Source organism: Rhizobium lentis (genome assembly GCF_014200175.1).
In the GTDB taxonomy this organism is placed as follows: Bacteria; Pseudomonadota; Alphaproteobacteria; order Rhizobiales; family Rhizobiaceae; genus Rhizobium; species Rhizobium mulingense.
The window spans coordinates 1-114,140 of sequence record NZ_JACHBD010000004.1; the positions used below are offsets into that span (position 1 = coordinate 1).

Annotated in this window: 105 protein-coding genes (1 of these 105 running past the window's edge); 49 read left to right on the forward strand and 56 right to left on the reverse strand. The window is 61.7% G+C overall.

What is annotated here, in order from left to right; all coding sequences use genetic code 11:
- Window positions 1–485 precede the first annotated feature (485 nt).
- The 3 genes from GGI60_RS10615 to GGI60_RS10625 all read left to right on the forward strand — a co-directional run bounded on the left by GGI60_RS10615 (window position 486) and on the right by GGI60_RS10625 (window position 6,888).
- Window positions 486–2,747, forward strand: coding sequence for an EAL domain-containing protein (locus GGI60_RS10615; protein ID WP_183915501.1), 2,262 nt, complete (start codon window positions 486–488; stop codon window positions 2,745–2,747).
- 140 nt (window positions 2,748–2,887) lie between these two features.
- Window positions 2,888–6,133: an adenylate/guanylate cyclase domain-containing protein gene (locus GGI60_RS10620; RefSeq protein WP_183915503.1), complete on the forward strand. Its 3,246-nt coding sequence runs from the start codon at window positions 2,888–2,890 to the stop codon at window positions 6,131–6,133.
- Window positions 6,134–6,207: 74 nt separating this feature from the next.
- On the forward strand, window positions 6,208–6,888 hold the full coding sequence (locus tag GGI60_RS10625) for a peroxiredoxin-like family protein (protein ID WP_183915505.1): 681 nt from the start codon (window positions 6,208–6,210) through the stop codon (window positions 6,886–6,888).
- Window positions 6,889–7,032: 144 nt separating this feature from the next.
- Here GGI60_RS10625 and GGI60_RS10630 read toward each other — a convergent pair whose 3' ends face one another.
- Window positions 7,033–8,541 (reverse strand): winged helix-turn-helix domain-containing tetratricopeptide repeat protein, encoded by a 1,509-nt coding sequence (locus tag GGI60_RS10630; RefSeq protein WP_183915507.1) that lies wholly within the window; start codon window positions 8,539–8,541, stop codon window positions 7,033–7,035.
- Between the two features lie 148 nt (window positions 8,542–8,689).
- Here GGI60_RS10630 and GGI60_RS10635 point away from each other — a divergent pair, with 148 nt between their 5' ends.
- The 3 genes from GGI60_RS10635 (at window position 8,690) to GGI60_RS10645 (ending at window position 11,177) form a co-directional block, all read left to right on the forward strand.
- Window positions 8,690–9,859, forward strand: a complete 1,170-nt coding sequence (locus tag GGI60_RS10635; protein ID WP_183915509.1) for an MFS transporter — start codon at window positions 8,690–8,692, stop codon at window positions 9,857–9,859.
- Window positions 9,860–9,976: 117 nt separating this feature from the next.
- Complete coding sequence (locus GGI60_RS10640; protein ID WP_183915511.1) at window positions 9,977–10,483, forward strand: MarR family winged helix-turn-helix transcriptional regulator; 507 nt, start codon at window positions 9,977–9,979, stop codon at window positions 10,481–10,483.
- A gap of 13 nt (window positions 10,484–10,496) precedes the next feature.
- On the forward strand, window positions 10,497–11,177 hold the full coding sequence (locus GGI60_RS10645; protein ID WP_183915513.1) for a GNAT family N-acetyltransferase: 681 nt from the start codon (window positions 10,497–10,499) through the stop codon (window positions 11,175–11,177).
- A gap of 72 nt (window positions 11,178–11,249) precedes the next feature.
- Here GGI60_RS10645 and GGI60_RS10650 read toward each other — a convergent pair whose 3' ends face one another.
- Window positions 11,250–14,096, reverse strand: coding sequence for a M16 family metallopeptidase (locus GGI60_RS10650; protein WP_246720363.1), 2,847 nt, complete (start codon window positions 14,094–14,096; stop codon window positions 11,250–11,252).
- A gap of 293 nt (window positions 14,097–14,389) precedes the next feature.
- Here GGI60_RS10650 and GGI60_RS10655 point away from each other — a divergent pair, with 293 nt between their 5' ends.
- A complete protein-coding gene (locus tag GGI60_RS10655) occupies window positions 14,390–15,385 on the forward strand; it encodes a substrate-binding domain-containing protein (RefSeq protein WP_183915515.1) in 996 nt (331 codons plus the stop codon).
- 52 nt (window positions 15,386–15,437) lie between these two features.
- Here GGI60_RS10655 and GGI60_RS10660 read toward each other — a convergent pair whose 3' ends face one another.
- From GGI60_RS10660 to GGI60_RS10685, 6 genes are all read right to left on the reverse strand, one after another.
- Complete coding sequence (locus GGI60_RS10660; RefSeq protein WP_183915517.1) at window positions 15,438–16,703, reverse strand: ABC transporter substrate-binding protein; 1,266 nt, start codon at window positions 16,701–16,703, stop codon at window positions 15,438–15,440.
- A 25-nt stretch (window positions 16,704–16,728) separates the two neighbouring features.
- Window positions 16,729–17,565, reverse strand: a complete 837-nt coding sequence (locus GGI60_RS10665; protein ID WP_183915518.1) for a carbohydrate ABC transporter permease — start codon at window positions 17,563–17,565, stop codon at window positions 16,729–16,731.
- Complete coding sequence (locus tag GGI60_RS10670; RefSeq protein WP_183915520.1) at window positions 17,562–18,485, reverse strand: carbohydrate ABC transporter permease; 924 nt, start codon at window positions 18,483–18,485, stop codon at window positions 17,562–17,564. Before GGI60_RS10670 ends, GGI60_RS10665 begins: the two co-directional genes overlap by 4 nt.
- A complete protein-coding gene (locus tag GGI60_RS10675) occupies window positions 18,478–19,707 on the reverse strand; it encodes an ABC transporter ATP-binding protein (RefSeq protein WP_183915522.1) in 1,230 nt (409 codons plus the stop codon). The genes GGI60_RS10670 and GGI60_RS10675 overlap by 8 nt, the downstream gene beginning before the upstream one ends.
- A complete protein-coding gene (locus tag GGI60_RS10680) occupies window positions 19,704–20,534 on the reverse strand; it encodes a metallophosphoesterase (RefSeq protein ID WP_183915524.1) in 831 nt (276 codons plus the stop codon). The genes GGI60_RS10675 and GGI60_RS10680 overlap by 4 nt, the downstream gene beginning before the upstream one ends.
- Before the next feature lie 186 nt (window positions 20,535–20,720).
- Window positions 20,721–21,116 (reverse strand): hypothetical protein, encoded by a 396-nt coding sequence (locus tag GGI60_RS10685; protein ID WP_010035230.1) that lies wholly within the window; start codon window positions 21,114–21,116, stop codon window positions 20,721–20,723.
- A gap of 207 nt (window positions 21,117–21,323) precedes the next feature.
- Between GGI60_RS10685 and GGI60_RS10690 the strand changes: the two genes are divergently transcribed.
- From GGI60_RS10690 to GGI60_RS10720, 7 genes are all read left to right on the forward strand, one after another.
- Window positions 21,324–21,512, forward strand: a complete 189-nt coding sequence (locus GGI60_RS10690) for a hypothetical protein (RefSeq protein WP_183915526.1) — start codon at window positions 21,324–21,326, stop codon at window positions 21,510–21,512.
- Between the two features lie 118 nt (window positions 21,513–21,630).
- Window positions 21,631–21,924: a hypothetical protein gene (locus GGI60_RS10695; protein ID WP_183915528.1), complete on the forward strand. Its 294-nt coding sequence runs from the start codon at window positions 21,631–21,633 to the stop codon at window positions 21,922–21,924.
- 60 nt (window positions 21,925–21,984) lie between these two features.
- The gene (locus tag GGI60_RS10700) at window positions 21,985–22,491 is read left to right on the forward strand and encodes a helix-turn-helix domain-containing protein (protein WP_183915530.1); all 507 of its coding nucleotides are present in this window, start codon (window positions 21,985–21,987) and stop codon (window positions 22,489–22,491) included.
- Window positions 22,492–22,504: 13 nt separating this feature from the next.
- The gene (gene fabF / locus GGI60_RS10705; protein ID WP_183915531.1) at window positions 22,505–23,770 is read left to right on the forward strand and encodes a beta-ketoacyl-ACP synthase II; all 1,266 of its coding nucleotides are present in this window, start codon (window positions 22,505–22,507) and stop codon (window positions 23,768–23,770) included.
- An 81-nt stretch (window positions 23,771–23,851) separates the two neighbouring features.
- Window positions 23,852–24,280: a DUF4864 domain-containing protein gene (locus GGI60_RS10710; RefSeq protein ID WP_183915533.1), complete on the forward strand. Its 429-nt coding sequence runs from the start codon at window positions 23,852–23,854 to the stop codon at window positions 24,278–24,280.
- Between the two features lie 88 nt (window positions 24,281–24,368).
- Window positions 24,369–24,752 (forward strand): hypothetical protein, encoded by a 384-nt coding sequence (locus GGI60_RS10715; RefSeq protein WP_183915535.1) that lies wholly within the window; start codon window positions 24,369–24,371, stop codon window positions 24,750–24,752.
- A 192-nt stretch (window positions 24,753–24,944) separates the two neighbouring features.
- Window positions 24,945–26,015, forward strand: coding sequence for an acyltransferase family protein (locus GGI60_RS10720; protein ID WP_183915537.1), 1,071 nt, complete (start codon window positions 24,945–24,947; stop codon window positions 26,013–26,015).
- A gap of 2 nt (window positions 26,016–26,017) precedes the next feature.
- Here GGI60_RS10720 and tgt read toward each other — a convergent pair whose 3' ends face one another.
- The 5 genes from tgt to coaD form a co-directional block, all read right to left on the reverse strand.
- The gene (gene tgt, locus GGI60_RS10725; protein ID WP_183915539.1) at window positions 26,018–27,148 is read right to left on the reverse strand and encodes a tRNA guanosine(34) transglycosylase Tgt; all 1,131 of its coding nucleotides are present in this window, start codon (window positions 27,146–27,148) and stop codon (window positions 26,018–26,020) included.
- The gene (queA, locus tag GGI60_RS10730; protein WP_183915541.1) at window positions 27,145–28,230 is read right to left on the reverse strand and encodes a tRNA preQ1(34) S-adenosylmethionine ribosyltransferase-isomerase QueA; all 1,086 of its coding nucleotides are present in this window, start codon (window positions 28,228–28,230) and stop codon (window positions 27,145–27,147) included. The genes tgt and queA overlap by 4 nt, the downstream gene beginning before the upstream one ends.
- Window positions 28,231–28,302: 72 nt before the next feature.
- Window positions 28,303–28,812 (reverse strand): peptidylprolyl isomerase, encoded by a 510-nt coding sequence (locus GGI60_RS10735; RefSeq protein WP_183915543.1) that lies wholly within the window; start codon window positions 28,810–28,812, stop codon window positions 28,303–28,305.
- Between the two features lie 28 nt (window positions 28,813–28,840).
- On the reverse strand, window positions 28,841–29,413 hold the full coding sequence (locus tag GGI60_RS10740; protein ID WP_183915545.1) for a peptidylprolyl isomerase: 573 nt from the start codon (window positions 29,411–29,413) through the stop codon (window positions 28,841–28,843).
- A 58-nt stretch (window positions 29,414–29,471) separates the two neighbouring features.
- Window positions 29,472–29,966 (reverse strand): pantetheine-phosphate adenylyltransferase, encoded by a 495-nt coding sequence (coaD, locus tag GGI60_RS10745; protein ID WP_097667261.1) that lies wholly within the window; start codon window positions 29,964–29,966, stop codon window positions 29,472–29,474.
- 90 nt (window positions 29,967–30,056) lie between these two features.
- Here coaD and GGI60_RS10750 point away from each other — a divergent pair, with 90 nt between their 5' ends.
- From GGI60_RS10750 to GGI60_RS32460, 3 genes are all read left to right on the forward strand, one after another.
- The gene (locus tag GGI60_RS10750) at window positions 30,057–30,347 is read left to right on the forward strand and encodes a hypothetical protein (RefSeq protein ID WP_183915547.1); all 291 of its coding nucleotides are present in this window, start codon (window positions 30,057–30,059) and stop codon (window positions 30,345–30,347) included.
- Between the two features lie 131 nt (window positions 30,348–30,478).
- The gene (locus tag GGI60_RS10755; protein WP_003539654.1) at window positions 30,479–30,634 is read left to right on the forward strand and encodes a hypothetical protein; all 156 of its coding nucleotides are present in this window, start codon (window positions 30,479–30,481) and stop codon (window positions 30,632–30,634) included.
- A gap of 37 nt (window positions 30,635–30,671) precedes the next feature.
- Window positions 30,672–30,806: a hypothetical protein gene (locus tag GGI60_RS32460; protein WP_275620222.1), complete on the forward strand. Its 135-nt coding sequence runs from the start codon at window positions 30,672–30,674 to the stop codon at window positions 30,804–30,806.
- 149 nt (window positions 30,807–30,955) lie between these two features.
- Here the strand turns inward: GGI60_RS32460 and gyrA are convergent, their stop codons facing one another.
- Window positions 30,956–33,763, reverse strand: coding sequence for a DNA gyrase subunit A (gene gyrA / locus GGI60_RS10760; protein ID WP_183915549.1), 2,808 nt, complete (start codon window positions 33,761–33,763; stop codon window positions 30,956–30,958).
- Window positions 33,764–34,000: 237 nt separating this feature from the next.
- On the opposite strand from gyrA, the gene GGI60_RS10765 reads away from it, so the two are divergent.
- On the forward strand, window positions 34,001–34,648 hold the full coding sequence (locus GGI60_RS10765) for a MarC family protein (RefSeq protein ID WP_183915551.1): 648 nt from the start codon (window positions 34,001–34,003) through the stop codon (window positions 34,646–34,648).
- 105 nt (window positions 34,649–34,753) lie between these two features.
- On the opposite strand, the gene GGI60_RS10770 is transcribed toward GGI60_RS10765, so the two are convergent.
- The gene (locus GGI60_RS10770; protein ID WP_183915553.1) at window positions 34,754–35,266 is read right to left on the reverse strand and encodes a single-stranded DNA-binding protein; all 513 of its coding nucleotides are present in this window, start codon (window positions 35,264–35,266) and stop codon (window positions 34,754–34,756) included.
- 284 nt (window positions 35,267–35,550) lie between these two features.
- On the opposite strand from GGI60_RS10770, the gene uvrA reads away from it, so the two are divergent.
- From uvrA to GGI60_RS10785, 3 genes are read left to right on the forward strand one after another with little or no spacing between them, the layout of a single operon-like run.
- Complete coding sequence (uvrA, locus tag GGI60_RS10775; protein ID WP_183915555.1) at window positions 35,551–38,472, forward strand: excinuclease ABC subunit UvrA; 2,922 nt, start codon at window positions 35,551–35,553, stop codon at window positions 38,470–38,472.
- Entirely contained in the window at window positions 38,469–38,930 is a 462-nt protein-coding gene (locus GGI60_RS10780; RefSeq protein ID WP_183915557.1) for an N-acetyltransferase, read from the forward strand. Before uvrA ends, GGI60_RS10780 begins: the two co-directional genes overlap by 4 nt.
- A 25-nt stretch (window positions 38,931–38,955) precedes the next feature.
- Window positions 38,956–39,762 carry a DUF72 domain-containing protein gene (locus tag GGI60_RS10785; protein ID WP_183915559.1) on the forward strand — a complete coding sequence of 269 codons (807 nt, stop codon included), beginning with the start codon at window positions 38,956–38,958 and terminating at the stop codon, window positions 39,760–39,762.
- Window positions 39,763–39,768: 6 nt separating this feature from the next.
- On the opposite strand, the gene GGI60_RS10790 is transcribed toward GGI60_RS10785, so the two are convergent.
- Window positions 39,769–41,241, reverse strand: coding sequence for an NAD(P)H-hydrate dehydratase (locus GGI60_RS10790; protein ID WP_183915560.1), 1,473 nt, complete (start codon window positions 41,239–41,241; stop codon window positions 39,769–39,771).
- Window positions 41,242–41,584: 343 nt separating this feature from the next.
- Between GGI60_RS10790 and GGI60_RS10795 the strand changes: the two genes are divergently transcribed.
- From GGI60_RS10795 to hspQ, 3 genes are all read left to right on the forward strand, one after another.
- A complete protein-coding gene (locus GGI60_RS10795) occupies window positions 41,585–41,923 on the forward strand; it encodes a P-II family nitrogen regulator (protein WP_003539626.1) in 339 nt (112 codons plus the stop codon).
- 78 nt (window positions 41,924–42,001) lie between these two features.
- Window positions 42,002–43,411, forward strand: coding sequence for a type I glutamate--ammonia ligase (gene glnA / locus GGI60_RS10800; protein ID WP_038688890.1), 1,410 nt, complete (start codon window positions 42,002–42,004; stop codon window positions 43,409–43,411).
- A 159-nt stretch (window positions 43,412–43,570) separates the two neighbouring features.
- Complete coding sequence (gene hspQ / locus GGI60_RS10805) at window positions 43,571–43,900, forward strand: heat shock protein HspQ (RefSeq protein ID WP_097579276.1); 330 nt, start codon at window positions 43,571–43,573, stop codon at window positions 43,898–43,900.
- Between the two features lie 261 nt (window positions 43,901–44,161).
- Here hspQ and GGI60_RS10810 read toward each other — a convergent pair whose 3' ends face one another.
- A complete protein-coding gene (locus GGI60_RS10810; protein WP_183915562.1) occupies window positions 44,162–44,815 on the reverse strand; it encodes an invasion associated locus B family protein in 654 nt (217 codons plus the stop codon).
- 286 nt (window positions 44,816–45,101) lie between these two features.
- Here GGI60_RS10810 and GGI60_RS10815 point away from each other — a divergent pair, with 286 nt between their 5' ends.
- The 3 genes from GGI60_RS10815 to GGI60_RS10825 all read left to right on the forward strand — a co-directional run bounded on the left by GGI60_RS10815 (window position 45,102) and on the right by GGI60_RS10825 (window position 48,203).
- A complete protein-coding gene (locus GGI60_RS10815) occupies window positions 45,102–46,904 on the forward strand; it encodes an extracellular solute-binding protein (protein WP_183915564.1) in 1,803 nt (600 codons plus the stop codon).
- Window positions 46,905–46,966: 62 nt separating this feature from the next.
- Window positions 46,967–47,638, forward strand: coding sequence for a DsbA family oxidoreductase (locus tag GGI60_RS10820; RefSeq protein ID WP_183915566.1), 672 nt, complete (start codon window positions 46,967–46,969; stop codon window positions 47,636–47,638).
- 1 nt (window position 47,639) lies between these two features.
- A complete protein-coding gene (locus GGI60_RS10825; RefSeq protein WP_312862795.1) occupies window positions 47,640–48,203 on the forward strand; it encodes a GrpB family protein in 564 nt (187 codons plus the stop codon).
- Window positions 48,204–48,216: 13 nt separating this feature from the next.
- Here the strand turns inward: GGI60_RS10825 and GGI60_RS10830 are convergent, their stop codons facing one another.
- Genes GGI60_RS10830 through GGI60_RS10840 form a run of 3 tightly spaced genes read right to left on the reverse strand, consistent with a single transcriptional unit; the run spans window position 48,217 to window position 52,510 of the window.
- Complete coding sequence (locus tag GGI60_RS10830) at window positions 48,217–48,684, reverse strand: OsmC family protein (RefSeq protein ID WP_183915568.1); 468 nt, start codon at window positions 48,682–48,684, stop codon at window positions 48,217–48,219.
- 20 nt (window positions 48,685–48,704) lie between these two features.
- A complete protein-coding gene (gene mfd, locus GGI60_RS10835) occupies window positions 48,705–52,208 on the reverse strand; it encodes a transcription-repair coupling factor (RefSeq protein ID WP_183915570.1) in 3,504 nt (1,167 codons plus the stop codon).
- On the reverse strand, window positions 52,205–52,510 hold the full coding sequence (locus GGI60_RS10840) for a succinate dehydrogenase assembly factor 2 (RefSeq protein ID WP_183915572.1): 306 nt from the start codon (window positions 52,508–52,510) through the stop codon (window positions 52,205–52,207). The genes mfd and GGI60_RS10840 overlap by 4 nt, the downstream gene beginning before the upstream one ends.
- A 92-nt stretch (window positions 52,511–52,602) precedes the next feature.
- On the opposite strand from GGI60_RS10840, the gene recG reads away from it, so the two are divergent.
- Complete coding sequence (gene recG, locus GGI60_RS10845) at window positions 52,603–54,708, forward strand: ATP-dependent DNA helicase RecG (RefSeq protein WP_183915573.1); 2,106 nt, start codon at window positions 52,603–52,605, stop codon at window positions 54,706–54,708.
- Here the strand turns inward: recG and GGI60_RS10850 are convergent.
- The 14 genes from GGI60_RS10850 to pcsA all read right to left on the reverse strand — a co-directional run bounded on the left by GGI60_RS10850 (window position 54,705) and on the right by pcsA (window position 70,983).
- The gene (locus tag GGI60_RS10850; protein ID WP_183915575.1) at window positions 54,705–55,412 is read right to left on the reverse strand and encodes a DUF502 domain-containing protein; all 708 of its coding nucleotides are present in this window, start codon (window positions 55,410–55,412) and stop codon (window positions 54,705–54,707) included. The genes recG and GGI60_RS10850 overlap by 4 nt on opposite strands.
- Window positions 55,413–55,545: 133 nt before the next feature.
- Entirely contained in the window at window positions 55,546–57,372 is a 1,827-nt protein-coding gene (glmS, locus tag GGI60_RS10855) for a glutamine--fructose-6-phosphate transaminase (isomerizing) (protein ID WP_183915577.1), read from the reverse strand.
- 109 nt (window positions 57,373–57,481) lie between these two features.
- Window positions 57,482–58,843: a bifunctional UDP-N-acetylglucosamine diphosphorylase/glucosamine-1-phosphate N-acetyltransferase GlmU gene (glmU, locus tag GGI60_RS10860; RefSeq protein WP_183915579.1), complete on the reverse strand. Its 1,362-nt coding sequence runs from the start codon at window positions 58,841–58,843 to the stop codon at window positions 57,482–57,484.
- A 165-nt stretch (window positions 58,844–59,008) separates the two neighbouring features.
- Window positions 59,009–59,794 carry a FadR/GntR family transcriptional regulator gene (locus tag GGI60_RS10865; protein ID WP_183915582.1) on the reverse strand — a complete coding sequence of 262 codons (786 nt, stop codon included), beginning with the start codon at window positions 59,792–59,794 and terminating at the stop codon, window positions 59,009–59,011.
- A gap of 14 nt (window positions 59,795–59,808) precedes the next feature.
- Entirely contained in the window at window positions 59,809–60,777 is a 969-nt protein-coding gene (yjfF, locus tag GGI60_RS10870; RefSeq protein ID WP_011425356.1) for a galactofuranose ABC transporter, permease protein YjfF, read from the reverse strand.
- A 5-nt stretch (window positions 60,778–60,782) separates the two neighbouring features.
- The gene (locus GGI60_RS10875) at window positions 60,783–61,787 is read right to left on the reverse strand and encodes an ABC transporter permease (protein ID WP_183915584.1); all 1,005 of its coding nucleotides are present in this window, start codon (window positions 61,785–61,787) and stop codon (window positions 60,783–60,785) included.
- The gene (gene ytfR / locus GGI60_RS10880) at window positions 61,784–63,307 is read right to left on the reverse strand and encodes a galactofuranose ABC transporter, ATP-binding protein YtfR (RefSeq protein WP_183915586.1); all 1,524 of its coding nucleotides are present in this window, start codon (window positions 63,305–63,307) and stop codon (window positions 61,784–61,786) included. Before ytfR ends, GGI60_RS10875 begins: the two co-directional genes overlap by 4 nt.
- Before the next feature lie 119 nt (window positions 63,308–63,426).
- Window positions 63,427–64,389, reverse strand: coding sequence for a galactofuranose ABC transporter, galactofuranose-binding protein YtfQ (gene ytfQ, locus GGI60_RS10885; protein ID WP_183915587.1), 963 nt, complete (start codon window positions 64,387–64,389; stop codon window positions 63,427–63,429).
- A 144-nt stretch (window positions 64,390–64,533) separates the two neighbouring features.
- A complete protein-coding gene (locus tag GGI60_RS10890; RefSeq protein ID WP_183915589.1) occupies window positions 64,534–65,610 on the reverse strand; it encodes a BMP family ABC transporter substrate-binding protein in 1,077 nt (358 codons plus the stop codon).
- Between the two features lie 53 nt (window positions 65,611–65,663).
- Window positions 65,664–66,584: an ABC transporter permease gene (locus GGI60_RS10895; protein WP_183915591.1), complete on the reverse strand. Its 921-nt coding sequence runs from the start codon at window positions 66,582–66,584 to the stop codon at window positions 65,664–65,666.
- Complete coding sequence (locus GGI60_RS10900) at window positions 66,581–67,666, reverse strand: ABC transporter permease (protein WP_183915593.1); 1,086 nt, start codon at window positions 67,664–67,666, stop codon at window positions 66,581–66,583. Before GGI60_RS10900 ends, GGI60_RS10895 begins: the two co-directional genes overlap by 4 nt.
- On the reverse strand, window positions 67,656–69,224 hold the full coding sequence (locus GGI60_RS10905; RefSeq protein WP_183915595.1) for an ABC transporter ATP-binding protein: 1,569 nt from the start codon (window positions 69,222–69,224) through the stop codon (window positions 67,656–67,658). Before GGI60_RS10905 ends, GGI60_RS10900 begins: the two co-directional genes overlap by 11 nt.
- A 39-nt stretch (window positions 69,225–69,263) precedes the next feature.
- Entirely contained in the window at window positions 69,264–70,244 is a 981-nt protein-coding gene (locus GGI60_RS10910) for a quinone oxidoreductase family protein (RefSeq protein ID WP_183915597.1), read from the reverse strand.
- 10 nt (window positions 70,245–70,254) lie between these two features.
- Complete coding sequence (gene pcsA, locus GGI60_RS10915) at window positions 70,255–70,983, reverse strand: phosphatidylcholine synthase (protein ID WP_183915599.1); 729 nt, start codon at window positions 70,981–70,983, stop codon at window positions 70,255–70,257.
- Window positions 70,984–71,328: 345 nt separating this feature from the next.
- On the opposite strand from pcsA, the gene GGI60_RS10920 reads away from it, so the two are divergent.
- Window positions 71,329–72,141: a ferredoxin--NADP reductase gene (locus tag GGI60_RS10920; RefSeq protein ID WP_183915601.1), complete on the forward strand. Its 813-nt coding sequence runs from the start codon at window positions 71,329–71,331 to the stop codon at window positions 72,139–72,141.
- Window positions 72,142–72,191: 50 nt separating this feature from the next.
- Here GGI60_RS10920 and GGI60_RS10925 read toward each other — a convergent pair whose 3' ends face one another.
- The 6 genes from GGI60_RS10925 to GGI60_RS10950 form a co-directional block, all read right to left on the reverse strand.
- Window positions 72,192–72,806, reverse strand: a complete 615-nt coding sequence (locus tag GGI60_RS10925; RefSeq protein WP_183915604.1) for a GntR family transcriptional regulator — start codon at window positions 72,804–72,806, stop codon at window positions 72,192–72,194.
- A gap of 314 nt (window positions 72,807–73,120) precedes the next feature.
- Window positions 73,121–74,323, reverse strand: a complete 1,203-nt coding sequence (locus tag GGI60_RS10930; RefSeq protein WP_183915606.1) for an ABC transporter permease — start codon at window positions 74,321–74,323, stop codon at window positions 73,121–73,123.
- Window positions 74,313–75,029, reverse strand: coding sequence for an ABC transporter ATP-binding protein (locus tag GGI60_RS10935; protein ID WP_183915608.1), 717 nt, complete (start codon window positions 75,027–75,029; stop codon window positions 74,313–74,315). Before GGI60_RS10935 ends, GGI60_RS10930 begins: the two co-directional genes overlap by 11 nt.
- 12 nt (window positions 75,030–75,041) lie before the next feature.
- Complete coding sequence (locus tag GGI60_RS10940; RefSeq protein WP_183915610.1) at window positions 75,042–76,334, reverse strand: efflux RND transporter periplasmic adaptor subunit; 1,293 nt, start codon at window positions 76,332–76,334, stop codon at window positions 75,042–75,044.
- A 159-nt stretch (window positions 76,335–76,493) separates the two neighbouring features.
- On the reverse strand, window positions 76,494–76,868 hold the full coding sequence (locus GGI60_RS10945; RefSeq protein ID WP_183915611.1) for a GFA family protein: 375 nt from the start codon (window positions 76,866–76,868) through the stop codon (window positions 76,494–76,496).
- An 8-nt stretch (window positions 76,869–76,876) separates the two neighbouring features.
- Window positions 76,877–77,086 (reverse strand): hypothetical protein, encoded by a 210-nt coding sequence (locus tag GGI60_RS10950; RefSeq protein WP_064683680.1) that lies wholly within the window; start codon window positions 77,084–77,086, stop codon window positions 76,877–76,879.
- Window positions 77,087–77,465: 379 nt separating this feature from the next.
- Here GGI60_RS10950 and GGI60_RS10955 point away from each other — a divergent pair, with 379 nt between their 5' ends.
- A complete protein-coding gene (locus tag GGI60_RS10955) occupies window positions 77,466–77,648 on the forward strand; it encodes a hypothetical protein (protein ID WP_183915613.1) in 183 nt (60 codons plus the stop codon).
- A 61-nt stretch (window positions 77,649–77,709) separates the two neighbouring features.
- Here GGI60_RS10955 and GGI60_RS10960 read toward each other — a convergent pair whose 3' ends face one another.
- The 5 genes from GGI60_RS10960 to GGI60_RS10980 form a co-directional block, all read right to left on the reverse strand.
- On the reverse strand, window positions 77,710–78,789 hold the full coding sequence (locus GGI60_RS10960) for an ABC transporter ATP-binding protein (RefSeq protein ID WP_183915615.1): 1,080 nt from the start codon (window positions 78,787–78,789) through the stop codon (window positions 77,710–77,712).
- Between the two features lie 18 nt (window positions 78,790–78,807).
- Window positions 78,808–79,857: a carbohydrate ABC transporter permease gene (locus tag GGI60_RS10965; protein ID WP_183915617.1), complete on the reverse strand. Its 1,050-nt coding sequence runs from the start codon at window positions 79,855–79,857 to the stop codon at window positions 78,808–78,810.
- On the reverse strand, window positions 79,854–80,891 hold the full coding sequence (locus tag GGI60_RS10970) for a carbohydrate ABC transporter permease (protein WP_183915619.1): 1,038 nt from the start codon (window positions 80,889–80,891) through the stop codon (window positions 79,854–79,856). The genes GGI60_RS10965 and GGI60_RS10970 overlap by 4 nt, the downstream gene beginning before the upstream one ends.
- Before the next feature lie 11 nt (window positions 80,892–80,902).
- The gene (locus GGI60_RS10975; RefSeq protein WP_183915620.1) at window positions 80,903–82,162 is read right to left on the reverse strand and encodes an ABC transporter substrate-binding protein; all 1,260 of its coding nucleotides are present in this window, start codon (window positions 82,160–82,162) and stop codon (window positions 80,903–80,905) included.
- A gap of 170 nt (window positions 82,163–82,332) precedes the next feature.
- Complete coding sequence (locus GGI60_RS10980; protein WP_183915622.1) at window positions 82,333–84,855, reverse strand: hypothetical protein; 2,523 nt, start codon at window positions 84,853–84,855, stop codon at window positions 82,333–82,335.
- Between the two features lie 191 nt (window positions 84,856–85,046).
- Here GGI60_RS10980 and GGI60_RS10985 point away from each other — a divergent pair, with 191 nt between their 5' ends.
- Together GGI60_RS10985 and GGI60_RS10990 are read left to right on the forward strand one after the other, a co-directional pair.
- A complete protein-coding gene (locus GGI60_RS10985) occupies window positions 85,047–86,102 on the forward strand; it encodes a LacI family DNA-binding transcriptional regulator (RefSeq protein WP_183915624.1) in 1,056 nt (351 codons plus the stop codon).
- Window positions 86,099–86,638, forward strand: coding sequence for an NADPH-dependent FMN reductase (locus GGI60_RS10990; RefSeq protein WP_183915626.1), 540 nt, complete (start codon window positions 86,099–86,101; stop codon window positions 86,636–86,638). Before GGI60_RS10985 ends, GGI60_RS10990 begins: the two co-directional genes overlap by 4 nt.
- On the opposite strand, the gene GGI60_RS10995 is transcribed toward GGI60_RS10990, so the two are convergent.
- The 5 genes from GGI60_RS10995 to GGI60_RS11015 are packed head-to-tail and all read right to left on the reverse strand — an operon-like array spanning window position 86,625 to window position 91,740.
- Window positions 86,625–87,368, reverse strand: a complete 744-nt coding sequence (locus GGI60_RS10995; protein ID WP_183915628.1) for an ABC transporter ATP-binding protein — start codon at window positions 87,366–87,368, stop codon at window positions 86,625–86,627. The two genes, GGI60_RS10990 and GGI60_RS10995, sit on opposite strands and share 14 nt — an antisense overlap.
- Entirely contained in the window at window positions 87,365–88,210 is an 846-nt protein-coding gene (locus GGI60_RS11000) for an ABC transporter ATP-binding protein (RefSeq protein WP_183915629.1), read from the reverse strand. The genes GGI60_RS10995 and GGI60_RS11000 overlap by 4 nt, the downstream gene beginning before the upstream one ends.
- Complete coding sequence (locus tag GGI60_RS11005; protein ID WP_183915631.1) at window positions 88,197–89,099, reverse strand: ABC transporter permease; 903 nt, start codon at window positions 89,097–89,099, stop codon at window positions 88,197–88,199. Before GGI60_RS11005 ends, GGI60_RS11000 begins: the two co-directional genes overlap by 14 nt.
- Window positions 89,096–90,124, reverse strand: a complete 1,029-nt coding sequence (locus GGI60_RS11010) for an ABC transporter permease (RefSeq protein ID WP_183915633.1) — start codon at window positions 90,122–90,124, stop codon at window positions 89,096–89,098. Before GGI60_RS11010 ends, GGI60_RS11005 begins: the two co-directional genes overlap by 4 nt.
- A gap of 20 nt (window positions 90,125–90,144) precedes the next feature.
- Window positions 90,145–91,740, reverse strand: coding sequence for an ABC transporter substrate-binding protein (locus GGI60_RS11015; RefSeq protein WP_183915635.1), 1,596 nt, complete (start codon window positions 91,738–91,740; stop codon window positions 90,145–90,147).
- Between the two features lie 131 nt (window positions 91,741–91,871).
- On the opposite strand from GGI60_RS11015, the gene GGI60_RS11020 reads away from it, so the two are divergent.
- From GGI60_RS11020 to kdgD, 3 genes are all read left to right on the forward strand, one after another.
- Complete coding sequence (locus GGI60_RS11020) at window positions 91,872–92,582, forward strand: FadR/GntR family transcriptional regulator (RefSeq protein WP_183915637.1); 711 nt, start codon at window positions 91,872–91,874, stop codon at window positions 92,580–92,582.
- A 65-nt stretch (window positions 92,583–92,647) separates the two neighbouring features.
- Window positions 92,648–93,622, forward strand: a complete 975-nt coding sequence (locus tag GGI60_RS11025; protein WP_183915639.1) for a mannonate dehydratase — start codon at window positions 92,648–92,650, stop codon at window positions 93,620–93,622.
- Window positions 93,623–93,658: 36 nt separating this feature from the next.
- Entirely contained in the window at window positions 93,659–94,585 is a 927-nt protein-coding gene (kdgD, locus tag GGI60_RS11030; RefSeq protein ID WP_183915641.1) for a 5-dehydro-4-deoxyglucarate dehydratase, read from the forward strand.
- Between the two features lie 289 nt (window positions 94,586–94,874).
- On the opposite strand, the gene GGI60_RS11035 is transcribed toward kdgD, so the two are convergent.
- The 4 genes from GGI60_RS11035 to GGI60_RS11050 form a co-directional block, all read right to left on the reverse strand.
- A complete protein-coding gene (locus GGI60_RS11035) occupies window positions 94,875–96,086 on the reverse strand; it encodes an ABC transporter ATP-binding protein (protein WP_409527255.1) in 1,212 nt (403 codons plus the stop codon).
- Window positions 95,972–96,820, reverse strand: a complete 849-nt coding sequence (locus GGI60_RS11040; RefSeq protein ID WP_183915645.1) for a carbohydrate ABC transporter permease — start codon at window positions 96,818–96,820, stop codon at window positions 95,972–95,974. The genes GGI60_RS11035 and GGI60_RS11040 overlap by 115 nt, the downstream gene beginning before the upstream one ends.
- The gene (locus tag GGI60_RS11045) at window positions 96,813–97,751 is read right to left on the reverse strand and encodes a carbohydrate ABC transporter permease (RefSeq protein WP_183915647.1); all 939 of its coding nucleotides are present in this window, start codon (window positions 97,749–97,751) and stop codon (window positions 96,813–96,815) included. The genes GGI60_RS11040 and GGI60_RS11045 overlap by 8 nt, the downstream gene beginning before the upstream one ends.
- An 81-nt stretch (window positions 97,752–97,832) precedes the next feature.
- The gene (locus GGI60_RS11050) at window positions 97,833–99,137 is read right to left on the reverse strand and encodes an extracellular solute-binding protein (RefSeq protein ID WP_183915649.1); all 1,305 of its coding nucleotides are present in this window, start codon (window positions 99,135–99,137) and stop codon (window positions 97,833–97,835) included.
- Between the two features lie 198 nt (window positions 99,138–99,335).
- Between GGI60_RS11050 and GGI60_RS11055 the strand changes: the two genes are divergently transcribed.
- Genes GGI60_RS11055 through GGI60_RS11065 form a run of 3 tightly spaced genes read left to right on the forward strand, consistent with a single transcriptional unit; the run spans window position 99,336 to window position 102,328 of the window.
- The gene (locus GGI60_RS11055) at window positions 99,336–100,535 is read left to right on the forward strand and encodes an ROK family transcriptional regulator (protein ID WP_183915651.1); all 1,200 of its coding nucleotides are present in this window, start codon (window positions 99,336–99,338) and stop codon (window positions 100,533–100,535) included.
- A 32-nt stretch (window positions 100,536–100,567) separates the two neighbouring features.
- Window positions 100,568–101,668 (forward strand): Gfo/Idh/MocA family protein, encoded by a 1,101-nt coding sequence (locus GGI60_RS11060; protein WP_183915653.1) that lies wholly within the window; start codon window positions 100,568–100,570, stop codon window positions 101,666–101,668.
- An 18-nt stretch (window positions 101,669–101,686) separates the two neighbouring features.
- A complete protein-coding gene (locus GGI60_RS11065) occupies window positions 101,687–102,328 on the forward strand; it encodes a ThuA domain-containing protein (protein ID WP_183915655.1) in 642 nt (213 codons plus the stop codon).
- Between the two features lie 205 nt (window positions 102,329–102,533).
- Here GGI60_RS11065 and GGI60_RS11070 read toward each other — a convergent pair whose 3' ends face one another.
- Window positions 102,534–103,013, reverse strand: a complete 480-nt coding sequence (locus GGI60_RS11070; protein WP_183915657.1) for a DUF2938 domain-containing protein — start codon at window positions 103,011–103,013, stop codon at window positions 102,534–102,536.
- Window positions 103,014–103,250: 237 nt separating this feature from the next.
- On the opposite strand from GGI60_RS11070, the gene GGI60_RS11075 reads away from it, so the two are divergent.
- A complete protein-coding gene (locus tag GGI60_RS11075; RefSeq protein ID WP_183915659.1) occupies window positions 103,251–104,048 on the forward strand; it encodes a creatininase family protein in 798 nt (265 codons plus the stop codon).
- Between the two features lie 25 nt (window positions 104,049–104,073).
- On the opposite strand, the gene GGI60_RS11080 is transcribed toward GGI60_RS11075, so the two are convergent.
- Complete coding sequence (locus tag GGI60_RS11080) at window positions 104,074–105,024, reverse strand: LysR family transcriptional regulator (protein ID WP_183915662.1); 951 nt, start codon at window positions 105,022–105,024, stop codon at window positions 104,074–104,076.
- Between the two features lie 182 nt (window positions 105,025–105,206).
- Between GGI60_RS11080 and GGI60_RS11085 the strand changes: the two genes are divergently transcribed.
- From GGI60_RS11085 to GGI60_RS11130, 10 genes are all read left to right on the forward strand, one after another.
- Window positions 105,207–106,223, forward strand: coding sequence for an ABC transporter substrate-binding protein (locus tag GGI60_RS11085; RefSeq protein ID WP_183915663.1), 1,017 nt, complete (start codon window positions 105,207–105,209; stop codon window positions 106,221–106,223).
- A gap of 40 nt (window positions 106,224–106,263) precedes the next feature.
- Window positions 106,264–107,088, forward strand: a complete 825-nt coding sequence (locus GGI60_RS11090) for an ABC transporter ATP-binding protein (protein WP_183915666.1) — start codon at window positions 106,264–106,266, stop codon at window positions 107,086–107,088.
- On the forward strand, window positions 107,088–107,921 hold the full coding sequence (locus GGI60_RS11095; protein WP_183915668.1) for an ABC transporter permease: 834 nt from the start codon (window positions 107,088–107,090) through the stop codon (window positions 107,919–107,921). Before GGI60_RS11090 ends, GGI60_RS11095 begins: the two co-directional genes overlap by 1 nt.
- Window positions 107,921–109,234, forward strand: a complete 1,314-nt coding sequence (locus tag GGI60_RS11100; RefSeq protein ID WP_183915670.1) for a cytosine deaminase — start codon at window positions 107,921–107,923, stop codon at window positions 109,232–109,234. The genes GGI60_RS11095 and GGI60_RS11100 overlap by 1 nt, the downstream gene beginning before the upstream one ends.
- Before the next feature lies 1 nt (window position 109,235).
- On the forward strand, window positions 109,236–110,645 hold the full coding sequence (locus GGI60_RS11105) for an FAD-binding oxidoreductase (protein ID WP_183915671.1): 1,410 nt from the start codon (window positions 109,236–109,238) through the stop codon (window positions 110,643–110,645).
- A complete protein-coding gene (locus tag GGI60_RS11110) occupies window positions 110,642–111,223 on the forward strand; it encodes an NAD(P)H-dependent oxidoreductase (protein ID WP_183915674.1) in 582 nt (193 codons plus the stop codon). The genes GGI60_RS11105 and GGI60_RS11110 overlap by 4 nt, the downstream gene beginning before the upstream one ends.
- Entirely contained in the window at window positions 111,224–111,613 is a 390-nt protein-coding gene (locus tag GGI60_RS11115) for a RidA family protein (protein WP_183915676.1), read from the forward strand.
- 451 nt (window positions 111,614–112,064) lie between these two features.
- Window positions 112,065–112,952, forward strand: a complete 888-nt coding sequence (locus tag GGI60_RS11120) for a helix-turn-helix domain-containing protein (protein ID WP_183915678.1) — start codon at window positions 112,065–112,067, stop codon at window positions 112,950–112,952.
- 170 nt (window positions 112,953–113,122) lie between these two features.
- Window positions 113,123–113,521 (forward strand): heme-binding protein, encoded by a 399-nt coding sequence (locus GGI60_RS11125; RefSeq protein WP_183915680.1) that lies wholly within the window; start codon window positions 113,123–113,125, stop codon window positions 113,519–113,521.
- A gap of 54 nt (window positions 113,522–113,575) precedes the next feature.
- On the forward strand, window positions 113,576–114,140 hold the 5' portion of the coding sequence (locus GGI60_RS11130) for an SDR family oxidoreductase (protein WP_183915682.1). The gene runs 239 nt beyond the window's last position; the window shows 565 of its 804 coding nt (coding positions 1–565); it begins with the start codon at window positions 113,576–113,578; the stop codon falls past the right edge of the window.

Genomic DNA, 114,140 nt, shown 5'->3' on the forward strand with positions numbered 1-114,140 from the left:
CGGCCGGCGGACGGACTTCATGAACGATCCGGAAGTCATTGCCAAACGGCAGAAGGCGCTGGCGCGGATGGAGGCTGCGGAATGAATGGTGTCGGCATAGTCTCAAAGCTAAAGACGAAGGGCGCCTCTCACCCGCCCCCTCCCTACCCTTGCAACCCGGCCCAGCCGGTTCGGTCGGGGGCTGACGCCAGTGCCCGTGTCGCGTTTCTAACTGGCTGGCGGCGCCGCACCTCTAGCCAGCTTTGACATTGTTTGTAGCCGCCCAGTTGAAGTGTCCTGTTTCTACAAAGTTGGAGTGTCCCTCTCTCCCGTTTTGATGAACGTCGGGACGGGATTGGTTGCAATGAGCTAGCGTGAAATGGCGCTACGGCCTCCCCGCAAAGACGCATGCACGATGCGCGCGCCGAACAAGGAGCTGGCCGGTTTAGTGTTGCCTTAAAGAAACTGTGCAAGGATGCAGGTCTGTCATTCATGCCGGCGACCTGATGAAGTTTCGAAGAAATACAAAGATAGTTCGCAGCCTCGCGAACCCTCTGATGAGCCATGCGAGCGCATTCGCTCCGGCACTATTTGCGGCCGTTATCGCAGCCATCGTCGTCTGGATGGCAACGGACTGGCGGCTTGAGCGGTCGTTGGCCGACGAACGCTCGGTTGTTGCCGGCGAGCTTGCGACGATGTCGTCTCGGCTTCAGACCAACCTCAATAGCAATGTGAAGCTGTTGCAAGGTTTGGCGGCGGGTATCGCGGTCGATCCGGCGATGGGCCAGAACAGATTTTCCAAACTTGCCGCGCAAATTCTGCAGCCTGAGTCACAATTGCGAAGCTTCGCCGCGGCGCCCGACATGGTGGTCCAGTGGGTTTATCCGGAAAAAGGAAATGAAAAGGCAATCGGACTCGACTACCGAAAAAATGAGAAGCAACGGGCCGCCGCGATGCTGGCGCGCAACACACACAATATCGTCCTGACAGGCCCGGTGGAGCTTGTCCAAGGCGGAACGGCTTTCGTTGTCAGGTGCCCGGTTTATATCGACGACGGAAACAGCCAGATCTTTTGGGGTCTGCTTTCGGGAATCATCGATATTCCGAGGCTATACCGCGATAGCGGTCTCAGTTCGACCGACCTGGAGATCGCCATCAGCACGACGCCGGAGCCGAACTCGGCCAAACAGGTCTTTTTTGGCAGCCTGGAAACCTTTGAGAAGAAACCGGTCGTGGCCTCCGTCGATATGACGTACGGCCGATGGTCCCTCGCCGCACTTCCCAGGCATGGATGGGGCCAGAATAGCGGCATCGGCACTTTTGAGTTTTATGCCAGCCTGTTGGCCTTGTGTGTCGTCGCGCCGATCGTCTGGGTCGGATTTCTGACCAAATCGCGTCAGAAGACCATCGAAAAACTTCGCCTTCACAAGAGCAAGCTCGTACGAGCACGACAGAGGCTGGAGCACCTGTCACTGCATGACGCCCTCACCGGGCTACCCAATCGGCGGTTTGTCGACCAGATGATCTCGCAGCCGCCAAGGCCTGATCTGCAAGACCGCCTGATCCTTATCCATATCGACCTTGACCGTTTTAAAGAGATCAACGACACGAAGGGGCACGCCGGCGGAGACATGGTCTTGCAAACAACGGCTTCACGGCTTGCCGATTTGACGGGCCCAAACGAGGTCGCGGCGCGCATCGGCGGAGACGAGTTCGTCTTCGCCAGCTGGAGTAGCAATCCCGAGCCTAAAGCAACGGAATTGGCCAGGCAGATTGTCGACACGCTGCAGCAGACCATCTTTATCGATGGAGCCGGTTATGTGGTCGGCGCAAGCGTCGGTGTCGCCTGGGAGACTGAACGCGCTCGCGACCGGGATCTCGGTCAGCTGCTTCTGAATGCCGATTTGGCTCTGTACGAGGCGAAGAAAGCCGGCCGCGGCCGCGCCGCGGTTTTCACCGAAGAGCTCCGCAGCGCGGCAATCCATTCAAAAGAACTGGCGGATGAATTCAATCAAGCGCTCGAACGCGATGAACTCATCGCGTTCTTCCAGCCACAGTTCAATGCAAACACGCTCGATATCGCAGGCGTCGAAGCGCTCGCCCGCTGGGATCATCCGCGAAAAGGTCTGCTCGGCCCGAACGCGTTTCTGGATGCTGCGGAAAGACTGGGCCGCAGTGGCGACATGGACAGGCTGATCCTGCAAAAGGCCCTGTTCGAGCTGACACGATGGGACGGCTTGGGAATGCAAATTCCACGGGTTTCAGTCAATATTTCAGCGCGCCGGCTGGCGCAGGCCAATCTGCTCGCCGAGCTGTCCGAGCTTCCCGCAGCGAAGGGTCGCCTGTGTTTCGAGCTGCTTGAGACGATCTCCTTCGACGAGCTTCAGCCTGCTCTGAACGAGGTCATTCCGGCAATCAAAGCGCTCGGCATTGAAATCGAGATCGACGATTTCGGCACGGAACATGCCAGTATTGTCGGCCTGCTTCGATTTGAGCCACGAAGGCTTAAGATCGATCGAGAGATCATCAAACCGATCATCGCGTCTGCATCTCAACGCCGTCTGGTTTCCTCGATTATCGAAATCGGCCGGTCTCAGAACATCGACATCGTTGCCGAAGGCGTGGAGACAATGGAGCATGCCAAGATCCTGAAAGATCTTGGCTGCCATTTGCTGCAAGGTTACGCTCTGGCCCGACCCATGACCTCGGAGCAGTTGATCGAATTTTGCCGTATGAAGGATAGAGAAGCGGCAAAGGCGGGCCGATAGCCTCGGCCGCATTCAAATGACGATCGCTATTGCGCCGTCTGTTTGTGCTTGCGAGCTTTCGTCAGCAGGTTCATTCTTATCTCTTGTGAAGCCCGCCGGCTGACATGGCCGTTGCACATCGGGTTTCGTGAGATGCAGCGATGGACTGCGCCGGCTGCGGTTTCGATATTCAGAGCGGTTTTGCTTTCTGTCCGCGATGCGGCGCAAGGCAACCCCTCTCCTGCGCCGCCTGCGGCTATGCGTGTCAGCCCGATTTTGCCTTCTGCCCCAAATGCGGCGCATCGATCTCAGGTATAGCCCCACCTGCGCCGAAGCCGATGATTGAGCTGCTGCCGGCGAAATCCGACAGCGATGCCGACCGGCGTCCGGTGACGGTGCTGTTTGCCGATCTCTGCGGCTTCACCACGCTGAGCGAGCAGATCGACCCCGAAACCATGCGGGTGCTACAGAACGAATTGTTCGAAGAGATGACCCGGGCGGTGGAAGCCTATGGCGGCTTCGTCGACAAGTTCGTCGGCGACGCCCTTCTGGCGCTGTTCGGCGCGCCGGTTGCCCATGAGGACGATCCGGTGCGGGCGCTTGGCGCCGCACTTGATATGATCGACCGGGCCGCTGCGGTCGGCACACGCTGGCAGTCGCGCGCCGGCGTGCCGCTGCGCCTGCATATCGGCATCAATAGTGGCCCTGTCGTCACCGGCGGCTTCGGCGCGGCTGGCGCCAAATCCTATTCCGTGACCGGCGATACGGTGAACACCGCCCAACGGCTGCAATCGATGGCCGGAGAAAACGATATTCTTGTCGGTCCCCTGACTTACCGCCTCACCCGCCATGCCTTTGCCTTCGACAGTCTCGGCGCGCAAACCTTGCGCGGCAAAAGCGGAAACGTCCACGTCCATCGGCTGACCGGGCTGCTGGACGCGCCGCATACGGCGCGCGGGCTCGAAAGTTTCGGCCTTCAGGCGCCGATGATCGGACGGGATGCGGAATTGTCGCGGCTGCTCGCCTGCCTCGATCTTGCTTGCGACGGCGCCGCGCAGCTCGTCCGGCTGATCGGCGAAGCGGGTATCGGTAAATCGCGTCTCGCCACCGAATTCGTCGGGCTCGCCACGAATGCGACCCGCTTCCCTGGCCTTGCTATCCGCAAAGCCACCTGCTCCCCCCTTGGCGAACAATCCTACGGCACCCTCGCCGCGGTCGTGCGAAGCGCCTACGGGATCGGCGAGCGCGACGATCGTGACAGGACACGACAGCTGTTGACGACGGGGTTTCGCGCACTCGATCTGACGCAGGACGATGTTGACGGGCTGCTTCCGCTGTTTCTGCATGTGCTCGGCCTCGGTAATCCCGATGGCGCGTTGCGGCACATCGAGCCGGAGCAGTTGCGGCGGCAGATCTTCTATGCGATCCGCACCGTCTTCGAGCGGCGGCTGGCGCAAGGCCCTCTCCTGCTGGTCATCGAGGATCTGCATTGGGCAGACGCGGCTTCGCTGGAAGTGCTTCGTTTCATGATGGACCGGCTGGAGCGCAGTCGGCTGATGCTGCTGGTGATCTACCGGCCGACGTCGCAGACCGACCCGCTGAACTCCGATCGCGTCAATGTCACCGTGCAACGTCTTGGCCCACTCGCCGCGGCCGACGGGCAGAGGCTGCTTGCCGCCTTTTTTGGTGAGGCGCACGGCAAGCTGCCGGTTGCAATGCGCAAACGCATTCTCGACCGCGCCGGTGGCAATCCGCTCTTCATCGAGGAAATCCTGCGTGGGCTGATCGACATGGGTACGTTGCATCATGACGGTGAGCGCTGGCATGTTGCCGCCGATGACACCGACGTCGCCATCCCGGTGAACCTGCAAGCCTTGTTGCTTGCCCGCGTCGATCGTCTGCCGCAGGAGATGAGACGGTTGGCGCAGGAGGCGGCGGTGGTCGGCCCGAAATTCGATACCGCCCTGCTCCGCGCCGTCGCGACCGATCCGGCCGCCATCGATGCCGCGCTGGACTATCTCTGCGATGCCAATATCATCGAGGAGTTGCGCGGCCCCGATGCCGGCGGGTCGCCGGGCTATCGCTTCAGCCAGACGCTGATGCACGACGTCATCTACCAGAATCTGCTGCTGCAACGGCGCATGGAGCTCCATGGCAGGATCGGCCGGGTTCTGGAGCGCCAATATGGCGTGGCGCCTGAGCGTCCCGAGCATCTGGCGCAACTCGGTCATCACTTCAGCCTGACTACTATTAAAGCCAAGGGCGCCGCCTACCTGATGGCGGCTGGCGATCAGGCGCGTAAGACCTATGCCAATGACGATGCGATGCGCCTCTATCGGCAAGCCCTCGCGGCCTTCGCTGACGAGCCGGAGGTGACGCCGGACCAATTAGCGCTGCTGGAGCGCCTTGCCGACCTCTGCGGCCCTGCCGGCCGGCGCGACGATGCCTTGACCCATTATCAGCAGGCACTTGCCATCCACCGCGCCAATGACGACCGGATTGCCGCAGCAAGGATATTGCGAAAGATCGGCCGCCTGCATCTCGATGCGGGGCGCCGCGACCAGGCGGAGGCGCATTGCGCCGCCGCGGAAGCGATGATCGAGACGATCGATGCGCCGGTCGAACATGCCCACCTACTGCAGGAGCGCGGCCATCTGGCCTTCCGCATGGGTGATCAGGCCGCCGCCGCCGAGTGGGCGACACAGGCGCTGCAATGCCTGCAAACGCTGCCGATCGACGGAACGACCGAAGCCGGCCGCGAGGCAGCTCGGGCGATGGCGGAAGCGTTGAACACCAAGGGTGCAGCGCTCGCGCGGCTCGGACGCCGGCGAGATGCCGTGCAGGAAGTGGAGCGCAGCCTCTCGGTCGCCGAAAAAGCCGATCTGCAAAGTGCCGCCTGCCGGGCCTATTCCAATCTCGGCGTTCTCTACACGATCGTCGATCCGGCCAACGCCATCACGGTCTGCCGCCGGGGGCTGGAGGTCGCAACCCGCATCGGCGATCTCGGCTTCCAGGCGCGCCTTCTCGCCAACCTCGCAGTCTCCTGCTGCACCTTTACCGATCACTGTGCGGCCGAAGGCGTGCCGGCGGCGGAAAAGGCAGTCGAAATCGACCGGGCGCTCGATCAGCGCGATCATTTGTCCGTCCCGCTGATCGTGCTCGGCCAGATTCATCAATGCCATGGGCAGCCGAAGCTAGCTCGTAAGTATTACGAGGAAGCTCTTGAGGTTGCGAAGGAAATTGACGAGCCGCAACTGCTCTTTCCGTGTTATGATGGCTTGGCGACGCTGAGCCTCGAATATGACGATATGGACGAAGCGGAACGGTATTTCACGCTGGCCCAGGATGTGTGCATCCGCCACAACCTGGATCCAGGTACGCTCGTCGTCTTGCCGTTTCTCGACTGAATGGTTCGCGTCGCAATGATCGCGAAACATCGAATAGAGCAAGCGATTCAAACAAATAAAGGGAGGAACGAACAATGCAGGAGAACCACGCCGATAGACCACTACAACCCGGAGATCGCGCGCCCAACGTGGTGCTGGATGCGATCACCCGCCAGGGCAAGATCGCCATCGACGACTTTCGCGGCCAGAGGCCGCTGCTCGTCGGCCTGTTCCGCGGACTGCACTGCCCCTTCTGCCGCAGGCAGATCGCCGCCATGGCCGAACTGACCGATGCATTGCAGGAGAAAGGCATCGACAGCCTAACCGTCGTCAATACCCCGATCGAGCGAGCCCGCCTTTATTTCCGCTACCATCCGCTTCCCAACCTGCTGGCGGCCTCCGACCCCGAACGGGTATCGCATCGCGCCTTCGGCCTGCCGCGCCTTCAATTCACCGAGACCGAGAACGAGTGGCCGCACAAGGTCAGCATGGACACGATGATGTCGATGCGCGTCGACATGCCGGGCGAGCTCCCCGAACCGATGAACCCGATCGCCGCGATGGAATTTCTCGACAAGGCTGACGGCTATGAGATGACCGATGATGACAAGCGGATGGTCTCCCCCGGCGAAGGCCAGCTTGTCGGCGAATTCCTGCTCGATCGTGACGGCGTCGTGCGCTGGTGCTTCACCGAAGTCGAGGAGGCCGGCCGCCATATGTTCGGCGTTCCCGCGCCACGGGAAGTCATGTCGGCGGCGGCGAATATGGCGGTCTGAAGCGGCCGCCCTAAATCACCTGATCCGGAATGCGAAGCCGGCGCCCGCGGTCGGCGAAGGCGTGTCCGGGCGGCCTCTTGTCGAGATCCGGACATCGCCGCGCCATCCCATGGCACGCTCGCCGGTCGTGAGTGCTGCGGCGGATTAATCCGGAAGACCGGCCTTGCGGTAGCCCTCTACGAAATGGTCAAGCGTGCGGGCGTCGCGAAACGGTTCGGTCGCCGCCCAATGGCGGATGGAAAAGCCGGGGTTGGCGACAAGGAAGAGTTCGGTCTCCGCCTGCGCCTCGTCGAGCCGGCCGAGCTGAGCAAGGCTTGCCGCCAGGAAACGGCGCGAGCTTGTGCGATACGTCTCGTCGCGGCGCAACGTCTCAACGGCGGCCCCATATTGCCCGGCCGCATATTGTGCCTGGCCGAGCGTCAGATAATACCAGCTTGCCGGAAACGGGTTCAGCCGGAACGCCTTGCGAATCTGCTCAAGCCCCTCCTCGACCCGCCCTGCTAGGACGGTAACGTCGGATAATGCGGCAAGGGTATCGGCCTCGTTCGGGTCAAGTTCGATCGCCTTGGCGAACTCCGCATCCGCCGCGGCAAAATCGCGTTCATAGGCAAGAAGGTAGGCCAGCACCCAGCGACAGCCGGCATCGTTGGGGTCGATCGCAACGGCCTTGCGCGCTAAGTGTAAGGCGATGCTGCGGGTCGCTTCCGTCGGCCCGCCGCTATGAATCCACCCCATCCAGTGGTTCATGGCCAGCCACCGATAGGCCTCGGCATAGTCGGGGTCGAGGGCGACTGCGCGGGTCAGCATCAGATGCGCCTCCTCAGCCGCCTGCGGGGAATCATCCATCAGCTTGCGCGCCCGCACGCAGAGATCGTAGGCCTCAAGACTTCTAGGCCGATGGCGCGGCGGCGGGGTACGCAGCCGGCCGAGCAGCGCCTCGACGATCCTGGCGGTCACCTCGTCCTGAACGACGAAAATATCGTCCAGGCTGCGATCGAAGCGTTCCGCCCACAAATGAGTGCCGCTGACGGTGTCGACCAGCTTGGCGTTGACGCGCACGCGCCCCGCGGCGCGCCTCGCGCTGCCCTCCAGCAGGTATTGCACGCCGAGCTCCTCGGCCATCTCCAGCACGTCTACCGCCCTGCCCTTATAGGCGAAGGCCGAATTGCGGGCGATGACGAACAGACCCGGCATTCTCGAAAGGTCGGTAATCAGGTCTTCGGTCAGCCCGTCCACGAAAGATTCCTGTTCGGGATCGTTGCCGATATTCAGGAAGGGCCGCACGGCGACCGATGGTTTGTCGGGCAGCGGCAAGGTCTTTCGCGTCACGCCGCTCAGCCGCCGCATGGAGCCCGTGAAGCGGTAGCCGACGCGCGGAACCGTTGCAATCCATTCGCCGCCGCCGGCGGCTGGGCCGAGCAGCTTGCGCAACTGCGCGATCTGGACGGTGAGGTTGCCTTCCTCGACCGCCATGCCCGGCCAAGCCGCGTCCATCAGCTCGGTCTTGGCAAGGATTTCGCCGGATCGCCCGACGAGCGCCGCAAGCAGCTTCAGCCCGCGATGGCCAATGGCAACGGGTTCATCATTCCGAAGGAGCGTTCCCGCATCCGGATCAAGCACGAACGGACCAAAGGCAAAGAGCAATCCCTGCATAGAGCGGATCTATAGTCCATTTGGAAGTTTTTGAGAACTTTTTGGAGCGGCTTAATTACGCCGCTCCTCCTATTCCGCAGAATTCCATCCTCTTTCGGGGCGGGGCCTCTGCCCCGTCACCCCAATGCCGACTGGCGAGGAAATCTGCATGACTGCCGCAAGCACGACATCACAGCGAGACGATCGGAGCCCCTGGGCCGCGATGGCAGGCATCATCGCCACCGTCACGGTGTTTGCCGTAGCGCAGGGGCTGACCTATCCGCTGCTGAGCTTCATCCTGGAGCGGCAGGGAACGGCCGCTGGCCTGATCGGTCTGTCGGCAGCGATGACGCCCTTGGGTTTCATTATATCGGCACCCGTCATTCCGGCGCTCTCGCGGCGCGTGGGTGCAGCGCGGCTTGCGATCCTCTGTTCGATCCTCGCCGCCCTCACCCTGATTGCGATTGCCGGACGGCAGGACGTTTGGACCTGGATGCCGCTGCGCTTCCTGCTCGGCTTCTTTGCCAATCCACTCTATGTCATCAGCGAAACCTGGCTGATCTCGATCACCCCGGCGTCGCGCCGGGGCCGCATCATGGGCCTCTATTCATCGATCGTTTCGGCCGGCTTTGCCGTCGGTCCGCTCTCACTCGGCCTCAGTGGCACGGAAGGCTGGGCACCCTTCCTGATCGGCATTGGGGCCTTCCTTGGCTGCGGCCTGATCGTGCTTGTCGTCGCCCTCCGCCTGCCTGACATGCCCGCGGAAGGCGAGGCAATATCGGTCGGCGGCTTCCTTGCGCGGGCGCCGCTGCTGCTGTTTGCGGTTTTCACCGCCGCCGCCTTCGAGCAGATCCTGCTCTCCCTGCTTGCCGTCTATGGCGCGGCACTCGGCAGTACCGAAAGCCGCATCGCTTCGCTGATCACCTGTTTCGTTGCCGGCAATGCCGTGCTGCAGATCCTGCTCGGGCGCGTGGCGGAACGGTTCGGCGCGACGCGGACCATGTTGTTCTGCGTCCTCACTTGTCTTTCAGGCTGCCTGCTGCTGGCGTCAACCTTCACCACCTGGCTCATATGGCCGCTCGTTTTCATCTGGGGCGGCGTCTCGTTCGGGCTCTACACCATGTCGCTGATCCAGCTCGGCGAGCGTTTCAACGGTCAAACCCTGATCGCCGGCAATGCGGCCTTCGCCTTCGCATGGGGCGTCGGCGGCATGGCAGGCTCGCCCGCGGCCGGACTGGCAATGCAGCTGGTCGGACATCAGGGGCTGCCGTCGTCCCTCGCCCTACTCAGTTGTGTCCTGGTGCTTTCTCTGTTGGCCGCGAGGCAGCGTGAGCAATAAAGGACCTCGCGTGCCTTCGATAAGTCCCCTCCGGCCGTGAGATCCCTACTCTTGATTTTCGCCCGCCGCTAGATATATAACATGTTATATAACGTTCAATGGAATTGGAGAGGTTGAATGGTCGAAGATGTGGTGCGAACGCTTGGCTTTTTGTGCCTGGGCAGCCGGTTGCGTCGCATCGGCGAGAGACTGCAGGCCGATACGCAGCAGGTCATCGACGAGGCCGGCCTCGGCATCCAGGCAGGTCAGTATCCATTCCTCGCGGCGATCGACCGGGCCGGGCCGCTGACGATCGGCGAGCTTGCGCAGGCGGTGGGCATCACCCAGCCCGGCGCAACGCGGACCATCGGGCAGCTTCTCGAACTCGGCTTCGTCGATATGCAGCCGGCGCCGGATGATCAGCGCCGCAGATTGGTGTCGCTATCCGACAAAGGACGGGAACTTGTCGATCATTCGAAGGCAACCATTTGGCCGCGCGTCGCGGCTGCGGTTGCGGATCTCTGCGGCGACCTCGACGGACCGATCCTCGAGCAACTCGCCGCCATCGAAGACGGGCTGGCAGCACTGCCCCTCCTACGCCGGAGCACGGTTACAGGCCCGCACGCCCTTTCCGCCGCGCAATAGGGAAAGAAAGACGATGAATCATGTGCTTGACCGACCGATCTGGAGCGCGCTCAAAACCACACATGCCGCTCTTGCCGAAGGCAACAGCTACGCACGGCGATACCCGCCCTCCATCGTCCCCTTCGCAGCCTCCGCCGACGATAGCCCTGAGAGCCTCGATGCCCTGGAGAAGCTGCCGTCGGCGGAAGAGAAGATGTTTCTCGTCGAGGCCGGGCCGATCGCCATTCCAGCGGGTCTTACCGTCGTCATGGAGGCGCCAGTGACCCAGATGGTTGCCGAGCGACCTCATGAGAGGATTTCGGATTCCCGCATTGAGCCGCTGACCGAGGCCGACGCCGCCGACATGCTTGATCTGGCGAGCTTGACCAGACCCGGGCCGTTCACCCTGCGCGCCCAGAGCCTCGGCAGCTTCTGGGGGATCAGGCATGAAGGCCGTTTGGTGGCGATGGCCGGGCAGCGTATGCGGCAGACCGGTTTCATCGAACTGAGTGGCCTTTGCACCCATCCCGAATTCCAAGGGCGTGGCCTCGGCACCCTGCTGTTCCGTTTCGTTGCCGGCGAAATCGCTTCCAGCGGCGACACGGCCTATCTGCATGTCTATGCGGGGAACACCTCCGCCATTTCCCTCTACAAGGCGCAAGGCTTCACGCTTCGCTCGGAGATGAACATGCGGGTGATCAAACGCCGCGCCTGAGCTGGTGCTCAATGGCCGGGACGGTGTCTCCTCCCCGGCAACGTCCAATTTAAGGGGCTTCGGTTCAAGAAACTACCTTACGGCCGCCGGCAGCACTTCGAATTTCCAGAATTTTTCCGGGCTGAAATAGGTTGTGGCGAATTCGCGGATCGTTGAGGCCGTTACCTCGTCGTAGCCGCTGAGATTGCCGCGTATGCGGTCCAAACGACGCGGATCCGTCTGGGCGCCGCGCAGATATTCAATCCAGTATTCGTTGCCCTGCCGCTGGTGCTTCAGCGTCTCGATGATGGGTTCGCGAGCGCGTGCGAGCTCGTCGGCGGAGACATCATGCGACCTGAGATCATTAGCGATCTGGTCGACAAGTGCATAGAAGCGCGCCAGCTTTGTCGGATCCGTCTCGACGTAGAAATAGGCGTAGCCATAGCCGGGAATTTCCCTCGACAGATTAACGTCGCCCTCCAGCACGTAGCTTGCCCCTTCTGCAATGCGAAACTGGTCGGTGAGCCTGTTCTGGAAAATCTGGGTGACAACATTGGCTGTGAAGGAGCGCGGGAGATCGGAGAGCAAATCGCCGATGGGAGCCCCGACGACGGCGGCGGCGCTGTCTGCCCTTCCCTTATGGGTCTGCAGAACGGGCTTCTCGGTGGCCGCCGGAAAACGCACGTTACCCCAAACATTGCTCGGCGCCGCCTCCGGGCGTGGCGGCAAAGCGCCAAATGTTTCAGCTGTCAGCCGGATGGCGTCGTCCACCGTCACGTCGCCGACGATGGTGATATCGATCGGGCCATTGGACACCACAGGCCGGAACAGCGCCTCGAAATCGTCCGGCTTGGCGGCGGACAACTGGGCGCGATCGGGAAAGGTCCAGCGCGGATCGCCGGAGTGGACGAGACCTCCGAGGCTGCGGCTGACAACGCCGCCAGGAGTCGCCTCATACTGATCGAGGCCGCTCAAATAGACCTGCTGCACCCGCTTGAACGCCTCGGGGCGGTATGCGGGATCGGAGGTGTATGCCGTCATGAGTTGCAATTGCGTCGCCAGATCCTCAGTCCGCGTACGACCGTCGAACTTGAAGGAGCTGTCGCCTACCGAGACATCGAGGCCGACGATGTTGGCGGTCAGCGCCTTCTGGATATCCTGGTAGTCCATGGCCTTCACGCCGGACAGCGCGACCGCCGGCGATGCCCAGATCGGGAGGGGATGGTCATGCGGCAAGTCCAGCCGACCGCGGCCGATATCCTCGCGCACCAGCACTTCGTTGGCGCGCAGCTTGGTTGGCTTGACGGTAAGCCGTACACCATTGGAAAAGCGCACCATGGTCAGGCCGAGATCTTCGACGGCGCGGCGTTCGACCACAGCGCCCGGCGCGCCGAAATGGGTGTAGGGCCAGGCGATATCGGCTGCACTGGACGGCGCCGAGACCGCAATCGCCTTGGAAGCGTGATAGACCTGCCGGAGCGCGTCGGCTCCGCCTTGTGGCGATTGGGCGGTCTGGAGCACGATCTGCGGGCCATTGCCGGAGAAGGCACGCTGCAAGGCCTGATTGACCTCGGCCGCGGTGACGTCGTTCGTCACCCTCTCAAACAGCGAGAGGTCGTCGGCAGGCGACGTGAAGACCTGGTCGTCATCGACGCTGCCAGCCAGCGCCGAAGCGATGTCGGTGGTCGTGCGCGTCGCGGCTCCGGCGGCAGCAGCCTTCAGGGCCGAGCGATATTCGAGGATTTCGCGATCGATCTCAGCCTGGGCAACGCCGAACTGTTGAATACGACGCTGTTCCTGGTCAATGGCCCCGAGTGCCGCCCGCCATTTGTCCGGTTCGGAATTCGCCGTGACCAGGACGACATGAGCGGAATCGAGGAGATCCTGGGACCCGACGCCGGCGCTGATGAAAGGCGCATCCGCCTTGCTGGCGATGGTGCCGACCCGGCGTTTGAGCACCATCAGACCGAGATCTTCAATAAGCTGGGTGCGGCGCTTGGCCAAGGTGTCGGGGGCGGCGTCATAAGGACGCGTCCAGGCGATCTGGACGCTGGTCATGCCGCCGGGCACGACGACGACGTCCGCGCTTTCGCCTTTCGTCTGCAGCGCGCCGGTATCCTGACTTGCAGGCGTCGGTCCCATGGCCTTCCAGTCGCCGAAGCGCTGCCGGATTTCGATTTCCATGGCAGCCGGGTCGATATCGCCCACCACGATCAGCGTCGCCCGATCGGGCCGATAATTGGCCCGGTAGTAATCGCGGACGAGGTCCACAGGCGCATTGCTGATAATATCGGCTTTCCCGATCGGCGGGCGCATGGTCACGCGCCGGCCGGCGAGCAACGAATTCATGATTGCGAGCCCCGCGCGGTACTGCGGCGTATCGCGCAGCCGCTCTTCCGACAGGATGACGCCGCGCTCGCGATCGAGGGCGCCGGCATCGAGGGTCAGCTCGCTCGCGGTTTCTCGCATCAGCATCAGGCCCGTGGATAGCGTCTCTGGATCGACCTCGGGCAAATCGAGTGCATAGACAGTCTCGTCATAAGAGGTATGGGCATTGGTGTCCGGTCCAAAGGCCAGGCCCTTGCGCTGCAGGATACGGATCATTTCGCCTTCGGCGACATGCGTCGAACCTTTGAAGGCCATGTGCTCGAGAACATGCGCCAGGCCCTGCTGGTCGTCGTTTTCCTCCAGTGAGCCGGAGCCGATGCGAAAGCGGATCGCTGCCTGTCCAGATGGCGTGGCGTTGCGCATGATTGCAAAGCGCATGCCGTTGGCGAGCACGCCGAAATGGACATTGGAATCGGCTTGGATGTCGCTTTGAGTTTGCGGCCAGGCGGTGGACGGCGTGTCGGCATAGGCCGGCGATGCAAAAATTGCGACAAGGGAGACCGTCGCGAGAAACCGCCAAGCGGCGGCGCATTCCATTTGTTTGGGAGACATTCTTATCCAGGCGATGAACATGAAGAGAGGAAACGACTTTGACCCGACCATTCCATAAGTTGCATATTGCTTCAACTTCCATGTGTGAATGGATAAGACGCAGATAATTCGGGTTAGGGGGCTCCATAGAAATCTTAGAATTTTTGTATAGGCTGTTGATATTTAAATCTTATGATCGTGACTTCCGTCGTCATTCCCGGTGAATTCCCCACACCTCGTCAATTGTCAGATCACTGTCATCGAGCCCGACTAAAGGATTGCGCTTCGACGCTGTGACCAGGAGGGCGCATTCGATGGCGACATTGCAGCAAGTCGCATTCCGGGCAGGATGTTCGCTGGCGACGGCAAGCCGGGTTCTCAATCGCAACGGGCCGGCCAGCGATCTGATGGTGCGCAAGGTGCGCCGTGCCGCCGCCGAGCTCGGTTATCGCCCGGCCGGCCATGCTGTCGGGCGGCTCGGGCGCAGACCGGTAATCGGCGTCTTGATCCCGAGCATCACCAATCCGGTCTTTGCCTCGTCGCTGTCGAGTATCCAGAACCGCATGCTGGTCGCCGGCCATGGCGTCTTGATCGCCCAGTCGAATTACGATCCGGCACGCGAGGCCGATGCCGTCGCCGCACTTCTGAATGACCGGCCGACCGGGCTGATCCTCACCGTCTGCGACCCGTCGACGAGCGAGGCGCTGCTGCCCAAGCTGCCGCCGACCGTGCTTCTCAACAACCTGCCGACGGCGCAGTTTCCGGCGGCGGTCACCGCCGATAATCGCGGCGCCGGCCGGGAGATCACGACATTCCTGATCGGCATGGGCCACCGCCACATTCTCTTTCTCTCCGGCAATTTTGCCGCCTCCGATCGCGCTCGTCTTCGCTACCAAGGCTACCTCGACGCCATGGCCGAGAACGGCCTGACGCCGCTTGACGCGATCCAGATCTCCTTCGTCGGCGGCTATGACCAGCTCGATCTCAGTGCGGCGATGAGCGCGCTTTCGCCGACGGCGATTATCGCCTCCAACGATCTTCTGGCGCTCGGCGTCATCGGCGCGCTGAAGCGCGAGGGGCTGTCGGTGCCGGGGGATGTTTCGGTCGCCGGCTTCGACGGCATCGCCATCGGCCGGCTGATCGATCCGCCACTGACGACCATTGAAATGCCGGACGCCAGCATGGGCGCGACGGCCGCCTCGCTGCTGCTCGACATGGCGGAGAATGCAGCCCCTGCCCGCCACCTCGACGTCGCCTATACGCTGCGCCGCGGCGGCACGGTGCGCGCCATCTCAACCACCCGGAAATAAAGGGCCGCCGCGCGCTCGGCGTGGCGGCCCCTTCTTCTGACGCGGAAAGCGATCAGCTGCGCGGCAGCATGCCCTCGACGTCGGCGGCTGCGTCGTCGAGCGCTTCCTTCGGCTCGGCCGACTGGTCGACGATGCGCGAGAGGTTGTCGACGATCGTCTGGGTGACCTTGACGCCGTTGGAGCCGGGGAAGGCATACCAGGGGATCATGACCGGCATCTGGCTGAGCCCAGCCTGGAACAGCGGGTTCTGCTTGTAGAAGTCGCCGAGATAGTCGGCCGACTTGGCGGCAAGCTCATTGTTCGGGACATAACCGGTGCCGGGCACGACGACCGAGGCGCCATAAGGGCCGGCGGCGAATTTGGCGAATTTCCAGGCGGCGTCCTGCTTGGCGGCGTCATGGGTCAGGATGACGACGGCGTTGCCGCCCGTGGGAAGACGGCCGTTCACCGGATCGATCAGCGGGATCTTGGCGGTGCGCAGATCGAACTTGTTGCCGACATTCTTGATCGTGTTGCGCAGCGCGCCTGTGGTCTGGAACTCGAAACCGACCTTTCCGGCTGCGAAAGCCTGTTCGCCGGCCGGCTTGGTGAAAACAGGCATGCCGCCTTCGGTGACCAGGCGATGAAGGACCTCAACGGCCTTCTGACCTTCCGGACCGTTGAAGGCGACCTTGCTTTCATCGTCGTTCAGCATCTTGCCGCCGGCGCCGAAGAGCAGTGCGGAGAACATCCAGTCGTCGCCCTGCCAACGGAAATCGATGCCGTCGACGCCGTTGCCGAGCGCCTTGATCTTGCCGCCAAGTGCAATGACCTCGTCCCAGGTCTTCGGCGGATTGTCGGGATCGCCACCGGCCTCCTTCACGAGATCGGCGTTGTAATACATGATCGGGTTGGAGGTGGCGAAAGCGAGGCCCGCTTGCTTGCCATTGACCTGGGCGAGCTTGAGGATCGTGTCGGAAAAGCCCTGCTCGGCCATGTTGCCGTCCTTCTGGACGAGCGGGCCGAGATCGACGGCGACATCGCGCTCATCGAGCATGCGCAGGCGGTTCAGGCCGATGAAGGTGATGTCGGGCATTTCGCTGGTGCCGACCTGGCGAAGGATCGTCTGGATACCTTCCTCGTAGGTCGCCGAGGGGCTGGCGAACTGGATCTTGATGTCGGGGTTCTCAGCCATGAACTTCTTCGAGATCGTGTCCATCACGTCCTTGAAGAAACCCGGCATCGGGTAGTGAACCGTCAGCGTCGTCTCGGCATGCGCGGGAAGCGCGATTGCCATCGATACGGCCGCTGCGGCGAGAATCTGGGTGATATGTTTCATCGCTCGTTCTCCTTGATAAAGCCGGTCAGCCTTTGAGACCGGTCATGGTGATGCCCTCGACGAAACGCTTCTGCGCAAGCAGAAAGGCGGCGACGAGGGGAAGGGTAATCATGAGGGTGGCGGCCATCAGCGCGCCGTAGTCGTCGCCGGCCTCGGCGGCGCGGAAATACATCAGCCCCAGCGGCGGCGTGGCGTAGTCCTGCTTGCTGATGACGATCAGGGGCCAGTAGAGATCGTTCCAATGGGCGACGACCGAGAAGATGGCAAAGGCGGTAACCGCCGGCCAGGCATTGGGCACGATGACGCGGACCACGGTGCCGAGCTCCGACATCCCGTCGAGACGAGCGGCATGGATGAGATCATCCGGCATGGCGCGGAAGAACTGCAGGAACATGAAGATCGCGAAGACCGAAATCGTGAAGGGCGCGATGAGCGCGGCATAGCTGTTGAGCAGCGAGGCGCGGTCAAAGGCGACATAGAGCGGCAGCGCGGTCGCATGGATCGGCACGAGAAGGCCGAGCATAACAAGCACCATCATGGCTCGCGCCGCGCCGAAGCGCAGCTTCGCCATGGCATAGGCGCAGGGGATGGCCACCAGCACCTGAAAAAAGAAGATCAGCCCGCAGACGACGACGCCGTTCCACAGGAGCCGCGCCATCGGCACCCGGCTCAAGGCCTTGGCGAAATTCTCGGCATAGGCGAAATGCGCCGGGATGAGCGACAGCGACGAGGTGAAGATGTCGCTCTGCGTCTTGCCGGCCGCCGAGATCATGAAGATGTAAGGGGCCAGGAAGATGATCGCCCCGAGGGCAAGCAGGCTCAGGCGGATGACCCTGCCGAGGGAAAAAGCGCTTGCCGTCATGTGTAATGCACCCGGCGGTCGAGGATGCGGTACTGCAGGAACATCAGCACCACGAGGATTAGGAGGAAGACCACGGTCATCGCTGAGGCATAGCCGACACGCAGATAGACGAAGCCTTCCTGGTAGATCGTGAAGAGCAGCACTTCAGATGCCTTGTTCGGGCCGCCCTCGGTCAGTGTCTTGACCGTCTCGAAGACCTTGACCGCATTGGTGATGCTGATGGTGATGACGAAGAGCGTCGTCGGCCCGAGCATCGGCCAGGTGACCAGCAGGAACCGATCGAGGGAGGATCTCGCGCCGTCCACTTCGGCTGCTGCATAAAGCTCGCGCGGGATCGCCGTCAGGCCGGCCAGGAACAGCACCATGTTGAAGCCGGCCGATTGCCAGACGCCGATGATCGACAGGCTGTAAAGCACCGTGCCGGAACTGCCCAGCCAGTTCGGGCCGGGCAATCCCACCAGCGCCAACAACGCATTGAGCGGGCCGATCGTCGGGTGGAACATATATTGCCAGACGGTCGACATGGCGACGATCAGCGAGGCGACCGGCAGGAAATAGGCGGTGCGGAAGACGCTGCGGGCCGCGGTCTCGCTCTCGATCAGCAAGGCGATGCCGAGACCGAGCAGGATCGAGACCGGCGCCACGATTGCCGTATAGAGAGTCGTATTCCATAGCGACTTGCGAAAGGTTCGATCGGTGATCAGGTGGGCGTAGTTCTCGAAGCCGACGAAACGGAACTTGCCGTAACCGAGTTCGAAATCGGTAAAGCCGAGCACAACGACAGCTGCAACGGGCAACAGCACGAAGAGAAAGAGCAGGATCATCGCCGGCAGCACCAGCATCCAGGCGATGCGGGCCTCGCTTCGGCGATGAGCAAGGGCGGAATTATCGGGGATGGCCAGGGAGGCGATACTAGCCATGCGCCCTCTCCCGCTGGGCATCGAAAGCGCCAGCGAGCCCGGCATCAGAAGCGGCGAGCAGGGCATCAGCAGAGCTGAGCCCGGCATCGCCGCCGGCGGCGAAGCCGGCCAGACGGCTGCCGTCCTCTGCAAAGATCAGCGTCCGGCCGGGCGACAATCGCAGTCCCACGGCATCGCCGGCTGCAAGCCCGGAGGCTTCGGACGGCTGTACCTTGGCGATGACGGTCTCACCGATCGCGTCGAGCCGGCAATGGAGGATAACCTCGGACCCGAGGAATTCGACGCGTTCGATCCTGGCGGCAAGGCCGTCACGCCGGCTCTTGGCGAGAAAGACGAATTCGGGGCGAATGGCGAGCGTGACCGGCATCTTCCCCGCGGGTGCATTTTCAAGCGTCAGGCGCAGGCCGCCGCAGAGAACGACGCCGCCTTCGGCAAAGGCCGGAAGCAGGTTGATGCGCGGCTGGCCGATGAAGCGGGCGACCTCGATATGGGCGGGATCGTCGTAGATGAGCTGAGGACTTGCGATCTGGAGCAATCGGCCGCCCATCATCACGGCGACACGGTCCGCCATCGACAGTGCTTCCGCCTGGTCATGGGTGACATAGAGCGTCGGCACGCCAGCGTGGCGATGCAGGTCGACGATCTCGCCGCGGGCATGGACGCGCAGGTTGGCGTCGAGATTGGACAGCGGCTCGTCCATCAGGAAAATGCTCGGCCGGCGCACCATGGCGCGAGCGAGCGCCACGCGCTGGCGCTGGCCGCCGGACATCTGGCCGGGCTTGCGGTCGAGCAGGTGTTCGATCTTGAGTGATGTCGCCATTTCTCGGACGTCGCGGGCGATCGCCGCGCGGGTGGCGCGCTGGCCCGGCATCAACGAGCCGATGAAGGGCAGCCGCTGCGTCGTCGACAGCCGGCGCATCGCCAGCGGCACGGCGATATTCTGAGACGCCGTCAGATGCGGATAGAGCGCGTAGGACTGAAAGACCATGGCGATGTTGCGCTCGGCGGCCGCCACACCCGACATATCTTTCCCGCCGATCAGGATTTCGCCGCTATCGGCATGGTCGAGGCCGGCAAGGACGCGCAAGAGCGTGCTCTTGCCGCAGCCGGAGGGGCCGACCAGGGCGATGAATTCGCCGGCCCCGACATCGAGGCTGACGCCGTTGAGGATCTGGTTGCCGCCGAAGGCCTTGGTGATGTCGCGAAGCGAGAGCGCGCTCATTCGACAGGTTCCCGCTGTTTGACCGCCTGGGGATAGACCTCGAGCACGACATCGTCGAGCACATGGGCGGTCATGCCAGGAACGGCGACAATCTGGCTTTTGACCGATGTATCGAACTCGTGAACGACGGCGCCGATCAGGCGCTCGCCCGGCATCTCACGTTCCATCTTGTCGATGATGAAGGCAGCCGACGGACCCCAGGTCAGCTGGGTGTTATCGAAGCGACCCTGCCAGGCCCAGTGAAGGTGGCCGCTGGCAAACAGCGCCACGTCATGGCCTGCTATCAGATCATAAAGCCGGCGGCGCTGAGCCGGGCGAACGCTCCAATAGCCGGTATCGCCTTCGTCGGGTGCATCGACGAACAGCGGCTTGTGCGCAAAGAGAGCCACGCGCCGCCCTGCCCTGTCTTCGAGCGCCTTGGCGAGCCATTCGAACTGGGCCTCTTCCTCATCATCCTCATGACCGAGAAGCAGCGAGTTCAGGCCGATGAAGCGCCAGCCGGCCGCATCCTCCAGCCAGCGATCGTCACCGGCAAGGCTGCGCCAACGGGCCAACCGCTCCGCGTTGACGGGCTGGTCGGACCCTTTGAGATGGCCGACATCGTGATTACCGGGGACGATCAGCATTGGGATCGGCACTTGCCGCATCAGATCCATCGAGAAGGTGATGTCCTCGTCCTTGTCGGCGCCGTCGACGGTGAGATCACCGGTATGCACGATCAGATCGGCGCCGGTCGCTTCGATCCAGCTCAGAAGCGGCGCCCAATTGCCGTTGAAATGCGGCTTGTTCGGGCTGAAATGGGTGTCGGTGATCTGGATGATTTTCATGAGGGCGCGTCTCCGAGACCTGGGAAGCGCGTCACGGACGCTCCCTTCTCGGACCCTCTCTAGAAGGCTCGCATGTCAATCAGGCATCCGCGGTTTTCAGCTGTTTTTCAGTTTTGACATCAATCCGTCATGCAGGCGCAGACCGCCCCCGAGAATGGGGGCGGCCAGCGGCAGGGTCTACGGAGATCAGTGCCGGGGCGCGGTGGCGGGAATAGACGACACGGTTGCCGAGACTGGGTCGCTTGCCGGAAAGCTATCTTCGAGGCCTTCGTTCAGCTCCTCTTCCAGCGTTTCGCTGTCATGGGTCGAACGTGCGCTCGGCTGGCCTTTCAATCCCTTGCTGCCTTCGTCGAAGTTGCCGTTGCTCAAGGCGTCGTAACGGTTGATGCTGCCGTCTGCGCCGCGGCCCGGAAAGGCGGTCAACTGAACCATCATCACCTTGGCGTGGTCGAGCACCGTCGAGGCGTCGAGCTCACCATGGGAATTGTCGATTTTGACGGAAACCGATTCCCCGCCCTCGCCCAGGAATTCGACGGTGAAGAAGTCGCCGGACTGTGTCACGCGTGTATCGATCAACTGCATGGAAACCTCCTGTGTTTATGCCGGATCAACGGCGATCAACATCAGGAGTTCCACGGCTACGCCATTTCAGCACTGGGGCACGCCGCGCGGCACCTTGCAACTCAGTCTTGCTCCCGCATTTATGGTTAATTTATTAATAATTCAGAGCCTATAAATGGAACCAAGCGGCCTTTCCGAGTGTTGATGCTGCGCCGCGGAGGAACCCCGATGATCTTGAAAATACTCGCCCCTAAGACAGATGCCGATTATCATGATACCGGCACCTATGCCGACGGGATTTTTGCCGAAAACCGCATCGACCTTTCCTTCAGCCGCCATGGCCGGCGGCCCTCGCCGCATGAGCGCGACTACGGCGCCGACAGAAAACTGGAAAAGCTGCCGCTTGGATTTGCCTGACGGTCCGTCGCTTTTCGGCGGTGGGCTGCCGCGTTACCCGCGTCACAAACCTCCCTTGCCGGAGCGGCAATCCCGACCACATTCTCCGCTAACGCTACTCGCAGCACCGGAGAAGCCTTTGCCCTGGATCGCCTATCTTGCCCATTTCATCGCCGCAGCATTTGTCACCAACGGCATGCCGCATTTCGTGAATGGCGTCAGCGGCCGGCCTTTCCGCACTCCGTTCGCAAAGCGCAGTTCCCCGACCGTGAACGTCCTATGGGGCTGGGTGAACTTCCTCATCGCCTTCCTGCTGTTTGCCAATATCGGGCCGCTCTATATCGGCACTCCGGGCGATACGATCTTCGCCGCGGCAGGCATGCTCGTGACCGGCGTCGTGCTCGCCCGTTTTTTCGCTGGCGACGCAATCTAGCGCATTTCCCGCGCACAGGTTACTTGCATGATGATAGTCGCTGCTGTAGTGGCTATGATCATGCAACGAACAAGCTTCAGTGAGTTCAAATGCCCGGCGGCGCGCGCGCTTGACAGCGTCGGCGACTGGTGGAGCATTCTGATCCTGCGTGATGCCTTCCAAGGGCTCTCGCGTTTCGATGAATTCCAGAAAAGCCTCGGCGTGGCGCCGAACATCCTGACGCGGCGGCTCAAACATCTGACGGATCAGGGGCTGTTCGAGCGGCGGCTCTACCAGCAGCGCCCTGCCCGCTACGAATATCTGCTGACCGAGAAGGGCCGCGATTTCTTTCCGGTGCTGATGGCGCTGTTTTCCTGGGGAAGCCGCCACATTCCGGAAGAGGATCTCGCCTTTCTTCTCAGCGATGCGAACTCCGGCAGAACGCGCGAGACCAAGCTGGTCGACGCGCGGACCGGCGAACAAGTGACACCCGAAAACACCGGCCTGCTTGCAGGCCCTGCAGCCGATGACGACGTGCGTGCGCGGATCGCCCGCATGCGCACCTGGTATCTCGGCATCGACGCATAGAAAGGAAAATATCATGGACCGCATCGTTGTCACCGGCATGGGACTTGTCTCGCCCCTCGGCACTGGCGTCGAGCCCGCCTGGAAGCGTCTTCTCAAAGGTGGCTCGGGGCTGAAGACGCTCGCGGACGATATCGTCGGCGAACTCTCGGCCAAAGTCGGGGGTATCGTTCCCGGTATCAGCGAGGATGTCGAGGCGGGCTTCGATCCCGACCGCTACATCACCCCCAAGGATCAGAAGAAGATGGACCGCTTCATCCATTTCGCCATTGCGGCGACGGAGGAAGCGGTGAAGCAGGCCGGCTGGATGCCGACCGACGAAAGAAAACGCGAACGCACCGCGACGATCATCGCGTCGGGCGTCGGCGGCTTTCCGGCCATTGCCGAAGCGGTGCGGATCGGTGAGGCGCGCGGCGTCCGGCGACTGTCGCCCTTCACCGTGCCCTCCTTCCTCGTCAATCTCGCGGCCGGTCAAATCAGCATCCGCTACGGCTTCAAGGGGCCGCTCGGCGCACCGGTGACCGCGTGTGCGGCCAGCGTCCAGGCGATCGGCGATGCGGCACGGCTGATCCGCTCCGGCGAGGCGGATGTGGCGATCTGCGGCGGCGCCGAGGCCTGCATCGACAAGGTGAGCCTTGGCGGCTTTGCCGCTGCGCGTGCCCTTTCCACCGGCTTTAACGAGACGCCGGAGCTGGCCTCGCGGCCCTTCGACACGGCGCGCGATGGTTTCGTCATGGGAGAAGGCGCCGGCATCCTGGTGATCGAGACGCTGGAGCATGCGCTCGCCCGCGGGGCGACGCCACTTGCCGAACTCGTCGGCTACGGCACGGCGGCGGATGCCTACCACATGACCGCAGGCCCCGAAGACGGCGACGGCGCGCGCAGGGCAATGGAAGCCGCGCTCAGGCAGGCGAAGATCCCCGCTTCCGAGGTCAAACACCTGAATGCGCACGCAACTTCGACACCTGTCGGTGACAAAGGCGAGATCGCCGCGATCGGCACCGTCTTCGGCCGCGATGGCGCCATCGCCGTCAGCGCGACGAAATCGGCGACCGGCCATCTGCTCGGGGCCGCCGGCGGGCTGGAGGCGATCTTCACCATCCTGGCGCTGCGCGACCAGATCGCGCCGCCGACCCGCAACCTCGATGAAGCCGATCCTGATGCCTACGGCATCGATATCGTCGGCAAGACGGCGCGGACGCTGGCGATGGACTATGCCATCACCAACGGTTTCGGTTTTGGCGGGGTGAATGCCAGCGCCCTCTTCCGGCGCTGGCCGTAAAGTCCGCTTTCCTTGCGCTGGAAATGGCCTACACTTCCACTCTGTCGGGGATCATTCGCCGATAGAGTTGGAGATCAACCCATGCGCGCCTTCTTCGCAGTTGTCATTCTGTGTGCCGCGTCCCTCCTCTCCACCGTCTCGGCCCGCGCCGAAGATCCGATCGATACGACGCGGACGATGATCGAGGAACAGATCAAAGCCTTCCTCAAGGACGATGCCGAGACCGCCTATTCCTTCGCCGCTCCCGGTATCAAGGCGATGTATCCCGACAAGAACCTGTTCTTTGCTATGGTCAAGAAGAGCTACGAGCCAGTCTATCACCCCGGCAACTACGCCTTCGGCCGGAGCCGCTCGATCGACAACGGCGCGCTGATTTACCACGAGGTGCTGATATCAGGCCGCGACGGCAAGGACTGGACGGCGATCTACCAGATGACCCGCCAGCCGGATGGCAGCTACGGCATCAACGGCGTGCAGATCATGCCGGACGCGGACAGCAAGGGCATCTAGACGATTGAGTATATTTTTTCAGATTAAAGTTGTGCTCTGCATCTCCAGCACATAGAGAACGATGTTTTTCTGTCAGGGGTGAACCTCAATGCCCATTTCCTTCACGCGGTCGCTCGCAACGCTCATCATCGGTCTTTCCACCGTCCCAGGTGTGGCGCAGGCGGAATCCTTTTCAAAGCTCGCGCAGCAGAATTATGCCGTCGGAAAACTGACCAGAGGAAAGGCCGGCGGCTATGGCTGGGTCGTCTCGAACGGCAGCAAGCAGTTCTTCTGCCGGGTGGATGCCAGCCTGGCCTATGTCAGCAGGAAGGAGATGGTGAGCATCCTTTCAAGCGGACGGCTGGTCAAGCTGGACCGTGCCGCGTTTGAGGCATCGATCGGTGGCCCTGATCCGTCCATACCGCAATGGAGCGATCTTCAGGCTGGGCGCGTCAAACCGGCCGATGTCGGAAGTTGCACGCCCACCCGCTGATTGACCAAGCGCACCAAGGTAGAGGACGAAGCGGTCTTCAGCGATCGCCTTGCGCATCCTGCGTCAGTTCCGGATGAGCGGCATCTGATGTGCTGTTCTTGGCTGGATCAACACTGCCCAGCACTTTGATTGGTTGCACTAACTATTTTGAAATCGTGCTGGAGTAAAAAACTGCCAGCGGGGGATTGGCATGTGAACACTGGCAAGCGATTTTTCACGGCTCTTGAAGCGTTGCGAGGAATCGCGGCCATCATGGTCATGTTCCTGCATACTGGCGGCACGCTCGGTCCGATACCGGTGAATATCAGCTATCTCGCCGTGGACCTCTTCTTTCTTTTGAGCGGCGTCGTTCTTGCAAATTCATACGAAAGGCAACTGGCAACGGGACAGATTTCGCCCGCGAGATTTCTGCTGCAGCGCATTATTCGGCTTTATCCTGTCTATCTGCTTTCTCTTCCTGTTGGCCTTGTCAGCTATGCAATTCAGTTCGGCTTCGATTACCTCACCCTGGCCGGCCTTCTGCTGAGGGCGATTCTGTTCATTCCAAATGCAGGCACTGACGGCGCCTTTCCGTTAAACGGACCGACTTGGTCGCTCTTCTTCGAACTCTGGGCTGGAGTGCTGTTTTCCGTTCTTCTGGTACGGCTATCGTCCAGAATCTTGCTCGCCATCGCCCTCGGAGCAGCGGGTATCACCTTGTACGGCGCCCTCGGAGGCAATTTCGACATTGGCCATCAGGCGGGCTACTTCGGATTTGGATTCTCGAGAATTTTGTTCTCATTCTCGCTCGGGATCTGCCTTCACAGGTTGTACGAGGTTCGGACGCCGAATGTGGCCAATAGAGGCAACACGGTGGGAATTCTCCTCTGTGGCTGCCTGATTGTGATCACGAATATACCCGCCAGCACATTCTACGGCTTTCCCTATTTTGATCTCTTAATATGCCTGACGATTTTCCCGGCCGTTGTCTGGGTCGCAATGCGCACGAGGCAGAGCGGCGTTGTCGAGCTAGCATTTCGCTGGCTGGGGATCGTTTCCTACCCGATTTATATCCTGCACGCGCCCATCTTCGAGTTGCTACATCTACTGCGGCAAAAGGGCTTTGACCTCCCGGCCTCGCCGGGCGCCGGTATGGTCGTCGTGATCGCGATTTTCATCATGGCCGGCATCGTCGCCACTCACTTCGACGAGCCAGTGCGCAAAAAGCTCAAAATTATGGTTGCGCCGACACCAGCATCCGAGGTTCCCGCGGAGGCGAGCTAGTGTTACACCGGGTCGAGATCACCCCTTGCCCATTCCTCCATCGTTTCCGCCATAAAATCGGCGAAGCGGCCTTCGGCGATCGCCTTGCGAATGCCCTGCATCAGTTCCTGATAGTAGGCGAGATTGTGCCAGGAGAGCAGCATGCCGCCGAGGGCTTCGTTGGCGCGGACGAGATGGTGGAGATAGGCACGCGAATAATCGCGTGAAGCCGGGCAGTTCGACTGTTCGTCGAGCGGGCGCATATCGTCGGCATGGCGGGCATTGCGGATATTGACCTTGCCGCGGCGGGTGAAAGCCAGACCATGGCGGCCGGAGCGGGTCGGCATGACGCAGTCGAACATGTCGATGCCGCGGGCGACCGATTTGAGGATATCGTCGGGCGTGCCGACGCCCATAAGGTAACGCGGCTTTTCTACAGGAAGCACGGGCAGCGTCGTTTCCAGCATCCGCAGCATGACGTCCTGCGGTTCGCCGACGGCGAGGCCGCCGACCGCATAGCCCTTGAGGTCGAGCTGGCTCAGCGCCTCGGCCGAGCGGATGCGCAGCGCCGGGATATCGCCGCCCTGGACGATACCGAACATCGCCTTGCCCGGCTGCTCGCCAAAGGCGACCCGGCAGCGTTCAGCCCAGCGCAGCGACATTTCCATGGCGCGCTCGATCTCCTTCGGCTCGGCCGGCAGCGCCACGCATTCGTCGAGCTGCATCTGGATGTCGGAGCCGAGCAATCCCTGGATTTCGATGGAGCGCTCCGGCGACATATGGTGCAGGCTGCCGTCGACATGCGACTTGAAGGTGACGCCCTGTTCGTCGAGCTTGCGCAGGCCGGAGAGCGACATGACCTGGAAGCCGCCGGAATCCGTTAGGATCGGATGTTCCCAGCGAATGAGCTTGTGCAGGCCGCCGAGGCGGGCGACGCGCTCGGCCGTCGGGCGCAGCATCAGGTGATAGGTATTGCCGAGGATGATGTCGGCGCCGGTCTCGCGCACCTGATCGAGATACATGGCCTTGACGGTGCCGACCGTGCCCACCGGCATGAAGGCCGGCGTGCGGATTTCGCCGCGCGGCATGGAGATTTCGCCGAGGCGGGCGCCAGCATCGGTCTTCTTCAAGGTGAATTGGAAGTTCTCGGTCATTTGTCTTTCCGGAAGAGAAGGCTCGCGTCGCCGTAGGAGTAGAAGCGGTAGCCTGTCGAAATGGCGTGTTCATACGCGGCGTGCATGGTTTCGAAGCCGGAAAAGGCCGCGACCAGCATGAACAGCGTCGAGCGAGGCAGGTGAAAATTGGTCATCAGCATGTCGACCGCCTTGAAGCGGTAGCCCGGCGTGATGAAGATACCGGTGGCACCGGCCCAGGGCTTGATCTCTCCGCCTTCTTCAGCCGCACTTTCGATGAGCCGCAGCGAGGTCGTGCCGACGCAGACGATACGCCCGCCTCTTGCCTTGACGGCATTCAGCCGGGCGGCGATTTCGGCGCTGACATAGCCGCTTTCGAGATGCATCTTGTGATCGTCGGTATCGTCGGCCTTGACGGGCAGGAAAGTGCCGGCACCGACATGCAGGGTGACGAAATGGCGTTCGATGCCGGCCTTGTCGAGCGCTTCGAACAGATCAGGCGTGAAATGCAGGCCGGCGGTGGGGGCGGCGACGGCGCCTTCCTCGCGGGCATAGATCGTCTGGTAGTCGGCGCGGTCGCGCTCGTCCTCCGGGCGCTTGGCGGCGATATAGGGTGGCAGCGGAATATGGCCGACGGCGGCGATCGCCTCGTCGAGCGCCGGGCCGGACAGATCGAAGGCGAGCGTCACTTCGCCCGCTTCCCCCTTTTCCTCCACCGTCGCATCGAGCGAGCCGATCATGCAGCTTTCGCCGGAATGGCCAAAGGTGATGCGGTCGCCCTCCTTGATGCGTTTGCCGGGCTTGGCAAAGGCTTTCCAGCGGCTGGGGCCGATGCGCATATGCAGCGTTGCCGAAACCTGCTGGCCGCCGGCGCCGTCGCGATGGCGGATGCCCTCGAGCTGGGCGGGAATGACCTTGGTATCGTTGAAGACCAGCGCGTCACCGGCCCGCAGGAACGACGGCAGATCGTAAACGTGATGATCCGAGAGCGCGCTTTCCGCATTGGGATCAACGAGCAGCAGGCGCGCGCTGTCGCGCGGCTCGGCAGGCCGCAACGCAATGCGTTCATCCGGCAGGTCGAAATCGAAAAGTTCTACGCGCATCGAGGTACTTTCAGGCAAAGCGAAACCCGCCCCGCGCTTTCGCGCAAGGGCGGGTTTCAGCAGAAATCACAATCAGACGTCGGCGGCAACCCGCATCGAGACGATCGAGTCCGGATCGGAAACCGGCTCGCCGCGCTTGATCTTGTCGACATTGTCCATGCCTTCGATCACCTGGCCCCAGACGGAATACTGCTTGTTCAGCCACGGCGCGTCGGTGAAGCAGATGAAGAACTGCGAGTTGGCCGAGTTCGGGTTCTGAGAACGGGCCATTGAGCAGGTGCCGCGAACATGCGAGGTCGCGGAGAATTCAGCCTTCAGGTCCGGCTTGGAGGAGCCGCCCATGCCGGCCCGGCCGGGATTGAAAGTTTCAGAACCCTTCTTGCCATATTCGACATCGCCCGTCTGGGCCATGAAATTCTCAATGACGCGGTGGAAAACGACACCGTCATATGCCTTCTCGCGGGCGAGTTCCTTGATGCGGGCGACGTGCTCCGGGGCGACCTGCGGCAGCAGCTGAATGACAACCTTGCCCTTGGTGGTTTCCAGAATGACGGTGTTTTCGGGATCCTTGATCTCGGCCATTGCCTTCTCCTCTTGTTTGTCTCGTAACTTACTTCTTGCCCAGCGTGACCTTGATCATCCGGTCGGGATTTTTGACTTCGCCGTTCTGGCCTTCGCCGCGCTTGATCTTGTCGACATTCTCCATGCCGGAAACGACCTTGCCGACGACGGTATACTGGCCGTTCAGGAAAGAACCGTCGGCGAACATGATGAAGAACTGCGAATTGGCGGAATTCGGATCCTGCGAGCGGGCCATGCCGACCGTGCCGCGCACAAACGGGGTCTTGGAGAACTCAGCCGGAATATCGGGCAGATCGGAGGAGCCGGTGCCGGCAAGGCTGGCATCAAAACCCTTTTCCATGTTGCCGTATTTGACGTCGCCAGTCTGGGCCATGAAGCCCTCGATGACGCGGTGGAAGGCGACGTTGTCATATTCGCCCTTCTTGGCCAGCGCCTCGATCTGGGCAACGTGCTTCGGTGCGACATCAGGCATCAACTGGATGACGACAGGGCCGTTCTTCAGCTGGATGGTGAGATAGTGATCGGCCGTCTGGGCGAAGGCATCCCCCGCGAAGGAGGCCAGATACAGCACGCCGGCAAATGCGAGATAAAAGAGTTTCATATGGGCTCCGTTGCGGCGGGTTCCGCCTGGTCTTTGCGCTTGCGAGACTTCTTACTTGCTAGTTCGGGCGCTTGGATGTGAGGGCTTGCAGGACGGCGGCCGGCACGAAAGCGCTGACATCGCCGCCCATGGCGGCGATCTGGCGGACCAATGTGGCGGTAATGGGCCGCGAAGCCGTGCCCGCCGGCAAAAAGATGGTCTGGATGTCGGGCGCCATCGCCCTGTTCATGCCGGCCATCTGCATTTCGTAATCGAGGTCGGTTCCGTCGCGAAGGCCGCGGATCAAAAGCGTTGCGCCATGGGCACGGGCGGCATCGACGACCAGATTGTCGAAGGCGACGACGGTGATGTCGCCGGTCTTGCCGGGCAGCGCTTGCGCCAGGGAAAGGCGGATCAGCTCGGCTCTTTCGTCGAACGAAAAGAGCGGTGCCTTGCCAGGATGGATGCCAATCGCGACGATCACCTTTTCGGCGACGTTCAGGGCCTGGACCAGAACATCCACATGTCCGTTGGTGATCGGGTCGAAGGACCCAGGATAAAAAGCTGTCGTCATCTGGCTCGACCGTTGGTTTGACGCCTTTTGTCATGGATGCTGCCTTGCCGCAAGTGATTTGCCCCGCCATTTCCCATGGCTGAACGGCGAATGAACATGCCATTCAAGGCTGTTTCAGACAGAAGGTGCTTAACTCGGATCATCAAGGCAGCCGATGCCATTCCGGCATCCGGCGTTCCCCGAAAGACCATATCCATGCTGATCGTGCTCGTTGCGCTTGCCGTCCTTTTCTCTCTCGCCGCTGAAATGGCCTATGGCTTTTTCGCCGATCGCTACGAGGTGAGCTGGGTGCGGCCGGAGCTTGCCGAACATGCCGCGATCGTGCGCGCCCAAGGCCGGCTGCGCGAACAAAACCGAGTCTCGAATCTGAACGCCAGATGAACGAGACATTCAAGGAGGCTTCAGATCGTCATTGGTAAACACCCCCTCAACATCCGGCGGAACCATTTTCAAACGGATGCGTTCACTCAACCGACCCATAGATGCGATTATCGCGGCAGGAAGGACTAAAGATGCCCGGCAAGATTACGATGATTAACGTGCTCTGGATGGTAATGGTCACGGGCATGCTCACCGCAACTGTCGCTCTCTATGATCAGAAGGTCGATACGTCCAAGGTTTATGGTCCCTATGCTTCGGCCCGCACGGCCGTACTGGGCCAGTACTGAGGGGCGAGGACGCAACTCCCCAGTGAAAGGAATGCCTATGTTCACGATCTTGACCGCACTCACCGCCCTCATCAGCGTGATGTTCATCGTGTCTGTGGCCTCGACGATTTCAGCGCTCCGGCGCGAAGACGCAGAGGTGAAAGCGCTGAACGAAAAACATAGCGCATTCTGACATTCCTCCCTTCCCCACCCAAGAGCGGCACCCTTCAGCCGCCTCGGGTCCTTTAAAGCCGGATGCACCCAGCGTCCGGCTTTTTTCTTGGGGATAAGCCAGGCTAACGCCAAAAGAAAAGGGCGGCCCGAAGCCGCCCTTTCACTTGATCATTCCTCGGCAGGCCTCGCCGGATCGCCATCGGCGGACGGCGCCTCGCCGGCGGCCGCGGAGCCTTCGGCGACGTCGGCAGCCTCCTCCGTGTCGTCCTCTTCCGGCTCGCTGATGCGCTCGACCGAAACGACCTTCTCGTCCTTGGCCGTCGAGAAGATGGTGACGCCCTTGGTGGCGCGGCTGGCGATGCGGATGCCGCCGACCGGCACGCGGATGAGCTGGCCGCCATCCGAAACCAGCATGATCTGATCGCCATCATCGACCGGGAAAGCGGCGACCAATTCGCCGATTTCGCCGGTTTTCGACGTGTCGGTAGCGCGGATACCCTTGCCGCCGCGGCCGGAGATGCGGAAGTCATAAGACGACGAGCGCTTGCCGAAGCCCTTCTCGGAGACGGTGAGCACGAATTGCTCGCGTGCCTTCAGCTCTTCATAACGCTCATCGGAGAGCTGTCCCTCTTCGGTGACCTCCTCGCCGACGAGAGCGATATCTTCTTCATCGACGCCCGTCGCGCGGCGTTCGGCGGCAGAGCGCTTCAGATAGGCGGCGCGCTCCCACGGCTCGGCATCGACATGGCCGACAATCGTCATCGATATGATGCGATCGCCCTCGCCGAGATTGATGCCGCGCACGCCGATCGAGTTGCGGCCGGCGAAGACGCGAACGTCGTCGACGGAGAAGCGGATGCACTGGCCGAGCGCGGTCGTCAGAAGAACGTCGTCATGTTCCGTGCAAGTCTCGACGGAGAGGATTTCATCACCCTCCTCCTCGAGCTTCATGGCGATCTTGCCGTTGCGGTTCACCTGGACGAAGTCCGACAGCTTATTGCGGCGAACCGTGCCGCGCGTCGTCGAGAACATGACGTCGAGATTGTCCCAGCTCGCCTCGTCCTCGGGCAAGGGCAGGATGGTGGTGATGCGCTCGCCGGGTGCGAGCGGCAGCATGTTGATCAGCGCCTTGCCGCGCGAGGTCGGCGTGCCGATCGGCAGGCGCCAGACCTTCTCCTTGTAGACGATGCCGCGCGACGAGAAGAACAGAACCGGCGTATGGGTATTGACCACGAATAGCCGGCTAACGAAATCCTCGTCGCGGGTAGTCATGCCGGAGCGGCCCTTGCCGCCACGGCGCTGAGCGCGGTAGGTGGTCAGCGGTACGCGCTTGATATAACCGAGATGCGAGACGGTAACGACCATGTCCTCGCGGGCGATGAGATCCTCATCGTCCATTTCGAGGCCGCCATCGACGATCTCGGTGCGTCTCGGTGTGCCGAACTCGTCGCGCACGGCGGTGAGTTCATCCTTGACGATGGTCTGGATGCGGACACGCGAGGACAGAATATCGAGATAATCCCGGATTTCCTCGCCGATCTTGTTGAGTTCGTCGCCAATTTCGTCACGGCCAAGGGCCGTGAGGCGGGCGAGACGCAGTTCGAGAATGGCGCGGGCCTGCTCTTCCGACAGGTTGTACGTCATGTCCTCGTTGATGCGATGGCGTGGATCGTCGATGAGACGGATCAGGCTTTCGACATCTTCCGCCGGCCAGCGGCGGGTCATCAGTTCTTCGCGGGCCGACTGCGGATCGGGTGCCTGACGAATAACGCGAATGACTTCATCGATATTAGCGACCGCAATGGCGAGACCGACCAACACATGGGCACGCTCGCGAGCCTTGCGCAGCAGAAATTTCGTTCTCCGGCTAACGACTTCTTCGCGGAAGGAGACGAAGGCGCGCAGCATGTCGAGCAACGTCAGTTGCTCCGGCTTGCCGCCGTTCAGCGCCACCATGTTGCAGCCGAAGGAGGTCTGCAGCGGCGTGTAACGATAGAGCTGGTTGAGGATGACCTCGGCATTGGCGTCGCGCTTCAGCTCGATGACGACGCGATAGCCCTGGCGGTCGGATTCGTCGCGCAGGTCGGAGATGCCCTCGATGCGCTTTTCGCGCACCAATTCGGCCATCTTCTCGATCATCGTCGCCTTGTTCACCTGATAGGGAATCTCAGTGATGATGATCTGTTCGCGGTCGCCGCGCATCGGCTCGATCGCCGCGACGCCGCGCATGATGACCGAGCCGCGGCCGGTCTCGTAGGCCGAGCGGATGCCGGCGCGACCGAGGATCTTTGCACCCGTCGGAAAATCCGGGCCGGGAATGATCTGCATCAGTTCCGGCAGTTCGATCGCCGGATCGTTTATCAGCGCGATACAGCCGTCGATCACTTCCGACAGGTTATGCGGCGGAATGTTGGTCGCCATGCCGACGGCGATGCCGCCGGCGCCGTTGACGAGCAGGTTCGGGAACTTGGCGGGAACCACCACCGGCTCGGAGAGCGTGCCGTCATAGTTGTCGCGGAAATCGACGGTTTCCTTGTCGAGATCGTCGAGCAGCGAATGGGCGGCCTTCTCCAGGCGGCATTCGGTGTAACGTTCGGCCGCCGGCGGATCGCCGTCGACGGAGCCGAAATTGCCCTGACCGTCGATCAGCGGCAGCCGCAGCGACCAAGGCTGCGCCATGCGGGCGAGCGCATCATAGATCGCGGCATTGCCGTGCGGATGGTATTTACCCATCACATCACCGGTGACGCGGGCGCATTTGACGTATTTCTTGTTCCAGTCGATGCCGAGCTCGGACATGCCGTAGAGGATGCGCCGGTGCACGGGCTTCAGGCCGTCGCGCACGTCGGGCAGCGCGCGGCTGACGATGACGCTCATGGCGTAATCGAGGTACGACCGCTGCATTTCCTCCATGATGGAGATGGGCTCGATGCCTGGCGGGAGCTTCCCGCCGCCGGGGGGTGTTTGCTCAGTCAAAACAGATCACGATCTCTTCTAGAATCACTTGAAGATTTATAGCGGAAAGCCTGTTGCCGCGCCAATTTCCGAGTGCGTTTTGAACAGGCTTTTGCGGCCGAAAAAGGGTAAAACACGGGACTTGTGCAGCCAGGCCTGGCAAATCAGCCGCGGACCGCCGCGGTTTATTTGCCAAATCCAAAACCCCGCTTCACAATCGTCGAAAACCACGCACCCATATGGGCTTCCGGAGAGACGATGGCAAGCGCCGACCAACTGATCAATGCCTTCACGACGCTTCTCGTTACCATCGATCCACCGGGGCTGGCACCACTCTTCCTGGGGCTGACGAGCGGCATGAGCAGAGCCCAGCGCACGCAGGTGGCGCTACGCGGCTCGACCATCGCCTTCATCATCCTCGCCGTCTTCGCCCTGTTCGGCGCCGGCGTACTCGGCGTGCTCGGAATTTCGATCGGTGCCTTCCGCATCGCCGGCGGGCTGCTGCTCTTCTGGATCGCCTTCGAGATGGTCTTCGAGAAGCGACAGGACCGCAAGGAGAAGGCGACCGAGGTGGCGATCACCAAGGATCATATCGAAAATGTCGCCGTTTTTCCCCTCGCCCTGCCGCTAATCGCCGGCCCCGGTGCGATCTCAGCGACGATCCTGCTTGCCGGGACGCTCGCGACCTCGATCGAAAAGGCGCAACTGATCGGCGTCATCGCCGCCAACCTGCTACTGACCTTCCTGATGCTGCTCGTCGCCGAACGGCTCGACCGTTTCCTCGGCGTCACCGGCCGGGCAATCCTGACGCGGCTCCTCGGCGTCATCCTCGCCGCGCTAGCGGCGCAATTCGTCGTCGACGGGGCGAAATCGGCACTCAATCTCATCAGCGCGACGCCGCACTGACAAAGGCGTCGGCGGAAGCAATCGTCGCGGGAAAACAGAGAGAGCATGATGCCGTTCAGGACATCATGCTCTCAGCTGCTCATATAAATCAGGAACTATGACCGATCAGAACGGGATATCGTCGTCGAGATCGCGCGAGAAGTTGCCGCCGCCACCACCGCGGTTCGACGATGAGGACGATGCCGGGGCGCCGTAATCGTCGCCGTAATCATTGTTGCTGCTGCCGCGGCCGCCGCCGAAGCCGGAGCTGGCACCGCCGCCATCGCCGCGTCCGTCGAGCATGGTCAGCGTCGAACCGAAGCCCTGCAGCACCACTTCCGTCGAATAGCGGTCCTGGCCCTGCTGGTCCTGCCATTTGCGGGTCTGCAGCTGGCCTTCGATATAGAGCTTGGCGCCCTTCTTCACATATTGCTCGACGACCTTGCAGAGGCCTTCGTTGAAGACGACGACGGTGTGCCATTCGGTCTTTTCGCGGCGTTCGCCGGAATTGCGGTCACGCCAGGTCTCCGAGGTCGCGATACGGAGATTGGCGATCGGCCGGCCATCCTGAGTCCGGCGGATTTCGGGATCTGCACCCACATTTCCAACCAGAATTACCTTGTTCACGCTACCAGCCATGCTTCTCACCCTGCCTGCCGCCCTGCCCGGCGGCGTTTCAATCGATCGGCGCACCTTAAACCATCACGGACCGCCGATGCGCATGGGCGGCATTTAATCCACATGTTTATCCATCAGAAAGCCGCATGCATTCATCAGGAATTTTGTTCTTTATTTGTTCTAGTTTATCCGTATGATCCTGTCAACAGAATCGAAAACCTTGAACCTTCCCGGATATTCAGCCTCGACTCGCCCGCCGGCATCACTAAATAAGGGCTGTTACCCAGAAAACCAAAGCAGAGACGATGAGCGAACTGAAGACGATCTCCATCCGCGGCGCGCGCGAGCACAATCTGAAGAGCATCGATCTCGATCTGCCGCGCAACAAGCTGATCGTCATGACCGGTCTCTCGGGCTCGGGCAAATCCTCGCTCGCCTTCGACACGATCTACGCCGAGGGCCAGCGGCGCTATGTCGAGAGCCTGTCGGCCTATGCCCGGCAGTTCCTCGAAATGATGCAGAAGCCCGATGTCGACCAGATCGACGGGCTGTCGCCGGCCATTTCGATCGAGCAGAAGACCACCTCGCGCAACCCGCGCTCGACAGTCGGCACCGTCACCGAGATCTACGACTATATGCGCCTGCTCTTTGCCCGTGTCGGCGTTCCCTATTCGCCGGCGACCGGCCTGCCGATCGAAAGCCAGACGGTCAGCCAGATGGTCGACCGCATCCTCGCTTTCGGCGAAGGCACCCGTCTTTATATTCTCGCGCCGCTCGTGCGCGGGCGCAAGGGCGAATACAAGAAGGAACTGGCGGAGCTGATGAAGAAGGGCTTCCAGCGCGTCAAGGTCGACGGTCAGTTCTACGAGATCGCCGAGGCGCCGGTTCTCGACAAGAAATACAAGCACGACATCGACGTCGTCGTCGACCGCATCGTCGTGCGCTCGGATGTCTCGGCGCGCCTGGCCGACAGCCTGGAGACCTGCCTGAAGCTCGCCGACGGGCTGGCAGTCGCCGAATTCGCCGACAAGCCGCTGCCGCCGGAGGAAACCTCGGCCGGCGGCTCGGCCAACAAGTCGCTGAACGAGACGCATGAGCGCGTGCTGTTTTCGGAGAAATTTGCCTGCCCGGTCTCGGGCTTCACCATCCCGGAGATCGAACCCCGGCTGTTTTCCTTCAACAATCCCTTCGGCGCCTGCCCGACCTGCGACGGCCTCGGCGCCCAGCAGAAGATCGACCCTGATCTGATCGTACCCGAGCCGGAGCGGACGCTGCGTGACGGGGCGATCGTGCCCTGGGCCAAATCGACGTCGCCCTATTACAATCAGACGCTGGAAGCGCTCGGCAAACATTACGGCTTCAAGCTCGGCACCCGCTGGAAAGATCTCGCCGACGAGGCCAAGGACGTCATACTCAACGGCACCGACGACAAGATCGAGTTCCACTATGCCGACGGCGCGCGCTCCTATACCACCCACAAGAATTTCGAGGGCATCATCACCAATCTCGAGCGCCGCTGGAAGGAGACGGATTCCGCCTGGGCGCGCGAGGATATCGAGCGTTTCATGTCGGCAGCCCCCTGCCCGGCTTGCAGCGGCTATCGCCTGAAGCCGGAAGCGCTCGCCGTGAAGATCAACAGGCTGCATATCGGCGAAGTGACTGAGATGTCGATCCGTGTTGCGCGCGACTGGTTCGAAACGCTGCCAGCCAGCTTCAACGCCAAACAGAATGAGATCGCCGTGCGCATCCTCAAGGAAATCCGCGACCGGCTGCGCTTCCTCAACGATGTCGGCCTGGAGTATCTCAGCCTGTCGCGCAATTCCGGCACGCTGTCGGGCGGGGAGAGCCAGCGCATTCGCCTCGCCTCGCAGATCGGCTCGGGCTTGACCGGCGTGCTTTACGTGCTCGACGAGCCGTCGATCGGCCTGCATCAGCGCGACAATGCCCGGCTGCTCGACACGCTCAAGCACCTGCGCGATATCGGCAATACGGTCATCGTCGTTGAACATGACGAGGATGCGATCCTGACGGCCGACGACGTCGTCGACATCGGCCCGGCGGCCGGCATCCATGGCGGCCAGGTTATCGCCCACGGCACGCCGCAGGACATCATGGACAATCCGAAGTCGCTGACCGGAAAATATCTCTCGGGCGAACTCGGCGTGCCGGTTCCAGACGAGCGCCGCAAGCCGAAGAAGGGCCGCGAGATCAAAGTCGTCGGCGCGCGCGGCAACAATTTGAAGAATGTCACGGCCTCGATCCCGCTCGGCGTCTTTACCGCGGTGACCGGCGTTTCCGGCGGCGGCAAGTCCACCTTCCTCGTCGAGACGCTGTATAAATCGGCGGCGCGCCGCGTCATGGGTGCGCGCGAAATCCCCGCCGACCACGACCGGATCGATGGTTTCGAGCATATCGACAAGGTGATCGACATCGACCAGTCGCCGATCGGCCGCACGCCGCGCTCGAACCCGGCGACCTATACCGGCGCCTTCACGCCGATCCGCGACTGGTTCGCCGGCCTACCGGAAGCCAAGGCGCGCGGCTATCAGCCGGGCCGCTTCTCCTTCAACGTCAAGGGCGGACGCTGCGAAGCCTGCCAGGGCGACGGCGTCATCAAGATCGAGATGCACTTCCTGCCCGATGTCTACGTGACCTGCGACGTCTGCCACGGCAAGCGCTATAACAGAGAGACGCTCGACGTCACCTTCAAGCAGAAGTCGATCGCCGACGTGCTCGACATGACAGTGGAGGAAGGCGTCGATTTCTTCGCGGCGGTGCCTGCGGTGCGCGACAAGCTGCAATCGCTGAAGGATGTCGGCCTCGGTTACATCAAGGTCGGCCAGCAGGCCAACACGCTTTCGGGCGGCGAGGCGCAGCGCGTCAAGCTGGCCAAGGAACTGTCGAAACGCTCGACCGGGCGCACGCTCTATATTCTCGACGAACCTACGACCGGCCTGCATTTCCACGACGTGGCCAAGCTGCTCGAAATGCTGCACGAACTGGTCAACCAGGGAAATTCGGTTGTGGTGATCGAGCACAATCTGGAAGTCATCAAGACGGCCGACTGGGTGCTCGACTTCGGCCCCGAGGGCGGCGATGGCGGCGGCGAGATCGTCGCAGCCGGCACGCCCGAGTCAATCGTCAAGGAGAAGCGTTCCTATACCGGACAGTTCCTCAAGGAATTGCTGGAGCGGCGCCCGGCCAAGAGGGCGGCTGCGGCGGAATGACGATGAGGCTGGCGTCGCGCGACGATCTCCAAACGATCACCTCGCTGACGGCAGCCGCCTATCTGCCCTATACCGAACTTTTCGGCGCTCCACCGGTGCCAGTGACCGAAGATTACGTGCCGCGCATCGAACGCGGCGAGGTCTGGCTGCGCGAGATCGGCGATGAAACGGCCGGCCTCGTGGTCGTCGAGCAGCATCCCGAGCACCTCATGCTGTTCAGCATCGCGGTCTCGCCTGCCTTTCAGGGCGCCGGGCACGGGCTTGCGATGCTGCGCTGGCTTGAAGGCAAGGCGCGGGAATGGGCCATGCCGGAGATCCGGCTCTATACGAATGCGCGGATGGAGCGGAACGTCGCGCTTTATCGCGCCTTCGGGTTTCAGGAAACGGGTCGCCGGCCAAATCCTTATCGGCCAGGATGGACGCTCGTCGACATGGCGAAAGAGATTGTTGCGGCCTGAGCGGCTGCCAAAGGGGAGGACGTACATGACGAAATCCGGCACTATCCGCACCGGCATCGGCGGCTGGACCTTCGAGCCCTGGCGCGGGCATTTCTTCCCCGATGATCTCAAACAGAAGGACGAGCTGCATTATGCCAGCCGGCAGCTGAAGGTCATCGAGGTCAACGGCACCTATTACAGCACGCAGAAGCCGGCGGTCTTTGCCAAATGGGCAGCCGATGTGCCCGACGGTTTCATTTTTTCGCTGAAGGCGACGCGGTTTGTCACCAATCGGCGGGTGCTTGCCGAAGCCGGAGAATCGATGGAGCGCTTCCTGACGTCAGGCATTAGCGAACTCGGCGATCACCTCGGGCCGCTGCTCTGGCAGTTCGCGCCGACGAAGAAGTTCGATCCGGAAGATTTCGAGGCCTTCCTGAAGCTGCTGCCGGCAAAACAGGACGGGCTGGCGCTTCGCCACGTTGTCGAGGTCCGGCACGATTCCTTCAAGGTGCCGGAATTCGTGGCCCTGCTTGCCAAATACGGCGTGGCACCAGTTTGCGCCGAACACTTCGAATATCCGATGATCGCCGACGTCTCGGCGGATTTCGTCTATGCCAGGCTGCAGAAGGGATCCGACGATATTGCGACCTGCTATCCCGACAAGGAGTTGAAGGCCTGGGCCGACCGGCTCGAGACTTGGGCGGAAGGCAAGGTACCCGACGATCTGCCGCTGATCGATAAAGGCCGTAAGGTCAAGGTCGAGCCGCGCGACGTCTTCGCCTTCATGATCCATGAGGGCAAGGTGAATGCGCCGCATGGGGCGATCGCCCTGCAGAAATTGCTCGAGAAATAAATCGGGCTATAACGGCAGTACCGCCGCTGCGAGATCTTCCGCCGTCAGCCCTTTGCCGGCGCGGCGGGCGGCCTCTCCATGCAGCCAGACGCCGGCGGCTGCCGCCTCGAAGGCCGGCAGGCCCTGGGCGAGCAATCCACCGATAATGCCGGCGAGCACATCGCCGGAACCGGCGGTCGCAAGCCAAGCCGGCGCATTGGTATTGATGAGCGCGCGGCCGTCCGGCGATGCGATGACGGTATCGGCGCCTTTATAGACGACCGCGGCATTGGCGCGGCGGGCAGCGGCGAGCGCCTTGTCGACCTTGCCCAGCGCATCGTCGCCGCCGATATCGGGAAACAGCCGCGAAAACTCGCCCTCGTGCGGCGTCAGGACCAGGCGCGGCTCGCCTTGGAAAAGATCGAAAAGCTGGTGCGGATCGTCCTTGAACGAGGAGATGCCGTCGGCGTCGAGCACCAGCCGGCGATCGGCAAGGGCAGTGACATAGGCGCGCGCCCTGGCGCCGACGCCGAAGCCGGGACCGAGGACGAAGGTCTGAAGCCGGGAGTCGGACAGCCAGTCTTCGAGTTCGGCCTCGCCGTCAATCGCATGCAGCATAACGGCCGTCAGATGCGCGGCATTGGCGGCGATCGCCGCATGGGGCGCTGCGACGGTCACCAGGCCGGCGCCGGCCCTCAGGCCGGAGGCCGCCGACATGCGCGCGGCGCCCGTCTTGTCGGCCTCGCCCGAGAAGACGACCAGATGGCCGCGTTTGTATTTATGCGTCTCCAACTGCTCGGGCGGCAGCACGGCCTTCCAGGCATCCGTTTTGTTCTCGGCGATGATACCGCCTGCCTCGGCCCTGACGATGCGGGCGGGTATGCCGATATCGAAGACGGCAAGCTCACCGCAAAGCTCCCTGCCCGGCATCAGCAGATGGCCGGGCTTGCGCGTCATGAAGGTGATGGTATTGCGCGCGCGGAAGGCTGCGCCCAGCACCTTGCCGGTGCGGCCGTCCAGACCGGAGGGCAGGTCGATCGCAAGCACGGGGATATCGGCCTCATCAACTTGCTCGATCACTGTGCGGACAGCGGCCGGCACCGCGCGCCCGAGCCCGGCCCCGAACAGGCCGTCGACGATGACATCGCCGCTTTCGGGCCGGTAGAGCTCAAGCCCCTGCGCCTGAAGTGCGCAGCCGGCCCGAGCGCGGGCGGCGTCGCCCTCCAGCTTGGAAGGATCGCCGAGATGGAAAAGCGCCACTGTCGCTCCGCCTTCCTGCAGATGCCTTGCCGCGACATAGGCGTCGCCGCCATTGTTGCCCGGGCCGCAGAGCACGACGAAACGCAGAGCAGCCGGATGAAGCCTGAGCGCGGCAGCGGCGACCGCAGCGCCCGCTCGTTCCATCAGACCGAAGGAGTCGATGCCGGACGCGGCAGCAGCCTTATCGACGGCTGCCATTTCGGCTGGCGTAAGGAGAAGGTCGGAGAGATGTTTGCTCATCAGCCTATTCAATTCAAAAAACGCACAAAAAACAACCGCATGAACGATCAAGCGGAAGCCCTTATTTTATGCATTTGCCTATCTTTTCACCGCACAGATATCTGCTTTAGCAATCGCTGGAAAATCTGACTTTCGCGGTTTTCGATCTGATTTTAGGCAGGAGGCGATGTTTTTTCACTTCTCCATCACCAAAACCACATCGAATGCCCCGCAAACGCGCCGGTTTTGACAGAATCGGCGTATTTTTTCGAAAAGACGGATTTCAAACTGGCACGATATCTGCATCATATCCGGCGAGCGGGAAACATCCTGCCACAACGGGAGAAGCGGAGAGCATTTTCTCATGAAAAAGATCGAAGCGATCATTAAGCCTTTCAAGCTGGACGAAGTGAAGGAAGCCCTTCAGGAAGTCGGCCTGCAGGGTATCACAGTCACAGAAGCCAAGGGCTTCGGTCGTCAGAAGGGCCACACGGAACTCTACCGCGGCGCCGAATACGTCGTCGATTTCCTGCCGAAGGTGAAAGTCGAGGTCGTGCTGGCCGACGAGAACGCGGAAGCGGTCATCGACGCGATCCGCAAGGCGGCGCAAACCGGCCGCATCGGCGACGGAAAGATCTTTGTCTCCAATGTCGAAGAGGTTATCCGCATCCGCACCGGCGAGACCGGCATCGATGCCATCTGACCACTTTGCCTACCGGGCAAAGTCCGATACCGTCACCGCGCCCACCTATTGTCATTGCAAATTGGAGGAAGGTATTTAATGGCGACCGCAAGCGAAATTCTGAAGCAGATCCAGGAAAACGACGTGAAGTTCGTCGATCTGCGTTTCACCGACCCGAAGGGCAAACTGCAGCATGTAACGATGGACGTTGCCGTCGTCGACGAAGACATGTTCGCCGACGGCGTGATGTTCGACGGCTCCTCGATCGGCGGCTGGAAGGCCATCAACGAGTCCGACATGGTGCTGATGCCCGATACGGAAACGGTGCATATGGACCCATTCTTCGCCCAGTCGACCATGGTCATCGTCTGCGACATCCTCGATCCGGTCTCCGGCGAGGCCTATAATCGCGATCCGCGCGGCACCGCCAAAAAGGCCGAAGCCTACCTCAAGGCCTCCGGCATCGGCGACACGATCTTCGTCGGCCCGGAAGCCGAATTCTTCGTTTTCGACGACGTCAAGTACAAGGCCGATCCCTACAACACCGGCTTCAAGCTGGATTCGACCGAATTGCCGTCGAACGACGACACCGATTACGAAACCGGCAACCTCGGCCATCGCCCGCGCGTCAAGGGCGGCTATTTCCCGGTTCCGCCGGTCGACAGCGCCCAGGACATGCGTTCGGAAATGCTGACAGTTCTTTCCGAAATGGGCGTCGTCGTCGAAAAGCATCACCATGAAGTGGCAGCCGCCCAGCACGAACTCGGCATCAAGTTCGACACGCTGGTGCGCAACGCCGACAAAATGCAGATCTACAAATACGTCGTGCACCAGGTGGCGAACGCCTATGGCAAGACCGCGACCTTCATGCCGAAGCCGATCTTCGGCGACAACGGCTCGGGCATGCATGTGCACCAGTCGATCTGGAAGGGCGGCAAACCGACCTTTGCCGGCGACGAGTATGCCGGTCTTTCCGAGAGCTGCCTTTACTATATCGGCGGCATCATCAAGCATGCCAAGGCGATCAACGCCTTCACCAATCCCTCGACGAACTCCTACAAGCGCCTCGTTCCAGGTTATGAAGCGCCGGTGCTGCTCGCCTATTCGGCCCGCAACCGCTCGGCCTCCTGCCGCATTCCGTTTGGCTCCAATCCGAAGGCCAAGCGCGTCGAAGTCCGCTTCCCGGATCCGACCGCCAACCCCTATCTCGCCTTCGCCGCCATGCTCATGGCCGGGCTCGACGGCATCAAAAATAAGATCCATCCCGGCAAGGCCATGGACAAGGATCTCTACGATCTGCCGCCGAAGGAACTGAAGAAGATCCCGACCGTCTGCGGCTCGTTGCGTGAAGCGCTTGAAAGCCTCGACAAGGACCGCAAGTTCCTGACGGCCGGCGGCGTCTTCGACGACGATCAGATCGATGCCTTCATCGAGTTGAAGATGGCAGAGGTGATGCGTTTCGAGATGACGCCGCACCCTGTCGAATACGACATGTACTATTCGGCCTGATCGGCTGCGAATATTGAAAGTCCCGGTTCGCCGGGGCTTTCATCTCCCCAGGTCATGAACGGCAGAAGGAGGATATGACGTTCATGTGACGGACAAGTGCAAAAATCTTGATTTGCACGACACCAATCACCAAATTTGGTGATGAAAGGAAGTCGTACCATGAAAGAAAGAGTAGCAAAGTTTAGTATCGGCGAAGTGGTCCGGCACAAGGTTTTCCCGTTTCGCGGCGTCATCTTCGACGTTGATCCGGAGTTCGCGAACACGGAGGAATGGTGGAATTCCATTCCCGCCGAGGTGCGCCCCAGCAAAGACCAGCCATTCTACCACCTGCTCGCGGAAAATGACGAAAGCGAATATGTTGCCTATGTCTCCGAGCAGAACCTGGTGAACGACGAAAGCGGCACGCCGCTTCGCAACCAGCAGGTCTACCAGATTTTCGATCAGAGCCCGTCAGGGCAGTTCAAACCCAAGATGAGCTTCGCCCATTAAGTCAGGCGTCCCGATCCATGAAACAAGGCCTCGCCTCTCCCAGCGAGGCCTTTTTCTTTTGGCACCAGATCCGGCCTTTGCTTGTCGCTCGGAAGCCCTCCGCAGGATGGGTCGAGACCAGCTCGCCCCCGGCAAGGATTAGGGCGAGGGCAAATTCGCGGTCCGAACCGGACAGCCACTACCAATGCCGAAGTGAGACAGATGCCTATCAACAAAAAACCCGGCCTGAAGCCGGGTTTCTAATTCAATATGGCGGCAGGATTACTGCGCCTTGGCTGCCTTCTGGGCGTCTTCAAGCTTCTTGCGGGCTTCGTCAGCCTTCTTCTGCATGCCTTCCTGCAGGCTGCGCTGGCTTTCAGCAAGCTTGTTTTCGGTGACCGGTTCGCCGTCATAAGCGCCGGTGAAGCCTTCGAGCGAGATCTTGATAGGGTTCGGGGCGCGGCGGAAATTGATCGAGGTGAAGATTACGTCGCTGCCCTTCTTCAGGCTGGCGATCATTGCATCGGTCAGCGGGATTTCGGCCGTGCACTTGTCCGGCAGGCAGACGGCGTAATCGAGCTTCTGGCCCTTGCCACCATCGATCTGCATCATGATGCCGGGCGGAATCAGGCGCGCGGTCGGAACGGAAACCTGCAGGAGCTTGCGGTTGATCTTGCCGGTGACCGAGATCAGGCCGACGGCCGTGACGAGTTGGCCGCCATTAGCGAGGATCAGGTTCTGGACGACACAGATGTCGTTGTCTTCCTGCTTGCTGCAGGTCTTGTACCAACCAAGCTTGGGAGCGCCGACGCCCTGGGCCGGAGCCTGTGCCCCTGCATCCTGCGCGAAGGAGGAGACCGGAGCCGAAGCGGCGCCGAACATCACTGCCAGAACGGACAGTGCTGCCCGCATTTTCTTTTCAGACTTGAACATCATAACGAATTCCGTCTCCTGATATCCGTTCGGAGCAGCGACGTGCCACCCCAACCATCGGGTCGTTCGGCACTCACCTCATAGAAAAATGAGGCAAATGCATGACCCCGAAACTTCGGGTTCACCTGTTACATCGCAGCGTTCAAGATATCCAGCATTTCTTTGGCAATTCGAGCAGCTATTTCATCGGCGGCGCAAAGAAATCGCGTCCGCGTGTTGGAATCGGTCGGCCCCATGCTAATCTCCGGCGTGAATCGTGCCCATTTTCGCGGATTTCAAGGAATGCCGAATGCTCCGGATCGTCGTCCCCCTCGCCCTTTCGCTGCTCTGCGGCACCGTCGCCGCTGAGCCGCTGCACGGCATTGCCATGCATGGCGAGCCGGCTCTGCCGCCCGATTACAAGCACTTCCCTTACGTCAATCCCGACGTCAAGAAGGGAGGCAAGATCACCTATGGCGTCGTCGGCACCTTCGACAATCTCAACCCGTTCATTCTGAAGAGCATGCGCACGACGGCACGCGGCATGTGGGACCCGGACTATGGCAACCTCGTCTACGAATCACTAATGCAGCGCTCCAGGGACGAGCCCTTCACGCTGTACGGCCTGCTTGCCGAAACGGTCGAATGGGACGACGACAGGAGCTTCATCCAGTTCAACCTCAATCCGAAGGCGAAATGGTCCGACGGCCAGCCGGTGACGCCCGAAGATGTAATGTTCAGCTTCGAGCTGTTACGTGACAAAGGCCGCGTCCCATTCTCCAACCGCCTCAAGGTCGTCGCTGAAATGGAGAAGGTCGGCGAACACAGCGTGCGCTTTACCTTCAATGACAAGGCCGACCGAGAGACGCCTTTGATTTTCGGTCTTTTCCCGGTGCTGCCGAAACATGCGATCGATCCCGAAACCTTTGACCGCACATCGCTGACGCCCCCCGTCGGTTCCGGTCCTTACAAGGTGAAGGTGGTGAAGCCCGGCGAAAGCATCACCTATGAACGCGACCCGAATTACTGGGGCAAGGACATTCCTGCTAAGGTCGGCACCGACAATTACGATCAGATCACCGTCCAGTATTATCTTCAGGACACGACGTTGTTCGAAGCCTTCAAGAAGGGCGATGTCGACGTCTATCCCGACGGCAATCCCGGTCACTGGGCCAATGCTTACAATTTCCCCGCAGCCACCTCCGGGGCGATCATCAAGGACGTGTTCACGCCGAAACTGCCGAGCGGCATGCTCGGCTTCGTCTTCAACACGCGGCGGCCGATCTTTGCCGATCCGAAAGTGCGTGAGGGCCTGTCACTGGTGTTCGATTTCGAATGGGCGAACAAAAACCTCTATTCCGGCGCCTACAAGCGCACTCAAAGTTTCTGGCAGAATTCCGAGCTTTCGAGCTTCGGCGTGCCCGCCAATGCCGCGGAGCTTGCGCTACTCGGACCGATCAAGGACAAGATCGCTCCCCAAATTCTCGACGGTACCTACAAGCTGCCGATCACCGACGGCTCCGGGCGCGACCGCAACGTGCTGAAGCAGGCGGTTGGGCTGTTGAAACAGAGCGGCTATACGATTCAGGGCGGCAAGATGGCCGACGCCTCAGGGCACCAGCTCGCGTTTGAAATCATGACGCAGAATGCCGACCAGGAGAAGCTCGCCGTCGCTTACCAGCGTTCGTTGCAGGCGATCGGTATCGCCGCGTCGATCCGCACGGTCGATGATTCGCAGTATCAGAGCCGCACGAACACCTTCGATTACGACATGATCATGAAGTCCTTCACCTCGTCGCTGTCGCCTGGAAACGAGCAGCTCGGCCGCTGGTCTTCGGCTGCCCGCACGCGCGAGGGCACGGACAGCTTTGCCGGCGCCAACGATGCAGATCTCGACACGCTGATCGATCATCTGCTGAGGGCGCGCTCGGCGGAAGAATTCACCGCGGCGGTTCGCTCCTACGACCGGCTGCTGCTGTCCAGCCACTACGTGCTGCCGCTCTATCATATGGACCAGCAATGGGTGGCGCGCAGCAAGCGTATCGGCCATCCCGATACGACGCCGCTTTACGGCTATCAGCTGCCTATATGGTGGGATACAAGCGCCCAATAGAAGCGGCCGAACGCCTCGGGCCGATGTCTCCTCCTGAGACACAGAGAATAAGGAAAGTGATCATGGAGCGTATTACCATCGACGTCGTGTCGGATGTCGTCTGCCCCTGGTGCTATCTCGGCAAGGCGCGGCTGGAACTCGCAATCGCCGAAGTGCAGGACGAGATCGGCGTCGACATCAACTGGCGGCCGTACCGGCTCAATCCTGACTATCCCAAAGAGGGCGTCGATCAGAAGAAGGCGCTGGCTGAGAAGCTCGGCGGCGAGGAGCGTGTGGCGCAAGCCCACAAGATGCTGAGCGATCTCGGCCGCGAGGTCGGCATCGCCTTCGATTTCGAGGCGATCAAAATTGGCCCCAACACGCTCGATGCGCATCGGCTGATCCACTGGGCGATGATCGAAGGCCGCGAAAAGCAGGACGCGGTCGTCGCAGCGCTGTTCAAAGCGAATTTCGAAGAGGGCCGCAATGTCGGCGATCATGCGGTGCTACTCGATATCGCCGAAAAGGTCGGCCTGGACCGCTCGGTCATCGCCTCGCTGCTCGCTTCCGACGCCGATCGCGATCTGATCGTCGCCGAAATCAAGGCGGCGCAGGATATGGGCGTCAACGGCGTGCCGTTCTTCATCTTCGACCAGCAGTATGCCGTCAGCGGCGCACAGACGCCCGATGTGCTGGCGGGTGCATTGCGCGATATTGCCAAGGCGAAGGCCGAGGCGCGATCGGGGCTCAACTGAGGTGCCGACGCGCATCGAGATCGAAGAGCCGCAACAAAGCTGGGCCGAGGATTTCGCTGCGCTCAAGCGCGCCATCATGCTCGTAGCTCCTGCCGGCGCCTATCTGCATCACATCGGATCGACGGCCATTCCCGGCCTTCCCGCGAAGGATATCATCGATATCCAGCTGACCGTGAATGATCTGGCCGACGTTGATGTCGAGGCATTCGAACGGGTCGGTTTCGAGCACAGTCCAATCGTCATCGACCACTGTCCTCCGGGAGTTAAGTTGGCGGAAGGCGAATTGCACAAGGCCTTCTTTCGCAGCAGAGGACGCCCGGCCAATCTGCACATCCGAGAAAAAGGCCGGTTCAATCAGCGCTACTCTCTTCTCTGCCGCGACTTCCTGCGTGCCCATGGGACGGCAGCGAATGCCTATGCGCTAATCAAACAGCGACTCGCTCAGCGTTTTCCCGACGACGTCGACTTCTACTACGACATCAAGGACCCGGTGTTTGACATCATCATGGATGGCGCCAATGAATGGGCAAGACTGATCGGTTGGTCAGAACCGCCAGCCGACTGAACGGTATCGGCTTTCAGCCCAGAACCGGGATGCAGCGCACCTCGGTCTTCACGGAGTTGGCGATGAAACATTCGTCGTGGGCGCGATGGTGCAGCGCTTCAAGCTCGCTCAACGAGGGCTGCTTGTCGCCGGAAAAGGCCACATGTGGGCGGAGCGTGACGACGGTCATGGCGAGACGGCCTTCGGCATTCTTCTCCATGATGCCCTCGGCGGCGTCGGTGTAGCTGTCGACGCAAAAGCGGCGTTTGGCGGCGATCGACAGGAACCAAAGCATGTGGCAGCTGGAGAGCGAGGCGACAAAAGCCTCTTCCGGATCGACGGCGTCTCCGGCGGAATAAGGAAGCGGAACGACATGTGAGGAGGAGGACGCCCTCACCTCGATGCCGCCGTCGAAGGTCCAGCGGTGGGCGCGGCTGTAGCGGCTGTCGGTGAAGGTTTCGCCGTTGCGCTCCCAGGCGATCGTTGCGCCGTATGTGGCCATGCCTGCCTCCCTCCCTCTGTTTATTTCGCCATCTCGGCCAGTTGCGTCATGATAACAGCGGCGCCCTGCAGGCGCTTTTCCGGGGTCGGCAGATCGCGGGTCAGGAACAGGCTGTGATCGGGGCGGATCTTCGCCATCGTGCCCTGCTTGCCGATATAGCCGACGAGATTTGCCGGGTTCGGGAATTCCTTATTGCGGAACTGCACGACGACGCCCTTCGGGCCGGCGTCGAGCTTTTCGACATTGGCGGTGCGGCAGAGCGACTTGATATAGACGATCTTCAGGAGATGCTGGACTTCGATCGGCATCGGGCCGAAGCGGTCGATCATCTCCGCACCGAAGCCGTCGATCTCCTTGAGTTCGGTGAGTTCGCCGAGACGGCGGTAAAGCGCCATGCGCAGATGCAGATCGGGAACGTAATCTTCCGGGATCATCACCGTCGTACCGACCGAGATTTGCGGCGACCAGCCGGTATCATGGATTTCGTCGATGCCCTTGACCTCGGCGACCGCCTCTTCCAGCATCTGCTGGTAGAGTTCGAAGCCGACCTCCTTGATATGGCCGGACTGCTCCTCGCCGAGCAGATTGCCGGCGCCGCGGATATCGAGGTCGTGGCTTGCCAGCTGGAAGCCGGCGCCGAGTGTATCCAAGGACTGCAGCACCTTCAGCCGACGGTCGGCCGTTGCCGTCAGCACCTTGTTTACAGGCAGGGTGAAGAGCGCAAAAGCGCGCACCTTCGAGCGGCCGACGCGGCCGCGCAGCTGATAGAGCTGGGCAAGGCCGAACATATCGGCGCGGTGGACGATCAGCGTGTTGGCTGTCGGCACGTCGAGGCCGGATTCGACGATCGTGGTCGACAGCAGCACATCGTAACGGCCTTCATAGAAGGCGTTCATGATGTCTTCGAGTTCGCCGGCCGGCATCTGGCCATGGGCGACGGCGACCTTCAGCTCCGGCACGTCGGACTGCAGGAAGGCCTGCACATCTGCGAGATCGGCGAGCCTCGGGCAAACATAGAAGCTCTGGCCGCCGCGATAGTGCTCACGCATCAGCGTCTCGCGGATGACCAGGCTGTCGAAAGGCGAGATGAAGGTGCGCACCGCCATGCGATCGACCGGCGGCGTGGTGATCAACGACAGTTCGCGCACCCCGGTCATGGCGAGCTGCAGCGTGCGCGGGATCGGCGTCGCGGAAAGCGTCAGCACATGCACGTCGCTCTTCAGCTCCTTCAACCGCTCCTTGTGCTTCACGCCGAAATGCTGCTCTTCGTCGATGACGAGCAGGCCGAGATTGGCGAATTTGATGCCGGCGCCGAGCAGAGCATGGGTGCCGACGACGATATCGGTCTTGCCTTCGGAGACTTCCTTCTTGGTCAGCGCCAGTTCCTTGGCGCCGACAAGCCGCGAGGCTTGCTGGATGCGCACCGGCAGGCCGCGAAAACGCTCGGAGAAAGTCTTGAAATGCTGGCGGGCGAGCAAGGTCGTCGGCACGACGACGGCAACCTGGACGCCGTTCATCGCGGCGACGAAGGCGGCGCGCAAGGCCACTTCCGTCTTGCCGAAGCCGACGTCGCCGCAGACGAGGCGATCCATCGGTCGGCCGGCGCCGAGATCGGAGCGTACGGCTTCGATGGCATTGTCCTGGTCTTCGGTCTCGTCATAGGGGAAGCGGGCGGCAAACTCGTCGTAAAGTCCGTCCGGGGTCGTCAGAACAGGCGCATGGCGCGTCAGGCGCTCGGCGGCGATGCGGATCAGCGCATCCGCCATGTCGAGCAGCCGCTTCTTGAGCTTGGCCTTGCGCATCTGCCAGGCGCCGCCGCCGAGCTTGTCGAGCTGAGTATCCGTCCCCTCCCCGCCATAGCGCGAGAGCAGATCGATGTTTTCGACCGGCAGGAAGAGTTTGGCCTCGTCGGCATATTGCAGTTCGAGGCAGGCATGCGGGGCGCCTGCCGCCTCGATGGTCTTGAGGCCGATAAAGCGGCCGATGCCGTGTTCGGCATGGACGACGATCGAGCCCTCGTCGAGGCCGGCGACCTCGGCGATGAAATCGGCGGCGCGCTTGCGGCGCTTGGAGCGGCGCACCATGCGGTCGCCGAGAATATCCTGCTCGCCGATGACGACGAGATCGCCGGCCTCGAAACCGGATTCGAGATTGAGCACCGCGGCCGCCGCCTCGCCTTTACCCAGCGTGCCGAGATCCTTCAGCGCCTCGACCGGCTTCACCTTTTCCAGACCATGTTCGTTCAGCACCTGCAGCAGGCGCTCCAGCGAACCTTCGGTCCAGGCGGTGACCAACACCTTCGCCCCGCCGGCGCGGCGGTCGGCGATGTGCTTGACGACGACGTCGAAGATATTGACGCGTTCGGCATCGCCGCCGCCTTCGGCATTTGAGCGGGCCCAGCGCTGGCCCTGGCGAGCCTCGATGTTGACGACCCGCCTCGCCTCGCCCTCTATCTCGTTGAAGGGGCTGATGCGAATCGCGCCGAGTGCGTCGAGAGTCTTGGCGAAAAGCATGCTGTCCAGGTAGAGCTGCCCCGGCGCCACCGGCTTGTAGGGCGTGCCCTGCGCCATCTGTCCCTTGGCCGGCTGGCCGGAATTCAGCCGGGCGTCGAAATAATCGAGGACGAGCTTGGAGCGTTCTTCCGCCGCCTCCCGCACGGTGTGGTCGGTGACGACTCGGAAGCCGCTGAGATAATCGAAGACGGTATCGAGCTTCTCGTAGAAGAACGGCAGCCAGTGTTCCATGCCGGGGTAACGGCGGCCTTCGGAGACGGCGAGATAGAGCGCGTCATCGCGAGTCGTCGCGCCGAAAGCCGACAGGTAATTCTTGCGAAAGCGGCTGATCGTATCCGGCGTCAGCGTCACCTCGCTCATCGGGTTGAGATCGAGCGAACGCACCTGGCCGGTCGTGCGCTGGCTCGCCGGATCGAAGCTGCGGATCGTTTCCAGCGTATCGCCGAAGAAATCGAGGCGGACCGGCTCTTCCGATCCCGGCACGAAGACGTCGAGAATGCCGCCGCGCACGGCATATTCGCCGACCTCGCGAACGGTCGCGACACGGTCGAAACCGTTGCGCTCCAGACGTCCGGCGAGATCGTCCATGCGCAGCTGGTTGCCGGGACGGGCCGAAAAGCTCAGGCTTTCAATGACATCCTGCGGCGCCACCTTCTGCAACATGGCATTGGCGGTGACGAGCACGATTGCCGCATGCGGCTTTTTGCGATGGGCGATGAGGCCGCCGAGCGCGGCCAGCCGGCGGGCCGAGGTATCGGCGCTCGGCGAGACGCGGTCATAGGGCAGACAGTCCCAGGCCGGCAGGGTGAGAACCGGAATGTCGGGGGCGACGAAGCCGAGCATCTGCTCGAGATCGACCATGCGATGGCCGTCTGACATGACATAGGCGACCGGCTCTCCCGTGCGGGCGAGTTCGGCGAGCAGCAGCGGTTCAAGGCCGGCAGGCACATTGCCGATCGTCAGCGGCTCGGCAATGGCCGCCAGCTTATTCGCATCGAAACCAGGGATCATTCCGGCGTCCTGAGGGGCTTGTCGAAATCGGGCGTATAGGCCGCAAGGCGGGCAAACATCGGTGTCTGGAAACGCTCAGGCACCGGCCAGGTTCCCATGATCCAGCGGACGAGATCATTGTCTTCCTCGGCCATGATCGTTTCGAACTCGTCGAGCTCGGCTTCCGAAAGCGTCGCGATCTCGGCTTCGGCGAACTGACCGAAGACCAGATCCATCTCGCGGATCCCGCGATGACAGCAGCGGAAAAGGACGCGGCGGCGGCGCGGGTCGAGACCGGCACTCGTGAGCGTGACACCTGTCATGGCATTACCTTCCTGTTGATGCGCCTCTATAGCCCCTCGAAAGCGGCTTGTCAGCCTTGCCAAGGCCGCATTGTTCATCGCATTTTGGCCTCATGCGCCCCGCCATTCTCGATCCGCTGTTTTCCCCCATTTCGGGCCTTCCGGGCGTCGGCCCGAAGGTCGCCGAACTACTCGTCAAGCTGCTCGGGCGCGAGACGGTGGAGGATTGCCGGGTCATCGATCTTCTCTTCCATGCGCCCTTCTCGCTGATCGACCGGCGCAACCAGCCTGGGATAGCCTTGGCGCCGCAGGGCGCGATCGTAACGATCACCGCGCGCGTCGACCGCCACCAAGTGCCGCCGCGCGGCAAAAGCAATGTGCCCTACCGCGTCTTCCTGCATGACGAGACCGGCGAGCTGACGCTGGTCTTCTTCCGCGGACAGGCGGCCTGGCTGGAAAAGCAGCTGCCGATTGATGCCGAGGTGACGGTCAGCGGCAAGGTCGACTGGTTCAACGGCCGCGCCTCGATGGTGCATCCGGACTACATCGTCAGAGCGGAGGAAGCCGAGAACCTGCCGCTGGTCGAGCCGATCTATCCGCTGACGGCAGGGCTTTCACCGAAGACATTGCGCAAGATCATCGATGCCGCGCTGCCGCGTTTTCCCGAGCTGCCGGAATGGATAGACCCGGCGCTGGCGCAGAAGCAGGGGCTGCCCTCGATCCGCGACAGCTTCCACATGCTGCACGAGCCGCGCGACCCGTCCGATATCGACCCGCAGGCCCCAGCGCGGCGGCGGCTCGCCTATGACGAGTTCCTCGCCGGCCAGCTTTCGCTGAGCCTGGTGCGTCAGAGGCTGCGCAAGGTAGCGGGCCAGCCGTTGCAGGCGACGGGGGCGGTCAGCGCCAAGATTCAGAAGACCCTACCCTTCTCACTTACATCAAGTCAGAAAGAGGCGATCGCCGACATTCTGAAGGACATGGCGGGCACCGAACGCATGCTGCGGCTGCTGCAGGGCGATGTCGGTTCCGGCAAGACCCTGGTTGCGCTGATGTCGATGGCAGCGGTGATCGAGAGCGGCGGCCAGGCGGTACTGATGGCGCCGACCGAAATCCTGGCGCGCCAGCACCACGCGACGATCTCCAAATTTGCCGCCTCCGCCGGCCTCGGCATCGAGGTGCTGACCGGTCGCACCAAGGGGCGCGAGCGGGAGGAGATCCTGGAGCGCATCGCCTCGGGCGCAGCACAGATCGTCGTCGGCACACATGCGCTGTTCCAGGACAGCGTCACTTACGCCAATCTCATGCTTGCCGTCGTCGACGAACAGCACCGTTTCGGCGTGCATCAGCGCCTCCGGCTGACCGCCAAAGGCATCTCGCCGCACATGCTCGTCATGACGGCAACGCCGATCCCGCGCACGCTGGTGCTCGCCGCCTTCGGCGACATGGATGTTTCCAAGCTCACGGAAAAACCGGCCGGCCGCAAGCCGATCCAGACGATCACCGTGCCAATGGAGCGCACCGGCGAGATCGTCGGCCGGCTGCAGAGCGCGCTTGCCGAGGGCAAGAAGGCCTACTGGATCTGCCCGCTGGTCGAAGAATCCGAAGAGCTCGACCTGATGTCGGCAGAGGAGCGGCATGCGACGTTGGTCTCGGCACTCGGCCCCGATATCGGCCTCATCCACGGCCGCATGAGCGGGCCGGAGAAGGATGCGGCGATGATGGCGTTCAAGAACGGCGAAACCCGGCTGCTCGTCGCCACCACCGTCGTCGAGGTCGGCGTCGACGTGCCGGATGCGACGATCATGGTGATCGAACATGCCGAACGCTTCGGCCTTGCGCAATTACACCAGCTGCGCGGCCGGGTCGGACGCGGGCACGAGGCCTCGACCTGCATCCTGCTCTACAAGGGGCCGCTCGGCGAAACCGGCCATGCCCGGCTTTCGATCATGCGGGAGACGGAAGACGGTTTCCGCATCGCCGAGGAGGATCTGAAGCTGCGCGGCGAAGGCGAGCTGCTCGGAACCCGCCAGTCCGGCACGCCGGGTTTTCGCATCGCCAGCCTCGAGGCGCATGCCGACCTGCTCGAGATCGCCCGCAAGGATGCGGCCTATCTCATCGAGCGCGATCCGGAGCTGACGGGCGAACGAGGACAGGCGATTCGCACGCTTCTCTATCTGTTCCGCCGCGACGAGGCGATCCGCTTCCTGAGGGCTGGTTAATCGGCTTTCGAAACCGCCACCGGCTTCGGCCGTGGCAAATGCTTCTGCTTCGGCTCGGACGGCTTGTGTTCGGGAGCCACCAGGCCGCCGGAGATCAGGAACTTGGCGGCGTCTTCCGCGCTCATGTCGAGCATGACGATCTTTTCGCGCGGCACGAAAATGAGGAAACCGGCTGTCGGCACAGGGGTCGGCGGCAGGAAAACGGCCACCATGTCCTGACCCATGGCGTTGAACTTCGATGCGATCTCGCCCTTGGCGTCGGTGGCGACGAAAACCAGAGCCCAGAGGCCAGGCCCCGGATACTCGATGAGGCCCACTTTCTTGAAGGAGTTCGACTGGTCCTTCAGCACGGTTTCGAAGATCTGCTTCACGCTTCTATAAATCGTGCGAACCAGCGGCATGCGCTGGACGATCGATTCGCCGAAACGGACGATGCTCTGGCCGATGAGGTTCTTGCCGAGGAAGCCGACGACGGTGATCAGCACGATGGCGATCAGCAGCCCGAAGCCGGGAATGGCGAAATTCAGATAGCTTTCCGGATTCCAGCGCGCCGGAATATAGGGCCTCACCCAGCTGTCCGACCAGTGGATGAAGGTCCAGGTCAGCCAGATGGTAATGGCGATCGGCGCGCAGATAATCAGGCCCGCGAGAAAGTTGTTTCTCAGCCGGGTTGCCACCGGCATTCTGGGGGTATTGTCGGTCATCGTTTCCTGATGAACTCCATCTAGTCCTGGACAGGCCGGAACGCCGGCCCTCCCCCTTGTCCGCACTCCAAAATTGCCAGAATTCGGGGCGTCGTACAACATGTTTCGGCGCCGGAAATCCGGCATTACAGGCTTATTCCACGGTCACGGATTTCGCCAGGTTGCGGGGCTGGTCGACGTCGGTGCCCATGAAGACGGCTGTGTGGTAGGCAAGCAGCTGGATCGGCAGCGAGAAGATCATCGGCGCGATGATTTCATCGACGACAGGCAGGGTAATCGTCGCCATGGTCGGCAGCTTCGAGGCCGCGGCACCCGCTTCGTCGGTAATGAAAATGATGCGGCCGCCGCGGGCTGCGACCTCCTGCATGTTGGAAACGGTCTTTTCGAAGAAACGGTCGTAGGGCGCAATGACGATAACAGGCATGTTTTCGTCGATCAGCGCGATCGGCCCGTGCTTCAATTCGCCGGCGGCATAACCTTCGGCGTGGATATAGGAGATTTCCTTGAGCTTCAGCGCCCCCTCCATGGCAAGCGGGAAGCTGGTGCCGCGGCCGAGATAAAGCACGTCCTTGCATTTCGACAGTTCGCGCGACAGGCTTTCCATCTGCGGCTGGATGAGGTTCAGCACCCGGCTCATGACGCGCGGCATTTCGGCGAGATGACGCACCAGGGCCCTCTCCTCCTCAGTGCTCACCGTACCGCGCGCCTTGCCGGCGCCGATCGCCAGCGACGCCAACACGGCGAGCTGGCAGGTGAAGGCCTTGGTCGAGGCGACGCCGATTTCCGGGCCGGCCATGATCGGGAAGACGGCATCGGATTCGCGGGCGATCGTCGATTCGCGGACGTTGACGACGGCGCCAATCTTCAGGCCGTTGTCGCGGCAGTAGCGCAGCGAGGCCAGCGTATCGGCGGTTTCGCCGGACTGCGAGATGAAGAGTGCCGCCTGCGAGGGCGAGAGCGGCATTTCGCGGTAACGGAATTCAGAGGCGACGTCGATCTCGACCGGCAGGCGGGCATAACGCTCGAACCAGTATTTGCCGACGAGACCGGCGAGATAGGCGGTGCCGCAGGCCGAGATCGCCAGGCCGGTCGCCGCCTTGAAGTCAATCGCTGCGGCATTGGCGCCGATGGTGTTCTCGGCGAAATCGACATAGTGGCTGAGCGCATGGGAGATCACCTCCGGCTGCTCGTATATTTCCTTTTCCATGAAGTGGCGGTGATTGCCCTTGTCGACGACATAGGCGGTCGCCTGCGAGATCTGCCGGGCGCGCTTGACCGGTTTGCCGGCGAAATCCAGGACCGAGACGCTATCGCGGGTGATGACGGCGCAGTCGCCGTCGACGAGATAGGTGATCTCGTTAGTGAAGGGCGAAAGCGCGATGGCGTCCGAGCCGAGGAACATCTCGCCGCGACCATAGCCCACGGCAAGCGGCGGGCCGGAACGGGCGGCCATGATCGTGTCGGGATCGGCCTTGAGCATGACGGCCAGCGCATAGGCGCCGGTCACCCGGTTCAGCATTTTCAGCATGGCGGCGCGCGGCTCGAGGCCTTCGCGCAGATATTTCGCCATCAGCTGGGCGACGACTTCGGTGTCGGTCTGGGTTTCGAAGACCGAGCCGTCCGCGGTCAGTTCGTCGCGCAGCTCGGAGAAGTTTTCGATGATGCCGTTATGGACGACGGCGACACCTTCGACGAAATGCGGATGGGCATTGGTCTCATTGGGCACGCCATGGGTAGCCCAGCGCGTATGGGCAATTCCGACCGTGCCGGGCAGCGGTTCGACGTCGAGGCGCTTTTCCAAGTTGAAGAGCTTGCCCTCGGCGCGGCGGCGATCCATCACCCCCTCGTGGACGGTGGCGACGCCAGCGGAATCATAACCACGATATTCGAGGCGCTTCAGCGCATCGACCAGGCGCCCGGCAACAGGCTGAGTTCCGACGATCCCCACAATTCCGCACATGCAATATCCCCTAAGCCTCCGATAACGCGGCCAGTCCTAACGATTTCGGCTTATTTCTCAATGGTCTCGGCGGTCACTTTCAATTTCCGCCGGTTACGGAAAGCGGGCTCTAAGTCTTGGCCTTCTTCGCCGCCTTGATGGCGAGTGCGCGCTCGCGCAGCAGGGAAGCACGGCCGGGCTTGATCTCCTGGCGGGCACGGCCGAGCGCCAGCGCATCGGCCGGCACGTCGGCGGTGATGACACTACCGGAGCCGACATAAGCGCCGTCGCCGATCGTCACCGGCGCGACCAGTGAGGAGTTGGAGCCGATAAAGGCGTTCTCGCCAATCACCGTCTCGCTCTTGTTGACCCCGTCATAATTGCAGGTGATCGTGCCGGCGCCGATATTGCTGCCGGCGCCGATGACGGCATCGCCGATATAGGTGAGGTGGTTGACCTTGGCGCCCTCACCCAACCGGCCATTCTTGACTTCGCAGAAATTGCCGACCTTCGCGCCGTTTGCGAGATCGGTACCCGGCCGCAGCCGCGCGAAGGGACCAACGGTCGCGCCCCGGCTGACATGAGCGCCTTCGATATGCGAGAAAGCGTGAATGACGGCGCCGCTGTCGATCACGGCGCCGAGACCGAAGACAACGTTCGGCTCGATCAGCGCATCCTGGCCGATGACTGTATCGTAGGAGAGGAACACCGTTTCCGGTGCGATCATGGTGACGCCCGCCAGCATCATCTCGCGGCGGCGGCGCTCCTGCCACAAGCGCTCGATAATCGCGAGTTCCGCGCGGTTGTTGCAGCCGGTCATTTCGATTTCGGGGGCATCGACGGCGGTGACGCGACAGCCGAGCGAGCGGGCGATCTCGACGAGATCGGTCAGATAGAATTCGCCCTTGGCATTGGAATTGCCGATGCGCGAGAGGAGATCGAGCGCCTTGCGGCCGTTGATCACCATCAGTCCGCTGTTGCACCAGGTCACAGTGCGCTCGGCATCGGTCGCATCCTTCTCTTCGCGGATGGCGATCAATTCACCGTCCTTGACGAGCAGGCGGCCGTAGCCGGTCGGGCGGTCGGTGTGGAAACCGATCACGACGATGTCGCTGCCCTCGGCAAGCTCCTGGCGGGCAGCCTTCAGCGGCTCGCCGGTCTGCAGCGGCACGTCGCCATAGGTGACGAGGATGTCGTCATACCCCCTGGCGATCGCTTCGCGCGCCGCCAGCACTGCGTGGCCGGTGCCGAGGCGCTGCTGCTGCAGATAGGATTCGACGCCGACACCGTTGATGCTGGCAGCCTTTGCCACCTCCTCGGCGTCGCGGCCCACGACAAGGGCGACGGCGGAAATGCCGGCGGAGGCGACCGCCTCGACCACATGGGCGATCATCGGCCGCCCGGCGACCGGATGCAGCACCTTCGATTTCGAGGATTTCATCCGCGTGCTGTCACCGGCGGCAAGGATGACGGCAAGGCAAGTACGTTCCATGATCTGCTCCGCGAATCCGCGCGATAAGGCGGCTTTCCTGCCTCATACTGCATAATTCCTCAAATCGGAATCGATTTTCGAAAGCCGCGATGGAAGGATGAAAAGTGCGACGGCGCCCCTCGGGCGTCTCCTAAGAAGGGCAACGCCATAGCACGGTCAATGCCCTTACTTCGGTGAAATTGCGGGCGAAAGCGGCTCCATGGCAGCAGGATCGCCGCGGGTCGCAAAGGCTTCGTGCACATGATCGCGGCCGTCCAGGATGACGACTTCCATCGCCCGACGCGCGGCGGCGCTGTCACCGGCAGCGATGGCATCGACGATCCGCATATGCGTGTCGGCAATGTTGGCAAACCCGTTTTCGGAGGGCGGCGTGCTGATGCGGAACATGCCGACGAGAGCCGCCTCGATGAGACTGCCGAGCGTGCGCATGAACGGATTGTGCGAGGCTTCGGCGAGCGCCAGGTGAAAGTGCAGGTCGGCGAGCGCCAGGCTGTCGGCTGTATGGCCGCTCGCCGCCATCTCCTCCGCCAGCCCGCGCAACGTCTCGATTTCCTCGGCATTGGCCCGCTCTGCGACGAGGCCGGCGGCGAAGGGCTCGACGGCAAGACGGATATCGTAAAGCTGCAACAGGAATTCTTCCGTCACACCGCTGTCGAAGTGCCAGGCGATAATCTCGCTATCGAACATGTTCCAGAGGTTCTTCTCGGTCACACGTGTGCCGACCCGGGCCTTGGCGACGACCATGCCCTTGGCGGCGAGCGTCTTCATCGTTTCACGCAGAACCGTGCGCGATACCTTGAAGCGCTGCGCCAGTTCCGTATCGCCCGGCAGGATCGAACCGACCGGATAGGTGCCGGCGACGATCGCCTTGCCGAGCTCGTCGACCACCTGTGCATGGCTCGTCCGGGTTCGGCGCCCTGTCTTGCGTGTCTCGATGAATTTGTTGCGCAAAGGACCCGCCCCCCTCAGGCATACCTCTTGTTCAGGCTGGAAAGGAACAGGATCGCCTTCTGCATCAGGATGAATGCGAACAGCAGCAGGCCGATCAGAATCTTCGTCCACCAGCTCGACAGCGTGCCGTCGAAGGTGATGTAGGTCTGAATGAGCCCCTGGATCAGAATCCCGATCAAGGTTCCCGCCACGAATCCCGCTCCTCCGGTCAGCAGCGTCCCCCCAATGACCACCGCAGCGATGGCGTCGAGTTCGACGCCGACTGCCGCAAGAGAATATCCGGCAGATGTGTACAGCGAAAAAACGATTCCGGATAGACCGGCGAGAAAACCCGACAGCGCGTAAATCTGGATCGTCGTGCGCCCCACCGGCACGCCCATCAGCCGCGCCGTCTGCGGCCCGCCGCCGAGGGCATAAACATTGGTGCCGAAGCGGGTACGATGGGCAATGAAGATGCCGGCGGCAAAGACCAGAAGCATGACGGCGCCGATCAGCGTCAGCCGTCCGCCTCCGGGCAGCCGCCAATAGAGGCTCGTCAGCGTCGAGTAATAATCGTGGTTGATCGGAATGCTGTCGATCGACAGCACGAAAGCGATACCGCGCGCCAGGAACATGCCAGCAAGGGTGACGATGAAGGCCGGCATTTCGAGATAGTGGATGATCGCGCCCATGATGGCGCCGAAGGCGGTGGTGATGACGAGGACAAGGGCGAAGGCGAGCAGCGGATGGATCGAGGTGTTCTGCAGGATCACCGCGAGGAAGACGCCGGTGAAGGCGATGATCGATCCGATCGACAGATCGATGCCGCCAGAGATGATGACGAAGGTCATGCCAACGGCGGCTATGCCGAGAAAGGCATTATCCGTCAGAAGATTGCCGATGACGCGCGTCGACAGCATGTTCGGATATTGCAGCGTGCAGCCGGCATAGGCGAGGACGAAGATGACGATGGTCGCAAGCAGAGGCAGGTACTTGGAGTTCATTTCGGCTACTCCCTTCCGCTCTGCCGGCGGCTGGCGAAGATGGCGAGCGACTGTACCGCCGGCGACTGGATGACGAGGATCACGATGATGATGACCGCCTTGATGATCAAGTTGAATTCGGGCGGGAAGCCGGAGGAGAGGATGCCGGTGTTGACCGCCTGGATGATCATCGCGCCAATCAGCGATCCGACGATGCTGAATCTTCCGCCGAGCAGCGAATTGCCGCCGACGACGACGGCGAGGATGGCGTCGAGTTCGAGCCAGAGGCCGGCATTGTTGGCGTCGGCGCCCTTGATGTCGGCGGCGACGATGATGCCGGCGATCGAGGCGCAGAGACCGCTCAGCATATAGACCGCCATCAGCAGCACCGGCGTCTGAATGCCGGAGAGCGTGCTGGCACGGCGATTGATGCCAATGGCCTCGAGCAGCATGCCGAGCGCGGTGCGGCGGACGAGCAGGATGACCAGCAGGCCGACGAGGAGCCAGATGACCACAGGCATCGGCAGGAGAGCCATGGAACCGCTGCCGAAGAAGATCAGACCGTCATCGTTGAAGGTCAGGATGGCACCCTCGGTGATGAGCTGCGCGATGCCGCGGCCGGCGACCATTAGCACCAGCGTGGCAATGATCGGTTGGATGTTGAGGATCGCCACCAGGAACCCGTTCCAGACGCCGCAGGCAAGCCCGATCGCCAGCGTCAACAGAATGGTGTAGGCAACTGAATTTCCAGACACGATCGATGATGCGGCAACGGCGCCGCAGATGGCGATGATCGCGCCGACGGACAGGTCAATGCCTTTGGTGGCAATCACCAGCGTCATGCCGATCGCCAAGAGCGCCACCGGCGCGCCGCGATTCAGCACGTCGATCAGGCTGCCATAAAGGCGCCCGTTCTGAACCACCACGTTAAAAAACTGCGGTGACGTTATGAAATTTAACAGAAGAATGACAGCGATGGCGATCACTTGCGGCGCCAGGCGATAGGCCAGCGCATTCCTGGAGGATTTCATGCGTCCTCCGTCTTGTGTTCGGCGGCGGCAATGGCATCGACGATACCGGCGGCGGTGATGCGCTCGCCGGTCAATTCGGCGATATGCTGCCTGTCGCGAAGTACGATAACACGTGAACTATAGGCGACAAGCTCTTCAAGTTCCGAGGAAATTACGATCAATGACATGCCTTCGGCGCAGAGTTGTTCGATGAGCCTGATGATCTCGGCATGGGCGCCGACATCGATGCCGCGGGTCGGCTCGTCGAGGATGAGAAACTTAGGATTGGTCGCCAGCCAGCGTGCAAGGATCGCCTTCTGCTGGTTGCCGCCCGAGAGCAGCCGGATCGGCTTTTCACGGTCGGTCGTGCGGATATCGAGCGCCTTGATGTAGCGGTCGGCGAGCGCGTTCTGCTCGGCGCGCGACAGCGGCCGGGTCCAGCCGCGGCGGGCCTGCAGCGCAAGCGCGATATTTTCGCGGATCGACAGGTCGCCGACGATGCCATCGGTCTTGCGGTCCTCGGGACAGAAGCCGAAGCCCTTCTCGATCGCAGCGCGCGGGCTGGAAAGCGTTGCAGGCTGGCCGTCGATCGTAACGCTGCCGCTATCGGCATGCTCGACGCCGAACAGCAGTTCGGCTGTTTCGGTGCGTCCGGAGCCGAGCAAGCCGGCGATGCCGACCACCTCGCCTGCGCGCACATCGAGATCAAACGGCTTGACCTTGCCGCGTTTGCCGTAGCCGGCAAACCGGTAGCGAACCTCGCCCGCCGCAATGCTGTGCTTCCTGACCGTTTCTTCGGCCTGGGCGAGCTCGCGGCCGAGCATCATGGCGATCAGGCCCTGGCGCGGCAGATCGGCCGCCTCGCGGGTGCCGACGAGCTTGCCGTTGCGCAGCACGGTGATGCGATCGCTGATCGCATAGACCTGCTCGAGGAAATGGGTAATGAAGACGATGCCGAGACCGCGCTTTTTCAGGTCCTCGATGATGCGGAAGAGCAGCGCCACTTCCTGGTTGTCGAGGCTTGCCGTCGGTTCATCCAATATCAGCACCTTGCCGGAGAGATCGACTGCGCGGGCGATCGCCACCACCTGCTGGACGGCGACCGAGAAGCGACTGAGTTCGGCGGTGACGTCGATATCGATGCCGTAACCGGCCAGCAGTTCGCGCGCCTTGCGGTTCATCGCGCGCACGTCGGTCATCCCGAAACGCCTCGGCTGGCGTCCGAGAAAGAGATTTTCGGCGACGCTCAGATTCGAGAGGAGGTTGACCTCCTGATAGACGGTGCCGATGCCGAGATTCTGGGCGGCGAGCGTATTGGCTGGATTGATTTCCTGGCCATCGAGCGTCAAGCTGCCGCCGTCGCGATGATACGCGCCGGTGATGCACTTGATCAGCGTCGATTTTCCGGCGCCGTTTTCGCCGAGAAGCGCATGAACCTCACCGCGGCGCAGCGTGAAATCAACCTTGTCCAAGGCGACGGCGCCGGGAAAAAACTTGGATATGGCCGAGGCTGCGAGAATAGTCTCGTTATTGTGAACCATGAGGGCTGCTGTGTCCTGATATTGCGCCGTGCGCCCGCGCCGAGACCGGGCATGACGCCCGATCGGCACCGGCAGTTCCGCACCGGCCCATTATGGGCCAGTGCGGTTCCAGGTTCAAATCAGTAGCCCTGACCCTTCTTCTCTTCGTAGACCTTCATCGGGTCGTCGGAAGGCGTGTAGAGCTTGGACTCGGTCTGGATCCACTTCGGCGGAGCCTTCTTGTCCTTCAGATAGGCATCGAGCGCGTCGAAGGCCGGACCGGCCATGTTCGGCGTCAGCTCGACCGTGGCATTGGACTCGCCTTCGGACATTGCCTTGAAGATATCGGGTACGGCGTCGATCGAGACGACGAGGATATCCTTGCCTGGCTTCAGGCCGGCTTCCTTGATCGCCTGGATGGCGCCGACGGCCATGTCGTCGTTATGGGCATAAAGCGCGCAAATATCCTTGCCGCCGTTCTCGGCCTTCAGGAAGCTTTCCATGACTTCCTTGCCCTTGGTGCGGGTGAAGTCGCCCGTCTGGCTGCGAACGATCTTGAGGTTATCGTGGCCAGCAAGAGCCTCTTCGAAGCCCTTCTTGCGGGCGATCGCCGGCGACGAACCGGTCGTGCCCTGCAGCTCGACGACGTTGCACTTCTTATCGCCGACGGTCTTCACCAGGAAGTCGCCTGCGACCTTGCCTTCATGAACGAGGTCAGACGTGACAGCCGTCAGGTACAGATCGTCGGGAGCCTTGATGGTGCGGTCGAGAAGAATGACCGGGATCTTGGCTTCCTTGGCTTCCTTCAGAACGTCGTCCCAGCCGGTTTCGACGACCGGAGCGATCAAAATGGCATCGACGCCCTGAGCGATGAAGGAGCGCAAAGCCTTGATCTGATTTTCCTGCTTCTGCTGCGCATCGGCAAACTTCAGATCGATGCCGCGCTTCTTGGCCTGCTCCTTGGTCACGGTCGTTTCAGCCGCACGCCAGCCCGATTCCGAACCGATCTGCGAGAAGCCGACGGTCAAGCCGGCGGCCGAAGCCGAACCGAACATGCAGGCAGCCAAAATCGTGGCACTCAAAAGTGCAGTCTTCAATGTCATGATATCCTCCCAATGCCGCTCCTTCGCGGCGCAGGGTCAAAAAATCATATAGTATTACTTTTGTAAATCGCTTTTTTTAACGGTTCAGAAGAAAAAAGGGCGCCCCCAGGAGCGCCCTTCGCATCCGCAAAATCGATAAACCGATTATTGCGCCGGCAGCTTGTCGTCGACGCCTTCGACGTAGAAGTTCATGCCGAGCAGCGTACCGTCATCGGCCTTCTCGCCGGCCTTCAGCCAGGGCGTTCCGTCCTGCTTGTTGATCGGGCCGGTGAAGGGATGCAGCTCGCCCGACTTGATCTTGGCTTCGGTTTCCTCGGCCATCTTCTTCACGTCGTCAGGCATGTTGGTGTACGGCGCCATCTTCAGGATGCCGTCCTTCAGGCCGTCCCAGCTCTGCTCGGACTTCCAGGTGCCGTCGAGAAGCGCGTGCACGCGCTTGGAGTAATAGGTGCCCCAGGTATCGACGATTGCCGTCAGCTGCGCCTTCGGGCCGGCTGCGATCATGTCGGACGCCTGGCCGAAGGCATGGATGCCGCGCTCTTCGGCGACCTGCATCGGCGCCGTCGTATCGGTATGCTGCGTCAGAACGTCGACGCCCTGATCGACCATCGCCTTGGCGGCATCGGCTTCCTTGCCCGGGTCGAACCAGGTGTTGACCCAGATGACCTTGAGCTTGAAGCTCGGATCGATCGACCTGGCGCCCTGTTCGAATGAGTTGATGCCCATCACCACTTCCGGAATCGGGAACGAGGCGATGTAGGCGGCGCCGTGATTCTTCGAGGTCTTGGCGGCGATCTGGCCAAGGATGTAGCGGCCCTCATAGAAGCGCGAATTGTAGGTGGCGAGATTGGGGCCGGTCTTGTAGCCGGTGCCGTGCTCGAATTTGACCTTCGGGAACTTGGCGGCAACCTTCACGGTTGCATCCATGAAGCCGAAGGAGGTGGTGAAGATGAGCTTGCAGCCGGAACGGGCGAGGCGCTCGATGGCGCGCTCGGCATCCGGGCCTTCCGGCACGTTTTCGAGATAAGGCGTTTCGATCTTGTCGCCGAATTCGGCCTGTACCTGCTGGCGGCCGAGATCGTGGGCCTGCGAATAGCCGCCGTCGGTGTGCGAACCGACATAGACGAAGCAGACCTTCGTCTTCTCGGCGGCCTGAGTGGCTGAGGAGACGCCGATAATGGCGGCAGCCGAAGCGGCAAGTGTGAGTGCGAACTTCTTCATGGTGACCCCTGTTGGTTTGAAGTTATTCCGGAAACCCGTCTGTTGTTGTTGGTTTATCGCTCCGGCACGAAAGCTTTTCCAAGCGATGCCGGCGTGTTGATCATCGTCGTGCGCCGATTATGAGAAATGATGATGAGAACCACAATAGTCGCGGCATAGGGCAGCATGGACAGAAACTGAGAGGGAATGCCGAGACCGAAGGCCTGCGCGTGCAGCTGCAGGATGGTGACCGCACCGAACAGATAGCCGCCGGCAAAAACCCGCCACGGCCGCCAGGAGGCGAAGACGACCAGCGCCAGCGTGATCCAGCCGCGGCCGGCCGACATGTTCTCCGCCCATTGCGGGGTGTAGACGAGCGACAGCTGCGCGCCGGCAAGGCCGGCGCAGGCGCCGCCGAACATCACCGCCAGGTAGCGCGTGCGGATGACACCGATGCCGAGCGCATGCGCCGACGTATGACTGTCACCGATTGCTCTCAGCTTCAGCCCGGCCCGGCTGCGGAACAGGAACCAGCTGACGCCGATCACAAGCGCAATCGACAGGTAGAAGATCAGATCCTGCCTGAACAGAACATGGCCGATGACGGGAATATCCGACAGGATCGGAACGACGATCTCTTCGAGGCGAATGCCGGGAACGCTGACATAGGGCTCCCCGAGCATGCCGGATGCGCCGAGGCCGAGAAGCGTAAGCGCCAGTCCCGTCGCCACCTGATTGGCCACCAGCGTCAGCGTCAGGAAGGCGAACAGCAGCGAGAACAGCGCACCCGCCGCTATGCCGCAGATGATCCCGGCATAGGGCGAGCCCGACGTCTGCGCTCCGGCAAAAGCGGCAACCGCGCCCATGATCATCATGCCTTCGACGCCGAGATTGAGAACGCCGGATCGCTCCGTCACCAGTTCGCCGAGCGCGGCGATGACAAGCGGCGTCGAGGCGGTGATAACCGTCAGCAGAATGGCTTCGAAAATGCTCATACCGCGCCGCTCCTCAACCGCGACCAGACGATGCGGATTTTGTAGTAGATCAGTGTATCGCAGGAGAGCACGAAAAAGAGCAGCAGGCCCTGGAAGACGCGGGTGACCTTGTCCGAGACGCCGAGCGACAGCTGTGCGGCCTCGCCGCCGAGGTAGGTCAGCGCCAGCACCAGGCCGGACGCGATGATGCCGAGCGGATTGAGCCGGCCGAGGAAGGCGACGATGATGGCGGTGAAGCCGTAGCCTGGCGAGATCGCCGGCTGCAGATGGCCGATCGAGCCGGAAACCTCCGAGATACCGGCAAGACCAGCAAGAGCCCCTGAGAAGAGAAAGCTGAACCAGATCATCTTCTTCGACGAAAAGCCGGCAAAGCGCCCTGCCCGCTCAGACTGGCCGAGCACGATGATCTCGAAGCCTTTCAGCGTATAACGCAGCATGAACCAGACGCCGAATGCCGCGATGATTGCGAAAGTAAAGGCCCAGTGGGCCCGGCCGGATTCCTCCCAGATCGCCGGCAGCACGGCTTCGGGTGCGAAATCGCGCGAGACCGGAAAGTTGAATCCCTGCGGATCGCGCCAGGCGCCGCGCATCAGCCAATCGAGGAAGAGCTGGGCGATATAGACCAGCATCAGCGACGTCAGAATCTCATTGGTGTTGAAATGGGCCTTCAAAAGGGCCGGAATGGCGGCAAAGAGCGCGCCGCCGAGGGCTCCCAGGATCAGCATCAACGGCAGGACGAGCGGCGAATGCCAGTCGTAGAAGACGATCGGCAGATAGGATCCGGTGATGGCGCCGATGGTGAACTGGCCCTCGGCACCGATATTCCAGTTGTTCGAGCGATAGCAGACGGCAAGGCCGACGGCGATCAGGATCAGCGGCGCGGCCTTGATCGCCAGTTCATGCAGCGACCAGACCTCGAGCAGCGGCTCGACGAAGAAAGCGTCCAGCGACTCGACCGGGTCCTTGCCGAGCATGGCGAACATGATGGCGCCGAAGGCGAGCGTCAGCACAAGCGCCAGCAGCGGCGAGACGAAGGCAAAGAGCTTCGAAACCTCGGCGCGTTTCTCGAGTTCAATGCGCATGGGCAGCCTCCGCGGCAGGCTTGGCGTCATGCAGACCGCCCATCAGCAGGCCGATCTTTTCGCGCGTCAGCTCGCCGGCCGGATAGGGGTGGGAAAGGCGTCCCTCGGAGATGACGGCGATATCGGTCGCGACCTCGAAGATCTCGTCGAGATCCTGGCTGATGACGACGACGGCGGAGCCGGCTTTTGCAAGATCGACGAGCGCCTGGCGGATGCGGCTTGCGGCTCCCGCATCGACGCCCCAGGTCGGCTGGTTGACAACGAGGACGGCCGGCTGGCGGTCGAGTTCGCGGCCGACGATGAATTTCTGCAGATTGCCGCCGGAAAGGGAGGCCGCGGCTGGGTCGTCCCCGCTCTTGCGGACATCCATTGCCTCGGAGATGCGCCGTGCGGCCGATTTCACCGCGCCATGGCGAATGATGCCGAGCACGCCAAGAAAGGCCTTGCGATCTGACTGACTGCGGGCGAGCACCAGATTGTCCGACAGCTTCATGGCAGAAACGGCGGCATGGCCATGGCGCTCTTCCGGCACGAACCCGGCGCCGAGCAGGCGGCGGGCCGTTATCCCCTCGGTACCCACGGGCTTCTTCCGGATAACGATCGCTTCGGCCGAAACGACCGGATATTCGCCGGAGAGTGCGTCGAACAATTCGCTTTGCCCATTGCCGGCGACCCCGGCAATCGCCAGGATCTCGCCGGCCCGAACGGTCATCGAGACATCGCGTAGCGGCATGGCGAAGGGCGTGCGCGCGGCAACCGAGAGGTTCGTCACGGCAAGCTGCACCTCGCCCTTGTCCGAGCGCTCGGGATGGGTGACGGTCGCCACCTCGCTGCCGACCATCATGCGGGCAAGCGAGGCGGGCGTCTCCTGCTTCGGATCGCAGGCGCCGGTCACGCGGCCATGGCGCAGCACAGTGGCGCGATCGCAGATACGCTGCACCTCTTCCAGGCGGTGACTGATATAGAGAACAGAGCGGCCCTCGGCGCGCAGCTTGAACAGGGTTTCGAACAACCTGTCGGCTTCCTGCGGCGTCAGCACCGAGGTCGGCTCATCGAGAATGATGAGCTTCGGGTTCTGCAGCAGCGCCCGGACGATCTCGATGCGCTGGCGTTCGCCGACGGAGAGATCGGCGACATGAGCATGCGGGTCGAGCGGCAGGCCGTAGGCGACCGAGAGCGCCCTCGCCTCTTCGGCGATCCTGTCGATTGGAATGGTGTCATCGAGCGACAGCGCGATATTCTCGGCGACCGTCAGCGCTTCGAACAGGGAAAAATGCTGGAAGACCATGCCGATGCCGAGCCTGCGGGCCTCACCGGGCGAAGCGACGGTGACCGGCGTGCCGTCCCAGAGGATTTGACCATGGGTCGGCTCCAGAACGCCGAACAGCATCTTGACCAGCGTGGATTTGCCTGCGCCATTTTCGCCGAGGAGCGCATGAATTTCACCCGGCGCGATATCGAGATCGATTTCATTGCAGGCGGCAAAGCCACCGAAAAACTTCGTCAGCTTCTGGACGGATAGTAACGCACCGGAATCCGGCACATTCAATGGCGACACGTTCCCCTCATTTCTTCTGCCAATCGGTCCGTTCGGATCTCATGGAATCAGCAGCGTCGTTCCTGTTGTTTTTCTTGATTCCAGATCGGCGTGAGCCCGCCCAACCTCACGCAGCGGATAGGTTTGATTGACATTGATACGCACTTTGTTGCTTCGCACAACATCAAATAGCGCTTTCGCACTGTCGATCAGTTCCTGTCGCGCGGCGATATAGGTGAAGAGTGTCGGCCGCGTCGCAAAGAGTGAGCCCCTCTGCGCCAGCTGGGAAAGGGTGAAATTCTCGATCGGGCCGGAGGACTGGCCGAAGGAGGCGAACAGACCGCGCGGTTTTAGGCAGTCGAGCGACTGTGGAAAAGTATCGCGGCCGATCGAATCATAGACGACGTCGACGCCCTTGCCGCCGGTTATGTCGCGGACCCGACCGACGAAGTCTCCGCTCTTGTAATTGATCACATGGTCGTAGCCGTGTTCTAGCGCCAGCGCGACCTTGTCTTCCGATCCTGCCGTGCCGATGACGGTGGCGCCGAGCGCCTTTGCCCATTGGCCGGCGATCAGTCCAACGCCGCCGGCGGCGGCATGAAACAGCAGCACCGTCTCAGGGCCGACCTTGAAGGTGCGGTTCAGGAGATATTCGGCGGTCATGCCTTTCAGCATCATGGCCGCCGCCGTTTCGAGCGTTATGCCATCGGGCACATGCACCAGATGGCGCGCTCCAATATTGCGTTCAGCGCTATAGGCGCCGTCGGCGCTCGCATAGGCGACACGATCGCCGACCTTGAAATCGGTAACGTCAGGGCCGACTGCTGTCACAGTGCCAGCCCCCTCCTTACCAGTGACGAAAGGAAGATGCGGCACCGTGTAGGAGCCGTTGCGGAAATAGACATCAATAAAGTTGAGGCCGATTGCTGCCTGGCGGATCTGCACTTCACCTGCCGCAGGTGGTGCAAGATCGATGTCGACGTACTCGAAAACATCAGGTCCGCCGGTCTTCGAGAATGAAACTGCCTGGGTCTTCGTCATATTGCCGTCCTTAAGATTTCCGTCCGAGGGCCGGGAAGAATTGCAGCACCGCGCCGATGACGTAAAGATAGATCCCGCTCACAATGAAGAGAACGAGCGCCCATTCAGGCGTCTGGAAATTTTTCAGCAGCGAATAGATGCCGAGCGCCGACCAGAGGAAAAAGACGCCGAGATTGAGCGGGCGCAGCCTTTGGACGCGGACCGGATGCAGGAAATTGATCGGCAGGAAGGTCAGCACCACCGAAACGATGACGACGGCAAGCGCGGTCGTCGCGCTGGCATCGATGACGAACAGGGTGAAGACGATCATGTTCCAGACGACGGGAAAGCCGGAGAAGAAATATTCCTCCGTCTTCATGCCCATATCGGCATAATAGATAGCGCTGGAGACGACGATCATGCCGGCTGCGACGAAGGACCAGGGCTCGCCGATCATGCCGCTCTGATAGAGCGCGAAGGCCGGCAGCAACACATAGGTGACGTAATCGATGATGTTGTCGAGCGTGTCTCCCGACCAGTTCGGCAGCACTTCCTTGACGCGCACCTTGCGGGCGATCGGGCCATCGATGCCGTCGACGAGGAGGGCAAGACCCAGCCACCAGAACATGTCGATGAAGCGGTGCTCGGCGGCGGCGACGACGCCGAGAAAAGCCAGGAAGGAACCGGAGGCCGTCAATATATGGACGGAAAAGGCGCGCATCTCCGCGTAAGGAACGCGCTTGTAGTTGAAAATCTTCATATTCCCCGACCGCCCTATCGCGCTCGCCCCGGCAAGCGTTCTTTTTCGCCACTATCACCGGACCCTCTTTGCTCAATCGGGTTCGGCGTCGTAGGTCTTTGTTGTCGCACCGTTTTTGCATGATATTCGCAGGCGTTTGCGGCGCGCCGCTCTAATATGCATCCTTTGCCGGGCTTCGCCAGCGGGAAATGAGACATTCCCCGCCAGCCATTGAATCCTGACAGGGACATGCATATTTCCTTTCATGAGCGCTGCGTGGAATGGAATGCCTTTAATTCCGGCCGGATATGTAATATCTGCCTCGCATCTGATGGTTCATCCGACGAAACGGGATCCTCTACCGCAATGAACGCGCCTGCAAAGACCGAAGACTTCGCCTCGTCCATCCCCGCCGGCGTTTACGCCGAGACGGTGCTTGCCGTGACGCATTACACCGACCGGCTCTTCCGTTTCACGATGACCCGGCCGCAGGGCTTCCGTTTCCGTTCCGGCGAATTCGCGATGATCGGCCTGATGGTCGAGGGCAAGCCGGTCTTCCGCGCCTATTCGATCGCCAGCCCCGCTTGGGCCGAGGAGCTCGAGTTCTTCTCGATCAAGGTGCCGGACGGCCCGCTGACCTCGCATCTGCAGGCGATCAAGCCGGGCGACCAGGTGCTGATGCGCAAGAAGCCGACGGGCACGCTCGTGCTCGACGCGCTGACGCCTGGCCGTCGCCTCTACATGTTCTCGACGGGAACCGGCGTTGCGCCCTTCGCCAGCCTGATCCGCGATCCCGAGACCTATGAAAAGTTCGAGGAAGTCATCCTCACCCATACGACGCGCGATGTCGCCGAGCTGAAATACGGCTTCGACCTCGTGCACGAGATCCAGAATGACGAGCTGCTGAAGGAAGTCGTCGGCGACAAGCTGCGCCATTATGCGACCGTCACGCGCGAGGATTTCGAATATCGCGGCCGCATCACCGACCTGATCTCGTCAGGCAAGCTGTTTACCGATCTCGGCGTGCCGCCGCTCGACGCGGCGATCGACCGCGGCATGATCTGCGGCTCCTCGGCCATGCTGAAGGACACCAAGGAACTGCTCGAAAAGGCCGGCCTCAATGAAGGCGCCAACAGCAAACCCGCCGAGTTCGTCATCGAACGCGCCTTCGTCGGCTGATAGTTTTCCGACAAGCAGATCTGACAACGGCTCCGGAATCCGGGCCGTTTCTATTTTTGGGCGAGATAATCGATCAAGACCGCCATGGCGGCGCGCGCCTCGTCCGCTCTGCCCTGATGAATGGCACGGATGACGGCGACATGCAGCGCGATGGCGCGATCCATGCGCTCGGGACTTGCGGTGGAATACCAGAGACGACGCGAATGCGTCTGCACCGGGCCGAGGGCTGCGACGATAAAGCCGTTCGGGCAGGCATCCTCGAGGATTTCATCGAAAGCCTTGTCGGCGGCGAAGAAGCCGGCGAGATCGCCGGTCACGGCGCAATCGTCCATCGCTCGGGCGCAGTCGATGAGGCGGACGCGCTGTTCGTCGGTCGCATATTTGGCGGCCAATGAAGCCGCGATCGGCTCCAGCTCGCGGCGCACCTGCATGACATTGCCGTGATCCTCCGCCGCGATTTCGGCCACCTGCAGCCCGACGCGCGGCTTCACCAGGATCAGCCCCTGCCAAGCCAGCTTCTGGATCGCCTCGCGCACGGGCGTACGCCCATGGCCCGCCAGATCGATCAGCTGCTTCTCAGTGACGAGGGCGCCCGGCTTCAGCGCCAGCGTGACGATCAGATGCTCCAGCGCAAGATAGGCACGATGGCTTTGTGACGTCTGCATGCTGAAAATCCGCCGCCTAATCTGATATATCACATAGTGGCACGGTCGAAAACCGAAGACAAGTCGGCATTGAAATACCAAACAGAGACAAACAGATAACAGCGGCGTGAGTTTCGGAGACTCAGGCGTCTACGCCACGAAAGGACTCATTTCGCCGTCTCACCCTCCGCCTTCCTCGGCCTTGAGCCGAGCATCCACACCGCATCCACCAGCGCCAACTGGATCCTCGGCTCAAAGACCGAGGATGACGGAGAGTAGGGTTGACGTTCCTCCCAACTCACCGGGAGGTATATCACGCGTTTTGCCACGGCGCGTCACTCATGCCGCAGCGCCTCGATGGGATTCAACTGGGCGGCCCGTCTCGCCGGGAAATAGCCGAAGATCATCCCGATTGCGGCGGAGAAGAGGAAGGCGACGGCGACCATCATCGGGCTGAAGACGAAGGGGACTTTCAGGAGGGTCACCGCCACCAGACCAAGGCTCAAGCCCAGCACGATGCCGGTGATGCCGCCGAAGAGCGAGAGCGCCACGGCTTCGACCAGGAACTGGGTGAGCACCTGGTTTTCGAGCGCGCCGATCGCCAGGCGAATGCCGATTTCGCGGGTTCGTTCGGTGACGGAGACCAGCATGATGTTCATGATGCCGATGCCGCCGACGAGAAGGCTGATCGCGGCGACCGCGCCGAGCAGGCCGGTCAGAAGCGTCGTCGTGCCGGTCATCGCCTCTGCGATCTGCGTCATGTCGTTGACGTTGAAATCGTCCTGGCGGCCGGGAATGATCTTGCGGCGCTCGCGCAGAAGGTTTTCGACGTCAGCCTGCACCTTGGCCGTGGAGACGCCGTCGCGCGCCGAGATGATGATCTGCGGCACGTTGCTGTTGCCGCTGATGCGCCGCTGGAACACCTTTACCGGCATGATGACGACATCGTCCTGGTCAGTGCCCATGCCGGACTGGCCGCGCTTGGCGAGCACGCCGATCACAGGACACGAGACCTTGCCGACGCGGATCTGCTGGCCGACTGGGTCGGCGGCGCCGAAGAGCTGCGAGCGAACCGTTTCGCCGATGATGCAGCGGGACTGGCCGCGTTCCTCGGCGGGCGTGAAGATGCGGCCAAGCGCCAGGTTCCAGTCCTGCGCGATGAAATAATCGTTGGTGGTGCCCGAGACGCTGGTCGAATGGTTCTGGCCGCCGAAAATCACGGTCGCGGTCGACTGGTTGAGCGGCGCCACGGCCCTTAAGCCGCCAATCTGGTCGCGGATGGCGGCGACGTCCTTGACGCTGAAACGCTTGGCCTCGGAACTCGCGCGTCCGGGGCCGAATTGGCCGGGGCGGACGAACAGCATATTGGTGCCGAGCCGCGACAGTTCGGTCGAAACCTGCGCGGTCGTGCCGTTGCCGATCGTCACCAAAGCGATCACGGCGGCAACGCCAATGACGACGCCGAGCACGGTGAGGAAGGATCGGAGCATGTTGCGGCTGATGGCGCGTAGCGCGAGTTTGAGCGTCTCAAAGAACATGATCCGCCCTCCTCCGGTGCTCGACCTCGGTCTCGAGCTTGCCGTCGACAAAGCGCAGCAGCCGCTCAGCATAGGCGGCGATATCTGGCTCATGCGTGACCATGACGATGGTGATGCCCTGCTCGCGGTTCAGCCGCGTCAGCAGATCCATGATCTCGACGCTGGTCTTGGTGTCGAGGTTGCCCGTAGGTTCGTCGGCAAGCAGCAGCGCCGGTTCGGTGACGATGGCGCGGGCGATGGCGACGCGCTGCTGCTGACCGCCCGACAGTTCCTGCGTCTTGTGGTGCTCGCGCCCGGTGAGGCCCACCAGCGCCAGGGCCTCGCGCGCCCGTTCGCGCCGCTCGCGCACCGCCATGCCGCGATAGATCAACGGCAATTCGACATTCTCGACCGCCGAGGTGCGCGGCAACAGGTTGAAGCCCTGGAAGACGAAGCCCAGCATGTGGCGGCGCAACAGCGTCAGATGACCGCGGTCGAAGCCGGAAGTCGGGATGCCCTGGAAGACGTATTCGCCTGATGTCGGCACGTCGAGGCAGCCGAGAATGTTCATCGCCGTCGACTTGCCGGAGCCGGACGGACCCATGATCGCGACGAATTCATGGGCCGCGATCGCCAGATCGACATGGTCGAGCGCACGGATCGCCGCCTCGCCCTCGCCGTAAATTTTCGAGACCTGCCTGAATTCGATAAGCGGCGGGCTTGTCATCCATCTCTCCGCCTAGTTCGCGCGTACCGCAGCGTCGGTCACCAGCGCGTCGTTTTCCTTGAGTTCGCCGGAAACGACCTGGGTGAACTGCCCGTCGGACGACCCGACCTGGATGACGACAGGCGTGGGGCGGCCGTCGCGCAGCACCCATACACGGCGCTCCGCGCCCGTCAGCGCCTGTGCTGCATTGCCGCCGCGCCGGCGTGGCGGGCCGAAGATTCCCATAATGCCGCGACCACGTCGTTCGACCTGCGGCGGGGCATAACGGAGCGCCGCATTGGGCACCATCAGCGTATCCTTGACGGCCTCGACGGTGATATCGGCGGTCGCCGTCATGCCGGGGCGCAGCAGAAGATCGGCATTGTCGACGGAGAGGACCGCCTTGTAGGTCACGACGTTGTTGACCACTTCGGACGCGAAGCGGATCTGTTCGATCTCCGCGGGGAAGGACCGGTCGGGATAGGCGTCGACCGTAAATTTCGCCTTCTGGCCGACGGCGATCTTGCCGACATCGGCCTCGTCGACATCGACCTGCAGCTCCATCTTCTTCAAATCGCCGGCGATGGTGAAGAGGATCGGCGCCGAAAGTGAGGCTGCGACGGTGGCGCCGGGATTGACCGAGCGAGTGAGGATGACACCATCGATCGGCGAGATGATCTTAGCCTTGGCGAGATTGACCTCGGCAAGCTGCAGGTCGGCTTCCGAGGCGAGCACCTCGGCTTCGTTGATCTGTTTGGCGGCGACAGCGGAATCATATTTGTAGGTGGCATCGTCGAGGCTCTGCTGGGTGGAGACATTGCTCCTCACCAGACTCTTCAACCGCTCGAGCGAGGTGCTTGCCGATTCGAGATCGGCGTTGGCCTTGGCGACATTCGCCCTGGCCGAATTGACCTTGGCGCGCGAACTCTTCACATCCGCCTCGAGCTTGTTGGTGTCGAGCTGCGCCAACACATCGCCCGCCTTGATCGTGCTGTTGTAATCGACGTTGACGTCGCGGACGGTGCCGGAAAGTTCGCTCGATATATCCACCTGCTCGGTCGGCTGCACCGAGCCGGTGGCGGTGACAAGCACCGTCAGGTCGCCGCGTTTTGCCGGCTGAGTTGTGTAGCTCACTTCGCTTTGCCCGCTGCCGGCATAGACATAAGCGGCAGCCGCGGCGGCAGCGGCGAGGATCAACAGGATGAGCAGGCGTCCGCGCCAGCGGCTACGCCTGTCCCGCTTTCCCGATGCGGCAAGAACCGCTGCGAGGTCGGGCGTCGGGCCCGCCTTTGCTCCGGTTTCGTTGCCGCTCACGATTTTATTCATGTCATCCTCGATCAGTCAGTGGCCGCCTCGGCCCTGCAATGAACTAATCACACCGCAGATGAACCGGGAATTAGCGTTGCCGCCGAACTGGCACGGAATTGCGGACGGGCGAAATGAAATATTGGTAAGAATAGTCAGGTTTTAGCGCGGCAAGCGCTCTCAGCCCGCATCCTCGGCATATTGCCCCGCGCCCGGCAACTCACGCAGCCAAGCTTCGCGCCGCTTGATCCAGAGTTCTTCGGTAGGTTCGAGGTCGGTGGGAGGACTGTCGAGCGAGCCGAGCCGGATTTCCACCGTCTTCTCCTGCAGGCAGAAGAGCCTGCCGCCGCAGACAGGGCAAAAGCTGCGACCGGCGAAGGTGGCGATTTCGCCGGTGTGGGAAAAGTCCTGTCGCGGCCAGACCGCGAATAAAACGAAGGCGGAACCGCTCGATTTGCGGCAATCGGTGCAATGGCAGAGGCCCACGCGGAGCGGCTCGCCTTCTACCCTGTAGGCGACCGCCCCGCAAAGGCAGCTTCCGGTTCGCCTTCGCATCGCGGCCGTCAAGAATCGAGACTGGTGGGCAGCCCCGGAGGACGGCGCTTTGCCGCCATCAGCAGATCGAGTTCGGTGGCGGAGGGCCCAAACTTCTCATAGAGACGCTTGGCCTCCTTGTCGTCCAACCGGTATTTCCTGGCGAATTCGCTGAAGCTGTAGGGGCGGCCACGCAGAACTCTTCGCGCCGGGGTCGCCATTTTCGGTGCGTCGGTCATGGTTTCCTCCTTTTATCTGGTGCCTTTTAAGTTAGAGCGGCAGATCGAATAGGAAAGAGTCGAGCGGACGCTTGTGGACCGTGAAGCGGGATGGATGCGGCTGATTTTCCTGGAACCTTTTCGCCGATACCCGGTTTTCGAAGCGAGGTTGCGGGCCGCGCCAAGCGGACGCAGCGGTGCTGGAGAACATCGGGATTTTTCCGCTTTCTCCCGGTGGCCAACGAAACGGCAGGCGAGCTCCCTACCCGCCCGGTCCGCTTCCTCCTCTCTCGTTCGGCATGAGATCACGAAATGTTAAAATGCGGAACGCACGTGCCGGAGCGTGGTTGTTCACCCGAGGTCGACGTGGCCTCAGTTGATAAAACCAAGGAGAAACCATATGGCAAACCAAGGTGGAACGCACGAACAGCACGTCAAGGCTGGGCAGCAGAGTCACAAGAACGACTCCGATACCCGCAGCACCTCTTCAGGCGGCCGCGACGCGCAGTCCAGCGGAACCCGCGGCGGCAGCCATGAGCAGCATGTAAAGGCTGGTCAACAAAGCCACAAGAACAGCCACTAAAGCCGTCGTGATGTGAAAATTCTGGCCCGCGCCTCCATTCCGGTGCGGGCCTTTTCGGCTCTCAGGACAAGCGCCGGCCATCTTCGCCGAAGAGGTGCAGCACGGCGGGATCGAGATGGAGTGGCAGGCTGTCGCCGGATTTCATCTGCTGCTGGCCGGCGAAGACCGCGATCAGTTTCTTGCCTGATGCCTCGGTGTGGACGACAGTTTCGGACCCCAGTTCCTCGACAAGGACGACCCTTGTGTCCAGCCGGCCTGCGGCGGCTCCATCGGCCAGGGTGATGTGCTGCGGCCGGATGCCGATGCTGATTCTCTCGCCCGCCGGGCGCGTCTCCCGGGCAGTGACCGAAAGGCGATGGCCGCCGACGGTTTCTACCTCGGCAAAACCGTTCTCGTGGCCCATGATTGAGCCTTCCAGGAAATTCATGTGCGGTGCGCCGATGAAGCCGGCGACGAAGCGGTTGGCCGGCTTGTTATAGAGTTCCAGCGGCGTTCCGATCTGTTCAATCCGGCCGCTTCTCAGCACAACGATGCGGTCGGCAAGGGTCATCGCCTCGACCTGATCGTGGGTGACGTAGATCATCGTCGCCTGCAGCCGGGCATGAAGGGCCGCGAGCTCGGCGCGCATCGTGACACGCAGTTCGGCATCGAGGTTCGACAGCGGTTCGTCGAGCAGGAAGGCATCCGGGCGGCGGACGATGGCGCGGCCGATCGCGACACGCTGGCGCTGGCCGCCGGAGAGCTGGCCCGGGCGGCGCTGCAGGAAGGGCACTATCTCCAGCATGCGGGCAGCGTCAGCGATGCGGGCTTCGATCTCGGCCTTGGGCACCTTGGTATTTTCGAGGCCGAAGGCCAGGTTTTCCCTGACGCTCATATGCGGATAGAGCGCATAGGACTGGAAGACCATGGCAAGGCCGCGGTCGGCGGCGCCGATCTCGGTGACATCCTTGCCGTCGATGGCGATGCTGCCGCCTGTGGGCTTGTCGAGGCCGGCGATCAGGCGCAAGAGCGTCGATTTCCCGCAGCCGGACGGGCCGACGAAGGCGATGAATTCGCCGTCGTTGACCGAAAGCGAGACATCGCGGATGACCTCGACGGCGCCGAAATTCTTGACGATGTTCCTGAGCTCGAGCTCGCTCATGCACTCTCCCCTGTCATATTATTTCAGTCCGGAGCCGGCGATACCAGTGGTGATGAAGCGCTGCAGGAAGACGAAGATCAGCACGACAGGGATCATCGAGACAACGGTCATGGCAAGAATATAATGCCACTGCACATTGAGCTCGCCGGCATAGACGTTGAGCCCGACCTGCAGCGTGTAGAGTTCCTTGCGCGACAGCACGATCAACGGCCAGAGGAAATCGTTCCAGCGCCAGACGACCGAGAAGATCGCCAGCACCGCCAGCGCCGGGGCCGACAGCGGCAGGATAATGCGCCAGTAGATCTGCCATTCACTGGCCTTGTCCATGCGCGCGGCGTCGATCAGCTCGTCGGGGATGGTCAGCATATATTGCCGCAGCAGGAACACACCCGTCGGCGTGGCGACGGTCGGCAGGATGACGCCCCAGAGGCTATCGAAGAGGTTCAGCGTCCCGATGACGGAATAGAGCGGCACGACGATGACCGATAGCGGAACCATCAGCGTCGCAAGGATCATCAGCATCACGGCAGTGCGGCCGGGGAACTGGTATTTCGACAGCGCGAAGGCTGCCATGGAATTGACCAATAAGGTGATGGCCGTCGCCACCACGGTCACGAAGACGGAGTTGCGCAGGAACAGGAAGAAGTCGAAGCGCTGGAAAGGCTCGGTGTAGTTGTTGGTCGCGAATTCGACCTCACGCACCGGCGTGCGGTCCTTGATGTTAACCTTGACGATTTCGCCGGGCTGTTTCGGATCGACCATCTGGCCCATGATGCCGATGCGGCGGACTTCGGCGAGCACATGGGTGCTGCCATCCGGCATCGTCACCTTGTAGAGCGGCAAAGGCTTGTCGTAACCCGGCAACACGGCCTGCTCGGTGACATAGGGCAGGAAGGACGGCGGGAACTCGGCAAGGGCGGCCGGCGTCTTGAAGGAGGAGAAAACCAGCCAGACGGCCGGGCCGAACATCAAGATGACGCCCGAAATCAGCCAGATCCAGGTGACGACGTCGGTCCAGTGCCAGCCGCGGCCGCGGCGGCGAAGCAGGAAGGTGGCGACGGCACTCATAGACTTTTGCCCTTCTTCTCGTTGCGGCTGCTTGCGGCGAGCTGGACCAGCGTCAGGATGACGAGCACTATGCCCATCAGAATCGAGGCGGCCGATGCCAATCCCGGATTGCGCAGCGAACTGGCAAAGCCGGTCTCGTAGATAAACTGGGTGATATACATGGTGCTAGTGCCGGGGCCGCCGCCGGTGAGCACGAAAACCTCGTCGAAGATCTGTACCGCGCGGATCAGCGCCAGGACGAGGACGACGATGAGGTTCGGCATCAGCAGCGGCAGGGTGATGCGCCGGAAGATGCGGGTGGGGCTCGCCTTGTCCATCGCCGCCGCTTCGTAGAGATCCCTTGGGATCGCCTGCAGGCCAGCGAGAAGGATCAGTGCGTAAAAGCCCATATGGGCCCAGACCGAAACAAAGACGGCGAAGAAGAAGGCCCAGAAACGATCGCTGAGCCAGGAGAAGGGTTCGAAGCCGAAAGGGCTCAGCGCATAGTTCAACAGGCCCTCGCGCTGAAGGATCCACTTCCAGATCAGGCCGACGACAACGGGCGACAGCAGCACCGGAAAGAAGAAGACGGCCCGCCAGAAGCCACGATTGGAAAGTTCGCGGTTGAGTATCAGTGCCGTTGCGAGAGCCGCGACCAGCATCGCCGACACCTGGAAGACGACGAAGACCGCGGTGTTGCGCACGGCAGCCCAAAAGGTGTCGGCAGCGCACGTCGAGGGGTCGAGATAAGAGCGGCAATCGAAGAGGATGCGATACTGCTCGGAGCCGACATAAGTCCTGTTCGGAAGGAAGATGGCGCCGCCACTGGTCGTCGAATAGATGAAGTTGATGACCAGCGGGAGGAGCACGAAGATGGAAAAGATCAGCATGTTGGGCGCCAGGAAGACGCCCGCCATGCCGTTCAGCCCCGTCAGCTTCTGCCAGGCGCGCATAGGGATGTCGACGATCCCCATGGCAAGCCTGACAGGCGTAAGGAGCGCCTGCCGCAGACCGGCTTTCGCCGGCGGTTCGGAAGAAACCGTCTTCTCCGCCATCCGCTCTTCCGTCAGTTGCCGGCGACCTTGGCCTTGATGTCCTCGTCGATGCGGGCATAGGCGTCGTCGAGCTTCATCTCGCCGGCGATCACCTGGCTGATGCGGGCAACGATCGCGCTGTAATAGGCGTCCGACCATTTCCAGCCGGGCAGCTTCATGGCGGGCGCGGCCGTCTGCGCCGCCGATTCGACAAAGGCTTTCAGCGCCGCCTTTACATGCGGGTTGTCGGTCTTGAAGTCCATCTGGCCGGCAGCGACACCTTTATGCGCCGGAATGAACAGGCTGCGCTCAGCAAACTCCTTCTGGACATCGGCGCCCGCCAGATAATCCATGACCTTGGCGACGTCTTTCGGGTTCTTGGTGTATTTGACCGCGACGAGGCCAGCGCCACCCTGCATACCGGTGCAGGCGACCGTGCCGCAGGGGCTTCCAGCCATCACCCAATCGAAGCTGTCGCCGATCTTCTGGGCGAATCCGGAGAGCTGCCAGCTTCCCGAGTAATAATAGGCAAGGCCGCCATTGATGAAGTCCTCAGCCGCGGCACGATAGGTGGTGCCGGCGGCGCTGACCCAGACATCCTTGTTGACGATGCCCTCCTCGTTCCACTTGACGAAGCGGCTGAGGAATTCCTTGGATCCCTGATCGATCGGCGCCGGCTTTCCGTCGGCAGCGATGTAGTTGGCGCCGTAGGAAATGTTCGGGCCGGAGACGCGGTGGCCGGAGCGGTCGATCGCCATGGCGAACACCTTCTGACTGTCGGCGACCTTCTTGGCGGCGGCCGCCCAGTCATCCCAGGTCGCTTTCGGGCCGGGAATTTCGACGCCGGCCTGTTCGAACAGCGTCTTGTTGACGAAGCCGCCGGTCAGCGTCAGCTGGGTCATGAAGCCGGTGATGGCGTTCGAGCCGTCTGGGCGCATCCAATCAGCCTGGGCGCCGAAATTGTCGTCCCAATATTTCGCATCGGCAAGGAGCGGGCGAAGATCGAGCCAGTGCTGCGCCTGCGCCTTCAGATTGGTGACGCGGGCGATATCCGGCCCTTTGCCGGCTTCGAGCTGTACCGGCAGCTGCTCCTTGACGACGTCATAAGAGACCTCGTCGAGGATGACGTTGACATCGGGATTGGCCTTGGAGAAGCGCGCCAGCAGATCCTTGATGACAGCGCCTTCGCCGCCGTCGGAATACCACATGATGCGCACATCGCCGGCGTGGGCGGCGACCGAGCTCAAGAGAATGGCAGCCAAAGCCGCGCCGATCGATTTCATTCTGGTCATTTTCTCCTCCTCCTGACCGATGAATTCCTACAGCGCCGCGCCTCTTTTCAGACGCGCAAAGGACGCTGTAACACTCTGAATTGCTGCATAATTTTATCATTAAATCGATTCCGATTTTAAGGAATTATGCAGCAGGTCCGGCCGGGTCCTCCACCTGCCGGGCGCGTCTTCTACGAGGCCGCCCGCCGAAGCTGCCTGCCCGGTATCGTGAGATGTACCGCGTCTCCCCGCACCGACCAGTCCGAGGGCCGAAGAATGCGGCCTTCGGCGCGCACCGTGCCGTCCTCCTCGAAGATGACCTCGCCATAATCCGGATCGACGAAGACCAAGGCACCCTCGCCGTCGCGCCGGACCGAGTGCGCGGCGAAACGAGCCCGCATGCCGTCGAGACCGCTTTCGCGACCGAGATCGGAGAGACGGACGATCCAGCGGCCGCTGCGGCCGGCCAGGCGCAGTTCCATGTCCGTGGTCGGGCCGTGCTTCACCGGCTCCAGCGGCCCGTTGCCGATCAGCATTGCGAGGCCGCCACCAGAGCGGGCGAGCGCCACATTGCCGTCAAGCGCCGTCTCGTCGAAAGCTTCAAGCGGGAACCAGGCATGGGTGAATTCCGGCTGACCCTGATGGATGGAGAAATCGAGCATCGCCAGATCGCGATACTGATGCACGCGCGGCAGCGTTCCGCAACCGCCCCAGTAGCTCGGTCGGCCGTAACCGAACTGGATGGTTTCGCCGGGATGGTTGATCCAGATCTGCGCTTCCGGCCGGTCGCTCAGGCGCAGGTGAAGCACCGTCTCCTGATAGCCCCAGGCGCCGGGGCGATAATGGGCGATGGTGCCGAGCGCGGTGTCGCGCGTCTTGTAATGATAGAGGGCAGCGAACCGGTTTTCGCCCTGCGAGAAGGTCCATTCCTGCGCCTCATCAGACCGGTGGGAGGCGATTTCGGCCAGCGCCTCTGGAAAACGCAGGCCGTGATCGCGGATGCAGACGGCAAGCTGCGGCAGCGCGTGGACGCGCCGGCCGTACCAGCCGCGGCCCCAGAGCAGTCGGGCGATGCCTGATAGTTCGACCGAGCGGCCGGGGCGAAGCGTATGTTCGTAGGAGCGGCCCTGGCTGCCGGTCAGCATGCCATGATGGGCCGAGCGGGCGACGATCTCCATCAGGCGGACGATGCTGGCATTGGCGCGGGCGCGGATCGTCTCGTCAGGCGCGCAGGCGGCGAGCGCCGTCAGGCCCTTGAGGTCGATCGGGAAATAAGGAACGGAATTCCATTCGGCCATTTCCCAGCGCTCGAAATGATCGAGCCAGGCACGAACCCGCTCTTCGCCGACCTTCATCTGCTCGGCGCCGGTGCGGCCGGAGCGAACGAAGACGGCATCGGGGAAAAGCTGACCGCCGAGATAGGCGGCGGTGTGGAAGAGCAGCGCATGGTTTTCGGAAAAATACCACTGAACGTCGTTGCCCGGCTCGTCCATCCAATAGCGGTAATTGAGAACGGCGTGCTCGATCCTATCGCGCAGTTCCGGTGACAGAAGATCGCTCCAGCGTGTATAGGCAAACAGCAGCGGCACCAGCACGAAATCGGCGCAGTCGTGGCAGTCCTCGATGACGGGCAGCATGGCCGAGATCATCGCCTCGGTCTCCTCGCCGCCCTGCCCCAGCGCCAGACGGGCGAAAGCGCAGACCGTATCGGGCTCGGAATGGGCGGCGACCTCGGCAAGCGCCTCGGCGATGCGATCTTCCAGCGCAGCCGGCGCCGGCCCTTGACGCGCGGGATGACAGATCTCGACACCGAGGGTGCGGGCGGCGGACAGCGTACCGGTTTGGAAGGTGATGCGGAAATGGCGGAAATCGGCTGGCATATCAGCCGAGCTTCCGAGCGCCAGCTTGGTCGCGCCTTTTTCCAGCGTGAAATCATAGTCGAAGCGCTCGGTCGACATGAAGTCTCCTTCGATCTCGACATGGCAGCCCAGCGCCAGCGGCAGCGGCGCGGGAAACAGGATCGTCACGTCCTCGCCGAGATAGGCGGTGCGGTCGAACCGCATGCCTTCGAGGATCGCCTCCAGCCCGTCCGCCTCATCGGCGGCGATTGGAACGGGAAGTGATGTTTCGACTGCCGGGCCGTCGAGATAATCCAGCTGGAAATAGAAGCGGGCGTCGCGCTCGGCGAGATCGTCGAAATAGATTCGGATCTCATTGGGGCCGGCGGCGAGCTCAACCTCGAAGATCTGCTGGGCTTCCAGATTGCGCTCGTAGGGCGCCATGAAGCCCTGCTCGCGGCCGTTGACGAAGAGGATGGCGCCGCCGCAGGTCGACAGGCGGAGCCTGGCTGACCCGGCCGTGCCGGCATCAAGGAAGGTGCGCGCCCAGCACCCGATGCGTGTCGGGCGGAACCAGAATCCGGAGAGATCGACACGCGGCGAGGCAAAGGGAAGCCACCAGCGGATGGCCTCGAATTCGCCAACCGGTTGCGGCCTTTGGCCGGAGAAGGATGTCTTGAATTCGGTGCGGCAGGGATATTCATGCGGGATGAAGTTCTTCGTCTTGGTGACGAAGAAAAACGGATCCATGCTGCCTTCCATCGGCCGGTCGGCGACGTCGTAGCGCGCCTGCGAGAGAGGGCCGAGCTGCCAATAGACGATCGGGCTATTCTTGGCGGTTTCGCGGCGGAGATGGGAGAGCTGCTCAGCGGCCATCTGAAACCTGGTCCGGCTGCCTTGGGATTTTCGAGAAAACGCCGACGCATGGATGGCGGTCAAGCCCCATCTTCAAAGCCTCCCTGCTCTGCCGCTTGTCGCGGACTCCTCGGGGGCAATTGTGCATAGGCATTGCATTTGCGCAACGTGAAAGATTTTTGCATAAAAAGAGCGGGAGTGAGGAAAACGACATGGCCCCGGATCAGAAGAAAGGCAGGCGCACGCGCCTCGACGACATCGCCGCAAGATGCGGCGTGTCGATCAGCACGGTGTCGCGGGCGCTCGCCGGCGAAAAAGGCGTCAGGCCCGAGATCCGGAAGCTGGTGCTGGAGACGGCCAGCGCCGTTAGCTATGCCCTGCCGGCCAGTGTTGCCGGCAAGAAGGTCATGCTCGTCGCCTCCGGCGCGGCGATGATCGACTACGTCCGCAACCAATTCACCCTCTACGTGCTCGAAGGCCTGAATGCGCGTGCCGCCGCGCTCGGCATCGAGATGGCGATGCGCCCCGTTGCCGACAAGACGGACGAAGCCCGCGTCATCGCCGAGATGCGCGACGATGCGAGCTTCGGCGGCATGCTGATCCTGACCGTCGATGAGGAGGATATGCTGGCGGCGGCCGCCGGCTTGGGAAAACCGGTCGTGCTCGTCAATACCGACGATCCCTATATGCGGCTTTCGAGCGTGACGCCCTGCAACCGCTCGGCGGCCTTCATTGCCGCCGAGCGGCTGATCAAGGCCGGCCACGAACGCATCCTGTTCATGCTGCGGCCGGGACGGCGGACGATCGAGCGGCGCCTGGAGGGCTGGCGCGACGCTCTGTTGCATCACGGGCTACAAGCCGACGCCGAGCTGGTACTCGAGGTCGACGACTGGCTGCCGGAATTGGGCGCCGAGGCAGTTACCCGCCTCGTGCGTGACAAGGGCCTGTCCTTCACCGCAATCCTGACGGCGGGCGACAGCCTTGCAAATGGCGCCGTGCACGGATTGCAGGCGATGGGATATGCCGTGCCGCAAGACGTCTCGGTCATGGGCATCGACGACCTACCGCAATCGGCCTTTCTCAATCCGCCGCTGTCGACTGTGCACATTCCGATGCGCGAACTCGGCGCCACCGCGCTCGATCTGTTGCGCGACATGATGCTCGGGCTTGCCGCCCCGCGCCGGCGCGTCGAGCTCGCCTGCCATCTCGTCGAAAGGGGCAGCGTCGCAACCGTCAGCCATCCGCAGGAGGTTGCGCCGCAATCATGAAATTCCTGGCCATTTCAGGAAGCGCCCGCCGGGCTTCCACCAACACCGCTATGCTTTATGCTCTGCAGTCGGTTGCCGGCTCGATGCATCAGATTTCAGTCTATGATCGCGTGGGAGAGCTTCCGGTCTTTTCGCCCGACCTCGAGCAGGATCCTCCGCTCGAAGTGGAAGCTCTTGCAAGGGCGATCGTCGACGCGGATGGGCTGATCCTGGCGAGCCCCGAATATATCCGATCGATTCCAGGCGGGCTGAAGAACGCCATCGACTGGCTCGTCTCCCGCAACGAGGTGATCGGCAAACCGATCGTGCTTGCACATGCGTCGCATCGCGGCAACGACATGCTCCACCAGCTTCGCATCATTCTCGCCACGCTGAGCGATCGTTTCAACGAGGACCTTTTCCTGCGGCTTCCTCTGATGAAGCTTTCCCCTGATGAGGTTGCCGCACATCTTTCCGCCCCTCGGCATCAGGAGGAAATGCGCCGTTTCCTCGACGATTTCGCAAATTACTGCGCGCCAGCCGTCAGGCTTCCATGAAGCTCGCCTCGAACAACTCGCGCGCATAGGCATCATGCGTGGTGCCCGCCTGCAGATCCGCCCTGGTGAGTTCGTCGACGAAGCCGCCATTCTTCATGATCAGCACCCGGTCGCACATATGGGCGATGACCGCGAGATCGTGGCTGACGAGCAGATAGGTCAGCCCCTTCTCCTCGCGCTGATCGGCGAGCAGGTTGAGGATTTCGGCCTGGACAGAGACGTCGAGCGCCGATGTCGGCTCGTCGAGAAGCAGGATGGGCGGCGACAGGATCAGCGCCCGGGCGATCGCCACACGCTGCCTTTGTCCGCCGGAAAGCTCGTGCGGAAACCGATTGGCGAAGCTTGCCGGCAGGCCCACCTGGATCAATGCGTTTTCGACCTTCGACCAGATCTCGGAATGGCGCATGGCGCGTAGCGGCTCGGCGAGCGCGGTGCCGATGCGATGGCGGGGATGCAGGGATCCATAAGGATCCTGAAAGACCATCTGGGCAAGCGTCAGTTCCTCGCGGGAGCGTTTCTTGCCGATCGGCTTTCCGCCGAGCTCGATCTGGCCGGTCCAGCCGGCCTCCATGCCGGCAAGGCAGCGCAGCACCGTCGATTTGCCGCAGCCGGATTCGCCGACGATGCCGAGCGTCTCGCCGGGCTTGACCTGAAAACTGATGCTCCTGACGACATGGTTGGTCGATTTACCCGATCCGAAGACGACATCGAGGTCACGCACATTGATCATTGCACCGCCTCCAGATCGAGTTTCGCCCGGTCGAGAACCGCGAGCCGGCGCACCGGGCTCTTCGGGTCGGGCAGCGCCGCTATCAGGCCGCGGGTATAGGGATGGCGGGCCTCTTCGAGACGGGTCAGGGTTTCGACGATCCGGCCGGCATACATGACGATGATGCGTTCGCAGAAGGCCGCGACCATGCGGATGTCGTGGCTGATCAGAAGCAGGCCCGAATTGTTTTCCCGCACCAGTTCGTCGAGCAGCAGCAGCACGTCCTTCCGCACGCTGACATCGAGCGCCGAGGTCGGTTCGTCAGCGATGACTAGCTTCGGCCGCGCCAAGAGCATCATGGCGATCATCACACGCTGCCCCATGCCGCCGGATATCTGGTGGGGATAGAGCGCCATGACCCGGTCAGGATCGCTGATGCGCACGCGCTCCAGCATGGCGCGGGCAGCATCCTGCGCCTGGCTGCCGCGCAGGCCGAGATGAAGGCGGGCAGCCTCGGCGATCTGCTTGCCGATCGACAGCACCGGATTCAGCGAATAGCGAGGGTCCTGCATGATCAGTGCAATGTCCTTGCCGCGCAGTGCGCCCATCTGGCGCTCGCTCTTTGCCAAAAGCGGACTGCCGGCGAGATCCATGCGCTCGGCAGAAACGATCGCCGCCGGCGGCAAAAGGCGCATGATCGCCCGCCCCGTCGTCGATTTGCCAGAACCGGATTCTCCGACGATCCCGACACGTTCGCGGCCGACATCGAAGCTGACGTTGGAGACGGCGGGCACGGCGCCTCGGCCGAACCGGACATTCAGCGCCTTGACGGAAAGAACGGGCTGGAGATCACGATCTTGCATGGCGGGGATCCAGAATGTCGCGCAGAGCATCTCCGGCGATGTTGAAGGCAAGGCTCGTCAGCAGGATGGCGATACCGGGCATGACCGCGACCCACCAATAGTCGAGCATGAACTTGCGGCCGTTGGAGATCATCGCGCCCCATTCCGGCGCAGGCGGCTGGGCGCCAAGCCCGAGAAATCCGAGCGAAGCCGCCGTCAGAATGATGCCGGCCATGTTGAGGGTCAGGCGTACGATCACCGAGGGAATGCACATGGGGGCGATATAAACGAGAAGAATGCGGATCGGCGAGGCGCCGTAGAGACGGGCGGCCACAACATAGTCGGCGTTTCTGACGACCAGAGCCTCGGCACGCGCCAGCCGGGCGATCGGTGGCCAGGCGGTGAGTGAGATCGCGATGATCGCGGTGGTCAAGCCGGCGCCGAGCGCCGCAGCAAAAGCAAGCGCCAGGATCAGCGACGGGAAAGAAAGAACGATATCGGTGGCGCGCATCAGCAGCGCATCGATGCGTCCGCCGAAGAAGCCCGCGACTACCCCGATCAAAAGACCGATCGGCCCGACGATCAGCGAAATCGATAGCACGGTCTGGATGGTGATGCGCGTGCCGAAGATGAGGCGGCTCAGAATATCGCGACCGAACTCGTCCGTGCCGGCCGGATGCGCCAGGCTCGGGGGCTGCAGGGCGTCCCCGAGCGATTGGATGACCGGATCGTAAGGCGCCAGCAGCGGCGCGAAGATCGCGATCAGGCAAAGCAGACCGAGGATGACAAAACCGGCAAGGCCAAGCGGCTCGGCAGCCAGTTTGCGGCCGGCCCGCGCAAACGACGCCGCCATGCGGCTTGGCACGCTCGGAGGGCGAACCCGGATGTCGCTGCGGATAACATCGCTCATCGGGCCGTCTCCCGCATGCGCGGATCAAATGTCGCGTAGGCGATGTCGGCGAGGAAGTTCAACAGCATGAAAATGAATCCCACAATGATAGTGCCGGCCACGATGGCGTTCATGTCGCCGATCATTAGCGCATTCGTCATGTATTGGCCGATGCCCGGCCAGGAAAAGACGATCTCGGTCACGACGGCGCCTTCGAGCAATCCGCCATAGGAAATGGCCAGGATGGTGATCAGCTGCACGGCTATGTTCGGCAGGACATGGCGCCAGATCGTGCCGAAGGGGCTCACACCCTTGGCGCGTGCCGCAATGACGTAATCCTGGCTCAACTGCTCCAGCGTGAAGCTGCGGGTCATGCGGGTGATGTAGGCCATCGCGGCATAGGCGAGGATAATGGCCGGAAGGATGATATGGCCGAGCGCATTCCAGAAGATCTCCGTCTCGCCCTGCAGGAGACTATCGACCAGCAACAGCCCGGTCTGCGGGGTGACGAGACCTTCGTAAAACACATCGACCCTGCCCGGCCCGCCGACCCAATTCAGGCCGGCGTAAAAGATCACGAGCCCGACGATGCCGAACCAGAAGACCGGGATCGAGTGACCAACGAGGGCGACGACGCGGGCGACCTTGTCGATCAGGCTGTCGCGAAACAATGCCGCGACCAGGCCGAGCGGAACGCCGACAAAAGTCGAAATGATCACCGCCAGCGTCGCAAGTTCGAACGTTGCCGGAAAGGCCTGAGCGAGGTCCGAAGAGACGGGATTGCCGGTGAGCACGGCCGTGCCGAAATCACCATGTGCCAGACCGTTCAGGTAGAGGAAGAACTGCTGATAAATCGGCAGATCGAGCCCCAGACGCGTCCGCATCGCCGCATAGGCGGCGGGATCGGCAAGCTCGCCGACGATGGCGCCGACGGGATCCGTGGGCAGGACGCGGCCGATCACGAAGGTCACACAGAGGAGGATGAACAGGCTGACAAGCAGATGCGCCAGGCGTCGGCCAAATTCGGCTACAGAGAGTTCCTTCATGATCGGCTGCCTCGGGAGTATTACTGGTCTTCAGACTTCGTGACGCTCTCAAGCCGCGTCAGCTGGGTCGGATGACCGATATATCCTTCAACCTTGCTCGACAGGACGATCGGCTCGAACCGCTCGAACATCGGCAGCACCGCCGGCTTCTGCTCGACGAACATCTTCTGCATCTCGACATAGAGCTCGCCGCGCTTCTTGGCGTCCGGCTCCATCGACGCCTTCGCCGTCAGCGCCGTGAGTTCGGGAATGTCCCAGGCCGAGCGCCAGACGAAGTTGCCGGCGTTATTGGCTTCCTTCGAGTTGTCGGGATTGGAGGAGAACTGCTCCATCGAGCCGAGCACGTTCGGCATGTAGGCGCTGGTCTGCGGGATCAGCAGATCGAAATCCCGGGCGCGATGGGCGGCGATGATTTCCGAGCCGTTGCCCTGTTGGATATCGACCTTGATGCCGACCTGGGCGAGCGACGCCTGGATGGCCGTGGCAAGATCGATGCGCGGCGTCTGCGCGATCGTCTTCAGCGTCAGCGAGAAGCCCTCCTTGAACCCCGCTTCGGCCAACAGCTGCTTGGACTTTTCGACGTCGAGATGCCAGTCGGGATTCGGGATCGCAGATTCGAAATTCTCCGGAACCGGAACGTTTCTCGCCCGCCCGTAGGGTCCCATGATCGTCTTCTCGATGCCCTTGTAGTCGATGCCATAGGCAATGGCCTCACGCACCTTCGGGTTGGACAGGTACTGGTTGCCGGCATTCATCGACAGCACGTAAAAGCCGCCCGTCGGGATACGCTGGATGGTAAAACCCTGCTTGTCTTTGAAGGTGGCGAGATCGGCGGCAGTCAGGGCGCTGGCGATATCGATGTCACCGCGATCGAGCATCAGCCGCTCGACCTGGCTTTCCGGAACATGGCGGACGATGACGCGCTTCATCTTTGGAGCGCCGGTCACATAATCCTTGTTGGCGTCGAGGATCACGAGCTCGTTCGGAGACCAGCGGTTCAGGGTGAACGGACCGGAGCCGGCCGAGTGCGTGCGCATCCAGGCATTTCCCCAGTCATTGTCGGCGACATGCTTCTGCACTTCGACGCTGTCGACAATGCTGGTGGTCGATGCCGCGAGCCGATAGAGCAACATCTCGGCGGTCACCTGGCCGGAAAAATCAATTCGCACCGTCTTGTCGTCGACTGCGGTGACGAGCTTGTCGACATTGTCCTTGTCATAGCCGACGCGCTTGAGGTTCGCCGCAGCAGCCTGGTCGAGCTTCAGAAGCCGCCCGATCGAATAGACCACGTCCTTTGATGTCACCGGATTGCCGGAGGCGAAATTGGCCTGACGCAGCGTAAAGGTGATGCCCTTGTCATCGACCTTCCAGCTTTCGGCCAGCTGCGGCACGATCTTGCCATCCGGCGTGCTGTTGACCAGGCGGTCGTAGAGGTTCGACATGATTTCGACCGCCTTGCCCTCGGTCGCCTGATGCGGATCGAGCGACAGGACCTGCGCCAATGATGTTCCGATCACGAGTTGGTCCTTCGGCGTGGCGGCGTACGAGAGCGGCGCAGCGATCGTCAGAGCACCGAAGACGGCGCCGACGAACAGGCTCTTAGAAAAATGCTTCATTGCAACTCCTCCCTGGATTACTATAAGAGACATATTATGTCGCCCGTATGTCATATTATGATTTATCGAAGTCGGATTCGATTTGCAAGTGCCGAGCGGGAGACGTGAGCCAAGGAACTAGGGAACGAAGAATGACAGCACTCGGCCGTGGTCGGCAAAGACTGGCGCAGCAGGTCATTGATCAGCTGCGGGCGCAAATCGAAACCGGGAAATTGCGCGTCGGCGATCAGTTGCCGACCGAACCCCAGCTCGAATCGACCTTCGGCGTCAGCCGCACCGTCGTGCGCGAGGCCATCGCCGATTTGCGGGCGGCGGGTTTCGTCCGGCCGATCCAGGGCAAAGGCGTCTTCGTCGCGGACCCGAAGGTAAATTCCGTCATGTCGCTGACGCCGGTCGAGATCAAGAGTATTCCGGAAACCCTGGAACTGCTGGAGTTTCGCATGGCGACCGAGGGTGAGGCGGCAGCCATTGCCGCCTATCGCCGCACCGCCGAGCAGGAAGCGGCGATTCGCGAGGCCAATCGGAAAATGGCGGGCATGATCGAGACCGGACAGCAGACCGTGGAAGCGGACTACGCCTTCCACATGGCGGTCGCCGCCGCCACCAACAACCGGTTTTACGTGGACGTCCTGCGCCATTTCGGCCCACGCGCCATTCCGCGCGGCCAGTTTCCGACGCTGCCTGAAGCCAATGACCGCGAATATCTGCAAAAGGTCTATGCCGAACATGTCGAGATTCTGTCGGCGATCGCCGATCAGGACGCGGAGCGCGCCCGTCAGGCGATGCGCGCCCATCTGATGGCCAGCCAGCGTCGCTACCGCATGCTCGCCGAACAGCAATAGGGCTCGACACTCTCAGAAATTCATATTATGTCATATGACATTGATGAACTTTAAGAGGGTCTCCGATGTATCTGGGAACACAGGTGGCGGCGCGCGATGACGACGATTATCGCATTTTCGCGCAATTGGGCGTCAAACATATCAGCGCCGACCCACCGGGCAAGCCGAGCAGCTGGACGCTTGCCGACATCGAGCGTCACCGCGACAAGGTCGAAAGCTTCGGCCTGATCCTCGACATGATCCAGCTGCCCCTGCCCTCGCAGCCGATCGAGAAGGCGTCCTATCCCGATATCCTACTTGCCGGCCCCGAGCGCGACCGGCAGATCGATGCCGTCTGCACAATGATCGAGAATGTCGCAAAGGCCGGCATTCCGGCGGTGAAATACAATCTCAACCTGATCGGCATTCCGCGCACGCCGGATGAGCCGGGGCGCGGCGGCTCGATGAATGCGAGCTTCCGCTGGGAGAAGACCGATCAGCAGGCAGCACCCGGTCTTGCCGGCGTGCTTTCCGAAGACGAAAACTGGGAGCGGATCGACTATTTCCTCGAACGCGTCGTGCCGGTCGCCGAAAGTAACCGCGTCCGCCTCGCCTGCCATCCGCACGATCCCTACACACCGCCCGGCTATCGCGGCGTCACGCGTGTGCTCGGCACGGTGGAAGGCCTGAAGAAGTTCGTGCAGATGCGCGAGAACCCGTATCACGGCCTCAATTTCTGCCAGGGCTCGGTCGGCGAAATGCTTGAAAATCCCCGCGAAGAGATCGACGACATCATTCGCTGGTTCGGAGAGCGCAACAAGATCTTCAACGTCCACTTCCGCAACATCCGCGGCGGCAAGCTGTCCTTCATGGAGACCTTCCCCGACGAGGGCGACATGGACATGGTCCGCTCTGCCCGGATCTATAAGGAAGTCGGCTTCAAATACATGCTGATGCCCGATCATGTGCCGACCGTCAGCGGCAAGGATCCGTCCGCCACGGCATTCGCCTTCTGCTACGGCTATATCGCAGCGCTTCTGCAAGTGCTCGAGAGCGCCTGACGCCGCCCAATTTCAACTCGTAAGGAATAGGACTTGATGATGAACCCGATTGAATTGAAGAAGGCCGTCGGCAGTGGCCTGCTCTCGTTTCCGGTCACGCATTTCGACGACCAGCTGAAATTCGACGAGGCGAAGTACCGCCGCCATGTCGAGTGGCTTGCCGGTTACGACGCCGCCGCACTGTTTGCCGCCGGCGGCACCGGGGAATTCTTCTCGCTCAATCCGAGCGAGATTCCGCAGGTCGTCCGAGCCGCCAAGGCGTCGGCGGGCAATACGCCGATCATCTCCGGAACCGGCTACGGCACGTCGCTTGCCATCGAAATCGCACAGGCGGCCGAAAAGGCAGGCGCCGACGGATTGCTGCTGCTCCCGCCCTATCTGATGTTTGCCGAACAGGCAGGCCTGATCGCCCATGTCAAGGCGGTCTGCCAATCGGTCGGCATCGGCGTCATCGTCTATAACCGCGACAACGCCGTCCTGACAGCCGAAAGCATCGCGCGCCTTGCCGAGGAATGCCCGAATCTGATCGGCTTCAAGGACGGCGTCGGCGATGTCGACAAGGTCATCGAGATCACCACGCTGCTCGGCAACCGGCTGGTCTATGTCGGCGGCATGCCGACCCATGAAGTCTATGCGCAAGCCTATTTCGCCGCCGGCGTTACAACGTATTCCTCGGCCGTTTTCAATTTCGTCCCGGCGCTGGCCCAGCGCTTTTACGGCGCCTTGCGCACCGGCGACCAGGCGACCGTCGACGAAATCCTGAAGGGCTTCTTCTTCCCCTTCGTCGCCTTGCGCAACCGCAAGAAAGGCTATGCCGTCTCGATCATCAAGGCCGGCCTGCGAGTGCTCGGCCAGAACCCCGGCCCGGTGCGCCCGCCTTTGACGGATCTCACCCAGGAAGAATTGGCGCTGCTGGAGAAAATCGTGCAGGCCAACGGCGTCTCGCGGATTGCGGCGGAATAATCGCCGAGGACGGCAGGAGTATCTGCCGCGCCCTCTCGATTCCCTCTTCTCCCCCTCGGGGAGAAGGTGCCCGTAGGGCGGATGAGGGGGCCGACGATGCCGGTCTTCTCCTCCGGCTCATCTCGCTATGTGCGGGATGCTGCGCACGGCAATTCCGGCCGCGTGCCGGAATAGAATTTACGTGAGGGGGTGCCGTTCCGCCCCCCTCATCCGCCTGCCGGCACCTTCTCCCCGAGGGGAGAAGACGATGCGCCGCACCCTCGCCATTCCCCAGCAGACTAATCTTCGCCTACAACGCCATCCCGCTGCCACGATCGAAGACATGCACCTGGTCGCTGGCGATACTCGCCTCGAAGACGGCGCCGTAGCGGGCGGGGTATTCGCCGTCGACGACCGCCGTCACCTGCTGGCCGGCGAGATCGAAGACGATATGGGTCTGGGCGCCTGTGGGTTCCACCAGCATGGTACGGCCGCCAAGCGGCGTGCCGACCGATATGCCGGGGATGAGATGTTCGGGGCGCAGGCCGATGGTGACGGCCTGGCCGGGTCTGACCTTGCGGTCGGGCGCGATACGGATCGCTGTGCCATCGTCGAGGCGGGCGGTGGGTTCGCCGTTTTCTCCGGTGACCGTGCCGTCGAGCATGTTCATCGCCGGCGACCCGATAAAGGCGGCGACGAAGAGATTGGCGGGTTTCTTATAGAGTTCGAGCGGCGTACCCGACTGCTCAACCCTGCCGTGATTGAGCACGACGATGCGGTCAGCGAGCGTCATCGCCTCGATCTGGTCGTGGGTGACATAGATCGAGGTCGTCTTCACCTTCTGGTGCAGCGTCTTGATCTCCGAACGCATCTGCACGCGGAGTTTAGCATCGAGGTTGGAAAGCGGTTCGTCGAACAGGAAGACGGCGGGGTTGCGCACGATGGCCCGGCCCATGGCGACACGCTGGCGTTGGCCGCCGGAAAGCTGCGCCGGCTTGCGGTCGAGCAGCTTTGCGAGATCGAGCATGCGGGCGGCTTCAGCAACGCGGGCCTCGATCTCAGGCTTTTGGACGCCGGCAAGCTTCAGGTTGAAACCCATATTTTCCGCCACAGTCATATGCGGATAGAGCGCGTAGGACTGGAAGACCATGGCGATGTTGCGCTCGCGCGGCGTCATGCCGTTGACGACATTGCCGCCGATCGCGATCTCGCCGTCGGTGATCTCTTCCAGACCGGCGATCATCCGCAGCAGCGTCGATTTTCCGCAGCCGGACGGTCCGACGAGGGCAACGAATTCGCCATCGTCGATATGAAGGGAAATGCCGTGGATAACGTCGACGGCGCCATAGGCCTTGCTTACATCGTGCAGTGAAACGGATGCCATGATTGCAGCTCCAATAGTTCGGCTCAGGACTTGACGGCGCCGGCAGTCAGGCCGGCGATGATGTGCCGCTGGGCGACGAAAAAGACGATGATCGTGGGAAGGATGGTGAGCGTGATGAAGGCGAGCACCAGTTGCCATTCCGTGCCGTATTCGCCGCGATAGACCATGATGCCGAGAGGCCATGGGTATTTCGATTCCGAGTTCAGCATGATCAGCGGCAGGATGTAGCTGTTCCAGCTGCCGACAAAGGAGATGATGCTGACGGTGGCGACGATCGGCCGGGAGAGCGGCAGCGAGACGTGCCAGAAGAACCTGAGATAACCGCAGCCATCGACGAAGGCCGCCTGGAACAATTCTTCCGGAAGGTTGCGGAAATAGTTCCTGAACAAAAGGATGCTCATGCCGAGGCCGAAGGCGACCTGCGGCAGCACCACGCCCCAGTAGGTATTCAACAGCCCGAGATCGCGAATGCGGATGAAGAGCGGCAGGATCGCGGTCGCTGCCGGAAACATCAGCCCGAGCAGAAAATAATTGAGCAGGAAGGACGAACCGAAGAAGCGGACATGGGCGAAGGCGAAGGCCGCCATGGACGAGACGATCAGCGTCAGCAGCACGGTCAGCGCTGCGATGATCAGCGAATTGCCGATCTGCAGCCAGTAACGCCCGCCGAAGAGGATGTCGGTATAGTTCGTCCACTGCCACTCGGTCGGCAGGCCGAAGGGATTGGTGCGCAGGTCGCCCAGTGTCTTGAAGCCGCCAAGCGCCGTCGTCAGCAGCGGGATCAGCACGATGGCGGCAATCATGGTCAGGGACGCGTAGAGATAGATGCGGGTCGAGGCGCGCATGCGGATGGAGGAGCTCATATCAGTCATGGCGCATGAAGATCCTTTTGTAGCCGAAGGCAAGCGTCACGCAGATGATGAAGAGCACGACGCCGACGGCGCTGCCCAAGCCCACCTGCATGCGCATGACGCCATAGGTGTAGAGAAAGGTGACCATCGTCTGGGTGGAGTTCGATGGTCCGCCGCCGGTCAGCGGCATGATCATGTCGAAGAGCTGCAGCGAGCCGACGACGGCAAAGAAGATCGACAGGCGCAAGGTCGAGCCGAGCAGCGGCAAAGTGACGTAACGGAATTTCTGCCAGCCGGTGGCGCCGTCGATTTCGGCCGCTTCCAGCACGCTCTTATCGACCGATTGCAGGCCGGCGATGAACAGCATCATGTGGAAGCCGAAATATTTCCAGACGATGACCCCAAGCACGGCATAGATCGCCACGTCCTTGTCGGCGAGTACATAAGGGTTGGCGAAGCCGAAGAAGTTGGAAATAGCGGCAAACAGGCCGTAATCGCCATCATAGACGAAACGCCAGATCAGGCCTGCGGCAACATCCGCCAGCACATAGGGCAGGAAGAAGATCAGCCGGTAGCCGACGACGCCGGGAATGCGATGGGCCAGCATGGTAGCCAGCCAGATGGCGAGCGGCACCTGGATGCAGATCGAGATAATGATGATCAGGCCGTTATTGACCAGCGCCTGGGTGAAGGCGGCATTGCGGAACAGGACCTGGAAATTGCGCAGGGAGATGAACTCGGTGGGCGTGCCGTAGCCGTTCCATTTGTAGAGGCTGTACCAGGCCGCCTCGCCCATCGGCATGATGACGAAGAGCGTGAACAGCAGCAGGGCCGGCGGCAGGAAGAGCAACAGAACCGTCAGCCGATCGTGAGCGACTGAACTCTTCCGGTTTGCGGCTCGTCTTGCCGGCCTTGCGGCGCTCGGTGTCGATAGGACTGAGATATTGGCCATGGTTCCTGCTTTCGCATCTCGTCGGCAGCGATGCCGGCGCTCCCAATTGGCAGGAGCGCCGGAAGGTTCTGCGGGCGCTGGTTATTGTTCCAGCTCGAAAGCATCCTGGATCATCTGGGCGCCGTCCTTGGAGTTCATCTGTCCGGAGACGATTTCCACCGAGACGTCGTTGACGACACGGCCGACGGCCGCACCGAGATCCTGGTCGAAGAAGTTCTGATGCCAGGTTGAACCCGCCAGCTGTTTGGCGGATTCGGCAAGCAGCGGGTTGACGACGCCGTCATCGGCGCCGACGGCAACGGGAAGCAACATGCCTGATTTGGCCATCGCCCGCTCATTCTCCGCATTCGTCAGGAAAGCGAGGAAATCGATTGCTTCCTTGGAAGCTTTCTTGGTGACGGCCCAGCCGTTCAGGCCGCCAAGCGTGTCCGTCGGCTTGCCGGCGCCGCCCTCCACCGTCGGGAAGACGAAACGGCCGATATTGTCGGGGGCCAGGCCCTTGCCGTCGCCGGCATTCTTGCGCTGGTTGGCCTCGGTCGCTTCAAAACCGAGGATCATCGCCGCCTTGCCGTCCCCGAAAACGCCGAGCGTCTGCGGCCAGGTGGCGCCGAGATAGCCGGGCTGGAAAGGTTCCAGCTTGCCCAGTTCGGCGAGGTCGTCACCGGCCTTGATGATCGCCGGATCGAGGAAACCTTCGCCTTCGCCGTTCTTGGCCGCGTCGAAGACCTTCTGGCCGCCCTCGCGCATGACGAGATAGCTCCAGTAGAAATGGATCGGCCATTTCTCGCCGCCGCCGCCGGCGATCGGCACGATGCCGGCTGCCTTGATCTTCTTCACCGCAGCGAGGAAATCAGTCCAGGTCTTGATGTCCTCGACCTTGACGCCAGCCTTGGCGAACAGCGCCTTGTTATAGAAAAAGCTGACGAGACCGACCTTGTAGGGAATGGCCCAGGTCTTACCCTCAAAAGTTAAGCCATCGACCGATGCCGGGGTATAGGCCTTGCGCAGCTTGCCGCCATCGGCGTCGAGGGCTGCCGTCACATCCTGAAGAGCGCCGGTCTCGGACTGCTGCTTCAACACGCCGCCGCCCCAACTGAAAAAGAAATCCGGCACGTCGTCGGACTGCAGCAATGTCGGAAGCTTGGCCTTGAAGGCCTCGTTTTCGAGGAACTGCATCTGGATGTCGACATCGGGATGCTGGGCTTCGTATTTCTTGACGATATCCTCCCAGGCCGCGACATTTTTCGGATCGAGCTCGAGATGCAGCCATTTGACAACCGTCGTCGCCGAGGCGGCTCCTGCTCCGGCCAGCAACATGCCGGCTGCCGCGGCCATAGATACGATGCGCCTGCCGCCGAAACCGGCGTTCTTCAGCATGAAATTCATGATTTCCTCCCTGGGGACCGATCCTCACAATTTTTCCCCAATGCGGATTAATTCAACGGAGGTTTCATCGGATGTCAACCCGATCGCCGCTATTTTTAGCAAATGCGCTTGACAGGTCCGCGGAATTGCCTGCTATTTATTTCGTAACCCGTTAAAAATATTGGCTTCCGCCCAACGAACAATGCCGGCTAGTTTTTCATGAAGACCGCAGATCCAGAATTGATGCGCGCGATCAATCGCTTGAACGTGCTCGATACCATCCGGCGACATGGTCCCATCTCGCGCATCGAGATCAGCGAACGGACTGAACTCTCGACGACCACCGTCTCCGCCATCACTGCCTCGCTGCTCGACGATGGGCTGATCCTGCCACGTCATGAAGGCGATATCCGCAATGAGACTGTGCGTGGCAGGCCGCGCGTGGCGCTGGAGCTCAATCCGGACGCTGCCCGCGTCGTCGGCGGCAAGATCGCCGCCAACCGGATGGTGTTCGTCGTCACCAATTTCCGCGGTGACGTGCTGTCGAAGCTCGCTCTGCCGATCCGTATCGACCGGCAGCCGATCGGCGTCATCGCCGATCTGGTCGAGGACGGGGTCAGGCGCTGCGTCGTCGACGCTGGACTGTCGCTGGAAGATGTCGACAGTATCTGCCTCGGCTTTCCCGGCGTCGTCGAGCATCGCACCGGCTACATCAGAAGCAGCCCGATCTTTCGCGACACCAATGTCGATTTTGCCGCCGAAATGTCGACGCGGCTATCGACGCCGACCATCGTCGAAAGCGACGCCCATGCCATCACGCTCGGCCATCACTGGTTCGGAAGAGCCAGGGATCTCGAGGATATGGTATTGATTTCGCTGGAACAGACGCTGGGACTCGGCGTGTTGCACGGCAACCGCCTGTTCCGTGGCGCCGGCGGCCTCAGCCACAATCTCGGCGATCTCGTGCTTGGCATGGGACCGAACGGCATCGTGCGGCTTTTCAGCCAGGCCGGCGAAAGCGCGATCCTCGGCGAACAGCAGGCCGACGGGCGTTTTGCCGAAGCGATCCGCCTCGGGCGCGGCATGACCCATGCCCAGGCTCTCATCAAGGCCGACGACGACCGGTTGATTGGCGCTGCCATCCGCGCCGGCGAAGCCGTGGGATTGACCATCGCCAACATTGTCACGCTGTTTGCGCCGCCCCGCGTCATCCTTGTCGGCTCCAGCCTGGCGCTCGGCGAACCCTTTTTGAACAGCCTGCGCGATGCCTATGCGCTCGCCATTCCGCCGTCGCTACGCGGCGTGAGTGAACTCGTCTTCGATGATTCGAGCGATGATTTCTGGGCGCAGGGCGCGGCCGCAGTAGCGCTCTACGAACTCTACGAATCGCCCTGGAGCACTACCGGGCCGGCGCTCTGAGGAGCGCACACTCAAGATCAATGGAGGAATTCATGGACAAAGTCGGTGTCGGCATCATCGGATGCGGCAATATTTCGGGCGCCTATCTCACAGCGATGGCCTCCTTTCCCATTCTCGATATCCGCGGTGTCGCCGATCTCAACCGGGAGCTCGCCGAGGCCAAGGCGCGCGAATTCAACGTTCCCGCCAAATCAGTCGAAGAACTCTTCGCCGATCCCAAAGTCGAAATCATCGTCAATCTGACCATCCCGAAAGCCCATGTCGCCGTGGCGCTCCAGGCGCTCGAGGCCGGCAAGCATACCTATTCGGAAAAGCCGCTTGGGATTAATTTCGCAGAAGGGAAAAAATTGGCCGAGGCCGCCAAGGCCAGGAATTTGCGTATCGGCGCCGCGCCTGACACCTTCCTCGGCGGCGGCCACCAGACGGCCCGTGCCCTGATCGACCAGGGCGTCATCGGCCAACCGGTCGGCGGCTCGGCAAGCTTCATGTGCCCGGGCCATGAGCGTTGGCATCCGAACCCAGCCTTCTATTACGAGGTCGGCGGCGGGCCGATGCTCGATATGGGTCCCTATTACATTACCGAACTCGTCAATCTGCTCGGGCCGGTATCGCAGGTCGCGGGCTTTGCGACGACGCCACGGGCCGAACGGCTTATTACCAGCGAGCCGCGTAATGGCGAGCGTATTCCCGTGCATGTGCCGACCCATGTCGCCGGCATGATGGCTTTTGCCAATGGCGCGGTCGTGCAGATTGCCATGAGCTTCGATGTCGCCGCCCACAAGCATGTGCCGCTCGAAGTCTACGGAACCGAGGGCACGCTGATCGTCCCGGATCCCAACAAGTTTGCCGGTCCTGTCGAGTATCTGAAGAAGGGCGGCGCCTTCGAGGACCAGCCGGTCACCGCGCCCTATGCCGAAGGCAATTTCCGCTCGCTCGGCGTCGCCGACATGGCGCATGCAATCCGCTCGAAGCGGCCGCACCGCGCCAATGGCGATCTGGCGCTGCACGTGCTCGAAGTCATGGAAGCCTTCCATACCGCGTCCGAAACCGGCCGAACGGTGACGATATCAACGGCGGTGGAACGCCCCGCCCCCTTGTCCCAATCCATCGTCGACGGACGGCTGGCGAAATAAGTTTCAGGAGGAAAGAGAATGCGTGAAGCACTGATCGTCTGGGGTGGCTGGAGCGGGCACGAGCCGCAGGAATGCGCCGAAATCATCAAGACCATGCTCGAGGAAGACGGTTTCAAGGTTTATCTCGAACACGGCACGGAGGCGCTCGCCGACCCTTCCGTCCATGATCTCAGCCTCGTCGTGCCGATCATGACGATGTCGAAGATCGAGAAGGAGGAGGTCAAGAACCTCGCGGCCGCGATCGAAAGCGGCGTCGGCATTGCTGGCTATCACGGTGGCGCCGGCGATGCCTTTCGCGATTCCGTCGATTATCAGTTCATCATCGGCGGCCAGTGGGTGGCCCATCCCGGCAACATCATCGACTATACCGTCAATATCACCCGGCCGGACGATCCGCTGATGGAGGGGATCGCCGATTTTCCCTACACCTCTGAGCAATATTACATGCATGTCGACCCCTCGAACGAGGTTCTGGCAACGACGAGGTTCACCGGCGAGCACGCCTACTGGATCGACGGCGTCGTCATGCCTGTGGTCTGGAAGCGCAGATACGGCAAGGGCCGCGTCTTCTATTCCTCGCTCGGCCACCAGGCCAAGGAATTCGACATTCCCGAGATGAAGACAATCTTCCGCCGCGGCGCGAATTGGGCGGCGCGATAGGGCTGTTCGGCTTGCGGGGACCCAAAGACCCCTCTCCAATCCCTCCCCAAAAAAGGGACTAAGAATGCCGCACCGCTTCACATAAACTCTATCGTTTCGTCGAACGGTGACAGCCAGCAAGACCTCTGCTTTTGGTCGCCGCCGGACGCCACAGCTTAGTCCCTCCCCCTTGTGGGGAGGGGTTGGCGAGGGGTTTTCGGCAATCTCAGCGAATGATCAACGCCGTCCCAAATAGCCCCAGCGCGAAAACCGTATGCGCGAGCAGATTGAAGCATCGAACCTTCATCGGCTTCGGATGTTTGGAAGCTGCCCAACCGAGGCCGAGACCGGGCTGCAGCAGGAACCACCCCGCCCCGACTGTGACGATGCCGAATATCCAGGCGGGGAGGAATGTCGGTGCGGCGAGCCAGCCCTGCCCCATGATGATCGCGAAGATCACGCCATAGAGAATGCCGACGGCGTAGTGGCTGATCCAGCCGAGCGCCAATTCCCCGGCATAAGGTTCGGCATCGGCGATGTTGTCATGAAAGACCTTGCCGCGGCCGAGATGCCAGAACCAGCGACCGACCGGCGCCCAATTGGCCGGCGGCTGGCCGAAGACCTTGGCGAGCAGGATCGCCCAGAGATCCATGAGGATGGTTGCGCCGACGCCGATCGCCAAGCCGCGCCACAGAATATCGAACATCGGGAATCACCGGAAAGCGTTGATGGGAGGAGGCCCTAGATGATCATTGCGGCCACGCTGACGCAACTGATCAATTCCTTCCCCGGAATTCCGGTTTGATACGGCGCACCACGCAGTTTGCACGGCCGTCACCCCTCTATCATCCGCAAAAAGGCATCGGTGCAGGCGCAAATTGATGCTTTTCGCGTGCAACGATTTTTCTTACTCACGATCGGAAGGGCAATGAGAGGCGCGGCGATGGCACTGCCATTCTACTGGAACGAGTTGAACACCTATGATTTCGCCGGACTTTCGCCGGATACGACGATCGCCATCCTACCCATCGCCTCAACCGAACAGCACGGCCCGCACCTTCCGGTCGCAACCGACGTGGTGATCGCCAACGGCATGCTGGCCGAACTGCGAAGGCAAAAACCCGGGGACCTCGATTTTCTGGTCCTGCCGACGCAGGAGATCGGCAAGGCAAACGAGCATATCCACGGCCCTGGAACCTTGTCGCTTGGTGCGGATTTGCTCATCCCCGTCTGGACGGCGATCGGGGCCAAGGTCGCCGAAGCCGGTATCCGCAAGATGGTGATCGTCAATTCGCATGGCGGCAATGTCGACATCATGAGCATCGTCGCGCGTGAGTTGCGGGTGCGCTGTCAGATGGCCGTGGTCTCGACGCAATGGGGCCGCTTCGGCCATCCCGAAGGGATGATCAGCGAACACGAGCTGAAATACGGCATCCACGGCGGCGAGGTAGAAACCTCGCTGATGCTGCATTTCCGCCCCGATTTGGTGCGGATGAACAAGGCGCAGAATTTCACCTCGCAGGCGGAATCGATGCGCCAGCAATCGAAATATATCCAGCCTCTGCCGCCCCATTCCCTTGCCTGGATCGCCCACGATCTCAATCCAAATGGTGTGGTCGGCAATGCCGCGCTCGGGACAGCCGGAAAGGGCGAAGCGATCTGCCGCCACCAGGTGAAGGGATTTATCGAGCTGCTCCACGATCTGAAGCGGTACCCGCTGTCCAATCTCTATTTGAAATAACGTCTGTTGGTACCCGAGGTGCGGCTCATATCGCCGCGGATTTTTCCACCGCAATGTGGCCCTTCGCCTGCAGTTCCTCCACCAGTCCGGCAAGTTCGGCCAGGAGATATTCGACGAAGAGGCTGGTGGCGGAATCGAGCGGGGCGCGGGCGCGGGCAAAAAGCTTCATTGGCTGATGGCGCGCATGCGGCTCGGCGATCGGCCGGAAGACGAGTTCGCCCTGGCGGCATTCGGTGATGACGTCGAGCGGGTTCAGGATCGTCAGCCCTGCTCCGGACTTGACCAGCTTCTTCAGCATCTCCGACGCGTTGGTTTCAAGAACCGGCTCGACATGCACGTCAAGGCGCGCCAGGGCGAGATTGATCACGTCGCGCAGGCTGGTGCCCTGCTGGGCCAGCACCAGGCGTTCCTGGACGATATCGGCCAGGTTGATCGGACCAGGACCAATGAGATGATGGCCCGGCGGGAAGACGACGCCGATCGGAATGTCGAAATTGCCAAGCGTGCGGATGCCGGGGGTAGCAGGAATATTGAAGCCGAGGCCGATATCTACTTCCCCTGACAGCACCGGGTTGACCGTCATCGTACCGGCGTCATTGCGCAACTGCATGAAGACACGCGGATGCTCCGATTGGAACCGCGCAATGATGTCAGGCAGCGGTCCCGCCGCGAGACCGACAGTGGTCACCAGGCGCACCTTGCCGGCCTGCTGCATCTTCAGGCTGCGGATGCGGCCCTCCAGCCGCTCATAATTCTTCAGGACCTCGCGAATATGTTCAATGCAGAGCTCGCCGGCTGCGGTCAGGCGCAGGCCGCGCGGCAGGCGCTCGAAGAGCGGCGCGCCCATTTCCTCTTCCAGCGCCAAAATCTGTCGGTTGATCGCTGATGACGCCACGTTCAAGCGCGCGGCCGCTTTGCGGATCGAGCCCGAGCGCGCGATCTCGTTGATATAGAGAAGCTTTCTCGAATGCAGCATCATGACCTCGTTGCACAAAAAACAAGCGCATAGCGCAAATTAGGCACAGGCTTTCGGTGAGATGCCGAAAAGGCATCATTGCGCACGAAATTTGATGCTTTTCAAAGAGCAAAGCAATCGCTCCTATGAAGAAAACCGGACGTCGCCAGAGACGTTGCGGACTCACGAGGGGAACGTCGATCATGTCCAATATACTGAAGAACACCGTCTTTTCCGCACTTGCCGGCCTCGGCGGAATTCTTGCCTCGATCGCACCCGTGCAAGCGGCCGACAAAGTCAGCTATGGCACGAACTGGCTGGCGCAGGCCGAGCATGGCGGGTTCTATCAGGCGGTCGCCGATGGCACCTATGCGAAACATGGCCTTGACGTGACCATCGTCCAGGGCGGCCCGAATGCGGCGAACAGCGCGCTTTTGATTTCGGGCAAGATCGACTTTTACATGGGTGGCCCGCAGGGCGAGATCTCCGCCGTCGAACAGGGCATTCCGCTGGTCGACGTCGCGGCGATCTTCCAGAAGGATCCGCAGGTGCTGATCGCGCACCCCGATGCCGGCATCGACAAGTTCGAAGATCTCGCCAAGCTCAAGACACTTTTTCTCGGCAAGGACGGCTATCTCACCTATTTCGAATGGATGAAGGCGAACTTCAAAGGCTTCCGGGACGAGCAGTACAAGCCTTATAATTTCAGCCCGGCTCCGTTCCTCGCAGACAAGGATTCCGCCCAGCAAGGTTACCTGACCTCGGAACCCTATGAGATTCAGAAGCAGGCCGGTTTCGAGCCGAAAGTCTTCCTGCTCGCCGATAACGGTTATTCGCCCTATTCGACGATGATCACCACCACGCAGACGATGATCGACAGCAAACCGGACGTCGTCCAACGCTTCGTCGATGCCTCGATCGAGGGCTGGTACAACTACCTCTACGGCGACAACAGCAAGGCGAACGAACTGATCAAGAAGGATAATCCTGAGATGACGGATGGCCAGATCGCCTACTCCATCGCCAAGATGAAGGAATACGGCATCATCGAATCCGGCGACAGCCTCGACAAAGGCATCGGCTGCATGACCGACGCGCACTACAAGGCCTTCTTCGACGAGATGGTCGCGATCAAGGTGTTCAAGCCGGAGACCGACTACACCAAGGCTTTCACGACAAAATTCGTGTGCAAGAGCACCGGCATGGCGATGAAGAAATAGCATCCGGCCAATGCCCTCCCTTTCGTGAACGAGACCGGCAATGCCGACAGCTGAAGCTCAGACCCTACCCCCGCAAGAGACGCGCAAGCGGCCGCTGGTCGTCATGCGCTCTGTCTCGAAAACCTTCTCCAGCGGAACCGTTGCCCTTTCGAATATGACGCTTTCCGTGGAAAGCGGGGAGTTCATCAGCCTGCTTGGCCCTTCCGGCTGCGGCAAGTCCACGGCACTGCGCATTATTGCCGGTCTTGGCGACGTCACGTCGGGCGACATCGACTGGCCGAGTTCGCGCGTCAATTCGAAGGGCCTTCCTGAGGGGGACATCGGCTTCGTCTTCCAGGAGCCGACGCTGATGCCCTGGAAGACTGTGTTCGACAACGTCCATCTGCCGTTGAAACTCAGACATGTCTCGAAGACAGCTGCACATGATCGCATCCTGGATGTGCTGAGCACCGTCGGGCTCCAGGATTTTGCCGGCGCCTATCCGCGCGAACTTTCCGGTGGAATGAAGATGCGCGTATCGATCGCCCGTGCGCTGGTGACGAAGCCCAAGCTCCTGCTGATGGACGAACCCTTCGCCGCCCTCGACGAGATAACGCGCCAGAAATTGAATGACGACGTTCTGCGGCTTTGGAAGACGACAGGCATCACCGTCATCTTCGTTACGCATTCGGTGTTCGAATCAGCCTACCTGTCGAACCGGATCGTCGTGATGAAGGCGCGGCCCGGGCGCGTTCATGCCGACCTTCCGCTGACGACCAGTGTTGAACGGGATGCGCATTACCGCACTTCGGAAGAATACCGCAAAGCATGCGAGACGCTTTCGCATTCGCTGATCGGAGCGATCAACGCGACGGAGAACCATTGATGCGCAATGAGAGCGATGCACCGCCATTCCCTGCCGCTGGCGCAAGACGCCGGGATCTGGCGTTGCGCATCTGCACCCCCTTGCTTGTCATCGTGTCGCTGATCCTGATCTGGTCCGCCTACGTGAAGCTCTCCGGCATACCGCCTTACATCCTGCCCGGTCCGGCGGCGGTGGCGAACGCCTTCGTGACCGACTGGGGTACGCTTGCCCCTGCCCTCTGGGTCACAACCAAGATCACGCTGATGTCGCTGATGCTGGCGCTTGTCGGCGGTGTCGGCTTTGCGATCTTCCTGGTGCAGTCGCGCTGGATCGAACTCGCCTTCTATCCGCTGGCTGTCATCCTGCAAGTGACACCGATCGTGGCAATCTCGCCGCTGATCCTGATCTATGCGCCGTCGACGCAGGTGGCGCTGCTGATCTGCGCCTTCCTCGTCGCCTTTTTCCCGATCCTTTCGAACATGGTCCAGGGGCTGAAAAGCGTCGATCACAACCTCATCAATCTCTTCGAACTCTATGGCGCATCCCGCTGGCAGACATTGTTCTTTCTCAAGCTGCCTGCCGCCCAGCCCTACTTCATGACAGGCCTCAGGATCGGCGGCGGACTGGCGCTGATCGCCGCCGTCGTCGCGGAATTTGCCGCGGGCTCGGCGGGCGCTGGTTCCGGCCTCGCCTTCCGGCTTCTCGAAGCCCAATATCGGCTGAACATTCCGCGCCTGTTTGCGGCGCTGCTGATGCTCTCCCTGCTGGGCGTGGCGATCTTTGCCGTCACCTCCTTCATTTCCTGGCTTGCCCTGCACCGTTGGCACGAGAGCAGCCTGAAACGGGAAAACTGATGACCCATTCCTTCATCTCCCCACCCAATGCCGGCCGCTTCGTGCTGAGCAACGCAACGCTGCCTGCCGCTGCGGTCACCGGTTACGGCGCCCCCGCCGCCGAGGGGCTCGTCAAAGCCGACATCGTCATCACCGACGGCATGATCGCCGCGGTGCTGCCGCCCGGCGGGGCGCCTGCCGAACTGGCCAAATCGGATCTTAGGGAAAGCATGGTCTGGCCCTGCTTCACCGACATGCACACCCATCTTGACAAGGGTCATATCTGGCCGCGCAGCGCCAATCCGGATGGCACATTTCCGGGAGCTTTGGAGGCAGTGCGCGCCGACCGCGAAGCGAACTGGTCGGCCGGTGACGTGAAGAAGCGCATGGAATTCTCCCTGCGCTCGGCCTATGCGCACGGCACCAGCTTGATCCGCACCCATCTCGACTCCCTGGCGCCGCAGCATCGCATTTCCTTCGAGGTCTTTACCGAGATGCGCGAGGCTTGGAAGGATCGGATCGCTTTGCAGGCGGTGGCGCTCTTTCCGATGGAAAACATGGCGGATGCTGCCTATTTCGCCGACCTGGTCGCGGTCGTTCGCGACAAGGGCGGCCTGATCGGCGGCGTCACCCGGATGAGCTCTGATCTCGGAAGCCAGCTCGACACGCTGTTCAGAGCGGCGGCCGATAATGGTCTCGACGTCGATCTGCATGTCGACGAGACCGACGATCCGGGCGCTGAAAGCTTGAAGGCAATCGCTGAGGCCGTGTTGCGCAACCGTTTCGAGGGCAAGGTGACGGCCGGCCATTGCTGCTCGCTCGCCCGTCACGACGAAGAGACGGCAAAGCGCACGGTCGCACTTGTCGCAGAGGCCGGTGTCGCCGTCGTCTCGCTGCCGATGTGCAACATGTATCTGCAGGACCGCTACCCCAGCCGCACGCCTCGCTGGCGGGGCGTTACCCTGTTCAAGGAATTGGCTGCGGCGGGCGTCGCAACGGCGGTCGCCTCCGACAATACCCGCGACCCATTCTATGCCTATGGCGATCTCGACCCGGTGGAGGTCTTCCGCGAGGCGGTCCGCATCCTGCATCTCGACCATCCGCTGGATACAGCCGCGCGGGTCGTCACCACCTCGCCCGCCGATATTCTCGGCCGGCCCGATAAGGGGCGCATCGCCGCCGGCGCCTCAGCCGATCTCGTGCTCTTCAGCGCTCGATGCTGGAGCGAATTTCTTTCCCGTCCGCAGTCCGACCGCGTGGTACTTCGCCGCGGCAAGGTGATCGACCGCAGCCTGCCGGACTACCGTGAACTCGACAACCTCGTTGGAGCCTGACATGCCGGATTATCAAAGGATTAAAACAGAACTCGAGGGTATCGCCCTCGAGGACAATCCGGCGCTGGTGCGCCAGAAGAGCCGTGATTTCTACTGGTATTCGCCGATCCTGAAGGCGCAGCTTGACAATGTGACGGCCGATCTCGTCGTCACCCCGAAGAACGAGGAGGAGGTGATCCGGACCTTGAAGGTCGCCTTTGCCCATGGCGTACCGGTGACCCCGCGCGGCGCCGGCACCGGCAATTACGGCCAGGCCATGCCGCTTTCAGGCGGTATCGTGCTGAACCTTGCGGCCATGAATAAGATCAAGGAAATCCATCCGGGCCGGGTGATCTGCGAACCGGGCATCGTTCTTGCTCAGCTCGACAAGCAGACCAAGGCCCATTCCGGCCAAGAGTTACGCTTCCATCCTTCGACGGCCCAGACGGCAACAGTGGGCGGTTTTATCGCCGGGGGCTCTGGCGGCGTCGGCTCGATCACCTGGGGCGGCTTGCGCGATCTCGGCAATATTTTGCGCCTGCGCGTGGTCACCATGGAGGCCGAGCCACGCGTGCTCGACCTTACCGGCTGGGACCTGCAGAAGGTCAGCCACGCCTATGGCACCAACGGCATCATCACCGAGATCGAGATGCCGCTGGCGCCAGCCTATGACTGGGTCGACGTACTCGTCGGTTACGATGATTTCATGGCTGCCGTGCGCTTCTCGGATGCACTCGCCAAATGCAACGGCATCCTGGTCAAGGAGATCGCGCCGATCGCCGCACCGATACCGCACGATTATTTCACCCGGCATAAACCCTATATCCGCAAGGGCCAGTCGGTCGTTGTGCTGATGATCGCGCCGCATTCCATGGATGCTTTCCTCGCCTTTGCCGCGGCTCACAAGGGCGAGATCATGTTCCGCTCCGACAAGGTCGAAAGCATGAAAGGCATTCCGCATGCCTATGAGCTTGCCTGGAACCACACGACGCTGCGCGCGCTGAAGGTCGATCCTGGCTTCACCTACCTGCAGGTTCAGTATCCTGGACCGGATCATGTGGCCAAGGTTGCCAAGATGGTGGAGATTTTCGGTGATGAAGTGCCGGGCCATCTCGAATTCATCAAGTTCGACGGGCAGATCCAATGCTCCGGCCTGCCGCTGGTGCGCTACACCACGGAGGAACGGCTCGAAGAGATCATCAAGATCCACCAGGACCACGGCTGCCCGATCTTCAATCCGCACCGTTACACGCTGGAGGAAGGCGGCATGAAGCGCACCGACAAGGTGCAGCTCGCCTTCAAACACGAAACCGATCCCCGCGGGCTGCTGAATCCCGGCAAGATGATTGCCTGGGAGAATCCGGATTTCGACTTCAATGCCGGCAAGAACTATCTGTTTCCAGGGCTTGCGAGCGTCATGGAGGCCTCATGAGGGTTCTGGTGCTACATTCGCATCCTGTGGAGGAAAGCTATGGCAAGTCGCTTTACAAACAGGCGCTGGAAAGCCTTGAGAAAGCCGGCCATGCCGTGGATGGGTGTGATCTCTACGCCGAGGAATTCGATCCCGTGCTCTCCCGCCAGGACAGGCTCACCTATCACGATTACCCTGCCAACACCGACCTGGTGAAACCCTATGTCGAGCGGCTGAAGCAGGCCGAAGGGCTGGTGCTGGTGACGCCGATCTGGAACTTCGGATTCCCGGCGATCCTCAAGGGCTATTTCGACCGCGTCTGGCTTCCCGGCGTTTCCTTCGACCTCGTCGACGGCAAGGTGGAATCGCGGCTGCGCCATATCAGAAAGCTCGCGGCCGTTCTGACATACGGCGCCACGCCGTTTCGCGCCTTCGCCGCCGGCAACCCGCCGAAGAAAATCGTCAAACGTGTGCTGAGAGCGCAGATCAATCCGCTAAGGCCGGTTACCTTTCTTGCGCATTACGACATGAACAATTGCACACCGGAAACACGGGCGCGGTTTCTGGAGAAGGTGAAGACAGCGATGGAGCGGTTCTAGATGAAGAAGATCTTCAATCCCTCTTCCGTTCGCCGTCCCTTCGGAAATTACAATCATGGATTGCTGGTGCCGCCGGGCGCCTCGTTGCTCGTGACCTCCGGGCAACTCGGTGTTGGTCTCGACGAGGAGGTGCCGGAGGATGTCGGCGCGCAGGCAGAACTTTGCTTCGAGGCGATCAAGGCGATTCTTGCCGAGGCGGAGATGAATTTCGCCGACGTCATCCGCATCTCGGGTTTTGTGACGAAGCGCGAGCACTTCGCCGACTATATGCAGGTCCGGGATCGATATACGCTCGATCCGAAACCGACCTCGACGCTGATCGTCGTCGCCGGTTTCACCCGCCCGGAATTCGTTGTGGAAGTCGAAGTTACGGCCGCCAAAGTGTTCTGATGAAGCGAGACGCCTCGGAACATCCACCCGTCAGTTGCCCCCTTCCCCAGCTTCGTATCGCCGCTCATCCAAGCTTTCGAGATGGTAAGGCCCCTCTTTTCGCGTGCGGCGTCGATGCGGTCGGGGTCATCGAAAGACGCGACGATCTACTAGACTTGCTGGTCTTGCGGGGCATCGGCAAGGGACGAACATCCGACCGCAACGCCTGACATGCTGGCGGCGGAAACCGCAAGAGGGGTGCGGTATCGATTGGCACCAAGGTCTTGCGCTCCTCTGCAATTTAGCCAAAAATACTGATCGTAATGCTTGTGCTCTGACAGCAATCCGGCATCGCTGGACGTTTTCATTCAATAAATCAAAGTTGAGCGCAGATCACATAGCGTGGCGGCGGCAATCTGCCTTACCGAGACTGAACAATACGAATTTGTAACATTGGCGGCATGGATGCGTCATGTCTTTCGTGGAATCGCAAGGTGACAGAAAGTATCGGACCAGTGAGCGAGTGGGTGGGCTCGTTGATTGCTCATCGCTGCAGGTCGAGCTCAGACATTTCGATCCGGGCTGGCAGGTCGACCTTACACTCGAATGCACGGAAATAGCCGTCCTGCTCTCGGGGCAGTCGAAGATCAGGTGGACGGGTGACGGCCACAGGCGGGATGCGATTGCCCGCCCCGGTGTCGCTTGGATATGTCCAGCGGGTGTCCATGAGAGCGGTGTAGAAATCATGGGTACCATGCCCGAGTCCCTCCACATCTTCCTGCCGCCCTCGCTCGTTGGTGAGAGCGCACTTTCAAACTTCGACATCGATCCGGCCAAGGTGCAGCTCGCCTATGCGGGAGGCGTCCCCGATCCGATGGTGCTGCAGATCGGTCAACTCTTTCGAGGTTTGTTGAACAGAAGCCTTGAACCGACTGATCGCCTCTATCTGGACGGCATCCAGACGGCGCTGGCGGCGCACCTGCTCGGCACCTATTCGTCTGTTCGCTGGCAACCTGCCGCACGGGCGCCGACTGTCGACCCAAGAAGGCTGCAACGCGTCTTCGATTTCATTGAAGCCCGCATCGCAGCCGAAATCTCGCTGGATGACCTTGCCGCGGAGGCTTGCCTCAGCGCCTTTCATTTTGCCCGCATGTTTCGCAAGGCTACCGGCCTGACGCCGCATCGCTACGTCACCGAGCGACGGATCGAGGCGGCCAAGGAAAAGCTCCGGCTCGCACGGTCCTCGCTCGTGGAGATCGCGTTCGATACCGGCTTCGGCTCGCAGGCGAATTTCACCCGGGTCTTCCGGAAGATGACCGGTTTGACGCCCGGCCAATACCGCGCGCTCTTCACCGGTTAGCGGCTTCCGCCTATCGGAGATAGTTCTCGGTTCGCGCATGCCGCACGCCGGAGCGCAAGATTTGCGCATAGCGCAGCAAGAACTGAAAATACTGCCGACCGGTTCCGCCTATACACCTGTCTCATCGAGCGGGGAGCGCTAGCCCCCGAACTGAAAAGAGGAGACAGGAGATGATTTCCATTGACGAAGCTCGCAGGGTCATCGCCGCAGGTGAGGCGCGGGCTAATGAGATCGGTGTGCCGGTCAATATCGCAGTCTTGGACGCCGGAGCGCATCTCAAGGCGTTTGGCCGAATGGACGGCGCAGTGCTCGGCTCGATCGACCTCGCTATGGGCAAAGCCCGGACGGCCGTATTGTTTCGAACGACAAGCGAGGCCGTCTGGGAATATTGCAAACCAGGCGCTCCCGCCCATGCCCTCGAACTATCCAATGGCGGCCTAACTCCCTTTGCCGGCGGCATCTCGCTCTTTGCCGGCGACGGCACGGTGATCGGCGCCGTTGGCGTTTCCGGCGGAGCAGTTCCACAGGATCTCGAAATCGCGCAGGCAGCGGCTGCGGCCGTCGCATGACGCTATGCCAACATTTGATTTCGACCAACCCGAAACCATCGAAAGGAATGTCTCATGACAAAGACCATTTTGATCACTGGCGCAGGCTCCGGCTTCGGCAAGGGTGCCGCCATCGGCATGGCCAAGAACGGCCACAGCATCATCGCGACGACGCAGGTTTCCTCGCAGGTTACGCCGCTGCGTGAGGAGGTCGCCACCCTCGGCCTGAAGAACGTCCGTGTCGAGCGTCTCGACCTCACGGATCCCTACGACATCAAGCAGGCGCAGGGATGGGATATCGACGTTCTTTGGAACAATGCCGGTATGGGCGAAGCCGGCCCGGTTTGGGAAATCCCGATCGAACTTGTTCGCAAGAATTACGAAGTCAACGTCTTCCTGCCGCTGGTGCTGACTCAGGGCGTCGTCCAGAGATGGGTGCGCGAAGGCAAGAAAGGCAAAGTGGTCTTCACGTCCTCGATGGGCGGCCTCTTCACTCCGGCCAACTGGGGCACCTATGTCTCCACCAAGCACGCGTTGGAATCGATCGCCGAAGCGCTGCAGCAGGAACTCGCCCCTTACGGCATCAAGATCCAGACAATCAACCCCGGCGCCTACTACACCGGCTACAACGAGACGATGG

Coding starts and splice junctions, on each gene's coding strand:
- mfd (WP_183915570.1), bottom strand. CDS start 52,208: ATGATCCCTGGTTTCGATGCGAATAAGCTGGCGGCCATTGCCGAGCCG.
- GGI60_RS10670 (WP_183915520.1), bottom strand. CDS start 18,485: ATGGCTAGTATCGCCTCCCTGGCCATCCCCGATAATTCCGCCCTTGCT.
- GGI60_RS10970 (WP_183915619.1), bottom strand. CDS start 80,891: ATGGCGGAGAAGACGGTTTCTTCCGAACCGCCGGCGAAAGCCGGTCTG.
- GGI60_RS10790 (WP_183915560.1), bottom strand. CDS start 41,241: ATGAGCAAACATCTCTCCGACCTTCTCCTTACGCCAGCCGAAATGGCA.
- GGI60_RS10900 (WP_183915593.1), bottom strand. CDS start 67,666: ATGCGCATTGAACTCGAGAAACGCGCCGAGGTTTCGAAGCTCTTTGCC.
- GGI60_RS10960 (WP_183915615.1), bottom strand. CDS start 78,789: ATGAGCGAGCTCGAGCTCAGGAACATCGTCAAGAATTTCGGCGCCGTC.
- GGI60_RS10955 (WP_183915613.1), top strand. CDS start 77,466: ATGGCAAACCAAGGTGGAACGCACGAACAGCACGTCAAGGCTGGGCAG.
- GGI60_RS10655 (WP_183915515.1), top strand. CDS start 14,390: ATGGCGACATTGCAGCAAGTCGCATTCCGGGCAGGATGTTCGCTGGCG.
- GGI60_RS11070 (WP_183915657.1), bottom strand. CDS start 103,013: ATGTTCGATATTCTGTGGCGCGGCTTGGCGATCGGCGTCGGCGCAACC.
- GGI60_RS10650 (WP_246720363.1), bottom strand. CDS start 14,096: ATGTCTCCCAAACAAATGGAATGCGCCGCCGCTTGGCGGTTTCTCGCG.
- GGI60_RS10675 (WP_183915522.1), bottom strand. CDS start 19,707: ATGAGCGCGCTCTCGCTTCGCGACATCACCAAGGCCTTCGGCGGCAAC.
- GGI60_RS10740 (WP_183915545.1), bottom strand. CDS start 29,413: ATGAAACTCTTTTATCTCGCATTTGCCGGCGTGCTGTATCTGGCCTCC.
- GGI60_RS10930 (WP_183915606.1), bottom strand. CDS start 74,323: ATGTTCTTTGAGACGCTCAAACTCGCGCTACGCGCCATCAGCCGCAAC.
- GGI60_RS10640 (WP_183915511.1), top strand. CDS start 9,977: ATGGTCGAAGATGTGGTGCGAACGCTTGGCTTTTTGTGCCTGGGCAGC.
- GGI60_RS32460 (WP_275620222.1), top strand. CDS start 30,672: ATGTTCACGATCTTGACCGCACTCACCGCCCTCATCAGCGTGATGTTC.
- GGI60_RS10830 (WP_183915568.1), bottom strand. CDS start 48,684: ATGGCCACATACGGCGCAACGATCGCCTGGGAGCGCAACGGCGAAACC.
- GGI60_RS11120 (WP_183915678.1), top strand. CDS start 112,065: ATGTCTTTCGTGGAATCGCAAGGTGACAGAAAGTATCGGACCAGTGAG.
- GGI60_RS10950 (WP_064683680.1), bottom strand. CDS start 77,086: ATGACCGACGCACCGAAAATGGCGACCCCGGCGCGAAGAGTTCTGCGT.
- tgt (WP_183915539.1), bottom strand. CDS start 27,148: ATGACCGAGAACTTCCAATTCACCTTGAAGAAGACCGATGCTGGCGCC.
- GGI60_RS11065 (WP_183915655.1), top strand. CDS start 101,687: ATGCGTGAAGCACTGATCGTCTGGGGTGGCTGGAGCGGGCACGAGCCG.
- kdgD (WP_183915641.1), top strand. CDS start 93,659: ATGATGAACCCGATTGAATTGAAGAAGGCCGTCGGCAGTGGCCTGCTC.
- GGI60_RS10975 (WP_183915620.1), bottom strand. CDS start 82,162: ATGACCAGAATGAAATCGATCGGCGCGGCTTTGGCTGCCATTCTCTTG.
- uvrA (WP_183915555.1), top strand. CDS start 35,551: ATGAGCGAACTGAAGACGATCTCCATCCGCGGCGCGCGCGAGCACAAT.
- GGI60_RS10895 (WP_183915591.1), bottom strand. CDS start 66,584: ATGAGCATTTTCGAAGCCATTCTGCTGACGGTTATCACCGCCTCGACG.
- GGI60_RS10890 (WP_183915589.1), bottom strand. CDS start 65,610: ATGAAGAAGTTCGCACTCACACTTGCCGCTTCGGCTGCCGCCATTATC.
- GGI60_RS10680 (WP_183915524.1), bottom strand. CDS start 20,534: ATGAAAATCATCCAGATCACCGACACCCATTTCAGCCCGAACAAGCCG.
- GGI60_RS10770 (WP_183915553.1), bottom strand. CDS start 35,266: ATGGCTGGTAGCGTGAACAAGGTAATTCTGGTTGGAAATGTGGGTGCA.
- GGI60_RS11115 (WP_183915676.1), top strand. CDS start 111,224: ATGAAGAAGATCTTCAATCCCTCTTCCGTTCGCCGTCCCTTCGGAAAT.
- GGI60_RS11100 (WP_183915670.1), top strand. CDS start 107,921: ATGACCCATTCCTTCATCTCCCCACCCAATGCCGGCCGCTTCGTGCTG.
- GGI60_RS10875 (WP_183915584.1), bottom strand. CDS start 61,787: ATGAAATCCTCCAGGAATGCGCTGGCCTATCGCCTGGCGCCGCAAGTG.
- GGI60_RS11075 (WP_183915659.1), top strand. CDS start 103,251: ATGGCACTGCCATTCTACTGGAACGAGTTGAACACCTATGATTTCGCC.
- GGI60_RS10795 (WP_003539626.1), top strand. CDS start 41,585: ATGAAAAAGATCGAAGCGATCATTAAGCCTTTCAAGCTGGACGAAGTG.
- GGI60_RS10620 (WP_183915503.1), top strand. CDS start 2,888: ATGGACTGCGCCGGCTGCGGTTTCGATATTCAGAGCGGTTTTGCTTTC.
- GGI60_RS10940 (WP_183915610.1), bottom strand. CDS start 76,334: ATGAATAAAATCGTGAGCGGCAACGAAACCGGAGCAAAGGCGGGCCCG.
- GGI60_RS11015 (WP_183915635.1), bottom strand. CDS start 91,740: ATGAAGCATTTTTCTAAGAGCCTGTTCGTCGGCGCCGTCTTCGGTGCT.
- GGI60_RS10925 (WP_183915604.1), bottom strand. CDS start 72,806: ATGCAGACGTCACAAAGCCATCGTGCCTATCTTGCGCTGGAGCATCTG.
- GGI60_RS11110 (WP_183915674.1), top strand. CDS start 110,642: ATGAGGGTTCTGGTGCTACATTCGCATCCTGTGGAGGAAAGCTATGGC.
- queA (WP_183915541.1), bottom strand. CDS start 28,230: ATGCGCGTAGAACTTTTCGATTTCGACCTGCCGGATGAACGCATTGCG.
- GGI60_RS11005 (WP_183915631.1), bottom strand. CDS start 89,099: ATGAGCGATGTTATCCGCAGCGACATCCGGGTTCGCCCTCCGAGCGTG.
- GGI60_RS10990 (WP_183915626.1), top strand. CDS start 86,099: ATGAAATTCCTGGCCATTTCAGGAAGCGCCCGCCGGGCTTCCACCAAC.
- GGI60_RS11080 (WP_183915662.1), bottom strand. CDS start 105,024: ATGCTGCATTCGAGAAAGCTTCTCTATATCAACGAGATCGCGCGCTCG.
- recG (WP_183915573.1), top strand. CDS start 52,603: ATGCGCCCCGCCATTCTCGATCCGCTGTTTTCCCCCATTTCGGGCCTT.
- GGI60_RS11060 (WP_183915653.1), top strand. CDS start 100,568: ATGGACAAAGTCGGTGTCGGCATCATCGGATGCGGCAATATTTCGGGC.
- GGI60_RS10750 (WP_183915547.1), top strand. CDS start 30,057: ATGAACATGCCATTCAAGGCTGTTTCAGACAGAAGGTGCTTAACTCGG.
- GGI60_RS11090 (WP_183915666.1), top strand. CDS start 106,264: ATGCCGACAGCTGAAGCTCAGACCCTACCCCCGCAAGAGACGCGCAAG.
- GGI60_RS10965 (WP_183915617.1), bottom strand. CDS start 79,857: ATGAGTGCCGTCGCCACCTTCCTGCTTCGCCGCCGCGGCCGCGGCTGG.
- GGI60_RS10690 (WP_183915526.1), top strand. CDS start 21,324: ATGATCTTGAAAATACTCGCCCCTAAGACAGATGCCGATTATCATGAT.
- GGI60_RS11010 (WP_183915633.1), bottom strand. CDS start 90,124: ATGAAGGAACTCTCTGTAGCCGAATTTGGCCGACGCCTGGCGCATCTG.
- pcsA (WP_183915599.1), bottom strand. CDS start 70,983: ATGAAGATTTTCAACTACAAGCGCGTTCCTTACGCGGAGATGCGCGCC.
- GGI60_RS11055 (WP_183915651.1), top strand. CDS start 99,336: ATGAAGACCGCAGATCCAGAATTGATGCGCGCGATCAATCGCTTGAAC.
- GGI60_RS10715 (WP_183915535.1), top strand. CDS start 24,369: ATGCCCATTTCCTTCACGCGGTCGCTCGCAACGCTCATCATCGGTCTT.
- GGI60_RS10665 (WP_183915518.1), bottom strand. CDS start 17,565: ATGACGGCAAGCGCTTTTTCCCTCGGCAGGGTCATCCGCCTGAGCCTG.
- GGI60_RS11040 (WP_183915645.1), bottom strand. CDS start 96,820: ATGACTGATATGAGCTCCTCCATCCGCATGCGCGCCTCGACCCGCATC.
- GGI60_RS10850 (WP_183915575.1), bottom strand. CDS start 55,412: ATGACCGACAATACCCCCAGAATGCCGGTGGCAACCCGGCTGAGAAAC.
- GGI60_RS10765 (WP_183915551.1), top strand. CDS start 34,001: ATGGCAAGCGCCGACCAACTGATCAATGCCTTCACGACGCTTCTCGTT.
- ytfQ (WP_183915587.1), bottom strand. CDS start 64,389: ATGACATTGAAGACTGCACTTTTGAGTGCCACGATTTTGGCTGCCTGC.
- GGI60_RS10840 (WP_183915572.1), bottom strand. CDS start 52,510: ATGACAGGTGTCACGCTCACGAGTGCCGGTCTCGACCCGCGCCGCCGC.
- GGI60_RS10755 (WP_003539654.1), top strand. CDS start 30,479: ATGCCCGGCAAGATTACGATGATTAACGTGCTCTGGATGGTAATGGTC.
- GGI60_RS11050 (WP_183915649.1), bottom strand. CDS start 99,137: ATGAATTTCATGCTGAAGAACGCCGGTTTCGGCGGCAGGCGCATCGTA.
- GGI60_RS10735 (WP_183915543.1), bottom strand. CDS start 28,812: ATGGCCGAGATCAAGGATCCCGAAAACACCGTCATTCTGGAAACCACC.
- GGI60_RS10700 (WP_183915530.1), top strand. CDS start 21,985: ATGCAACGAACAAGCTTCAGTGAGTTCAAATGCCCGGCGGCGCGCGCG.
- GGI60_RS10945 (WP_183915611.1), bottom strand. CDS start 76,868: ATGCGAAGGCGAACCGGAAGCTGCCTTTGCGGGGCGGTCGCCTACAGG.
- glnA (WP_038688890.1), top strand. CDS start 42,002: ATGGCGACCGCAAGCGAAATTCTGAAGCAGATCCAGGAAAACGACGTG.
- GGI60_RS10625 (WP_183915505.1), top strand. CDS start 6,208: ATGCAGGAGAACCACGCCGATAGACCACTACAACCCGGAGATCGCGCG.
- GGI60_RS10815 (WP_183915564.1), top strand. CDS start 45,102: ATGCTCCGGATCGTCGTCCCCCTCGCCCTTTCGCTGCTCTGCGGCACC.
- GGI60_RS10980 (WP_183915622.1), bottom strand. CDS start 84,855: ATGGCCGCTGAGCAGCTCTCCCATCTCCGCCGCGAAACCGCCAAGAAT.
- fabF (WP_183915531.1), top strand. CDS start 22,505: ATGGACCGCATCGTTGTCACCGGCATGGGACTTGTCTCGCCCCTCGGC.
- ytfR (WP_183915586.1), bottom strand. CDS start 63,307: ATGGTTCACAATAACGAGACTATTCTCGCAGCCTCGGCCATATCCAAG.
- GGI60_RS11095 (WP_183915668.1), top strand. CDS start 107,088: ATGCGCAATGAGAGCGATGCACCGCCATTCCCTGCCGCTGGCGCAAGA.
- yjfF (WP_011425356.1), bottom strand. CDS start 60,777: ATGAACTCCAAGTACCTGCCTCTGCTTGCGACCATCGTCATCTTCGTC.
- GGI60_RS10685 (WP_010035230.1), bottom strand. CDS start 21,116: ATGCAGTTGATCGATACACGCGTGACACAGTCCGGCGACTTCTTCACC.
- GGI60_RS11000 (WP_183915629.1), bottom strand. CDS start 88,210: ATGCAAGATCGTGATCTCCAGCCCGTTCTTTCCGTCAAGGCGCTGAAT.
- GGI60_RS10995 (WP_183915628.1), bottom strand. CDS start 87,368: ATGATCAATGTGCGTGACCTCGATGTCGTCTTCGGATCGGGTAAATCG.
- coaD (WP_097667261.1), bottom strand. CDS start 29,966: ATGACGACAGCTTTTTATCCTGGGTCCTTCGACCCGATCACCAACGGA.
- hspQ (WP_097579276.1), top strand. CDS start 43,571: ATGAAAGAAAGAGTAGCAAAGTTTAGTATCGGCGAAGTGGTCCGGCAC.
- GGI60_RS10615 (WP_183915501.1), top strand. CDS start 486: ATGAAGTTTCGAAGAAATACAAAGATAGTTCGCAGCCTCGCGAACCCT.
- GGI60_RS11125 (WP_183915680.1), top strand. CDS start 113,123: ATGATTTCCATTGACGAAGCTCGCAGGGTCATCGCCGCAGGTGAGGCG.
- GGI60_RS10910 (WP_183915597.1), bottom strand. CDS start 70,244: ATGACGAAGACCCAGGCAGTTTCATTCTCGAAGACCGGCGGACCTGAT.
- glmS (WP_183915577.1), bottom strand. CDS start 57,372: ATGTGCGGAATTGTGGGGATCGTCGGAACTCAGCCTGTTGCCGGGCGC.
- GGI60_RS10920 (WP_183915601.1), top strand. CDS start 71,329: ATGAACGCGCCTGCAAAGACCGAAGACTTCGCCTCGTCCATCCCCGCC.
- GGI60_RS10785 (WP_183915559.1), top strand. CDS start 38,956: ATGACGAAATCCGGCACTATCCGCACCGGCATCGGCGGCTGGACCTTC.
- GGI60_RS11105 (WP_183915671.1), top strand. CDS start 109,236: ATGCCGGATTATCAAAGGATTAAAACAGAACTCGAGGGTATCGCCCTC.
- GGI60_RS10635 (WP_183915509.1), top strand. CDS start 8,690: ATGACTGCCGCAAGCACGACATCACAGCGAGACGATCGGAGCCCCTGG.
- GGI60_RS10710 (WP_183915533.1), top strand. CDS start 23,852: ATGCGCGCCTTCTTCGCAGTTGTCATTCTGTGTGCCGCGTCCCTCCTC.
- GGI60_RS11035 (WP_409527255.1), bottom strand. CDS start 96,086: ATGGCAACTGGTGCTCGCCTTCATCACGCTCACCATCCTTCCCACGAT.
- GGI60_RS11020 (WP_183915637.1), top strand. CDS start 91,872: ATGACAGCACTCGGCCGTGGTCGGCAAAGACTGGCGCAGCAGGTCATT.
- GGI60_RS11025 (WP_183915639.1), top strand. CDS start 92,648: ATGTATCTGGGAACACAGGTGGCGGCGCGCGATGACGACGATTATCGC.
- GGI60_RS10810 (WP_183915562.1), bottom strand. CDS start 44,815: ATGATGTTCAAGTCTGAAAAGAAAATGCGGGCAGCACTGTCCGTTCTG.
- GGI60_RS10820 (WP_183915566.1), top strand. CDS start 46,967: ATGGAGCGTATTACCATCGACGTCGTGTCGGATGTCGTCTGCCCCTGG.
- GGI60_RS10660 (WP_183915517.1), bottom strand. CDS start 16,703: ATGAAACATATCACCCAGATTCTCGCCGCAGCGGCCGTATCGATGGCA.
- GGI60_RS10780 (WP_183915557.1), top strand. CDS start 38,469: ATGACGATGAGGCTGGCGTCGCGCGACGATCTCCAAACGATCACCTCG.
- GGI60_RS10630 (WP_183915507.1), bottom strand. CDS start 8,541: ATGCAGGGATTGCTCTTTGCCTTTGGTCCGTTCGTGCTTGATCCGGAT.
- GGI60_RS10645 (WP_183915513.1), top strand. CDS start 10,497: ATGAATCATGTGCTTGACCGACCGATCTGGAGCGCGCTCAAAACCACA.
- GGI60_RS10985 (WP_183915624.1), top strand. CDS start 85,047: ATGGCCCCGGATCAGAAGAAAGGCAGGCGCACGCGCCTCGACGACATC.
- GGI60_RS11085 (WP_183915663.1), top strand. CDS start 105,207: ATGTCCAATATACTGAAGAACACCGTCTTTTCCGCACTTGCCGGCCTC.
- glmU (WP_183915579.1), bottom strand. CDS start 58,843: ATGGAACGTACTTGCCTTGCCGTCATCCTTGCCGCCGGTGACAGCACG.
- GGI60_RS11045 (WP_183915647.1), bottom strand. CDS start 97,751: ATGGCCAATATCTCAGTCCTATCGACACCGAGCGCCGCAAGGCCGGCA.
- GGI60_RS10935 (WP_183915608.1), bottom strand. CDS start 75,029: ATGACAAGCCCGCCGCTTATCGAATTCAGGCAGGTCTCGAAAATTTAC.